The sequence below is a fragment of the Streptomyces sp. NPDC005302 genome, from assembly GCF_040607345.1.
Taxonomy (GTDB): Bacteria; Actinomycetota; Actinomycetes; order Streptomycetales; family Streptomycetaceae; genus Streptomyces.
This window is the reverse complement of sequence record NZ_JBEXGN010000004.1, coordinates 1-115,343: the sequence shown is the minus strand read 5'-3', so window position 1 is coordinate 115,343 and position 115,343 is coordinate 1. Positions and strand designations below refer to the sequence as shown.

Below are 115,343 nucleotides of genomic sequence, written 5' to 3'. Positions count from 1 at the left end.
AGCGTCACGACGACAGCCGTGAACACCGCCGCGCGCACGGCTCTGAGCTGGATCCCGGATATGTCCATAGCGGAGGCGAGTCTCCCACGCGCTGCCGTAAGAGCCCCCTAAAGGGTGCCTGTGCGTTACGGGAGCGTTGTGGTGCGAAGACCCGGGCGGCGGGCTACAGGCCCGGGATCCGTCCGTTGCGGAAGAGGTCCACGAAGATCTGGTGGTCGGCGCGCGCCCGGGAGCCGTAGCTGTGGGCGAAGTCGACCAGGAGACCGGCGAAGCCGTCCTCGTCGCCGGCGATCGCCGCGTCGATGGCCCGCTCCGTGGAGAACGGCACCAGCTCCGAGTGGCCGCTGTCGTCGTCCGCCGCCGCGTGCATCGCCGCGGTGGCCCTGCCGAGGTCCGCGACGACCGAGGCGATCTCCTCGGGGTCGTCCAGGTCGCTCCAGTCGAGGTCCACCGCGTACGGCGAGACCTCGGCGACGAGCTGGCCCGCGCCGTCCAGCTCGGTCCAGCCGAGCCACGGGTCCGCGTGCGCCTGGAGGGCGCGCTGCGAGATCACCGTGCGGTGGCCCTCGTGCTGGAAGTAGCCGCGGACCGCGGCGTCCGTGATGTGCCGGGAGACGGCGGGGGTCTGGGCCTGCTTGATGTAGATCACCACGTCGTTCTCCAGGGCGTCGCTGTTGCCCTCCAGGAGGATGTTGTACGACGGGAGACCGGCCGAGCCGATGCCGATGCCGCGGCGGCCCACGACGTCCTTCACGCGGTACGAGTCGGGGCGGGTCAGCGAGGACTCCGGGAGGGTCTCCAGATAGCCGTCGAAGGCGGCGAGGACCTTGTAGCGGGTGGCCGCGTCCAGCTCGATGGAGCCGCCGCCCGGCGCGAAGCGGCGCTCGAAGTCACGGATCTCGGTCATCGAGTCGAGCAGCCCGAAGCGGGTGAGCGAGCGGGCCACGCGCAGCGCGCCCAGCAGCGGGCCGTCGGCGGTGTCCAGAGTGAAGGGGGGCACCTCGTCGTTCTTGGCGCCCGTCGAGAGGGCGTGGATGCGCTCGCGGTAGGCCCGCGCGTAGATCCGGACCAGCTCGGTGATCTGGTCGTCGCTGAGCGCCTTCGCGTAGCCGATCAGGGCCACGGAGGCGGCGAAGCGCTTGAGGTCCCACGTGAAGGGGCCGACGTAGGCCTCGTCGAAGTCGTTCACGTTGAAGATCAGGCGGCCCTGGGCGTCCATGTAGGTGCCGAAGTTCTCCGCGTGCAGGTCGCCGTGGATCCACACGCGCGAGGTCCGCTCGTCCAGGTACGGGCCGCCCCGCTTGTCCTGTTCGAGGTCGTGGTAGAAGAGGCCGGCCGTGCCGCGGTAGAACGCGAAGGCGGAGGCCGCCATCTTGCGGAACTTCACGCGGAACGCGGCCGGGTCGGCGGCCAGGAGCTCGCCGAAGGCGGTGTCGAATACGGCGAGGATCTGCTCGCCGCGTTGCTCGTCGCTGAGCTGCGGGACCGACATCGCTGGGTGCCTCCTGGTGCAGGTGGTGCGGGACATGAGGGAGCGGACGCGCCGCACCCGGGACAAGGGTGTCCGTCCACTTCCAACGGACGAAGATACGCCGGAGTGCCCGGCCCCCGGCGGCGAACGCACACCCCGGATCACGGGACCCCGCATGAAGGTACGGGTGATGCTCCGCGGAGTGTCAGTCGGGCGTCATAGACTTCGACGCTGACCCCCCAGACTGTCCTCAGCCTGTCGCCGATCGTTCTTCCTGGAGGCCGCAACCGTGTCGAAGCCGCCGTTCACGCACCTGCACGTCCACACCCAGTACTCGCTGCTGGACGGTGCCGCGCGGCTCAAGGACATGTTCGACGCGTGCAACGACATGGGCATGACCCATATCGCGATGAGCGACCACGGCAACCTGCACGGGGCGTACGACTTCTTCCACACCGCCAAGAAGGCCGGCGTCACGCCGATCATCGGCATCGAGGCGTACGTCGCGCCCGAGTCCCGGCGCAACAAGCGCAAGATCCAGTGGGGCCAGCCGCACCAGAAGCGCGACGACGTGTCCGGTTCGGGTGGTTATACGCACAAGACGATCTGGGCGGCGAACCGGACGGGTCTGCACAACCTCTTCAAGCTCTCCTCGGACGCGTACGCCGAGGGCTGGCTCACGAAGTGGCCCCGGATGGACAAGGAGACGATCTCCCAGTGGTCCGAGGGACTCATCGCCTCCACCGGGTGCCCCTCCGGCGAGCTGCAGACCCGGCTGCGCCTCGGCCAGTTCGACGAGGCACTGAAGGCGGCGGCCGAGTACCAGGACATCTTCGGCAAGGACCGCTATTTCCTGGAGCTGATGGACCACGGCATCGAGATCGAGCGCCGGGTCCGTGACGGGCTCCTGGAGATCGGCAGGAAGCTCGGCATCCCGCCCCTGGTGACGAACGACTCGCACTACACGTACGCGCACGAGGCCACCGCCCACGACGCCCTGCTGTGCATCCAGACCGGCAAGAACCTCTCCGACCCGGACCGCTTCCGCTTCGACGGCACCGGCTACTACCTGAAGTCGACGGACGAGATGTACGCGGTCGACTCCTCGGACGCCTGGCAGCAGGGCTGCGCCAACACCCTCCTGGTCGCCGAGCAGATCGACACGACCGGCATGTTCGAGGCGAAGAACCTCATGCCGAAGTTCGACATCCCCGAGGGCTTCACCGAGATCACCTGGTTCAAGGAGGAAGTCCGGCTCGGCATGGACCGCCGCTTCCCCGGCGGCGTTCCCGACGACCGCCAGAAGCAGGTCGAGTACGAGATGGACGTCATCATCCAGATGGGGTTCCCGGGGTACTTCCTCGTCGTCGCCGACTTCATCATGTGGGCCAAGAACCAGGGCATCGCGGTGGGCCCGGGCCGTGGCTCGGCGGCCGGTTCGATCGTCGCGTACGCCATGGGCATCACCGACCTCGACCCGATCCCGCACGGCCTGATCTTCGAGCGGTTCCTGAACCCCGAGCGCGTCTCCATGCCCGACGTCGACATCGACTTCGACGAGCGCAGGCGCGTCGAGGTGATCAGGTACGTGACCGAGAAGTACGGCGCCGACAAGGTCGCCATGATCGGCACGTACGGCAAGATCAAGGCGAAGAACGCCATCAAGGACTCCGCGCGCGTGCTGGGCTACCCGTACGCGATGGGCGACCGGCTCACCAAGGCGATGCCCGCCGACGTCCTCGGCAAGGGCATCGACCTCAACGGCATCACCGACCCCTCGCACCCCCGCTACGGCGAGGCGGGCGAGATCCGCGCGATGTACGAGAACGAGCCGGACGTCAAGAAGGTCATCGACACCGCCAAGGGCGTCGAGGGCCTGGTCCGGCAGATGGGCGTCCACGCGGCCGGCGTGATCATGTCCAGCGAACCCATCGTCGATCACGCCCCGATCTGGGTGCGGCACACCGACGGTGTGACCATCACGCAGTGGGACTACCCCCAGTGCGAGTCGCTGGGCCTGCTGAAGATGGACTTCCTCGGCCTGCGCAACCTCACGATCATGGACGACGCCATCAAGATGGTGAAGGCCAACAAGGGCATCGACCTGGAGATGCTCGCCCTGCCGCTGGACGACCCGAAGACCTTCGAACTGCTCTGCCGCGGTGACACCCTCGGTGTCTTCCAGTTCGACGGCGGCCCGATGCGCTCGCTGCTCCGCCAGATGCAGCCCGACAACTTCGAGGACATCTCCGCCGTCTCGGCCCTCTACCGGCCGGGCCCGATGGGCATGAACTCGCACATCAACTACGCGGAGCGCAAGAACAACCGCCAGGAGATCACGCCGATCCACAAGGAGCTGGAGGAGCCGCTCCAGGAGGTCCTCGCGGTCACCTACGGCCTGATCGTCTACCAGGAGCAGGTGCAGAAGGCCGCCCAGATCATCGCCGGGTACTCGCTCGGCGAGGCCGACATCCTGCGCCGCGTGATGGGCAAGAAGAAGGCCGACGAGCTGGCGAAGAACTTCGTCCTCTTCCAGGCGGGCGCCCGCAAGAACAACTACAGCGACGAGGCGATCCAGGCGCTGTGGGACGTGCTGGTCCCCTTCGCCGGCTACGCCTTCAACAAGGCGCACTCCGCCGCGTACGGACTCGTCTCGTACTGGACCGGCTACCTGAAGGCGAACTACCCCGCCGAGTACATGGCGGCGCTGCTCACCTCGGTCAAGGACGACAAGGACAAGTCGGCCGTCTACCTCAACGAGTGCCGGCGCATGGGCATCAAGGTGCTGCCGCCCAACGTGAACGAGTCCGAGCAGAACTTCGCCGCCCAGGGCGACGACGTGATCCTCTTCGGCCTCTCCGCCGTCCGCAACGTCGGTACGAACGTGGTGGAGTCGATCATCCGCAGCCGCAAGGCCAAGGGGAAGTACGGCTCGTTCCCCGACTACCTCGACAAGGTCGAGGCCGTCGCCTGCAACAAGCGCACCACGGAATCGCTGATCAAGGCGGGCGCCTTCGACACGATGGGGCACACCCGCAAGGGCCTCACCGCGCAGTTCGAGCCGATGATCGACAACGTGGTGGCGGTCAAGCGCAAGGAGGCCGAGGGCCAGTTCGACCTCTTCGGCGGCATGGGCGACGAGGCGACCAGCGAGCCGGGCTTCGGACTCGACGTGGAGTTCACCACCGACGAGTGGGACAAGGTCTATCTGCTCGCCCAGGAGCGGGAGATGCTCGGCCTGTACGTCTCCGACCACCCGCTCTTCGGTCTGGAGCACGTGCTGTCCGACAAGGCGGACGCGGGCATCTCGCAGCTGACCGGCGGCGAGCACGGGGACGGCGCCGTCGTGACCATCGGCGGCATCATCTCGGGCCTCCAGCGCAAGATGACCAAGCAGGGCAACGCCTGGGCGATCGCCACCGTCGAGGACCTCGCGGGCTCCATCGAGTGCATGTTCTTCCCGGCGACCTACCAGCTGGTGTCGACCCAACTCGTCGAGGACGCCGTGGTCTTCGTCAAGGGACGCCTCGACAAGCGCGAGGACGTGCCGCGTCTGGTCGCGATGGAACTCCAGGTCCCCGACCTGTCCAACGCCGGCACCAACGCGCCCGTGATCCTCACCATCCCGGCGCTGAAGGTGACTCCGCCCATGGTCAGCCGGCTCGGCGAGATCCTCAGCCACCACAAGGGCGAGAGCGAGGTCCGCATCAAGCTCCAGGGACCGCGCAAGACCACGGTGCTGCGGCTCGACCGGCACCGGGTGAAGCCCGACCCGGCGCTCTTCGGCGACCTGAAGGTGCTGCTCGGCCCGTCCTGCCTGGCGGGCTGAGCGCCCACCGGCCCCGCGGGGGCCGGCCCGAGTGACCTGCGCGAGGGGCGCATCCGGATGCGGATGCGCCCCTCGAATCATGCCCGGGCCTCAGTGACCCGGTGGGCCTTGCTACGGACCCTGGACCTCAACGGCCCACGCAGCAGCCTCAGTTGTGGCCGAAGCGCTTCTGATGCTTACGGGCAACGTCAGCGGGGCTGCCCTGCGCCTGCGACATCGGCGACTGCTGTGCTTCCGCGGACGACCGCTGCGCCTGCTCCTGCGCGCGCTCGGCCTGGGAGGAGCGGTCCTGCTGGCCGCCCTGCTTGCGATTCTTGTTCTTGGCCATGGTGATGCCTCCTGAGGGGGATCTAGGGGCCAGGGCCGCGACCAGATTCACATAGGCTGGCAAGTGGCGCATTTCCTAGAATTACCGTGCGTAATAAGCCCTGTCGGTACGTGCCCTCCCGATTCGCCACGCCGAAGATCGAGTTCCGGCCGTTAACCTCCGCAGGGTCGGGCAGACTCCAGGAAAGCCCGAAGCAAACCTCCCGGAAAGAGGGTGGACCGCGTGGACCGCTGCATCGTCCTGGTGGACGCCGGCTATCTGCTCGGGGCTGCTGCCAGCCTCCTCGCCGGGGAACCTTCGCGCTCCCGGATCACCGTCGACCACGCCGCCCTCATCCAGGGTCTGCGCGAGCGCGCCGAGTCCGACACCGAGCGGCCGTTGCTGCGCATCTACTGGTTCGACGGCGCACCCGACCGCGTACCGCAGCCGGAACACCGCAGGCTGCGCGTGATGCCCAGGGTGACCGTGCGCCTCGGCGCGCTGACCCGTAGCGACGGGCGTTGGGCGCAGAAGGGCGTGGACGCCGCGATGCACGCGGAACTCACCGAGCTGGCCCGCAACCGTGCCTGTTCCGACGTGGTCCTGGTGACCGGCGACGGGGATCTGCTGCCGGGCATGATGGCCGCCAAGGAACACGGCGTCGCCGTGCACCTGTGGGCCGTGCAGGCCGCGGACGGTGACTACAACCAGTCCGAGGACCTGGTGGCCGAGGCGGACGAGCGGACGGTCCTCGACCGTGTCTGGATCACCAAGGCGGTCCGCGCGAAGGACTTCGGCGGGACCTGCGCCCCGCCCCCCGTGCCGCGTCCGGAAATTGCCGCGATCCTCTCCGCGCCGCTGCCCGAGTCGGCCCTCGCGGCGGCGGCCGAGCACTCCGCCCCGGAGCCCGAGCACCACCAGGCCGCCGAATCGCAAAACGGCGTCCAGGAGCGCGTGCCCGCCCCCAAGGGGGTACCGACCCCCAAGGACCTGGCCGCGCTGCGCGGACCGGGCACCCAGGCCGCCCAGCACCCCACGAACGCCACCCTGCGCTGGTCCTCGGACAAGGGCTGGGTCGACCGGCCCGGGGGAGTGGCCGAGCCGGCCGACGCCGCCGCGCTGCCCACCCTCGCGCAGCTCACCTCCGCCGAGCAGCGCTGGGCGGACCGCGAGGAGGACATCACGACCGTCGGCGGCGATCCGTACGAGGTCGGGCAGGTCTTCGCCCGCCGCTGGATGGCACGCCTCGCCGACGCCGGTCATCTGCAGAAGCTGTCGGCGATGTACCCCCGCGTCCCGCACCGGGTCGACGGTGAACTGCTGCGCTACGCGGCCCGGTTCGGCCTGCTCGCGCACAAGGACGACCAGATCGACGAGCACGACCGGTACGCGATCCGGGCCGGCTTCTGGCGCGAGATCGACGTGCGCACGGCCACCGAACACGCACCCGCCGGGGAGTGATCCGAAGCCTCCGGAGAGGTCGCGTGAGGGCCCTCGCGGGGGCCCTGCCACGGCCCCGGACGCATAACGGGGCATCGGACCCCGTACTCTCGTCCTTCGTGAGTACGCGCACGGCACAGCCGGTCCGGATGGGGCACAGGGGCGATGTCGTGTGCGCCGTGCGCGGTCTGACCAAGACCTATCCGGCCGTGCGCGGCCGTCGTGGCACGCCGGCGACGCCCGAGGTCAGGGCCACCGATGACGTCCGTCTGGACATCCGCCGCGGTGAGATCTTCGGGCTCCTCGGCCCGAACGGCGCCGGCAAGTCCACCCTGGTCCGCCAGCTGACCGGGCTGATGCGCCCCGACAGCGGCAGCGTCGAGATCCTCGGGCACGACATCGTGCGCCACCCCGAGCGGGCCGCACGGATCCTCGCCTACCTCGGGCAGGAGTCCACCGCCCTCGACGAGCTGACCGTCTCCCTCGCCGCCGAGACGACCGGACGGCTGCGCGGACTCGACCTGCGCGCCGCGCGGACCGAGCGCGACGCCGTCCTGGACGAACTGGGCCTGACCTCGCTCGCCTCGCGGCCCCTGAAGAAGCTGTCCGGCGGCCAGCGCAGGCTCGCCTGCCTCGCCGCCGCGCTCGTCGGGCGGCGACCGCTGCTGGTCCTCGACGAGCCCACCACCGGCATGGATCCGGTCGCCCGGCGCGCGGTCTGGGCCGCCGTCGACCGGCGCCGGGTGGAACAGGGCGCCACGGTCCTGCTGGTCACCCACAACGTCATCGAGGCGGAGACCGTCCTCGACCGGGTCGCGGTCATCGACGAGGGGCGGGTCATCGCCTGCGACACCCCGGCCGGCCTGAAGGAACGCGTCGCGGGCGAGGTGCGGGTGGAACTCGTCTGGCGTACGAGCGCCCCGCTGCATGTCCCCGAGGTCGCCGCGCTGCGTGACCGCGCCGTCGAGTCGGGCCGCCGCTGGACGCTGCGGCTCGCGCCGGAGGAGGCCCGCGCGGCCGTGGCCACCGTCACCGGAGGCGCCGCCTTCGCCGCCCTCGACGACTTCACCCTGGCCACGCCGAGCCTGGAGGACGTCTACCTCGCCCTCGGCGGCCACGCGACGCAGGGGCTGGTGAAGGCGTGAGTGTCCGGAGCGTGGAATCCGTACGGGAGGAGGGCGTCGTACGTGTGCCGAACAGGACGGCTGCCGGAGTGAAGGGAAGCAGCTCGACGTGAGTGTCGTACCCGCCGGAGTTCTGCCGGGCAGTGCGCTGCCCCTGGCCGCGGACGCCGGCGCCGCTGAGCTGGGGCCGCCCGCGCGGCTCTGGCCGTCGCTGGCCGCCGTGTACCGGGCGCAGCTCTCCCGGGCCCGGGTCGCCCGGATCCCGCTGCTGTTCGTGGCCACCTTCCAGTCCGTGGGCATCATGATCATGATGCGCGGAGTGGTGGACGGCGGCGCCGAGGCGCGGGCCGTGGTGGCCGGGTCGACCGTCCTGGTCGTCGCGTTCGTCGCCCTCAACCTGCTCGCGCAGTACTTCGGACAGCTCAGGGCGAGCGGCGGGCTCGACCACTACGCCACGCTGCCGGTGCCTCCGGCGGCCGTGGTGCTCGGGGCAGCGGGCGCGTACGCGTCCTTCACCGTGCCCGGCACCCTGGTCACCGCCGTCTTCGGGTGCGTGCTCTTCGGACTGCCGCTCGCCCACCTGTGGGTGCTCGCCGCGGTCGTGCCCCTCGCGGGGGCCGCGCTCGCCGGTCTCGGAGCCGCGTTCGGGCTGCTCGCCCCCCGGCCCGAGCTGGCCACGCTGCTCGGGCAGCTGGGCATGTCGGCCGCGCTGCTGCTCGGCGTGCTGCCCGCGGACCGGATGCCGACCGCGGTCCAGTACGCCCGCGATCTGCTGCCCTCGACCTACGGCGTCGAGGCCTTCGCCCGCTCCTTCGGCGCGGCCCCGGACTGGGCCGCCGTGCTCGGTGATCTGGCCGTCTGCGCCGGGGTCGGGGTCGTCTCCCTGGCCCTGGCGACCTGGGCCTACCGCCGGGCAGCCGTCCGGTGACGCGGGTGACAGCCGGGCCTGGCACGATGTCAGGGTGACCGCTCCGCTGACTCCACCTCCGCCGCCGCACGAACAGTCCCCCGAGGACCGGCAGCAACCGCACCATGCCTGGCAGGCCCCGCAGACGTACGGCCCCGCGGCGCACCCCGCGTACCCGGCCGCGTACGAGGCCTCCTACGGACAGGACGGACCCGGGATGAAGACCGAACTGCGGGAGGCCGCCGTGATCACGGTGGCGGTGGCGCTCGCGGGGGCGCTCCTCGGAGTCCTCTGGTGGTGGCTGGCGCCCCACGTGCCGCTGATCGCGGACGACACCGCGGTGTACATCAAGGACACCGAGGGCGAGCAGGCCATCGGCGTCGATGGAACGTTCACTCTTCTCGCCCTGGGCTTCGGCGCGCTGAGCGCGCTGGTCGTGTTCCTGCTGCGCCGGCGCGGCGGTGTGCCGCTGGTGGCCGCGCTCGCCCTCGGAGGGCTGCTGGGCTCGTTGCTCGCCTGGCGCGTCGGGGTCTGGCTCGGTCCCACGCAGAACGTGGTCGCGCACGCCAAGGCCGTCGGCAAGGGCGTCACGTTCTCGGCGCCGCTGAAGCTCGGCGCGAAGGGGGCGCTGCTCGCCTGGTCGCTGACCGCCCTGGTGGTCCATCTGGCCCTCACGGCCCTGTTCGGCCCCCGGGACCCCGACCCCTACCAGCAGAGCCCCTACCAGTCGACGCCTTCCGGTCCCCCCGTCTAGCTCCAGGACGCCGTGCCGGACCGGCCGGTCCCGGGGCTCGCGAAGGAGACCGGTCCCGGCCGGTGGTGCCCAGGTGCGGAGCGTGGGTCATGCCGGACGGCGGCCGTGGTTCGAGGGGCCTTTCCTGGTGCGCCACTTGCGTTTGCGCGTTCTCTTCGACATGTCCCTCGTGCTTAACCGAGGACGGGACATCCGTCGAGAGCTTGCGCACGGCGCGTCCGGGCGGGCGTCGCCGGGCGGAACCCGCGGGCCACGGGCCGCCGTGCGCCCGTGTCAGCCGGTCACGCGCGTCCGACGGGCGCGGACACCGCCTCCGTGAGCCGCGCCAGGTCGGCGGGCGAGAGTTCGACCTCCAGGCCGCGACGGCCCGCCGAGACGCAGATCGTGACGTGGGCCGACGCCGACGCGTCCAGCACCGTACGGAGCCTCTTGCGCTGGCCGAGCGGCGAGATGCCGCCCCTGACGTAACCCGTCGTACGCTCCGCCGCCGCGGGGTCGGCCATCGCGGCCCGCTTGCCGCCCACCGCCGTGGCGAGGGCCTTCAGATCGAGCGAGCCGGCCACCGGGACCACCGCGACCACCAGCGCCCCGTCCACGTCCGCCACCAGGGTCTTGAAGACCCGCTCCGGGGAGACGCCCATGGCCTCGGCGGCCTCCTCGCCGTACGACGGGTGGGAGGGGTCGTGCTCGTACGCGTGGACCGTGTACGGCACCCCCGCCTCCGTCAGCGCCACCGTCGCCGGGGTTCCTCCGGGCTGCTGCTTCTTCGGCTTCTTCGCCATCGGCCTTCCCGCACGCGTCAGTTCAGGCTCGTCGGGCCGCGCGTCAGTTCCGACGCGGGCAACGACGGCAGATTACGGATGATGGCCGTCTCGGTGCGCAGCAGCTTCAGCTCCTCGCGCAGCCGGGACGCCGTGTCCGGGGCCTGCAGCAGGCTCTGCCGGGCGGGCACGTCCAGCATCACGGCGGCCGCGACCAGGTAGGAGACGACGGCGGGCTCGTCCGGCAGGTCCGCGCCGCTCGACAGCGAACGCTCCCGCGCTCCGGCCAGCCGCTTCTGGTACTGGCGGAAGGCGCGCAGCACGCCCTCGGCGAGCGCGCCCGCCTCCTCGCCAGGTTCCTCCGGCAGTTCCTCCAGCTCGGCCGTCAGATACGGGCCCGAGGCGTCCACCGAAAGGAGCCGGACGCGGGTCGTGCCGGTCGCCAGCACCTCGAAGCTGCCGTCGGCGCGCTCCCGGACGGTCGCCGCGTCCGCGATGCAGCCGACCGCGTGGAAGGCCTTCACCGGGTCGTCGCCGAAGCCCGCAGCGGGCCCGCGCTCGGGCACGGCGGTCTGGTCCGGCATGCCGGGAGCGCTGGGCGAGACCTCGTGGCCGTCGCGGATGGCGACGACCGCGAAGCGGCGCGGTTCGTCCTCGGCGATCTTGAGCAGATCGCGCATCATCGCGCGATAGCGCTCCTCGAACACGTTCAGAGGAAGCACGAGCCCGGGGAACAACACCGAGTTCAGGGGGAAGAGCGGGAGCCGGACGGTGGTCACGACGCGAAAGCCTAATGGTCGCCGGAGCGATCACGTCCGCGGTGCCCACCGACTGGATGCCGATCGGGGCGCGGAGCCCGCAGCGGAAGCCCCGCCGCGACCTCCAGACGGACGCCGTCGCGCATCTGCAGGAACTGGCCGAGCGGGTCGTCGGAGACCCTGTCCCACGGGAACGAGGTCGCGTACGGGCCGATGAGGCGCAGCTGTTCCAGCGCGTCCTGCCAGCGGTCCAGGCGGATGAGGACGTAGGTGAGCAGGTTGCGCACCTCGGCGGGCCAGGGGTCGGCGGCGGCGTAGGACGCGGAGACCTCGATCGCGAGGTCGGCCGCCGCGTCCAGCCTCGTCCGGGGCACGCCGGGACCGCCGCCCTCGGTGAGGTACGCGAAGGCCGCGCGGACCGGCAGCGCCTGCACGAGGGAGCCCGGCAGGGCGTCCTGCGCGGCCGGCTCGGCGAAGTCGAAGCATTCCCTGTGCGAGCCGTACCAGGCGGCCGACAGGTACTGGAGGGCTGCCACGTGGCAGCCGTAGTGGTGCGGTGAGCGCCGGACGGCCTCGCTCCACAGCCGCTCGAACCCGGTGTGCCCGAGGTTCGTGCCGCGCGCGTGGTCGAGCGCGATCCGCCACGGCACGGGGTCGCGCGGATCGCCCGCGGCGGCGGACGTGATCAGCGGGCCCACCTCGCGCAGCAGTTCGGCCCGCGCGGGCGACTCCCAGCCGCGCCGCACCGCCAGTTCCGCCCTGACGAGCAGCGCGTCCGGGTCGTGCGGGTCGGCGGCCCGCCACTCCCGCAGCCACTGGTCGCGGGAGCGCGCGAAGGTCGCGAGGCGCAGGGCGTACCGGTCGCGGTTCTCCCATTCGGCCGAGTCGCGGGTGGCGGCGAGCAGCTTGGCGGCGGGGGCGTACTCGCCACGGCCCGCCGCGACGAGTACGGGGCCGAGGCGTTCGTCGGGCGCGTCGAGCAGCACGTCGTCGTCGGCGGGCAGCCCGACGGCGAGGCGGGAGGTGTTCCGTGCCATCCGGGCCGTACGGATGAGTGCGCGCAGCAGTGCCATGGTGTCGACCATTGAAAACCGCAGGTCGGGGCTGCGCCAGAGGGACGCGGTGACGCTTTCGTAACCGTCGTGCGGTTGCTTCGCGCCTGGTCAAGGACGGGCAAAGAGTGGCTCGTTCCGGTGTCCGGTCACCGTGCGGGAGCCGGACCGGCGCCGGAGCGCCCGCGGAGTGGGCGGGCCGCTACGGGCAGGGGCCGCGATGAGCGCGGGCCGGGCGCCCCGCGGCTACGGCCCGGGCGCCTCGTCGAGGGACGCGCGGGACGCGCCCGGGGTCACGCGCCGCCGGCTCAGCCGCGGCGCAGCAGCCGGGTCGCCCCGGCCGCCACCGTCGTCGCCAGGATCCAGCCGAGGAGGATCACCACCGCGGACAGCCACTGCCAGCCGCCGCGCAGCTGCCAGGCCCCGACCTGGCCCAGGTCGATCACCGGCAGCAGCAGGTCCAGGGCGAAGAGCGAGGCGTTCCACTGGGGATGGGAGCCGGCGTCGACCGGCGGATGGTCGGCGTGCGCGAAGGCGACCGACGCCGCCGCCCACAGCACCGCCATCCACAGGGCGGCCCGGCCCGGCCGGTACCCGTAGGCGACCGTCCAGTCCTGCGCGTAACCCCAGAGCTTGGCGGCGAGGGGGAGGGTCTCGCGGCGGCGGCGCTGCTTGGCGAGCAGCACCTCGCGGGCGTCCTCGTCCTCACCGGAGTTGCGCAGCACGGCGGCCAGTCGCTCGTACGGCTCCGGGTTGTACTCCGCGCTCGCCGCCGCGACCCACTCCAGGCGGCGGGTCAGCGGGAAGGCGCCCTGCGGCACCAGGCTCTCGTAGGCGAAGCCGCCCATGTGCAGCGCGCCGGGGCCGGGCCAGCTGGACGCCCGGTCGACCAGATTTCCGATCCGCGCCCCGGACAGCACCACCTTGCCGCGCTGCGGCGCCTCGCCGAGGAAACGCAGCTCCGGTGCCTGCACCCGGCGCAACGACAGCTCCTGGTCCTCGCCGAGGACGAAGCGGGCCCCTTCCAGGTCCAGCGCGTCACCGAACCGCCCGTCGTCCAGGCGGACGCCGCCCTGGCACTCGAACCGCTGCACCAGCGTGCCGCGCGCCGGGGTGGTGCCGCTGGTCAGCACCGGATTGCCGAGGCCGGCGGGGGTCAGGTACACCGTGCGGTTGACGGTCAGCTGGGGGGCGTTGAGGGCGAGCCGGGAGTACGGGTTGCTGAGCCGGCTCCCGCGCAGGCTCAACGAGACGCCGACCGTGGCACCGCGCAGGCTCAGCTCGCCGTGCGACTCCAGCATCTCCGCCTGGAGGTCCTGGCCGACGGTCATGCCGTCGCCCGTGATCGAACGCCCGCGCCGGTCCCGGTAGACCACGGCCTGGTTCAGCAGCAGGTCCGTGCCGATGTGCGCGTCGGTCAGCCGGACGCCGTTGTGGAAGCGGCAGCGCGGCAGGTGTAGATCGCCCTCGGTGTGCAGCCGGGCCGCCTCCAGGCGCGGCACCGCGCAGTCCACCAGCCGCACGGTCGTGAAGCGGGACTCCGGCAGCAGGACCTCCTTCTCGAAGCGGCACCCCTTCAGCTCCACGTACGGCACCACCGTGCCGCCCGCGAGGTCGAGCACTCCGGTGATCAGCACGCCGGTCAGCTTCAGGGAGGCGACCCTGCCCTGCAGGGGCGGCGGCCCGTCGAGCAGCAGCCAGGCGACGATCCGGGCCCGGACGCTGCGCTCGGGCCCCCAGGGATGCCCGCCGTGCGGATCGTCGGCGGTGCTGTCCCCACCGCGCAGGTCGTACACGCTGCCGTTGCGGAAGGCCTGCCACATCCCGGCCTCGGCGGCGGTCAGTTCGTCCGGCAGATCCCCGGTGCGGAGGCCGGCACCCTCGGTCACGGCACGTCCCTTCCTCCCCGGCTACTCGCGGGTTTCGTACATGCGTGCAATGCCCGCTCAGTGACCGCCCGAACGCTATAGGTGAAGGGGATCTTCCGGTGAACCGAAGGTGGCTTGTATCAGCCATTGATACAGGCGTCCGGCGGCTCCGTGCCGTCTGAGAGAATTGTCCCCGTGATCTCTCGAATCGATCTGCGCGGCGACGCCCTCCCCGAGGGCACCGCCCTGCGCGACCTGCTGCCCCGAGCCGACTTCGACGTCTCGGCCGCCCTGGAGAAGGTGCGTCCGATCTGCGAGGCCGTGCATCATCGGGGCGACGCGGCGCTGATCGACTTCGCCGAGAAGTTCGACGGTGTCCGGCTGGAGTCCGTACGGGTTCCGGCCGAGGCCCTCACCGACGCGCTGGAGCGGCTCGACCCCGCCGTGCGCGCGGCCCTGGAGGAGTCCATCCGCCGCGCCCGCCTGGTCCACCGCGAGCAGCGCCGGACGACGCACACCACCCAGGTCGTGCCCGGCGGCTCGGTCACCGAGAAATGGGTGCCGGTCGACCGCGTCGGGCTGTACGCGCCCGGTGGCCGCTCCGTCTACCCGTCCTCCGTGATCATGAACGTGGTCCCGGCGCAGGAAGCCGGCGTCGGGTCCATCGCGCTCGCCTCCCCGGCCCAGTCCGCGTTCGGCGGCCTGCCGCACCCCACGATCCTCGCGGCCTGCGCCCTCCTGGGCGTCGACGAGGTGTACGCCGCGGGCGGCGCCACGGCCGTCGCGATGTTCGCGTACGGCACCGAGTCCTGCCCGTCCGTCGACATGGTGACCGGCCCCGGCAACATCTGGGTCGCCGCCGCCAAGCGCTACTTCACCGGCCGGATCGGCATCGACGCCGAGGCGGGACCGACCGAGATCGCCGTCCTCGCGGACGACACCGCCGACCCGGTGCACGTCGCCTCCGACCTGATCAGCCAGGCCGAGCACGACCCGCTCGCCGCCGCCGTCCTGGTCACCGACTCCGTGTCCCTCGCGGACGCCGTGGAGAAGGAGCTGGAGCCGCAGGTCGCCGCCACCAAGCACATCGACGACCGCATCGTCCCGGCCCTCAACGGCCGGCAGTCCGCGATCGTCCTCGTCGACGGCGTCGACGAGGGCCTGCGCGTCGTCAACGCCTACGGCGCCGAACACCTGGAGATCCAGACGGCGGACGCGGCCGCCGTGGCCGACCGCGTCAGGAACGCCGGAGCGATCTTCGTCGGCCCCTGGGCCCCCGTCTCGCTGGGCGACTACGCGGCGGGCTCCAACCACGTCCTGCCCACCGGCGGCTGCGCCTGCCACTCCTCGGGCCTGTCCGTCCAGTCCTTCCTGCGCGGCATCCACATCGTCGACTACACGAAGGACGCCCTCGCCGACGTCGCCCACCACGTGGTGACGCTCGCGGAGGCGGAGGACCTGCCCGCTCACGGAGCGGCGGTCAAGGCGCGGTTCGGATGGAAGGTACCCGAGGGCAAGTGAGCGGCATCGACGATCTCCCCGTCCGGGACGAGCTGCGTGGCAAGTCCCCCTACGGGGCGCCCCAACTGGACGTCCCCGTACGGCTGAACACCAACGAGAACCCCTACCCGCTGCCCGAACCGCTCGTCGAGCGGATCGCCGAGCGCGTCCGTGACGCGGCCCGCGGGCTCAACCGCTACCCCGACCGGGACGCGGTGGAGCTGCGCACCGAGCTGGCCGCCTATCTGACGAAGACCGGCAGGCACCCGGTCACCACCGAGAACGTGTGGGCGGCCAACGGCTCGAACGAGGTCATCCAGCAGCTCCTCCAGACCTTCGGCGGGCCCGGCCGCACCGCGATCGGCTTCGAGCCCTCGTACTCGATGCACGCGCTCATCGCCCGCGGCACGGGAACGGCCTGGATCTCGGGGCCGCGCAACGCGGACTTCACCATCGACGCCGCCGCCGCCGAGCAGGCCGTCGCCGAGAACCGGCCCGACGTCGTCTTCATCACCACCCCCAACAACCCCACGGGCAACGCGGTCCCGCCCGAGACGGTCCTCGCGCTCTACGAGGCCGCCCAGCGGGCCAAGCCGTCGATGGTCGTCATCGACGAGGCGTACGTCGAGTTCAGCCACGGCGACTCGCTGCTGCCGCTGCTCGAAGGACGGCCGAATCTCGTCGTCTCCCGCACGATGTCGAAGGCCTTCGGCGCGGCGGGACTGCGCCTCGGCTACCTCGCGGCCCACCCGGCCGTGGTGGACGCCGTCCAGCTCGTCCGGCTCCCGTACCACCTGTCGGCGGTCACCCAGGCGACCGCGCTGGCCGCCCTGGAGCACACCGACGTCCTGCTCGGATACGTGGAGCAGCTGAAGGCCGAGCGGGACCGGCTGGTCGCCGAACTGCGCGCCCTCGGCTTCGAGGTGACCGAGTCCGACGCCAACTTCGTGCAGTTCGGCCGGTTCGCCGACTCCCACGAGGCCTGGCGGCACATCCTCGACCGGGGCGTCCTGGTCCGGGACAACGGCGTACCGGGGTGGCTGCGGGTCTCCGCCGGAACCCCGGAGGAAAACGACGCGTTCCTCGACGCGGTACGTGACTTGAAGAAGGAGCAGAGCGCATGAACCGCGTAGGACGCGTGGAGCGGGTGACGAAGGAGACGTCCGTCCTCGTCGAGATCGACCTCGACGGATCGGGCAAGGTCGACGTGTCGACCGGAGTCGGCTTCTACGACCACATGCTCGACCAGCTCGGCCGGCACGGCCTGTTCGACCTCACGGTGAAGACCGAGGGCGACCTGCACATCGACTCCCACCACACCATCGAGGACACCGCCCTCGCGCTCGGCGCCGCCTTCAAGCAGGCGCTCGGCGACAAGGTGGGCATCTACCGCTTCGGCAACTGCACCGTCCCGCTGGACGAGTCGCTCGCCCAGGTGACCGTCGACCTGTCCGGCCGCCCCTACCTCGTGCACACCGAGCCCGAGAAGATGGCGCCGATGATCGGCGAGTACGACACGACGATGACCCGGCACATCCTGGAGTCCTTCGTGGCCCAGGCCCAGATCGCCCTGCACGTCCACGTGCCGTACGGGCGCAACGCGCACCACATCGTGGAGTGCCAGTTCAAGGCGCTGGCCCGGGCCCTGCGCTACGCCTCCGAGCGCGACCCGCGCGCCGAAGGCATCCTCCCCTCCACTAAGGGCGCACTGTGACCGGTCTTTCCAGCATCCTGATCGTCGTCGGCCTCTTCCTCGCCGGCGGCATCTACTCCTTCGTCAAGCAGGACATGCCCAAGAGCCTCATCGTGCTGCTCTCCATCGGTGCCGCGATGTGCCTCGTCGCGGGCATCATCCGACTGGAGGTGTGGGCGTGAGCGCACCCGCCAAGAAGGTCGTCGTCTTCGACTACGGCTTCGGCAACGTGCGTTCCGCCGAGCGCGCCCTCGCCCGCGCCGGCGCCGAGGTGGAGATAACGCGTGACTTCGACACCGCGATGAACGCGGACGGACTCCTGGTGCCCGGCGTCGGTGCCTTCGCCGCCTGCATGCAGGGCCTCAAGGAGGCACGCGGCGACTGGATCATCGGCCGCCGGCTGTCCGGCGGACGCCCGGTGATGGGCATCTGCGTCGGCATGCAGATCCTCTTCACGCGGGGCATCGAGCACGGCGTGGAGACCGAGGGCCTCGACGAGTGGCCGGGCACGGTCGGACCGCTGCAGGCCGACGTCGTGCCCCACATGGGCTGGAACACCGTGGACACCCCGGCGGACTCCCGGCTCTTCGCGGGGCTCGACGCCGACGCCCGCTTCTACTTCGTCCACTCCTACGCCGTCCACGACTGGTCCCTGGAGGTCGGCAACCCGCTGATGCGCCCGCCCCTGGTGAGCTGGTCCACGCACGGCAAGCCGTTCGTGGCGGCCGTCGAGAACGGCGCCCTGTGGGCCACCCAGTTCCACCCCGAGAAGTCCGGCGACGCCGGAGCCCAGCTCCTCACCAACTGGATCGGAACACTGTGAGCAAGCTCGAACTCCTCCCCGCCGTCGACGTCCGCGACGGCCAGGCCGTCCGCCTCGTGCACGGCGAGTCCGGGACCGAGACCTCGTACGGCTCCCCGCTGGAGGCGGCGCTCGCCTGGCAGAGCGCGGGCGCCGAGTGGCTGCACCTCGTCGACCTGGACGCCGCGTTCGGCACCGGCGACAACCGCGACCTCATCTCCGAGGTCACCCGCGCGATGGACATCAAGGTCGAGCTGTCCGGCGGCATCCGCGACGACGCCTCCCTGGCGGCCGCCCTCGCCACCGGATGCACCCGCGTGAACCTCGGCACCGCCGCCCTGGAGACCCCCGAGTGGGTCGCCAAGGTCATCGCGGAGCACGGCGACAAGATCGCGGTCGGCCTCGACGTCCGCGGCACGACCCTGCGAGGCCGCGGCTGGACCCGCGACGGCGGCGACCTCTACGAGACGCTGGAGCGCCTCAACTCCGAGGGCTGCGCCCGCTACGTGGTGACGGACATCGCCAAGGACGGCACGCTCCAGGGCCCCAACCTGGAGCTGCTGCGGACCGTGTGCGCCGCCACCGACCGCCCGGTGGTCGCCTCCGGCGGGGTGTCCTCGCTGGACGACCTGCGCGCCATCGCCGAACTGGTGCCGCTGGGCGTCGAGGGCTCCATCGTCGGCAAGGCGCTGTACGCCAAGGCGTTCACCCTCGAAGAGGCCCTGGAAGCGGTGTCCGCGTGAGCGCCGTACGCCGGGTGAACACCGGCGCGCCCTGGGAGGACGCCTTCGGGTACTCCCGCGCGGTGGAGCTGCCGAACGGCCTGGTGCTGGTCTCCGGCTGCACCTCGGTGCTCGACGGTGAGATCACCGAAGGCGGCCCGTACGACCAGGCGATCACCTCCTTCAACGTCGCCTTCGCGGCGCTGGAGCAGCTCGGCCTCGGCCGGGAGGACGTCGTCCGTACGCGCATGTACATCACGCACGCCCGGGACGTGGAGGACGTCGGCCGCGCCCACAAGGAGCTGTTCGACGCGATCCGTCCCGCCGCGTCGATGATCATCGTGTCCGGGTTCGTGGACTCGCGGCTGGTCGTCGAGGTCGAGGTGGAGGCGTTCCGGCAGGGCGGTCCGGTGGACGAGGAGGCGTCGTGAGCCTCGCGGTCCGGGTCATCCCCTGCCTGGACGTGGACAACGGCCGGGTCGTCAAGGGCGTCAACTTCCAGAACCTGCGCGACGCGGGCGACCCGGTCGAGATGGCCAAGGTGTACGACGCCGAGGGCGCCGACGAGCTGACGTTCCTGGACATCACCGCGTCCTCGGGCAACCGGGAGACCACGTACGACGTGGTGCGCCGCACCGCCGAGCAGGTCTTCATCCCGCTGACGGTCGGCGGCGGTGTCCGCACCGCCGAGGACGTCGACAGGCTGCTGCGGGCCGGCGCCGACAAGGTGGGCGTCAACACGGCCGCGATCGCGCGGCCCGACCTGATCCGCGAGATCGCGGAGCGGTTCGGCCGACAGGTGCTGGTGCTCTCCGTGGACGCGCGCAGGACCGAGAGCGGTTCCTTCGAGGTCACCACGCACGGCGGCCGCCAGGGCACCGGCATCGACGCCGTCGAGTGGGCCCACCGGGCCGCCGAGCTGGGCGCGGGCGAGATCCTGCTCAACTCGATGGACGCGGACGGCACGAAGGACGGCTACGACATCGAGATGATCGAGGCCGTACGCAAGCACGTCACCGTTCCGCTGATCGCCAGTGGCGGCGCCGGACGGCTCGACCACTTCCCGCCCGCCGTCGGAGCGGGCGCCGACGCGGTACTGGCCGCGTCCGTCTTCCACTTCGGGGATCTGCGGATCGGCGAGGTCAAGGAGACTCTGCGGGAGGCCGGACACCCCGTCCGCTAGGCCCCCGGCCGGACTCCGGCACGACGTCGACGGCCCGCACCCGAGCAGCACTTGCTGCCGGGTGCGGGCCGTTCTCGTGCTTCTTCCGCGAGCCGCGGCGCACGGACGGTGGCGGCACCGGCGCACGGCCCGGTCCGGCCGCTGCCCGGCGTGGCCTGCGCCGGTCCGGCCGGGGGCGGCGGGCCGGGAGCCGCCTCTCCCCGGTCGGACGCGCGCGGCCCGGTGCAAGCCGAGGCCGGTGATTCTGCCGATGTGCGCGGGCGGTTGAGGGCCGGACAGTTGCCACCGCAACCACCGAGACGGACCCCGCCGCTCCGCAGCGTGCGCCATCCGACACCCATGCCCCGGCAGCGTCGTGGGCGCGGTGCGGGTCCGTCGTCCCTCACCGAGAGGATGCACCCACCGTGCAGCAGAACCGCGCACTCCCCGCCGCACCCGGCGGCCCCGCCCCGTCCGGACGCCGACCGCACCGGCTCACGAGCCGTCTGGCGCGGGCCGGCCTCGCGGCACTCCTGGCCGCGGGCGGACTCGTCGCCGCCCAGGCCACCGGGGCGCAGGCCGCCGGAGAACCGGTCGTCTCGGCGCAGGCCGCCGCGAACCCCTACGAGCGCGGCCCCGCCCCCACGACGGCCAGTATCGAGGCGACCCGCGGGTCGTACGCCGTCTCGCAGACCAGCGTCTCCTCGCTGTCGGTGTCCGGCTTCGGCGGCGGCACCATCTACTACCCGACCTCGACGAGCGACGGGACCTTCGGCGCCGTCGCCATCTCACCCGGGTACACCGCGTACCAGTCGTCCATCTCCTGGCTCGGGCCGCGGCTCGCCTCCCAGGGCTTCGTGGTGTTCACCATCGACACCACGACCACCCTCGACCAACCCGACAGCCGTGGACGGCAGTTGCTCGCCGCCCTCGACTACCTGACCCAGCGCAGTTCCGTGCGGACCCGGATCGACAGCACCCGGCTCGGCGTGATGGGCCACTCCATGGGCGGTGGCGGCACGCTGGAGGCCGCGAAGAGCCGGCCCTCGCTCCAGGCGGCCATCCCGCTCACCGGCTGGAACCTCGACACCACCTGGCCGGAGATCAAGACGCCGACCCTGGTCGTGGGCGCCGACGGTGACACGATCGCGCCGGTGGCCACGCACTCCGAGCCCTTCTACCAGAGCCTGCCGAGCACCCTCGACAAGGCCTACCTGGAGCTGCGGGGCGCCACCCACTTCACGCCCAACAGCTCGAACACCACGATCGCGAAGTACAGCATTTCGTGGCTGAAGCGGTTCATCGACGACGACACCCGCTACGAGCAGTTCCTGTGCCCGCTGCCGCAGGCGTCCCTGACGATCGCGGAGTACCGGGGCAACTGCCCGCACACCTCCTGACCCCGGTCCGCACGACTCCGTGCGCGGGTGACGGCCACCGGAACCGGTGGCCGTCACCCGCGTCCGCGCCCCCGGGACAGGGCGAGGCCGCCACGGACCTTCTGTGCGGCGGCACTTGTGCCGCTGCACAAGCCTTGCGCCCCGGGCCTGGGAGCCGGCCCATCCGGCACCCTGCCGAGGACCTGTCCGTCCTGGTCAACGGGGGTTTCCGCGCCGGGCCGGCCAAGTGAACGCGGGTCTTCCGCCTTCGTTTACGCGGAAGTAACGTGACGGTCGTGACGGGAAACGCGACTGCGCGAAGTCCACTCCGGGCAGCGGGCCGGAGCGCCTTACCGCCGCCTCCGCGAGGGGCGGCGCAGGAACCGGGCCGGAGCCGCGACCCCGGCCGCCCGGCCCTTCCCGGTCGCCCGGCGGAGCCCCCCGCGCTGCCGGGCGCCACGGCACCCCCGGCCGCCGCGACCACTCCGGAGCCGCCCCGCCGCGTTGCCGACGCCGGGACCGGACCGCTCGCGCGTCCTCCCGAGGGCCCCGAGAGCCCGGAGCGCCGGGACCGTCCGGACGGCGCGCAACGCCGGGTGCCGCCGCTCACCCCGCTCGCGGCGACGGCCGTATACGACTCCGGCCCGCAGGACACTCCACGGTCCCGCGCACGCCAGGGCGCCGACGGCGGGCCCGGAGCCGCGCCGACGGCCGCCGAACTCCCGCTTCCCGCCCAGCAGTCCGCCGCCGAACCCGCTCGCCCCGCCGGGCGATTCGAAGCCGGACCGGCCGACGGCCGAGGCTCCGCGGGCGCGGAATCCGCCGGCTCCGTACCCCGGTCCGCCGACCGGAGCGACGGCGAGAGCGGGTGTGCCCTCGGACTCATCGAGGCGGCGGAGCGGGCCCGGCTCGCAGGACTGCCGGGCCGGGCGCGGGAGTTGCTCGCGCGGGCCGATTACGAGGGGGCGCCCGACGCGATCCGCGGAGCGGCCCAGCTGGTGAACGGGCGGCTCGACCTCCAGGACGGTCCCGTCGCCGACGCCCGCGAAGTCCTGCTGCTGGCGGCCGAGTTGCTGGCGGAGTCCGATCCCGCCCGTGCTCTGGCCGCCCGGCTCGCCGCGATGGAGGCCGCCTGGGTGACGGGCGACGCGGCGGCCTGCTTGGAGGCCCTGGACCGGGGGCCCGGACGGCACGGATCCGACGCCGTGAACCCTGTTCCGGGGGAGGCGGATCGCGAGGACCCGCACCGTCTCGCCGGGCGGCCGGAGACCGACGGCCGGGCAGCCGCGTACCGGGCGGGGATGTCCGCGGTCATGCACGGCGAACTGGACACCGGACGGCGCCGGTTGCGGGAGGTCGTCGCCGGGGCGGAAGCCGCCGGGATCCCCGACGGCCCCGAGCCGCTGCTGCTCGCCGGGGGAGCGGCGCTCGTCGCCGGTGACCTCGCCGCCGCCTGCCGGGCCAACTCCCGCGCGCTCGCCGTCGCCAGAGCCCGCGGACCGTACATCCTGGTCGGCCAGGCCCTGGAGCGCCTCGCGTACGGGGAACTGCGCGCCGGCCGGCACGCGCGGGCCCGCGCCCACGCCGAGGACGGGCTGCGCACCGCCCTGGCCGCCGGGCAGAGCAACCTCGCGGCGCACCATCACGCGATCCTCGCGCTGGTGGCGTCCGTCGAGGGGTCCCAGGAGGCCGTCGCGGAGCACGCGTCCGCCGCCGAGCGCATGGCCGCGCCGCACGGTCTCGCGCAGGCCGCCACCCTGTCCCAATGGGCGCGGGCGCGTGCCGATCTGGCCCGCGGCCGGCTGCCGGAGGCCGCCGCGCGGCTCGGCCCGCTGGTGGGCGCCGGACCGCGCCACGGCCACTTCGCCCTACGGATGCTCGCGGTCCCCTGCTTCGTGGAGGCGGCGGCCCGCATCGGCCAGGAGGAGGCGGCCCGGTCGGCGGTGGCCGAGTTCACGCGCTGGACCGCGCAAGGTGCCGATCCGCAGGCCCCGGCGCAACTGGCGCGCTGCCGGGCGCTGTTGAGCGACGGTGACGGATGCGAGCCGCTGTTCACCGCCGCGCTCGCCCATCACGAGGAGGTCGCGGGCGACTTCGAACGCGGCCGGACCCAACTCCTCTACGGTGCCTGGCTGCGACGGCGGCGCAGACCGGGGGAGGCCCGCGGGCGCCTTCGGGACGCGCTGGTGTCCTTCGAGCGGGGCGGCGCGCACGGCTGGGCCGCGCAGACGAGAGCGGAACTGCGGGCCACCGGTGACGCAGCCCCCGCGGAACCGGCGGGCCCGCTCGCCCTCCTGACACCCCAGCAGCTGCGGATCGCCCGCTGTGTGGCGGAGGGAGCCACCAACCGTGAAGTGGCGCTGCGCCTGTCGGTGAGCCCCCGCACGGTGGACCATCACCTGCGGAATGTCTTCGCCGCCCTGGGGGTCCGCTCCCGCGTCGAGCTCTCCCGCTGGGTGGACCGCGCGGAGAAGACCACCGCACACCCCTAGGTACCGACTGGGCGGTATGTCATCCTGCGGGATCAGGAGGTCCGGAGCACCCGTGTGCCGCGCGTCGGCCGCCGGGACCGGCCGGACCGAGCCGACTCCGGTGGAGGACAGCGATGCAGCACCTCGTACCCGCCCACGGCCGGCCCCTGCCCGGACGGCGGCCCCTGGTACCGGCCGCACGCTCCGCCGTCGACGCGGAGGCCCTCTCGGTCCTGCACCGCGCCGCCCGGGCGCTCATGGCGGGGCTGCCCGAGCTGACGGAACGCCTGATGACGCTGCTGCGGGAGCGGGAACCCGCCTACCGCACGGCCATGGAGGCCGACGTGGACGGCGTGCGCGACGAGGTGCAGCGTTCGCTGCGGCTCAACGTCGGCTCCCTGATCCGGCCCGGTGAGCTGCGCGAGGACGCCCAGCGCTGCTCGTGGGCCATCGGCAGGGCGCGGGCCGAACGCGGACTTCCGCTGGACGCGCTGCTGCGCGCCTTCCGCCTCGGCGGCGGCATGATCTGGCAGGAACTCGTCGACGAGACGACCCGCCGCCATCCCGCCGACGCCCGCCTGCTCGTGCATGTCGCCGCCGACGTCTGGAACTTCGTCGACGACCACTGCGCCGTGGCGGCCGACGCCTACCGGCAGACCGAGCGCGAGCTGATGTGGCGCCGGGAGAACCGGCTGCGGCTGATGGCGGCCGCGCTGCTCGACGGCACCGCGCGGATCGCCGACCTGCCCGCCACGGCGGCCGCCCTCGGCCTCCCCGAGCAGGGGAGATACGCGGTCGTCCTGGCCCGGCTGCCCTCGGGCCGGGCGCTCGCCGAGGCGCGGAGCCAGGTGCGCCTCTCCGGCCTGCGGGTGCTCTGGTACCGCGACCGTGACCGCGACGGCTCGGGCAGCTACGGCATCGTCCTGCTCGGCGGCCACCCCCACGACGGGGACGGACCCGGTCACGGTCACGAGACCGGGCTCCTCGACATCGGCACGGACGCGGCCTACGGGGCGGAGGAGCGCACCCCGGGCGCCGCCGCCTCCGACGGTGACGGCTACGGCGACGGCGGCGACGGACGGGGTGACGGGCGCCCGTGGGCGTACGGACTCGACGTGGACGCCGGGGAGATCGCCCGCCGGCTGACCGCCCCGCCCGTAGCCCGGATCGGGATCAGCCCGGTGGTGGAGGGCCTCGCGGCGATCGGTGACGCCCGCCGTCTCGCGGACACCGCTCTGCGGGCCTGCCCCCGGTCCGGTGGCACCGTCGTGCTGGAGGAACACCTGCCCGCCGCGCTCGTGGTCTCCGCTCCGGCCCTCGGCGCCGCGCTCTCCGAGCGGGTCCTCGGGCCGCTGCTGCGGCTGGACCTGTCCGACCGGGACATCATGCTGGACACCCTCACGGCCTGGCTCGCCTGCGACGGTTCCGCCCAGCGGGCCGCCGGGCGGCTCTACTGCCACCGCAACACCGTCCTGAACCGGCTGCGCCGCTGCGAGCAGCTCACCGGCCGCTCACTGACCCGCCCCGCGGACGTGGTGGAACTGTCCCTGGCGCTGGCCGCGCACACGCTGCTCGACCCCTGAGTGCCGCGTGTCCCCTCGTGGTGGGGCAAGCCCCGGCCGCTTCGGCGGCCGGGGCTTCGCCGTGGGAGGGAGCGGTTCGCCGGTCGAGGCGTGAGAGACGCGGTGGACCGGAAGAAACGCGAAAGAGAAGTTGCGCAATTTTAATTGCGCAACTTCTCTTTCGTATCTACGGTGGAGAACATGACAAGCAAGGAAGACCGGCGGATCAGCGACCTGGGAACGCTCAAGGCGATCGCCCACCCGCTCCGCATGCGGCTCTACCGCGCCCTGCACATCGCGGGCGCGGCCACCGCGTCCCAGCTCGGCGAGCAGGTCGACGAGGCGCCGTCGCTGGTCAGCTATCACCTGCGCAAGCTCGCCGAGCACGGGCTGATCGAGGAGGCCGAGCCGCGCAGCGGAGACGGCCGCGAGCGCTGGTGGCAGCCGGCCTCGGAAGGCGTGAGCGTCCACGACGAGGACTTCCGGAGCGCCCCGGAGAAGGCCGCCGCCCACACCGCCTTCGCCCGGCTCCTCGTCGACCAGCGGGCCGACCTCTACCGGCGCTTTCTGGACGAGCGGCATGCCTGGGGCGCCGAGTGGGGCGGCGCGGCGTCCGACTCCGAGTCGAACCTGCGCCTGACCCCGGCCGAACTGACGGAACTCAACAAGGAGTTGCTCACCGTCATCAGGAAGTACGACGAGAAGGGCCGCGCGGACGAGGCGGCCGGCGACACCGAAGGGCGCGAGAACGTCGCGCTGCACACGTACGGCTTCCCGTTCCGCGCCTGACTCCGAGAGGACCCGGTCCGTGACCACCACCGTCATACCGCCCGCCGCCCAGGCCCCCGGCAGACCCGCCCACCGCGACGGCAACGTGCTGCGCTGGCTCGGCGCCTACACGGCCTCGATGATCGGCGACAACGTCTTCTACATCGCCCTGTCCTGGGCGGCCGTCCAGTCCGGCACGCCCTCGCAGGCGGGGCTCGTGATGGCCGTCAGCGCCGTGCCGCGGGCCCTGCTGATGCTGGGCGGGGGAGTGGTCGCCGACCGGTTCGGGCCGCGCAGGGTGGTCATCGGCAGCGACGCGGTGCGGTGCGCGGCCGTCCTGACCGTCGCCGCGCTGCTCTTCGTGGCCGGTCCCGGGCTCTGGCTGCTGGCGCTGCTCGCCGTGGTCTTCGGCATCGTCGACGCCGTCTTCATGCCCGCCGTGGGTGCCCTGCCCGCCCGGGTGACCGGCCGGGACCAGCTCGCCCGGGTCCAGGGCATGCGCGGCCTCGCCGTCCGCTTCGCCAACGTGGCGGGCGCGCCCCTCGGCGGACTCGGCGTGGCACTCGGCGGCTCGGCGACGGCGTTCGCGCTCGCCGGCCTGCTCATCGCGGTGTCGGTGCCGCTGCTGATCTCCGTACGGATGCGGGAGCCCGTGTCGGCCGTCGGCGACGGGGCGAGCACCGCGGACGTGGTCGCCGATGCCGACGACACGCCCGGAGACCCGGAAGACGTCCCCGCGCGCGTGGACGAATCCGGCACGCCCGCGCGCGTGCCCGACGGCCGGGACGGTCCGGCCGTCGCGCCGGAGCGGCCCGCCCCCGCACCCGCCACCGCCTGGCGCGATCTGCGCGACGGACTGCGCTACATCCGTGGCCACCGCGTCCTCGCCCCGCTCATCGTCGCCATCGCCCTCGGCGACCTCGGCTTCGTGGGCCCCCTGAACGTGGGGCTGGCCCTGCTCGCCGACCAGCGGGGGTGGGGCGCGTCCGGCATGGGCCTCGTCGTCGCCGCGTTCGGCGCAGGTGCGGGAGCCGCCGCGCTGCTGCTGGCCTGGCGCGGCACGCTGCCGCGCGCCGGGAGCGCGGGCGCCGCGGCCCTCCTGTGCGGCTCGGTCGCCATCGGCGCGCTCGCCTACGTGCCGGGCGTCGGCGCGGCCGTCGGTGTCGCCCTCGCCATCGGACTGCTCGCCGGACTCAGCGGAGCCCTGTGCGGAGCACTCCTGCAGACCCAGTCCGAACCCGCCTACCTGGGCCGGGTCACCGCCGTCGCCGGCATCGTCAGCCTGGGCCTCGCCCCGCTCAGCATGCCGTTGACCGCCGCCGCCATCGGCTGGTGGGGCACCGGGCCCGTCTTCGTCGCCAGCGCGGTCGTGTGCGGACTCGGCGGGGTCGTCGCCCTCGGCGTACGGGACCTGCGGCGGGCCGAGCTGCCCCGCTGACCGGTCGCGACCGGTCACGACGGGCGCGACCGAACGGGCCCGGAGCCCGACAGCCGGCGGTCCTCGGACGAAGCCGGCCGAAAGCCCCGGGAGCCCCGGTGTCCTCAGATCCCCAGCGGCTTCCCTTCCTGCAGCCTGGTGATCGCCTCCTTGTCGCCGTCCAGCTCGACGTCCGCGACGGCCTGGCGGCCGAAGGCGAACATCAGCAGCTCGGAGGGCTCGCCGGTCACCGTCACGACCGGCGTGTTCTTGTTCAGCACCGTCGTCTGGCCGTTCGGACGGCGCAGGACCACGCCCGTCGGGGTGCCGCGGCCCATCAGCCGGGCCGTGCGCTCCAGGCGCGACCAGAGGGCCTCCTGGAACACCGCGTCCAGCGGGCGCTGGGTCCAGCCGGGCTGCGCGCGCCGCACGTCCTCGGTGTGGACGTAGAACTCCACCACGTTCGACGCCTCGTCGATCTGCTTCAGGGAGAACGGCGAGAACCGGGGCGGTCCCGTGCGGACCAGCTGGACCAGTTCCTCGTACGGCTTCGTGGCGAACTCCGCCATCACCCGCTCGAGGCGGGGGGCGAGCTGCTTGACGATCAGGCCGCCGGCCGCGTCGGGGCGGCGCTCGCGGACCACCACGTGGGCCGCGAGGTCCCGGGAGTTCCAGCCCTCGCAGAGGGTCGGGGCCTCCGGGCCCACGGCTTCCAACAGGTCGGCGAGGAGGAGTCGTTCACGCTTCGCATGGGTCGACATGCCAGCCAGCCTACGACCGGGCGGCCGGTCCGCCCAGTGGGGAACGGGGCGGATCCGGCCGGGCCCGCCCCGGGGACGGCCACCGGGTCCGGCCTGTGGACGGCCACCGGGTCCGGCCTGTGGACAACGGGCGGGTACGTCCGCGGGGCGCGGCACAATGGCACCCATGACCAGCACGCCTCCGCCCAGCAGCCTCGACCCCGAGATCGCCGCCCGCCTCAAGCGCGGCACCGACGGACTCTTCCCCGCCATCGCCCAGCAGTACGACACCGGTGAGGTGCTGATGCTCGGCTGGATGGACGACGAGGCCCTGCATCGCACCCTCACCACGGGCCGCTGCACCTACTGGTCGCGCAGCCGCCAGGAGTACTGGGTCAAGGGCGACACCTCCGGCCACGTCCAGCACGTGAAGTCCGTGTCCCTGGACTGCGACGCAGACACCGTGCTCGTGCGCGTCGACCAGGCGGGCGCCGCCTGCCACACCGGCGACCGCACCTGCTTCGACGCCGACGTGCTGCTGAAGGACGCCGGGACCGGACCCGGGACCACCGATTCCGGTGTACCCGCCGGGGATCAGTAAGGTCAGCCGCCATGGACCTCGAGACGTTCCGCAAGCTGGCCACCGACCGCCGTGTCATCCCCGTCAGCCGCAAGCTGCTCGCGGACGGCGACACGCCGGTCGCGCTCTACCGCAAGCTGGCCGCCGAGCGCCCCGGCACGTTCCTGCTCGAATCCGCGGAGAACGGCCGAACCTCCCTGTCCTGGTCCCGCTACTCCTTCGTGGGCGTCCGCTCCGCCGCCACCCTCACGGAGCGGGACGGACAGGCGCACTGGCTCGGCACCCCGCCGGTCGGCGTCCCCGTCGACGGTGACCCGCTCGCCGCGCTGCGCGCCACCATCGAGGCCCTGCACACCCCGCACGGCGAGGGCCTGCCCCCGTTCACCGGCGGCATGGTCGGCTATCTGGGCTACGACATCGTGCGCCGCCTGGAGAAGATCGGGCCCGGCGAGCGCGACGACCTGAAGCTGCCCGAGCTGACCATGCTGCTCACCAGCGACCTGGCCGTCCTCGACCACTGGGACGGCTCGGTCCAGCTCATCGCCAACGCCATCAACCACAACGACCTCGACACGGGCGTCGACGAGGCCTACGCGGACGCCGTCGCCCGCCTCGACGCCATGGAGGCCGACCTCTCGCGCGCGGTCTCCCAGCCGCCCGCCGCGCTCCCGCCCTCCGAACTGCCGGAGTACACCGCGCTCTGGGGCGGCCCCGACTTCCGGGCGGCCGTCGAGGACGTCAAGGAGCGCATCCGGGCCGGCGAGGCCTTCCAGGTCGTCCCCTCCCAGCGCTTCGAAACGCCGTGCACGGCCAGCGCGTTGGACGTCTACCGCGTCCTGCGGGCGACCAACCCCTCCCCGTACATGTACCTGTTCCGCTTCGACGGTTTCGACGTCGTCGGCTCCTCCCCGGAGGCTCTCGTCAAGGTCGAGGACGGGCAGGCGATGGTGCACCCCATCGCGGGCACCCGGCCGCGCGGCGCCACCGTCCAGGAGGACCAGGCCCTCGCCGACGAGCTGATCGCCGACCCCAAGGAGCGCGCCGAGCACCTCATGCTCGTCGACCTCGGACGCAACGACCTGGGACGGGTCTGCGAGCCGGGCTCCGTCGAGGTCGTCGACTTCATGTCCATCGAGCGGTACTCGCACGTGATGCACATCGTCTCCACGGTGACCGGCCGTGTCGCCGCTGGCCGCACCGCGTTCGACGTGCTCACCGCCTGTTTCCCCGCGGGCACCCTGTCCGGCGCGCCCAAGCCGCGCGCGATGCAGATCATCGACGAACTGGAGCCCTCCCGGCGCGGGTTGTACGGCGGCTGCGTCGGCTACCTGGACTTCGCGGGCGACTCCGACACGGCCATCGCCATCCGCACGGCCCTGCTGCGCGACGGCACGGCGTACGTCCAGGCCGGCGCCGGCATCGTCGCCGACTCGGTCCCGGAGGCCGAGGACGAGGAGTGCCGCAACAAGGCGGCGGCGGTGCTCCGGGCGGTCCACACGGCGAACCGCCTCGGTGGCTGACCCCGGCCGCTCCGGGCCGCGTCGCGCCCGGGGCCCGGAATGCGGACCCGAAGAGGTGGACCGCGGGCAGTTGAGGGACGTCCGGGCGGCTGCCGGGACGCGCCGGTACGGGCAATAGGACGAGGGTCACGTGAGCCCCGGGTGACGGTTCGACCGGGGTTCAGGCGATAGTGGAGCACGTGACTGCTGTACCTCACCCCCGATCCGAAGCCGCGGGACCCTCCCGGTCCGGCCGCCGCAGCCTTGGCGTGGCCCTGCTGAGCGGTGCGCTCGGCGCGGCCGTGGCCCTGCTGTCCACCCGGCAGAGCTGGGCGGAGGGGACCGCGACCGTGGCCGGCGGCGCCTTTCCGCTGACCGCCAGGGGCAGCGACGTCACGGGCGTGCCCGCGGCGCTCGCGATAGTCGGCCTCGCCGCACTCGTCGCCGTCTTCGCCGTCCGCCGCTCCGGGCGCCTCCTGGTCTCCGTGCTGCTCGCGCTCTCCGGCGCTGGCACGGTCGTGGCGGCCGTCCTCGGCGCCGGCGACACCTCCGCCCTCGACGAGCAGGCCGCCGCCGCCTCCGGCAACACCGCCGCCACCGCGGCCGGTCTCAGCCACACCGCCTGGCCCTACGCGGCCGCGGCGGGCGGCGCGCTGATCCTGCTGGCCGGCCTTCTCGCCGTCCGCTACGGACGGCTGTGGCCCGCCATGTCCGGCCGCTACGAGCGCGACGGCACCCCCCGGCCCCGCAAGGCGAAGCCGGTGGACCCGGACCGCCCCGAGGACCTCTGGAAGGCCCTCGACCGCGGCGAGGACCCGACCGGCCCGGACCCCGCCGGGACCTGAGCCCCGGCCCGCGAGGACCCGCGTCCCCACCTCGCCGGGTCCAACGCCCCGGGCCGGACGTCCCGACCCGGCCGGACCGACGCGCGAGGGGCGACCCCCCGATCACGGCAGACCCGTCCGTACGGGACAATGGACGGTGAGCGTCCGACTCACACACGCACACAGCAACGAGGAGCAAGTCATGGCGGGCAGCAGCCACGGTCACACCCCGGCCGCCTGGACCGGTGTCATCATCGCCTTCATCGGTTTCTGCATCGCGGGCGCCTTCATGGTGATGGCCGAACCGCTGGGCTTCTGGGCCGGCCTGGTCGTCGTCGCCCTCGGTGGCGTCGTCGGCATGGTCATGCGGAGCATGGGCCTGGGCCAGCCGAAGGCCTCCTCCCCGCAGGTCGCGCGCGCCCGGGAGACCGCGAGCGCCGACGCCTGATCCCCGAAGGTCTTCGCCGAAAGGCGGTCCCGGCACCTCCGCCGGGGCCGCCTTTCGCGTACCGGGCGAGCGTCCGCCTCGCGCGCGGGGCAGAATGCGTCGCGTGAACGCCGAATCCCAGAGGGTGACGCAGACCGGGGGCCCCGGTCCCTGGAGCACGTCCGGCACGGAGCCGCACGCCGGTCCCGCGCCGCAGACGCACCCCGGCCGCGTTCCCGCCCCCGCCGCCACCATGGGGGCGGGCGCCGGCGCGGTCCTGCGGCGGCTCGCCGTGCCGGCCGGGATGCTCGCGGCCGTCGTCGGTGCCTTCGCCTACGTCGGTGCCGTCGACCCCAACCGGCCCGGGCACTACCCGGTCTGCCCGCTGCTGCGCCTCACCGGCGTGTACTGCCCCGGCTGCGGCGGTCTGCGCAGCGCGCACGCCTTCGTCCACGGAGACATCGCCGCCGCGCTCACGGACAACGCGCTCGCCGTCGCCGGCTACCTCGTCTTCGCCGTCGTGTGGGCCTTCTGGGTGATCCGTGTCGTGCGCGGACGGCCGGCCCGGCTCGACCTCGGACCGGTCCACCTGTGGAGCGTGGGCGCGTTGGTGCTGGTCTTCACGGTTGTCCGGAACCTGCCCTTCGGCGGCTGGTTGCATCCTTGATCAAATGACAAATGTCCAGGTAGTGGGACCGGTGTCAACCGGATGCGAGGGCTACGCCTTCCTCCGGATACCATCGCAGTGACCCACTTTTCCGTCAGCGACGGTGAACCCGGGTCGACCGCCCCACCGCTTCAACCGTCCACCGCAGGGAAGGGGGCCGCTCGCGTGAGTGTGCTCGACGAGATCATCGACGGAGTCCGTGCCGACCTCGCGGAGCGGCAGGCGCGCGTCAGCCTCGACGAGCTCAAGGAGCGCGCGGCGAAGGCTCCTGCGGCGAAGGACGGCGTGGCCGCCCTGCGAGGTGACAGCGTCAAGGTCATCTGCGAGGTCAAGCGGTCCAGCCCCTCCAAGGGCGCGCTCGCCGCGATCGCCGACCCGGCGGCCCTGGCGGCCGACTACGAGGCGGGCGGCGCGGCCGTCATCTCCGTCCTCACCGAACAGCGCCGCTTCGGCGGTTCGCTCGCCGACCTGGAGGCCGTCCGCGCCAGCGTGGACATCCCGGTCCTGCGCAAGGACTTCATCGTCACGTCGTACCAGCTCTGGGAGGCCCGCGCGTACGGCGCCGACCTGGCGCTGCTCATCGTCGCGGCCCTCGACCAGCCCGCCCTGGAGTCCCTCATCGAGCGGGCCGAGTCCATCGGGCTCACCCCGCTGGTCGAGGTGCACGACGAGGACGAGGTCGAGCGCGCGGTGGACGCCGGAGCGAAGATCATCGGTGTCAACGCGCGCAACCTCAAGACGCTAAAGGTCGACCGCACCACCTTCGAGCGCGTCGCCCCCGAGATCCCGGACGAGCTCGTCAAGATCGCCGAGTCCGGTGTCCGCGGCCCGCACGACCTCATCGCGTACGCCAACGCGGGCGCCGACGCGGTCCTGGTCGGCGAGTCCCTCGTCACCGGCCGTGACCCGAAGACCGCCGTCTCCGACCTCGTCGCCGCCGGCGCCCACCCGGCGCTGCGGCACGGACGGGACTGACCCGCCGGTGACCACCCCGACCCTCGCCCCCGCCGTACCCCGTCCGGGCTCCCGCCCCGACGGCGTACCGGCGTGCGCGGGGTCGGCACCGCATGACCCGTCCGGCGGTCCCGTCCGGCCCACCGCCGGATCGCCCGCACCGCGCACGGACGACGGAGACTCCCGCCCGTCCGCCGCGCCCCTCGACCATTCCGGCCGCTCCGGGACCAGGCCCTTCGTGCCGTCCGGCGCGGTGCTCCCCGTCGCCTCCGCCGCTCGCGACCCCTACGCGCGGCTGGCCCGCGGCTGCCGTCCGCGCGGCTGCCGTGCCCCCGCCCGCCGGGTCCACGGGCGCCGCGTCCGCTACGTCATCGGCGACGAGCCGGGCCAGGTCAACGGCATGCGATGGCCCGAGCGCGTACGCGCGCTCGCACCCCGTCCGGCCACGCCCACTCCTCAGGTGGGCTGAGCAGGTCCTCCCTCGGGCGGGCCCGCCGGTAGCGCCACCCCCAGCCCCCGTGACAGCACGTCCGTCGCGGCGCCCGGTGGGCAGGCGGCGGGGTGGCGCTGTCGACGACGAGCACGTCGGTGACAGCGGAGCACGGGTGCGTCCGGCTGACGTGATCCCTGTCCGACCCGTAACCGGGGCTGTCGCCCCTGCGAGGTAACCGCATGCCCAGCGAGTTCTTCATTCCCGACCCCGAGGGTCAAGTCCCCACCGCCGAGGGCTACTTCGGCGCGTTCGGCGGCAAGTTCATCCCGGAGGCGCTGGTCGCCGCCGTGGACGAGGTCGCCGTCGAGTACGACAAGGCGAAGGCCGACCCCGCGTTCGCCCGCGAGCTCGACGACCTGCTCGTCCACTACACCGGACGCCCCAGCTCCCTCACGGAGGTGCCGCGCTTCGCCGAACACGCGGGCGGCGCACGCGTCTTCCTCAAGCGCGAGGACCTCAACCACACCGGCTCGCACAAGATCAACAACGTGCTCGGTCAGGCCCTGCTCACGAAGCGCATGGGCAAGACCCGCGTCATCGCGGAGACCGGCGCCGGCCAGCACGGCGTCGCCACGGCCACCGCCTGCGCGCTGTTCGGCCTCGAATGCACCATCTACATGGGCGAGATCGACACCGAGCGCCAGGCACTCAACGTGGCCCGGATGCGGATGCTCGGCGCCGAGGTCATCGCCGTGAAGTCCGGCTCGCGCACCCTCAAGGACGCCATCAACGAGGCGTTCCGCGACTGGGTCGCCAACGTCGACCGCACCCACTACCTGTTCGGCACGGTGGCCGGCCCGCACCCGTTCCCCGCCATGGTCCGCGACTTCCACCGCGTCATCGGCGTCGAGGCCCGCCGGCAGATCCTGGAGCGCGCCGGGCGGCTGCCCGACGCCGCCATCGCCTGTGTCGGCGGCGGCTCCAACGCCATCGGCCTCTTCCACGCCTTCATCCCCGACGGCGACGTGCGCCTGATCGGCTGCGAGCCCGCCGGGCACGGCGTCGAGACCGGCGAGCACGCGGCGACGCTGACCGCGGGCGAGCCGGGCATCCTGCACGGATCGCGGTCGTACGTCCTTCAGGACGAGGAGGGCCAGATCACCGAGCCCTACTCGATCTCGGCCGGACTCGACTACCCCGGCATCGGCCCCGAGCACGCCTACCTCAAGGACAGCGGCCGCGGCGAGTACCGCGCGGTCACCGACGACGCGGCGATGCAGGCCCTGCTGCTGCTCTCCCGCACCGAGGGCATCATCCCGGCCATCGAGAGCGCCCACGCCCTCGCCGGCGCCCTGGAGGTCGGCAAGGAGCTGGGCAAGGACGGCCTGATCGTCGTCAACCTGTCCGGGCGCGGCGACAAGGACATGGACACCGCCGCCCGTTACTTCGGCCTCTACGAGACCGGGGCCGACGCCGTCGTCCCCGCGGACGCCGAGGGCGAGCACGCCGAGATCGAGGGGGACGCCAAGTGAGCGGCAACATCCAGCTGTTGAGCGACACCCTCGCCGCGGCGAAGGCCGAGGGCAGGTCCGCCCTCATCGCCTACCTGCCGGCCGGGTTCCCGACCGTCGACGGCGGTATCGCCGCCGTCAAGGCCGTCTTCGAGGGCGGCGCCGACATCGTCGAGGTCGGGCTGCCGCACAGCGACCCCGTCCTCGACGGGCCCGTCATCCAGACCGCCGACGACATCGCCCTGCGGGGCGGCCTCAAGATCGCGGACGTGATGCGGACGGTCCGGGAGTCCTTCGCGGCCACCGGTAAGCCGGTCCTCGTGATGACGTACTGGAACCCCATCGACCGCTACGGCGTCGAGCGTTTCACTGCCGAGCTGGCGGAGGCGGGCGGCGCGGGCTGCATCCTGCCCGACCTGCCCGTGCAGGAGTCGGCCCTGTGGAGGGAGCACGCCGAGAAGCACGGTCTCGCGACCGTCTTCGTCGTCGCGCCCAGCAGCAGGGACGCGCGGCTCGCCGAGATCACCGCCGCGGGCAGCGGCTTCGTCTACGCGGCCTCCCTGATGGGCGTCACCGGCACCCGCGCGTCGGTCGGAGCCCAGGCCCAGGAACTGGTCGCGCGCACCAAGGCGACCACCGACCTGCCCGTCTGCGTCGGCCTCGGCGTCTCGAACGCCACCCAGGCCGCCGAGGTGGCCGGCTTCGCCGACGGAGTGATCGTCGGCTCCGCGTTCGTGAAGCTGATGCTGGACGCGCCGGACGAGGCGGCCGGCCTCGACGCCGTCCGCGCGCTCGCGGGCGACCTGGCGAAGGGCGTACGCGGAACGGCGTGACGCCGGAGGGCGTGTCCGTACGTAACGGACAATACGCTCACTCGAACGGGTGGACCTTGGACCGGGGAGGCGCGCTGCGCCTCCCCGGTTCGTTCTGCCGGATGTGAGCGAGAAGAACCATGACGGAAAGCGCAGCGCCCGCGAGCGGATGGCGGCGGAGCGAGAGAAGCAGAAGAGCGCGGAGAAGCGCCGGCGCGCGCTGATCGTGGGGGCCTCGGTGGTCTGCGTGCTGGGTCTGGCGGCCGTGATCGGCGTGGTCGCAGCCAACTCCGGCAAGGACAAGAAGAGCGACACCGCGGGCCCGGTCGTGACGCCCTCGGGGGCCACCGGCAAGGACAGTCTCGCCATCCCCGTCGGCAAGGACGGCGCCAAGTCGACCCTCACGGTCTGGGAGGACTTCCGCTGCCCGGCCTGCAAGGCCTTCGAGACGACGTACCGCCCGACCATCCACGAGCTGGTCGACTCCGGTCAGCTGAAGGTCGAGTACCACCTCGTGACGCTGATCGACGGGAACATGGGAGGAAGCGGCTCCCGCAACGCGGCGAACGCCGCGGCCTGCGCCCAGGACGCCGGAAAGTTCAGCGCGTACCACGACGTGCTGTACGAGAACCAGCCCGAGGAGACCGAGGACACCTTCGCCGACAACGCCAAGCTCATCGAGCTCGCGGGCAAGGTCGACGGGCTGGACACCCCCGCGTTCCAGAAGTGCGTCAACGACGGCACGCACGACAGCTGGGTCACGAAGTCGAACGCCGCGTTCCAGAGCGGCGGCTTCACCGGCACGCCGACCGTGCTCCTCGGCGGAAAGAACATCTACGCGGACCAGTCGATGACGCCCGCCAAGCTCAAGCAGATGGTCGAGGCCGCGAACAAGGGCTGAGCCGCCCATGGCCCCGGTGCCCCCGGTCTGTCCGACAGGCCGGGGCACCGGCCGCTGTGGCCCGTGGGTCACAGCACGTTATGGACCCGTTGCAGGGCTGCCCGCCGTGGGCGGCGTCCGGCACGGTAGCGTCGACCTTGCCATGGAACTTGCCTTCATCCCCAGCCCGTCGCGCGGTGTGCTGCACCTCGGCCCCATTCCGCTGCGCGGCTACGCGTTCTGCATCATCATCGGCGTCTTCCTCGCCGTCTGGCTCGGCAACCGGCGCTGGATCGCCCGGGGCGGGCGGACCGGCACGGTGGCGGACATCGCGGTCTGGGCCGTGCCCTTCGGCCTCGTCGGCGGCCGGCTCTACCACGTGATCACGGACTACGAGCTGTACTTCAGCGCCGGCCGTGACTGGGTGGACGCCTTCAAGATCTGGGAGGGCGGCCTCGGCATCTGGGGCGCGATCGCGCTCGGTGCCGTGGGCGCCTGGATCGGCTGCCGCCGCCGGGGCATCCCGCTGCCCGCGTGGGCCGACGCCGTCGCACCCGGTATCGCCTTCGCGCAGGCGGCCGGCCGCTGGGGCAACTGGTTCAACCAGGAGCTGTACGGCCGGGCGACGGACCTCCCCTGGGCGCTGCACATCACGTCCTCCACGGACGGCCGCGTCCCCGGCTACTACCACCCGACGTTCCTGTACGAGTCGCTGTGGTGCATCGGCGTCGGTCTGCTCGTCATCTGGGCCGACCGCCGCTTCACACTGGGCCACGGACGCGCCTTCGCGCTGTACGTCGCCGCGTACTGCGTGGGCCGGTTCTGGATCGAGTACATGCGCGTCGACGACGCCCACCACATCCTGGGCCTGCGTCTCAACGACTGGACCGCGATCGGCGTCTTCCTCCTGGCGGTGCTGTACATCGTGCTCTCGTCCCGGATGCGTCCGGGCCGCGAGGCGGTCGTGGAGCCGGGTGCCGGTGCGGACGCCCCCTCCGACGGTGACAAGGCGACGGCCTCCGCCGAGGCGGAGGGCGAGTCCGGGACCATCACCGAGGACTCCGGGACCACCACCGAAAGCAAGGACGAGGCCAAGGACGAGGCCGACGCCGCGTCGGTCGACCTCGACAAGCCCGCTGCCGAGGACACCGCCTCCTCCGGGGAGTCCGACGAGGCGTCCGACGCCCCGTCCGCGTCGACGGCCGCCTCCCGGGACGAGGCCGGGTCGGCCAAGAAGAGCTGAGTTCCGCCCGTACGCCGAAGGGGGCGCCGCGTTCCAGGACGCGGCGCCCCCTTTCGCGTCGCTCAGACCGTGCGGCGGGCCAGCGCGAGGGTGCGGCGGGCACCCGTGACCACCGCCGCGTCGATGAAGCGGCCGTCCGGCAGGGCCTGGGCGCCCGGTTCGGCGGCGGCCGCCGCGATCACCGCCTCGGCGGCGTCGACCTCGGCGGGAGTGGGGAGGTAGGCCCGCTCGATGATGGGGAGCTGGAGGGGGTGGATGGCCGCGCGGCCGAGGAAGCCGAGCGCGCGCCCGTGGGCGCAGGAGGCGGCCAGGCCCTCCACGTCGCGGATGTCGGGATAGACCGTCTGGACCGGCGGCGGCAGGCCCGCCGCCCGGGCGGCGACGATCACCCGAGCCCGGGACCAGTCCAGGCCCGTCCCGTCCCGGATGCCGAGATCGGCGCGCAGGTCCGCCTCGCCGATCGCGATGCCGCGCAGTGCCTTGTGCGAGGAGGCGATGTCGAAGGCCTGCTCCACACCGAGGGCCGTCTCCAGCAGGGCGTACAGCGGGATCGTGTCGCCCTCCGCGGGGGTCGCGCTCTCCGCCACCCGGACGACGTCGGACCGCGAGGTCACCTTCGGCAGACGCAGGCCGGACAGGCCGGGCAGCGGCGAGAGGGTCTTCAGGTCGGTGTCGGCGAACGGGCCGTCGAGGGCGTTGACCCGCACGTGCACCGGGACGGGCGGCCGCGCCGTGAGGAGCTCGGCGGTGGCGGCGCGGGCGTACCCCTTGCGGTCCGGGGCGACCGCGTCCTCCAGGTCGACGAGCACGACGTCCGCACCGGAGGCGAGGGCCTTGGCCACCACCTCGGGGCGGTCACCGGGCGCGTACAGGTAGGTGAGGGGCAGCAGCTCCGCCGTCACAGCGCCCCCTCCGCTCTCAGTGCCTCGATCTCGGTTCCGGTCAGGCCGAGTTCGGTGAGTACGGCTTCGGTGTCCGCGCCGTGCGGGCGGCCCGCCCAGTGGATCGCGCCGGGCGTGGCCGAGAGCCGGAAGAGGACGTTCTGCATGCGCAGCGGGCCCAGTTCGGGGTCGTCGACGGTGGTGACGGAGTCCAGGGCCTGGTACTGCGGGTCGGTCATGACGTCCCGGACGTCCTGGACGGGGGCCACCGCCGCCTCCGCCTTCTCGAACTCCGCGAGGACCTCGTCCCGGCTGTGGCGGGCGATCCAGGCGCCGACCGCCCCGTCGAGGACGTCCGCGTGCAGGGCCCGCTCCGCGCCGGTCGCGAACCACGGCTCGTCGATCACGTCGGGGCGGCCGACGAGGCGCATCACCCGCTCGGCGACCGACTGCGCCGACGTGGAGACGGCGACCCAGGAACCGTCCGCCGTGCGATAGGTGTTGCGGGGCGCGTTGTTCGCCGAGCGGTTGCCGGTGCGCGCCTGCACATGACCGAGCTGGTCGTACCAGATGGGCTGCGGGCCGAGGACGGTCAGGATCGGCTCGATGATCGCCATGTCGATGACCTGGCCCTCGCCGGTGCGGTCACGCGCGTTCAGCGCGGTCAGCACGGCGTACGCGGTCGCCAGCCCGGCGATCGAGTCGGCGAGGCCGAACGGGGGCAGGGTGGGCGGCGCGTCCGGTTCGCCGGTGATGGCCGCGAAGCCGCTCATCGCCTCCGCGAGGGTGCCGAAGCCGGGACGGCGCGCGTAGGGGCCGAACTGGCCGAAGGCGGTGACCCGGGCGAGGATCAGCCGGGGGTTCGCCGCGGACAGTTCCTCCCAGCCCAGGTCCCACTTCTCCAGCGTGCCCGGGCGGAAGTTCTCGACGATCACGTCGGCTTCCGCTGCGAGCCGGAGCAGGGTGGCCCGGCCGCCGGGCTTCGACAGGTCGAGCGTGATCGTGCGCTTGTTGCGGCCGAGGAGCTTCCACCACAGACCGATGCCGTCCTTCGAGGGGCCGTGGCCCCGGGACGGATCCGGCTGCCTGGGGTGCTCGACCTTGACGACCTCCGCGCCGAAGTCGCCGAGCAGGGTGGCGGCGAGCGGCCCCGCGAACAGCGTCGCGAGGTCGAGGACGCGCAGGCCGCTGAGGGAGCCCCCCTCCGGGAGGCCGCTCATGAGCCGGACCGGACGGCGTCGATCTGCGAGCGGTACGGCATCGAGGTCGTCGCGCCGTGCCGCTGCACCGACAGGGCGGCGGCCGTCGACGCCCAGGAGAGCGCCTCCGGCATCTCCCGGCCCTCGGCCAGTGCCACCGCGAGGGTGCCGACGAAGGTGTCGCCGGCGCCGGTGGAGTCGACGGCGGTCACCTCCGGGGCGGGCACGGTGAGGGGTTCGGCGCCCCGGGCCGCGTAGAGGCATCCGGCGGCGCCGAGGGTGACGACGACCTCCTGGACCTGTTCGAGCAGGGCGGCGGCGGCTCCGGCCGGGTCGGTGAATCCGGTGAGCGCGGCGGCCTCGTGCTGGTTGGGCACCAACAGGTCGATGGAGGACAGCAGTCGGGGCGGGAGGAACTGGGCGGGGGCGGGGGTGAGGATGGTCCGGACGCCGTGCCGGCGGGCGGCCTCCGCGCCCGCGACGACGGCTTCCAGCGGGATCTCCAGCTGGAGCAGGAGCGCGTCGGCGCCGGCGATGAGCCCCTCGTCGCCGGGGGCGAGGGCGGTGACGGTGCCGTTGGCGGCGGGGATGACGACGATCGCGTTGGCGCCCTCGTCGTCCACCACGATGTGGGCGGTCCCGGACGGGCCCTCGATGGTGCGCAGATGGTCGGTGTTCACCCCGAAGTGCTCAAGGGTGGAGCGGAGTTGGGTGCCGAAGGAGTCGGCGCCCACCGCGCCGACCAGCGAGACGTCGGCGCCGGCGTGGGCGGCGGCCACCGCCTGGTTCGCGCCCTTGCCGCCGGGGATCGTGCGGAACTCCCGTCCCGTCACCGTCTCTCCGCGCTGCGGGGCTTTGGCGACATACGCGACGAGGTCCATGTTCGTGCTGCCGAGCACGGCGATATGGGTCATGGGCGAACGCTCTCCCGTTGTGTGAGGTGGGCGAGGACGTCGAAGCCGACGCCGTCGAAGTCGGCGACGGAGGTGGCGAGCCGGTTCTTGAGGGGGCTCGTCCAGCGGTCGGGGAGGGCGGCGGGGTCACCGGCGAGCAGGCCCGCGACACTTCCGGCCGTCGCGCCGTTCGAGTCGGTGTCCAGGCCGCCGGACACCGCGCGGCACACCGACGCGCCGAAGTCGCCGTCCGCGTGGGTGAGGGCGGCGGCCATCAGCGCGGTGTTGGGCACGGCGTGGACCCAGTGGTATCCGTGGTGCGTGGCGTGCAGTTCGTCGACGACGGCGTCGAAGTCCGCCGTCGTACGGGCGAGCCGGACGGCGTGCCGGACCGCGTGCGCCAGCCGGGAGCCGGGCGGCACCACGGTCAGCCCGGTGCGCAGGCAGGCGTGGATGTCGCTCGCCCCGGTCGCGGCCTCGGCGATGACGGCGGCCGTGAACATCGCCGCGTAGACGCCGTTGGCCGTGTGGGTGAGGACGGCGTCGCGGTGGGCCTGTTCGGCGGCTCCGGCCGGGTCGCCGGGATTGGTCCAGCCGTGCACGTCGGCGCGGATCAGAGCGCCGATCCACTCACGGAACGGGTTGCGTGCGCGAGCGGTGTCCGGGGGTTCGACGCCGGCCAGCAGATGGCCGTAGGCGACGCGTTCGGCGGTGAAGGTGCGGCCGGCGGGGAGTTCGTCCAGCCAGAGCCGTGCCACGTCCGCCGTGCTGAACCCTCTGCCGCGGCGCTGGAGCAACAGGAGGTTCAGCAGCGGGTAGTTGAGGTCGTCGTCCTCCGGCATGCCGTCGATGTTCTCGGCGAGGGAGGTGGGGGCGGAGCGCCGGTTCCAGGGGTGCGCGTCCAGGAGCTCCCGCGGGACGCCCCGCGCGGTGAACCAGGTGCCGAGGGGCCAGTTGCCCGCGGCCCGGGCGAGCGCCCGGATGCCGTGGAGGGGGAGCTTCTCCACCGGTTTGCCGAGCAGGCAGCCCACGGCCCGGCCCAGCCAGGCGGCCTCCAGCGCGGCCGGGCCGGGAGGGCGCGCGGGTGTGGTCGGCGGGGCCGGCCACTGCGGGCAGCGGGCCCTGATCAGGGCCAGTTCCGTCGGCTCCTCGCCCGCCGACGGGTCCGGCAGCGCGTCGAGTTCGTCGAGCAGGTCCAGGGCCAGCCGGCGCAGCGGCGGCGGCGCCGGGACCGTCGAGGCGCCCGCGCGCAGCGGTGCCTCCGCGCCACCCGCGGCACGCCAGCGGGCGGCGACGGAGGCGGCGTCGCGGCCGTCCTGGGCCGCCTGGTGGAGTTCGTGGCCGAGGAGGTCCTCGGGCTGCACCCAGGTCAGCCGGAGCACGGCGTTCCCGTCAGCGCCGCGTACGCCCTCTCGTGGGCCCGGCGGCGTTCGACGTCATGGTCGAAGATCTCCCGTGTCACCTCGGTGAGCGTGCGCGCCGGGGCGTCCAGGTCGAGACGGCTGGACTCCGCGACCGTCTTCGCCCAGTCGTGCGGAACCGGGGAGCCCAGCGCTCCGGCGACGGCTCCGGCCATGGTGGCGATGGAGTCGCAGTCACGGCCGTAGTTGACCGAGCCGAGCACCGCGTGCCGGAAGTCGCCGCCGGAGACGATCAACATGCCGAGCGCGACGGGGAGTTCCTCGATGGAGTGGAGCCGGGAGGGCCGCCGCGCGCCGAGCGAGGGGGAGCGGTAGTCGGGGCCGACCGTGTCGTAGGGGGCCACCGCCCGGCGCAGCGGGACGAGCGCCGACTCGAAGTCCGTGTACCGGGAGGCGACTTCGCAGACGGCCTCGACGGCGTCGCGGGTGCCGTCCTTGGCCAGCGACAGACACGCGGCGACGACCGAGTCGGGGGTCGCGCCGGGTGCGCAGGCCGCCGCGACCGCCGCCGCGAACACTCCCGCCGCCTCGCGTCCGTACGAGGACTGGTGGGCGCCGGCGACGTCCAGCGCCTCCGTGTACGCGCCCGCCGGGTTCGCTGCGTTGACCAGGCCGACCGGGGCCATGTACATCGCGGCACCGCAGTTGACGATGTTCCCCGAGCCCGCCTCGCGGGGGTCCACGTGGCCGTAGTGCAGCCGTGCCACCAGCCACTTCTCGGCGAGGAAGATCCGCTGGAGGGGGAGTGCCTCGGCCTCCAGTTCCGGGATCCAGCGCGGGGTCGTCATCAGGTCCGGGACCAGGTGCGTGGCGACGGAGTAGGCGTCGAGGTGGTCGCGGACGGTGGCGTAGACCCGTACCAGCGCGTGGGTCATCAAGGTGTCGTCGGTGACGTGTCCGTCGCCCTTGTGGTAGGGGGCGATCGGTCGGGCGGTGGGCCAGTCGTCGCCGTTCCAGGGGCCCACGACACCGTGCACGCGGCCGCCGTGACGTTCGGTGATCTGGTCGGGGGAGTAGCCCTCGACGGGGCCGCCGAGCGCGTCGCCGACGGCGGCTCCGACGAGGGCTCCGGCGATCCGTTCGTCGAGGGTTCCGGTTCCTTCTCCTTTGGGCGTCATGCCCGAATCATCCCTCTGGGGTGGCCAGTTCCGGGGAATCGAGCGGGTCGGCGCGTCCCGCCGCTTCGAGGAGTTCGGCGAGCCCGATGAGATCCGTGCCGGTCAGCCGGGGGAGCGCGCAGCCGGAGAGGGTGCGGCAGGCTTCGCGCCAGGAGGCGGGCAGTGCGGCGCCCCCGCCGAGCGCCCCGCAGAGTGCCCCGGCGAGGGCCGGGGCCGAGTCGGCGACCCGGGACAGACAGGCGGCGGCGGGTACCGCCTCGGCGATCCGGCCGCGCGAGGCGATCGCCAGGGCCAGCGCGACGGGGACGGTCTCGGCCGCCGCGATGCCGTAGCTGTAGACGTGGTCGACGATCTGGTGCTCCAGCAGCGGGACCAGGGCGAAGGCGCTGTCGCCGCCCTGGGCGAGGGCGAGGGCGTGCCGGGCGTTGCGGCCGATCTCCGTGCCGGCCGGCAGTTCGGTGAGGGCGGCGTCCACGCAGGCCCCGACGGGATGCCCGGCGAGCGCGAGGGACACGGCGGCCGCCATCGCGCGGGCACCGTGCACCCCGTCGCCGTCCTGGGTGTAGCGGGCGTCGAACTCGGCGAGTTCCGCGGCGAGTCGGGGGTCTCCCGGGTGCGCGACGGCGAGCACGCAGGCCCGTACGCAGGCGGCGTCGTCGAAGTAGTGCGGGTTGTCGTGACCGGTGGCGGGCGGGCGCAGCCCGGTGGCGAGGTTGCCGAGTCCGGCCCGTACCGAGATACGGGCGCGCAGCGGGAGCACCGCGGACTCGACCTCGGGGGCGCGGTCCGCGGCGGCGGCGACCTCGCTGGCCACGGCGTTCCAGGACAGGTCGATGGACGCGCGCATCCGGCGTTCGAGGCTGATGTCGCCGAGGGCCGCGGTCTCGCCGGCCCGCAGCACGGCCTCCGCCGCGAACGCCGCCCACTCGGCGTCGTCCGAGGGGCCGAGGCGCAGCGGCTCCGGGGGCTGGTTCAGGGCGATGGGCACGGGCAGCGTCGTCGTGGCGTTCTGCTCCGCGAACGTGTCCAGTTCGCGCGTCAGCCGCCGCGTCCACTCGGGCATCCGCGCGGCCCGGTGCCGGGCGGCGGGCCAGCCGGCGGCGTCACCGGCGGCCAGCCCGAGCAGCAGCCCCTCGATCCGCCGGGACGGCTCACCGGCCGTCCCCGTCCCGGCCGGGGACACCGCGCCGCCGGTCACCAGGGTCCGGGTCCCGCCCGCGCTCCCCGGCGTCACGGGAGCCGGCCCGGGAGACGTCGTCTCCGCGCCGAACCCCACCGTCACCGGCTCGGAGCCGCCCGGCAGGGCCGGCACCCGCGGGTTCGCCGTGATGAACATCGCCGCCTCCGTGCCCGCCGCGACCGGCGGCGGCATCAGCTCGGCGGCCCCCGCGGACGCCGCCCCCTCGCCGGACGCGTCCCCGGCCGGCCCCGGCCTCACGACCGGACCTCGCCGTCGACGGACACCTCGGCGGAGTGCGTGCCGGTCCCGGTCGCGAGGGGAGGGGGTCCCGGGAGAGTGGGGGTCCCGGGGACGCCGGGTGGTCGGGCCCCGTGAGCGTCGACGGCCGGAGCGGCCGCGGCCGCGTCGATCCCGGCTGCCCGGAGGGGTTCCGCCCCCGGGAGAGCCGCTGCGGGGACGGGACCGTCCGAACGCCGTTCCGTTTGCGCGTCCGGCGCCGGACGCGCCGTGGGCTTCTCGGCCGATGCGTGCAGGACGTACGGCTCCGGGGGCCGGACCGTGTCCGGTTCCTGGGCAGGGGGCTCGTGTCCGGAGGCACCGGGCCGGACGAGGTGCGGGTCCGCAGCCGGAGTGGTGTGCGTGGCCGGGTTCCCCGAGGGGTGCGGGGGCGGAACGGGGTACGGGGTCGGGAGGGGCGGGGTGTGGGCCGGAGCGGCCCGCCACTTCTCCCCGGACTCCGGGGTCAGCAGTTCGGCCACGTCCAGGATGTGGTGGCCCTCCATCGAGGGGAGGCAACTGCCGCGGGCCGGTCCGATGGCGGACGCCCAGGCCGCCGGGATCGCCGACGCCCCCTGGGTCGCGCCCGCCAGCGCCCCGGCGACCGCGGCGGTCGTGTCGGCGTCGCGGCCCATGTTCACCGCCGTGAGCACGGACTCCGTGAACTCCCCGTCCGCCGCCGCGTACGCCCCGAAGGCGAGGGCCACCGCCTCGGGGGCGAGGTCGGTCCAGGGGTATCCGCCGATCACCACCGCGGAACGCACCGCCCGTTCGCCGCGGTGGGCCACCGCGACCGCGCGGCGCAGCGAACGGGCTGTCCAGGAGTCGTCCGGGATGACGGCCAGGGCGGAGGCGACGACCGCGATCGTGGGGGCGCCCGCCATCGCGGCGGCGACACCCGCGGCGACGGCCTGGCCGCCGTAGATGCCCTCGCCGTCGTGGCTCACCGAGCCGTCGATCGCCACGAGCCGGGCGGCCTCGGCGGGCCGTCCGGCCGCGAAGACCCCGAAGGGTGCCGCGCGCATGGCCAGACCGTCGCTCCAGGCGTGCCGGTGCTGGGCGGAGATGGGCGCCGCGAGCCCCCGCCGGAGGTTCTCCAGCGTGCCCCGCTCGCTGAATCCGGCCCCGCGGAACGGCCCCTCGTCGAGGTCCGCGATCCACTGGTGCCAGGCCGACTCGACGTGCGCCAAGGTGAGCGCCGACCCGTGCCGGGCCAGCAGCAGCCCCGAGAAGATCGCGTACTCCGTGTCGTCCGTACCTGCCGGATGCTCGGCGACGTACCCGGTGATCCGGCCCCACCTCGCGCGGATCTCCGACGGCTTCATGTTCTCGGCGGGCGCGCCCAGCGCGTCCCCGACGGCGAGTCCGAGCAGTGCGCCGCGCGCGCGGTCACGCAGACCGGCGGCGTTCCCGGGAGCCGGGGCCGAGGGAATGCAGGCGATGGAAGCCATACGTGCCTCTCCTCTCAGGGCCCCTGCAGGCGCGCGGAGTGCGGGCGCGGAACCCTTTGCGGATCTGTCCCACCTTGGCGGTTGACAGGAGCCTCGCGAGCATCACTGTCACCCGGTCGACATCTGTGCATGTCATGCCACGGATGAGCGCAAAGAGGTAAAGCCGCAGGTTAGCGCAGCCTTTCCTTGCTGGCGGGACGGAATTTCTCGGCGTACTTTTGGGGTTGTCAAAAAGTGGAAGACGTCCAATCAAGCAGCCACGACCACGCATCCAGGGGGACCGCCATGGCGATCATCGAGACCGAGGCGACGCTGCACGCGGCGCACCGTGACAACCACACCCACCGCGACGTCAACGGCGGATGGCTGCGCCCCGCCGTGTTCGGCGCGATGGACGGCCTCGTCTCGAACCTCGCCCTGATGACCGGCGTGGCCGGCGGGAACGTCTCGCACCAGACGATCGTCATCACCGGACTCGCGGGCCTCGCCGCCGGCGCCTTCTCCATGGCCGCCGGCGAGTACACCTCGGTCGCCTCGCAGCGCGAGCTCGTCGAGGCGGAGCTCGCGGTGGAGCGCCGTGAGCTCCGCAAGCACCCCAAGGACGAGGAGCGCGAGCTGGCCCAGCTGTACGAGGGCCGTGGAGTCGAGCCCGAGCTGGCCCGCGAGGTCGCCCGGCAGCTCTCCCGCGACCCGGAGCAGGCGCTGGAGATCCACGCGCGCGAGGAGCTCGGCATAGACCCGGGCGACCTGCCCTCCCCGACCGTCGCCGCCGTGTCCAGCTTCGGATCGTTCGCCCTCGGCGCCCTGCTGCCCGTCCTGCCGTTCCTGCTCGGCGCGACCGCCCTGTGGCCCGCGCTGCTGCTCGCGATGTTCGGCCTCTTCGGCTGCGGTGCCGTCGTGGCCAAGGTGACCGCGCGAAGCTGGTGGTTCAGCGGACTGCGGCAGCTCGCTCTCGGTGGCGCCGCGGCCGGTGTGACGTACGCCCTGGGCAGCCTGTTCGGTACGGCCGTAGGATGACGCGACGATCGCTTATGCACGGGACTGCATAAGTAGTTGTTACCCGGCGGTTTCGATTCCTTAACCGCTGGGAATGAGCCGTAAGCACCGCAGGCAATGACGCCTGCGCAGCACCCCCGTGGCGGGTCATGAAGCCTGCCGCGATCCGGCCCGACGGCCACCGATCTGTCCGTTGAGGCCCCATTACCTTCCACCGCCGAGCGCGGTGCCGCCGCCACCCTGCGGTGTCCGCATGCTGGAATGAAGTATCCGGTTCTCGAGAACCGCTCCATCATGTAACCTGCGTGAAATTTTGCACCCCAGCAGAGGGCCAACGTCGTCCCTCGGCATCAGTCATATGCCACGACGACGACGGGAGAGCCGATGCGTACGCCGCGCCAGCCGTCCCAGCACTCCGTGAACGGCCAGAAGTGGTCCTTCATGGATGCTCGCCCTGCTGCACAGGGTATGTACGACCCCCGCAACGAGCACGACGCCTGTGGCGTCGGCTTCGTGGCCACCCTCACCGGTGAGGCGAGCCACGCGCTGGTCGAGCAGGCGCTCACCGTTCTGCGCAACCTGGAACACCGCGGTGCCACCGGCTCCGAGCCCGACTCGGGCGACGGAGCGGGCATCCTGTCCCAGGTCCCGGACGCCTTCTTCCGCGAGGTGGCCGATTTCGAACTTCCCGCAGCCGGCGCGTACGCGGTAGGAATCGCCTTCCTGCCCGAGGACGGCACGGACGAGGCCGTCTCACGGATCGAGACGATCGCCGCCGAAGAGGGCCTCACCGTCCTCGGCTGGCGCGAGGTCCCGGTCGCCCCCGGACTCCTCGGCGCCACCGCCCGCTCGACGATGCCCGCCTTCCGCCAGATCTTCGTGAGCGACAACGCGAGCGAGGGCATCGCCCTCGACCGCACCGCGTTCGTGCTGCGCAAGCGCGCCGAGCGCGAGGCCGGTGTCTACTTCCCGTCGCTGTCCGCGCGGACCATCGTCTACAAGGGCATGCTGACCACCGGCCAGCTCGAACCCTTCTTCCCGGACCTGTCCGACCGCCGCTTCGCCTCCGCGATCGCGCTCGTGCACTCCCGCTTCTCCACCAACACCTTCCCGAGCTGGCCGCTCGCCCACCCGTACCGCTTCGTCGCGCACAACGGCGAGATCAACACGGTCAAGGGCAACCGCAACTGGATGGTGGCCCGCGAGTCCCAGCTCGCCTCGGACCTGTTCGGCGACAAGGGCCTGGAGCGGATCTTCCCCGTCTGCACGCCGGACGCCTCCGACTCGGCCTCCTTCGACGAGGTGCTCGAACTCCTGCACCTCGGCGGCCGCTCGCTCCCGCACTCCGTGCTCATGATGATCCCGGAGGCGTGGGAGAACCACGACTCCATGGACTCGGCCCGCCGCGCCTTCTACCAGTTCCACGCCACGATGATGGAGCCCTGGGACGGCCCGGCCTGCGTCACCTTCACCGACGGCACCCAGGTCGGCGCGGTCCTCGACCGCAACGGCCTGCGCCCCGGCCGCTACTGGGTGACCGACGACGGCCTCGTCGTCCTCGGCTCCGAGGTCGGCGTCCTCGACATCGACCCCGCCAAGGTCGTCCGCAAGGGCCGCCTCCAGCCGGGCCGCATGTTCCTCGTGGACACCGCCGAGCACCGCATCATCGAGGACGACGAGATCAAGGCCGGCCTCGCCGACGACCTGCCCTACGCGGAGTGGCTGGAGGCCGGCGAGATCGAGCTCTCCGACCTGCCCGAGCGCGAGCACATCGTGCACACCCACGCCTCGGTCACCCGCCGCCAGCAGACCTTCGGCTACACGGAGGAGGAGCTGCGGATCATCCTCGCGCCGATGGCCAAGGCCGCCGCCGAGCCGATCGGCTCGATGGGCACCGACTCGCCGATCGCCGCGCTCTCGCAGCGCCCGCGTCTCCTCTTCGACTACTTCACCCAGCTGTTCGCGCAGGTCACCAACCCGCCGCTGGACGCGATCCGCGAAGAGCTCGTCACCTCGCTGCGCTCCTCCCTCGGCCCGCAGGGCAACATCCTCGAACCGACGGCCTCCTCCTGTCGTAGCGTCACCCTGCCCTTCCCGGTGATCGACAACGACGAGCTGGCCAAGCTCATCCACATCAACGCCGACGGCGACATGCCCGGCATGAAGGCCGCGACCCTCTCCGGCCTCTACCGGGTCTCCGGCGGCGGCGACTCGCTCGCCGCCCGGATCGAGGACATCTGCGTCGAGGTCGACGCCGCCATAGAGAACGGCGCCCGGCTCATCGTCCTGTCGGACCGCCACTCCGACGCCGAGCACGCGCCGATCCCCTCGCTGCTGCTCACCGCGGCCGTCCACCACCACCTCATCCGCACCAAGCAGCGCACCCAGGTGGGCCTGCTGGTCGAGGCCGGCGACGTCCGCGAGGTCCACCACGTCGCCCTGCTCATCGGCTTCGGCGCCGCGGCCGTCAACCCGTACCTCGCGATGGAGTCCGTCGAGGACCTCGTCCGCGCCGGCACCTTCCTGCAGGGCATCGAGGCCGAACAGGCCATCCGCAACCTGATCTACGCGCTCGGCAAGGGCGTCCTGAAGGTCATGTCCAAGATGGGCATCTCGACCGTCGCCTCCTACCGCGGCGCCCAGGTCTTCGAGGCCGTCGGCCTGGAGCGGGCCTTCGTCGAGAAGTACTTCAACGGCACGACCACCAAGATCGGCGGCGCCGGTCTCGACGTCATCGCCAAGGAGGTCGCCGCCCGGCACGCCAAGGCCTACCCGGCCTCCGGCATCGCGCCCGCGCACCGCGCCCTGGACATAGGGGGCGAGTACCAGTGGCGCCGCGAGGGCGAGCCCCACCTGTTCGACCCCGAGACGGTCTTCCGCCTCCAGCACTCGACGCGCTCCGGCAGCTACGAGATCTTCAAGAAGTACACGGGCCGCGTGAACGAGCAGTCCGAGCGCCTGATGACGCTGCGCGGCCTGTTCGGCTTCACCTCGGACCGGCCCTCGATCTCCCTCGACGAGGTCGAGCCGGTCTCCGAGATCGTCAAGCGCTTCTCCACCGGCGCCATGTCGTACGGCTCCATCTCCAAGGAGGCGCACGAGACCCTCGCCATCGCCATGAACCAGCTGGGCGGCAAGTCCAACACCGGCGAGGGCGGCGAGGACGCGGACCGGCTGTACGACCCGGCCCGCCGCTCCAGCATCAAGCAGGTGGCGTCCGGCCGCTTCGGCGTGACCAGCGAGTACCTCGTCAACGCCGACGACATCCAGATCAAGATGGCCCAGGGCGCCAAGCCCGGCGAGGGCGGCCAGCTGCCCGGCCACAAGGTCTACCCGTGGGTCGCCAAGACCCGTCACTCCACCCCGGGTGTCGGTCTGATCTCCCCGCCGCCGCACCACGACATCTACTCCATCGAGGACCTGGCTCAGCTGATCCACGACCTCAAGAACGCCAACCCGCAGGCCCGCATCCACGTGAAGCTGGTCTCCGAGGTCGGCGTCGGCACGGTCGCCGCCGGTGTCTCCAAGGCCCACGCGGACGTCGTCCTCATCTCCGGCCACGACGGCGGAACGGGCGCCTCGCCGCTCACCTCGCTCAAGCACGCGGGCGGCCCCTGGGAGCTCGGCCTCGCCGAGACCCAGCAGACCCTGCTGCTCAACGGCCTGCGCGACCGCATCGTCGTGCAGACCGACGGCCAGCTCAAGACCGGCCGCGACGTCGTCATCGCCGCGCTGCTCGGCGCCGAGGAGTTCGGTTTCGCGACCGCGCCGCTCGTCGTCTCCGGCTGCGTCATGATGCGCGTCTGCCACCTGGACACCTGCCCCGTCGGCATCGCCACCCAGAACCCGGTGCTGCGCGAGCGGTTCGCCGGCAAGGCCGAGTACATCGTCAACTTCTTCAAGTTCATCGCCGAAGAGGTCCGCGAGATCCTCGCCGAGCTGGGCTTCCGCACCATCGAGGAGGCCGTCGGCCACGCCGAGAACCTCGACGTGGAGCGCGCCATCACCCACTGGAAGGCGCAGGGCCTGGACCTGTCCCCGCTCTTCTACGTGCCCGAACTGCCCGAGGGCGCCGCGCTGCACCAGGTCATCGAGCAGGACCACGGTCTGGAGAAGGCGCTCGACAACGAGCTGATCAAGCTGGCCGCCGACGCGCTGGCCGCGGACTCCGCGACCGACGCCCAGCCGGTCCGCGCCCAGGTCGCGATCCGCAACATCAACCGCACGGTCGGCACCATGCTCGGCCACGAGGTGACGAAGAAGTTCGGCGGTGCGGGCCTGCCCGAGGACACCATCGACATCACCTTCACCGGCAGCGCGGGCCAGTCGTTCGGCGCGTTCCTGCCGCGCGGTGTCACGCTCCGCCTGGAGGGCGACGCCAACGACTACGTCGGCAAGGGCCTCTCCGGCGGCCGCGTGATCGTCCGCCCCGACCGGGGCGCCGACCACCTCGCCGAGTACTCGACGATCGCGGGCAACACCATCGCGTACGGCGCGACGGGCGGCGAGCTCTTCCTGCGCGGCCGGACCGGTGAGCGCTTCTGCGTCCGCAACTCCGGCGCGACGGTGGTCTCCGAGGGCGTGGGCGACCACGGCTGCGAGTACATGACCGGTGGCCACGCGGTCGTCCTCGGTGAGACGGGCCGCAACTTCGCGGCCGGCATGTCCGGCGGCGTCGCGTACGTCATCGACCTCGACCGCGACAACGTCAACATCGCCAGCGTCGACGCCGTCGAGGAACTCGACGACACCGACAAGCAGTGGCTGCACGACGTCGTGCGCCGCCACGCGGAGGAGACCGGCTCGACGGTCGCCGAGAAGCTGCTCGCCGAGTGGCCCGTGGCCGTGGAGCGCTTCAGCAAGATCATCCCCAGCACGTACAAGGCAGTGCTCGCCGCCAAGGACGCCGCCGAGCGAGCCGGACTCGACGAGTCCGCGATCACCGAGAAGATGATGGAGGCGGCGACCAATGGCTGATCCCAAGGGCTTTCTGAACCACGGCCGTGAGGTCGCCACGTCCCGGCCGGTCGACGAGCGCGTCAAGGACTGGAACGAGGTCTACGTTCCGGGCTCGCTGCTCCCGATCATCTCCCAGCAGGCCTCGCGCTGCATGGACTGCGGCATCCCCTTCTGCCACAACGGCTGTCCGCTCGGGAACCTCATCCCCGAGTGGAACGACTACGCGTACCGCGAGGACTGGCAGGCCGCCTCCGAGCGGCTGCACGCCACGAACAACTTCCCGGAGTTCACGGGCCGTTTGTGCCCGGCCCCGTGCGAGTCGGCGTGCGTGCTCGGCATCAACCAGCCCGCCGTGACCATCAAGAACGTCGAGGTCTCGATCATCGACAAGGCGTGGGACAGCGGCAGTGTCGCGGCCCAGGCCCCGGAGCGCCTCTCCGGCAAGACGGTCGCGGTCATCGGGTCGGGACCGGCCGGTCTCGCCGCCGCCCAGCAGCTCACCCGCGCCGGCCACACCGTCGCCGTGTACGAGCGCGCCGACCGCATCGGCGGCCTGCTGCGCTACGGCATCCCCGAGTTCAAGATGGAGAAGCGGCACATCAACCGCCGCATCGAGCAGATGCGCGCGGAGGGCACCCGCTTCCGCACGGGCATCGAGATCGGCCGCGACCTCAAGGCGACGGACCTGCGCAAGCGGTACGACGCCGTGGTCATCGCCGCCGGTGCGACCACCGCCCGTGATCTCCCCGCTCCCGGGCGGGAGTTGAACGGCATCCACCAGGCCATGGAGTACCTCCCGCTCTCCAACAAGGTGCAGGAGGGCGACTTCGTGGCGCCCCCGATCACCGCCGAGGGCAAGCACGTCGTGGTCATCGGCGGCGGCGACACCGGCGCGGACTGCGTGGGCACCGCCCATCGCCAGGGCGCGGCCTCGGTCACGCAGCTGGAGATCATGCCGCAGCCGGGCGAGGAGCGGAACCCGGGCCAGCCCTGGCCCACGTTCCCGATGCTCTACAAGGTCACCTCCGCGCACGAGGAGGGCGGCGAGCGGGTCTACTCCGTCAACACCACCCACTTCGAGGGCGACGAGGACGGCAACGTCCAGTGGCTGCACCTCGTCGAGGTCGAGTTCACCGGCGGCAAGCTGGCCCAGAAGCCGGGCACGGAGCGCAGGATCCCCGCGCAGCTCGTGACGCTGGCGATGGGCTTCACCGGCACCGACGTGGAGAACGGCGTGGTCGCCCAGTTCGGTCTGGAGCTCGACGAGCGCGGCAACATCGCCCGCGACGCCGACTTCGCGACCAACGTGCCCGGCGTGTTCGTCGCCGGTGACGCCGGCCGCGGCCAGTCCCTCATCGTCTGGGCCATCGCGGAGGGCCGTTCGGCCGCCCGCGGTGTCGACCGCTTCCTCACCGGAGCGAGCGACCTGCCCGCCCCGATCCGCCCGACGGACCGCTCGCTGATGGTCTGACCCGCGGATCGGTGACCCCGATCGCGTGACCTGACGGTCACTCAAGAACGTCCCGCACAAAGGCGTGCGGAACACGAGACGGCGCCTGCCTCCCTGTCCCCGACCGGACGACCTGGCAGGCGCCGCCGCATGCCCGCACAACGGCGGCCCCGCACCGGCGTGTCGGCGCCGGCCGGGGGCTACGGCAGCCGGTACGTCTCGCCGTACACCTTCCACACCAGCGGTGTGTCCAGGCCGAGGTTGCCCTCACGCAGGAAGACGCGCTGGGCGGTGTCGATGCGGGTGGTGTCACGGTGGGCGTCCCGGGACCGCATCGCCGCGCGGCGCACGTCCAGGAACGTGTCGAGGTACGCCTTCTCGTCGCCGCCCTTCGACGGGGGCTCCGCCTCGCGCAGCGCACGGGTGCGCAGACCGTAGAAGCCGTAGTCGCCGGTGCCGGGGCCGTGCATGACCATCGCGTCGTAGTAGATGAACTGGCCGAGGGTGCCGAGGCCGTCGCGCCGCGCCTGCCGGACGGCGGGGTCGAAGTAGACCCGGTCGCGCTCGGCGTCCTGCGCCGCGCGGAACGCGGGCACCGTCGCCTCGTGGCGCCAGGCCGCCGGGAAGCCCGGGTCCAGACCTTCGTGCGAGTCCGTGCCGTCCACCTCGCGCAGTGCCGGCAGGTAGCGGGCGAGTCCGTTGTCCGGATGCCTGCTCGTGTACGACTCGACGAGCGTGAGCAGGTCGTGGGTGCCGGTGCAGTAGCCGATGATGCCCGCCGTGTAGCCCTGGCCGTCACCGATGTCCTCGACATAGGCGTACGCCTGACGCCAGTCGAGCGTCGAGTTCTCGGCACTGGCGACGAGTTGCTGGGCCAGCTCCTTCTTGTCCGGGGCCACGAGCCCTGCCGGCGCGGCGGCGATCTTCCGGTCGTCCCCGTCGCGCTCGGCCGTCGCTCCGGTTCGCTCGCGGGGCTGCCGCGAGGCCGGCGCGGGCGTCCCGGCGTCGGCTCTGGCCGGGTGCTCGGGCAGCGCGAAGTAGACCGCTGTCGTGACCAGGACCGGAACAACCGCCAATAACAGGAAACCCGCACGTTTCATGACGGACAGGGTACGCAGGGACGCTGTGCGCGGGGACGGCGTACGGGTGTGCCGGACCCGAAGTTCACGCGCGCGCCCGCCCCGGTGGCCGCCGCACCGGGCCGGAACCGTGACGTAACCTCGGCGTACCGCAACCCTCGTACGACGGGAGCCCCCGCATGGCCGGAGTCAGCCTGACCAAGGTCGAGGAGACCGCGCCCGCGCTGGTCGACCTGTACAAGAGCGCCGGGGTCTGCCTCACCAAGCACGGGCTGAGCGGGCAACGGGCCGCCGTCTACCTGGTCGTCGACCACTCCGGGTCGATGAAGCCGTACTTCAAGGACGGCAGTGTGCAGGCCCTCGCCGACCGGGTGCTCGGGCTGTCCGCCCACCTCGACGACGACGGCACCGTCCCCGTCGTCTTCTTCTCCACCGACGTCGACGCCGTCACCGACATCGCGCTCGACAACCACGAGGGGCGGATCGAGCGGATCGTGGCCGGGCTCGGCCACATGGGCAGGACCAGCTACCACCTCGCCATGGACGCGGTCATCGACCACTACCTCGACAGCGGCTCCAAGGCGCCCGCCCTCGTCGTCTTCCAGACCGACGGCGGACCGATCAACAAGCTCGCCGCCGAACGCTATGTGTGCAAGGCGGCCCGGCTTCCCCTCTTCTGGCAGTTCATCGGGTTCGGCGACCCGGCCGCCAAGCAGTTCGACTTCCTGCGCAGGCTCGACGAGTTGGCCGTTCCGCGGCAGCGGGTCGTCGACAACGCCGGCTTCTTCCCGGCCGGTTCGGACCCGCGGAGGATGACCGACGCGGAGCTGTACGACCGGCTCGTCGCGGAGTTCCCGCAGTGGCTGGCCGCCGCCCGGGCGCAGGGGATCGTCACGTGAGCGCACACCTCCTGCCCGCCGCCGGGCGCGGAGCCGTGCCCTGGAAGAACGGCGGCGGAGTCACCCGGGAGATCCTCGTCCGCCCCGAGGGCGCGGACATGGCCGGCTTCGCGTGGCGGGTCAGCCTCGCCGACGTCGGCGCCGACGGGCCCTTCTCCTCCTTCGCCGGGGTGGACCGGATCCTCACCATGGTCGAGGGCGCAGGGATGGACCTGACCGTCGGGGACGAACGCCGGCTCGTCGACACCCGGTACGTGCCCCGGCGCTTTCCCGGTGACCTGCCCACCGGGTGCCGGCTGCTCGGGGGGCCCGTCGTGAACCTCAACGTCATGTGGAACCGGGGTGGTTCGGCGGTGCCGTCCGTCGAGGTCCTGCTTCTCGCCGACGAGGTGGCCGTCCCGGCGGGGCCGGCCGTCCTGGTCGTGGCACTCTGCCCCTCCACGGAGCTGGCCGGGCTGACCCTGGGCCGCTACGACGCCGCGCTGCTGACGGCGGAGCCGGCCGTACTCCGGGGGGCGGGGCCGGTCGCGGTGATCCGGGTGGACGCGTAGGCGTTTCCTCGCCCCCTCCGCCCCTACCCGTCCCGTCCCCGGGGACGCTGCCCCCGGACCCCCGGACCCCCGCTCCTCAAGCGCCGGAGGGGCTGAGTCCTTCCCGTCCGGCGCTGGAAAGTCCTGGCCCGTCCGGCACATCAACTCCCTTGTGGCGACGCACCGTTGGCTTGGCGCGAAGGGCGTGGCACCCTGGGGCCGAGGGGGCTTCGTATGAGTGTGCGTGAGGAGCGGCGGGCCGAGACGGCCAAGGGGGAGCGGCTGGCGGACTGGGCAGACGGCCGCCTGGGCATCTACTCGCTGGCCAAGGCCAACATGCGCAAGGTCTTCCCGGACCACTGGTCGTTCATGCTGGGCGAGGTCTGCCTCTACAGCTTCCTCGTCCTGATCATCACCGGCGTCTACCTCACCCTGTTCTTCGAGCCCAGCGGCGTCGAGGTCGTCTACCACGGCTCGTACGAGCCGCTGAACGGCATCATCATGACCAGGGCGTACGAGTCCACCCTGGACATCAGTTTCGACGTGCGCGGCGGACTCCTGATCCGGCAGATCCACCACTGGGCGGCGCTGGTCTTCCTCGCCGGGATGCTCGTGCACATGATGCGGGTGTTCTTCACCGGCGCGTTCCGCAAGCCGCGCGAGGTCAACTGGCTCTTCGGCTGGACCCTGTTGATGCTCGGGCTGCTCACCGGCCTGACCGGCTACTCACTCCCGGACGACCTGCTCTCCGGCACCGGCGTCCGCTTCGCGCAGGGCGCGATCCTGTCCATCCCGGTCGTCGGGACGTACATCTCCTTCTTCCTGTTCGGCGGCGAGTTCCCGGGGCACGACATCATCCCGCGGTTCTTCCCCATCCACGTCCTGCTGCTGCCGGGCATCATGCTGGGGCTGGTCGTCGCCCATCTGATCCTGGTCTTCTACCACAAGCACACGCAGTACCCGGGGGCCGGAAAGGACGAGAAGTCGGTCGTCGGCATGCCGTTCATGCCGGTCTACATGGCGAAGGCCGGCGGCTTCTTCTTCCTGGTCTTCGGCGTGCTGTCGATCATGGGCGCGATCGCCACCGTCAACCCCGTGTGGGCGTTCGGGCCCTACCGTCCCGACCTGGTGACCACCGGCGCGCAGCCCGACTGGTACCTCGGGTTCTCCGAGGGGCTGATCCGGGTGATGCCGGGATGGGAGATCAACGCCTTCGGCCACACCCTCCAGTTGGGTGTGTTCATCCCGTTCTCGCTGTTCCCGCTCATCATGGCCGCCATCGCCGTCTATCCGTTCATCGAGGCGTGGATCACCGGAGACCGGCGCGAGCACCACATCCTGGACCGGCCGCGCAACGTCCCCACCCGCACCGGCCTCGGCGTGGCCTGGCTGACGCTGTACGCCATCCTGCTGGTCGGCGGCGGCAACGACCTGTGGGCGACCCACTTCCATCTCTCGATCAACGCGATCACCTGGTTCGTCCGCGTCGGCGTGTTCGTCGGGCCCGCCCTCGCCTTCGTCGTCACGCGGCGCATCTGCCTGGGGCTGCAGCGCGCCGACCGCGAGAAGGTGCTGCACGGCCGGGAGTCCGGGACCATCAGGAGGCTCCCGCACGGCGAGTACGTCGAGGTCCACGAACCCCTCACCCCGGCCCAGCGGTTCACCCTCACCCAGCACGAACAGGCGCCGCCCTTCGAGGTGGGCCGACTGGTCGACGCGAACGGCGTGGTCCGCCGGGCCGGTCCCGCCCGGCGGCTGCGGGCCCGGCTGGCGCGCGGCCTCGAGGGGCCCGCCGCCCGCGTCCCGAAGCCGACCGCGGAGGAGTACCGCGAGATCACGAGCGGGGACGAGCACCACTGAGACCCGCCAGCACCTGCGCCCGGCACTCGGCGGGAGTGCCCCACGCGGCGCGCAGGGGGCGCGCCTTGGTGAGCCAGAGCGACAGGTCGTACTCGGCGGTGTAGCCGATCGCGCCGTGCAGTTGCAACGCGGTCCGGGCCGTGGCGTACGCCGCCTCGACCGCCGTCACCTTGGCGGCGGCCACGTCGGCGGGCGTCATCGACAGGGCGGCTCCGAACAGCAGGGGGCGGGCGAACTCCAGGGCGATCCTCGCGTCCGCGAGCCGGTGCTTGACCGCCTGGAACGAGCCGACGGGCACACCGAACTGGGTGCGCTGTCCGACGTACGCGACGGTCCGGTCGAGAAGCGCGAGGCCGACGCCGAGCGCCTGCGCGGCGGTCGCGAGCCGGGCCCACGTCACCGCCCGGCGCACGGCGCGGGTGACCTCCGGTCCGCGCGCCAGGAGTTCACCGCCGGTCCGCGGCCGGGACAGGCGCCGGGCGAGGTCCGCCGACGCGCGAACCGGGCCGTGGCCCGGCGCCAGATACAGGCTCTCGCCCTCCGCGGCGAGCAGCACGGTCGCGGCGTCGGCGTCGAGTGCGTACCCGCCGTCCGACGCGAGCGTGGCGACGCTCCCGCCCGAGGCCAGCCCCGGCAGCAGACGTTTGGCCGGCCCCGACCCGCCCCGCTCGCCCAGAGCGCTCAGCAGGGCGGCCGCCGCGACCGTCTCCACCACCGGCCCCGGTACCGCGTGCCGGCCCAACTCCACGAACCCGACGACCAGTTCGACGGGGAGCGGTCCGACCCCCTCGTACGCCTCCGGCACGGCCAGCGCGAAGACCCCGGCTTCGGCGAGGCGCGACCACAGGGCACGGCCGGGCGCGGGATCGCCGTCCGCCCAGGCCCGTACGGCCGACGGGGTGTCCGCGGCGGACAGCATCGCGTCCAGCGAGGCGGCGAAGGCGCGCTGTTCGTCGTCGAGCAGGAAACGCATCAGCGGCGGCCCTTCGGGAGGCCGAGCAGCCGCTCGGCGATGATGTCGCGCTGGATCTCGTTGGTGCCCGCGTAGATCGGCCCGGCCAGCGCGAAGACATGGCCCTCGGACCACGCGCCGTCCGCCGACTCCGCCTCCGCGCCCAGCAGATCGAGCGCCGTCTCGTGCAACGCGATGTCGAACTCGGACCAGAACACCTTGTTCAGACTGGACTCCGCTCCGATGCTCTCCCCGTCGAGGAACCGGGAGGCGTTGGCGTACGTGAACAACCGGTAGGCGCGGGCCCCGATCACCGCGTCCGCCACCCGGTCGCGCAGCGCCGAGTCCGCCGGGTCGCCGACCTCGCGCCACAGCGCCACCAGCCGGTCGGCCGCGGCAAGGAAGCGGCCCGGTGAACGCAGGGTCAGGCCACGTTCGTTGCCCGCCGTCGACATCGCCACCCGCCAGCCCTGCCCCGGCTCGCCGATCACGTCCTCGTCCGGGACGAACACGTCGTCCAGGAAGAGTTCGGCGAACGCCGGCCTGCCGTCGAGCCGGCCGATGGGACGTACCGTGACGCCGGGCGCGCGCAGGTCGAACATCAGGTACGTCAGGCCCTGGTGGGGCTTCGGCAGGCCCGGCTCGCTGCGGAACAGGCCGAACGCACGGTCGGCGAACGCGGCCCGCGACGACCAGGTCTTCTGACCGTTCAGCCGCCAGCCGCCGTCCACCCGCACCGCGCGCGATGCCAGGGACGCCAGGTCGGAACCGGCCTCGGGCTCGGACCACGCCTGCGCCCAGACCACCTCGCCCGTCGCCATCGGCGGCAGCACACGCGCCCGTTGCCCGGGGGTGCCGTGGTCGAGGAGGGTCGGCGCGAGCAGGCTGATTCCGTTCTGCCCGACCCGGCCGGGCGCGCCCGCCGCGTGGTACTCCTCCTCGAAGGCCAGCCAGCGCATCAGGTCCGCGTCGCGGCCGCCGTAGGCCGCGGGCCACGACACCACCGACCAGCGGTCCGCGGCGAGTTCGGCCTCCCAGACACGGTGAGCGGCGAAGCCCTCCTCGGTCTCCAGCGAGGGCAGCGGGACCGCCGGGACATGCGCGACCAGCCAGGCGCGGGCCTCGGCGCGGAACGCCTCATCGGCGGGGGAGGGGGTGAGATCCATCGGCGGCACCTCTCGGCTGCGGGCGGTGGGACCACGGGGGTCCCGCTCCGCCGGGTGACGGCGCTTCCCTAACAAGTGTTTGGTAGGTTAGCTTGGGGTCATGAGCGACGTCGAGAGTCCGGCGTACGTCCCCGGGCACGGGCTGCTGAAGGACCGCACCGCCGTCATCACCGCCGCGGCCGGGGCCGGCATCGGCGGCGCCACCGCACGCCGGTTCCTGGAGGAGGGCGCGCGCGTCCTGATCAGCGACGCGCACGCGCGCCGGCTGAAGGAGACCGCCGCGGCCCTCGCCGGGGAGTTCGGCGCAGGCCAGGTCGCCGCGCTGCCCTGCGACGTCACCGACGAGGAGCAGGTCCAGGCCCTCTTCGACACCGCCGTCCGGCTCCACGACCGCCTGGACGTCGTCGTCAACAACGCGGGCCTGGGCGGGACATCGGCTCTCGTCGACATGACCGACGAGCAGTGGTCCCGCGTGCTGGACGTGACACTGAACGGCACCTTCCGGTGCACCCGGGCCGCGCTGCGACGGCTCAAGGAGCAGGGCGGCGGCGGAGTCGTCGTCAACAACGCCTCCGTCGTCGGCTGGCGGGCCCAGTCCGGACAGGCCCACTACGCCGCCGCGAAAGCCGGCGTCATGGCACTCACCCGGTGCGCGGCGATCGAGGCCGCCGCGTACGGGGTCCGGGTCAACGCCGTCTCGCCGAGCCTCGCCATGCACCCGCACCTGGTGAAGGTGACCACGCCCGAACTGCTGGAGGAACTCACCGCCCGCGAGGCCTTCGGCCGGTACGCCGAGCCCTGGGAGATCGCCAACGTGATCGTGTTCCTCGCCTCCGGCTACTCCTCGTATCTCACCGGCGAGGTCGTGTCCGTGAGCAGCCAGCACGCATAGGACGACAATGACCGTGTGCCTACCAAGAAGAAGCCCCAGGTGACCGCCACCCCGGAGCGCCGCCGCGAACTGCTCGGCACCGCCGCCGAGGTCTTCGCCGAGCAGGGCTACAACGCCACCACCGTCCGCAGGATCGCGGACGAGGCCGGGATGCTCGCGGGCAGTCTCTACTACCACTTCGACTCCAAGGAATCGATGCTGGAGGAGATCCTGCGGACCTTCCTCGACGAGCTCTGGGACGGCTACGACACCGTCCTGGAAGCCGGACTCGGCCCCCGGGAGACCCTGGAGGCCCTGGTCACCGAGTCCTTCCGGGAGATCGACCGGCACCGCGCGGCCGTCGCGATCTACCAGAAGGAGGCCCGTCACCTCGCCGCGCAGGAGCGCTTCGCGTTCCTCGCCGAGTCGCAGCGCAACTTCGAGAAGGCGTGGCTGAACACGCTGGAGCGCGGTGTCGACGCCCAGGTCTTCCGGGCCGACCTCGACATCCGGCTGACCTACCGCTTCGTCCGGGACACCGTGTGGGTCGCCGCGTCCTGGTACCGGCCCGGTGGTCAGCACAGCCCCGAGGAGATCGCCCGGCAGTACCTGTCGATGGTGCTCGACGGGATCTCCGTCCCTACGTAGCCGAACGTGAACCACTCATCCTCGCGAGGGAGTCGTCATGGCCGAGGCCTACATCGTCGAAGCGGTCCGCACACCCGTCGGGCGGCGCCGGGGAGGGCTCGGCGCGGTCCACCCCGCCGACCTCGGCGCGCATGTGCTCACCGCGCTGGTCGAGCGGTCCGGCGTGGACCCGGCAGCCGTGGAGGACGTCGTCTTCGGCTGCCTGGACACGGTCGGGCCGCAGGCCGGTGACATCGCCCGCACCTGCTGGCTGGCCGCCGGACTGCCCGAGGAGGTGCCGGGCGTCACCGTGGACCGGCAGTGCGGGTCCTCGCAGCAGGCCGTGCACTTCGCCGCCCAGGGCGTCCTGTCCGGCACCCAGGACCTGGTGGTCGCCGGCGGCGTGCAGAACATGAGCCAGATCCCCATCGCCTTCGCCTCCCGGCAGGCCGCCGAACCGCTCGGCCTCACCGAGGGCCCCTTCGCGGGCAGCGAGGGCTGGCGGGCGCGCTACGGCGACCGCCCCGTCAACCAGTTCCACGGCGCCGAACTCATCGCCGCCAAGTGGGGCATCACCCGCCGCGACCAGGAGGAGTTCGCCCTCCGCTCCCATCAGCGCGCGATCCGCGCCATCGACGAGGGCCGCTTCGAGCGCGAGAGCGTCCCGTTCGGCGAGGTCGCCGTCGACGAGGGGCCGCGCCGGGACACCTCGCTGGAGAAGATGGCGGGCCTGAAGCCGGTCGTCGAGGGCGGCACCATCACCGCCGCCTGCTCCTCCCAGGTCTCCGACGGCGCCGCCGCGATGCTGCTCGCCTCCGAGCGGGCGGTCCGCGAGCACGGCCTCACCCCGCGGGCCCGGGTGCACCACCTCTCCGTACGGGGCGAGGACCCGATCCGGATGCTCTCGGCCCCGATCCCGGCCACCGCCCATGCCCTGAAGAAGACCGGCATGTCCATCGGTGACATCGACCTCGTCGAGATCAACGAGGCGTTCGCCCCGGTCGTCCTCGCCTGGCTCAAGGAGACCGGCGCGGACCCGGACCGGGTCAACGTCAACGGAGGCGCGATCGCCCTCGGCCACCCGCTCGGCGCGACCGGCGTACGGCTGATGACCACCCTGCTGCACGAACTGGAGCGCACCGGTGGCCGCTTCGGCCTCCAGACGATGTGCGAGGGCGGCGGCCAGGCCAACGTGACGATCATCGAACGCCTCTGAGGACGGCCGGGAAGGGCCCGGACACGAGTGCCGTCCGGGCCCCCGACGTCAGGGTCCTGTACGGCGGTCCGGTATCGACACTCCGAGGCCCGCAAGCCGGTCGAGGGTCTCCCGGGCCTCTCCCATCACCCGCGCGATCAGCTCCTCGCACGACGGCAGGTCCTCGATCACACCGGCCACCTGGCCCGATGCCATCACGCCGAGGTCCGTCCGGCCGTCGACCATGGACGACCTGAGGAGCATCGGGGTGTTCGCGGCGAGCAGGACCTGGCTCCAGGTCAGGTCCCTGCCGTGTCTCATGGCGAGGCCGTCGCGGATCATCCCGGTCCACGTCAGGCCGGAGAGACGCCGGAAGCCGGCGGCCCGGCGCACGGCCCGGGCGAGTGTCCTCGTGCGGCCCGCCCGCTCCAGCGCGTCGACGAGGTCGGTGCGCAGCATGCGGTGCGGCATCCCGTCGACGGCCGTCGTCACCGTGACGTCCCCGACCGTCGCCGCGAGGTATCGCGCCTTCACCGCGTCGGGCACCGTCGAGTCGGAGGTCAGCAGGAACCGTGTGCCCATCGCGATGCCCGCCGCCCCGTAGGCCAGCGCCGCCACCAGTCCCCGGCCGTCGTGGAAGCCGCCCGCCGCCACCACTGGGATGTCCACGGCGTCGACGACCTGCGGCAGCAGCACGCTCGTCGCCACCTCACCGGTGTGTCCGCCGCCCTCGCCGCCCTGCACGATCACGGCGTCGGCGCCCCAGCCGGCGACCTTCTCGGCGTGCCGCCGGGCGCCGACGGACGGCACGACGACCACACCCGCCTCCTTCAGCTCGGCGATCAGCTCGCGGGAGGGGGCGAGCGCGAACGACGCGACACGCACCCCCTCGTCCACGATGATCCGCACCCGGTCGCCGGCGTCCGACGCGTCGGCGCGCAGGTTCACGCCGAACGGCTGGTCGGTGCGGGACCTGACCTCGCGTACGGCGTCCCGGAGGTGGTCGAGGGTCATCGTGGCGGAGGCGAGGATGCCCAGCGCGCCCGCGTTCGCCGTCGCCGAGACCAGGCGGGGGCCCGCCACCCAGCCCATGCCGGTCTGCACGACGGGATGCCGGACGCCGACGAGTCCGGTCAGCGCGGTCTCCATCAGCGCCCGCTCCCGTGCGTGGCGGCTCCGCCGTCCCCGCCCCGGCCGAAGCGCGCCGGGCCCTCTCCGGCGGGGGTGGGGGCGGCGGGGTCGGGCACCTCCCGGTCCCGCAGCCCCTTCGGGTCGAGCACCGTCCGGATCAACTCCAGCTCCCGGCTGGTCGGTTCGCGGGTGAACGGGACCTCGGCCGGGATCGTCAGCGCGAACCCGGTGGCCGCGCGGACCTGCTCGGGGGTGACGCCCGGGTGGACGGACGCGAGCCGCATCGTGTGGTCGGGCGTCGCGAAGTCGAGGACCGCGAGGTCGGTCACCACGCGGGGGAGACAGTGGAAGCGGGTGGCGCTCGGGCCGGCGGCGGCCGCCCGGTCGTACCCCACCCCGCACACCACGTCCACGCGCTCCACGAAGACCCGCGTCGAGTGCTTGGGGATCCAGTAACTGGTCGGGTTGTTGAGGGTGTTGACCGGGGCGCCGCGCATCCCGAGGAGCTGGCGCCGGGGCCGCGACCAGTCACCGATGCAGGAGATGTTCTGGTTGCCGAAGCGGTCGATCTGGCTCGCGCCCATCATCACGTGCCGCCGCCCGCCGGTCACCGCCGTCAGATGCCGCCGGTAGGGCAACCAGCCCTCCGTGGCGCCGTCCGGGCCGACCAGCAGTGCCTCGCCGTCGGTCAGCAGCAGCTCGGGCGCGAAGGTGCGCCGGGCGAGGCGCGCCCCGACGGACGGGACGAGGCCCATGGGGCTGGCGAGCACCTCGCCGTTGTCCCGCCAGGCCTCGGCGCAGGCGATCACGCAGTACTCGGCTCGGGTGACGCTCACTGGTCCCGCTCCTTCCGCCAGGCCTGGACGGCGCTCTGGTAGGCGTGCTCGTCACCGGCGAGGAAGCGCCCGGCGAACTCCTCGTACGGCGTGGTCGCGTACAGCTTCTGGAAGGCCTCGTCGCGTCCGTAGTCCGGGGCGCAGGAGGTGAAGTGCGCGCCGTTCGGCGTCTCCACCACGCCCGTGACGGACGGCCGCTGGAGGAGCAGGGTCTGCGGCGCGGCCTCCTTGGTCAGCTCCGCCGTGTCGACGATCCGCTCGCACGAGACGTACGCGGTGTCGGCTGCCTCGCAGAACAGGTCGTCGAAGTACGGGTCCGGTCCGAGGTACTGGCCGTTGCCCGCGCGGTCCGCGCGGTTCATGTGGACCAGGGCCGCGTCCAGGCGCAGGGCGGGCATGGCGACGAGCTCCTCCCGCACCCCGGACGATGGGTCGGGATACGGCGAAGTGACGGTCCGAAGACCGGGGTTGACCCGCATCACGTCCGAACCGATGCCGGCCCGCACCGGGAGGAACGGCAGCCGGTTCGCGGCGGCGTGCAGGCCCCACATGAACATCGCCTCGTCGACCTCCGTCAGCTCGAACGCGCCTCGCTCGCGGGCCGCGCGGTAGTGCGGTTCGAGCGGGATCGAGTCGAGCGTCGCGAAGGCCGTCACCAGCTTGCGGATCCGCCCGGCCGCCGCGAGCAGGCCGACATCCGGCCCGCCGTACGCGACGACGGTCAGATCGGTGATCCCGCTGCGGAGCAGCGCTCTCACCAGGGCCATCGGCTTGCGCCGCGAACCCCAGCCGCCGATACCGAGCGTCATCCCGCTCTCCAGCCGGCCGACGACGTCCTGCGCCGACATGGTCTTGTCGCTCACCGGGTGGCCTCCTTGCCGAAGCTGTCGCGGACGCGGCCGGCCACTCCGCCGAAGCCGGCCTCGTAGGTGAAGCCCTGCTCGAAGCGGTAGCTGCGGCGCACGTCGACGGGGTCGATGCCGTTGATCGCGGCCTTGGCGAGACGGATGAGCCGCCCGTCCTTCGCGGCGATCTCCCGCGCCAGCTCCAGCGCCGCCGACCGCAGTTCCCCGCGCGGGACGACCCTCCAGACCGAGCCGTGCGCGTGCAGCTCGGCCGCGGTGGCCGTGCGCGAGGTGTAGTACAGGGCGCGCATCAGATGCTGGGGGACGAGCCGGGCCAGGTGCGTGGCCGCGCCGAGGGCGCCCCGGTCCAGCTCGGGCAGGCCGAAGGCGGCGTCCTCGCTCGCCACGATCGCGTCCGCGTTTCCCGCGAGGCCGACGCCGCCGCCCAGGCAGAAGCCCTGCACCGCCGCGACGACAGGCACCTCGCACTCGTACACCGCGGCGAAGGCCTCCGCGCAGCCCTGGTTGGCGCCGATCAGCGCTTCGTGGCCGGTGGGGTCGCGCTGTATCTCCTTGATGTCGACGCCCGCGTTGAAACCGCGTCCCTCCGCCGCCAGGACGACGCAGCGGACCCCGGGGTCGCGGCCCGCCGCGCGGACGGCGTCGGCGAGCTCGAACCAGCCGCGCACCGGCAGCGCGTTCACCGGTGGGTAGTCGGCCGTGACGACGGAAATCCCCTTTTCCGGGGACGAGGTGGAGACACCCATGGACACATCAGCTACCTTTCCACCAAACGTTTGTTAGGTGTGATGCGAAGCTAGCAGCGATCGCGGCCGCGCGGGAGGCCCTGTGGACAACGTGGACACCACCGGCGAGGACGGCGCCGCGGACCTGGACGGCCGGACGGTCGTCGTCACCGGCGGCACCCGGGGCGTCGGGGCCGGGATCGCCCGGGCCTTCGTCCGTGCGGGCGCGCACGTCGTGCTCTGCGCACGCAGACCCCCCGAAGTCCCTCTGGAAGGGACCGACTTCGCGCCGGTCGACCTGCGGGACCCGGCCGCCGTACGGGACTTCTTCGCGTCCCTGCCGCGGCTCGACGTCCTGGTCAACAACGCGGGCGGCGCCCCCTACCGGCCGCTCGCCGCGGCGGACGCCGAACGGCATGCCCGGGTGATCGAGCTCAACCTCACCGCTCCGCTCACCGCGTCGCTCGCCGCGTACGAACATCTCAGGCGGGCGCGCGGGTCGATCGTGATGATCGGGAGCGTGAGCGGGTCCCGCCCGTCGCCCGGCTCGGCGGCCTACGGGGCGGCGAAGGCGGGGCTGGAGAACCTGGCCCGTTCCATGGCCGTCGAGTGGGCACCGGAGATCAGGGTGAACACCCTGGTCGTCGGCATGGTCCGCACCGAACTGGCTCATCTGCACTACGGCGGCGAGGACGGGGTCGAGGCCGTCGCCCGTACCGTCCCGCTGGGCCGTCTCGCCCGGCCGTCCGACGTCGGGGGAGCCGCCGTGTTCCTCGCCTCGGACGCCGCCGCCTACATCAGCGGAGCCTCGGTCCTCGTCCACGGAGGCGGCGAGCGGCCCGCCTTCCTCGACGCCGCGACCGTCAACAAGGACGACAAGGGCGACAAGGACGACGAGAACAACAAGCGCGACAAGGACGAGCGGGGAGAACCGGCATGAGCGCACCGCTGCTGTGCGAGGGACGCGTCGTGATCGTCACGGGCGCGGGCCGCGGGCTCGGCAGGGCACACGCCCTGGCGTACGCCGCCGAGGGCGCCCGGCTCGTCGTGAACGACCTCGGCGTCGGCCTCGACGGCGCCCCCGGGCCGGACAGCCCGGCCCGCCGGGTCGTCGAGGAGATCCGCGCGGCCGGCGGCGAGGCGGTGGCCCACGGCGGCGACATCGCGACCACCGACGGCGCCGCCTCCCTGGTCCGCGCCGCCCTGGACACGTACGGCCGGCTCGACACCCTGGTCAACAACGCGGGCTTCCTACGTGACCGGATGCTCGTCAACCTCGACGAGGAGGACTGGGACGCCGTCCTGCGGGTCCATCTGAAGGGGCACTTCCTGCCGCTGCGGCACGCGGCCGCGCACTGGCGCTCGGAGGCGAAGGCAGGCCGCACGCCAGAGGCCAGGGTGGTCAACACCAGCAGCGGAGCGGGCCTGTTGGGGTCGGTCGGGCAGGGCAACTACAGCGCTGCCAAGGCGGGCGTCGTCGGCCTGACACTGGTCGCGGCGGCCGAGATGGGCCGCTACGGCGTGCAGGCCAACGTCATCGCCCCGGCCGCCCGCACCCGGATGACCGAGCGGACCTTCGCCGGGACGATGACGGCGCCGGACAGCGGCTTCGACGCCATGGCTCCCGAGAACGTCTCGCCGCTGGTGGTCTGGCTGGGATCGGCCGCGAGCGCCGGGGTCACCGGCCGCGTCTTCGAGACCGAGGGCGGCCGGATCACCGTGATGGAGGGCTGGCGGCCCGGCCCGAGCGCGGACAGGGGAGGCCGCTGGACCCCGGCCGAGGCGGGCGACGCGGCCCGCAGACTCCTGACGGAGGCGGAGACACCGGGAGCGGTGTACGGCGCGGAGTAGAGCGCGGGACGGGACCGAACAGGGCGGAGGGGCGGACAACGGAGGGTCGGAGTGACCGGGCGGGTGCGGGCGACGCGGAGACGGGCACGGCGGAGACGGGTAGGACGCGAGAGGGGTAGGACGGGAGAGGGCGGGACGGCGGCCGGGGAGGGGAGTGCGAGCGCCGGGTGGGTCGGGAAGGGGCGTTCAGCTCCCGGGTCGTTCCACGCCCGCCGTCAGCAGGGCGATGATCTCCGCGTGTCCCGTCTGGAGTTCGTCCCCCGCGAACGGACTGCCCTGGGCGTCCAGGAGTTCCACCTCGATGGTGATGCCGTCGGCGGATCCGTGGCGTCGGGTGACCGAGCGGTGTCCGGGTCCGTGTGTGCGGGCCAGACCGGCACGCAGCTCGGCCTCGACACCGACGGTGAGCAGACGGCGCGCCTCGGCGAGCGCCTCGGCCCGCGCGCCCGCCCCGCGCGCGAGCAGGGCCCGCACGCAGCCGACGGAGCCCCGGCGGGCCGCCGTCACCAGCGGCGCCTCGCCCGAGGGGCCCGGCCTGTCCGGGTCCGCGCCCGACCCGAGGAGCAGCTCCGCGACCGTGGTGTGACCGCACCGCAGGGCCCAGGTCAGCGCGGTGAATCCGAACGCCTCCACCGTGTCCGGTCCCGCCCCGGCGCCGAGCAGGGCCCGCACCACCTCGACGTGGCCGCCGCAGGCCGCGCCGCACAGGGGAGCGTCCGTGCCCAGACTGAGCCGGTCGGGGTCGGCGCCGCCGGCCAGCAGCAGCCGTACGATCCCGGCCCGGTCGCTCACGGCCGCCGCGTACAACGCGCTCTGGCCGTCCTCGTCCACGCTCTCGGCGCTCACCCCGGCGCGCAGCAGCCGTACGACCGTGTCCTCGTCCCCCTCGTACAGGGCGGGGAAGAGGGCGGCGGCGAGGTCGTCGGTGCTCATCCCTCGACCCTCGCTCGCCAAGGACACGCGAGGCAAAGACTTTTGGGGTGTCCTGCCTCACCCCTTGGCTGTCGGCGGCCCGTTCCCGCCCCGTCGCCCGCCGGTGGTGGCTCCCGGCCGGCGTGTGCGTCAGGTGCCCGGCGCGTGCGTCACGTGCCCGCGTGCGTCAGGTGTCGCACTCCAGCACCGTCCGGCACAGCGCGCACCGTGCGCGGACCCGGCCGCGCACCGGCACTCTGATCCGCTGGTGGCAGGTCGGGCAGGGAAAGGACACGCGCAGCGGTCCGTCGGCGTCGGGGGCGAACGTGTAGGCGACGCCCGCGGGGTCGGGGGAGTGGTGATCCTGGGCCTGCCGGCGGTCCTTGGCGTAGCGGCGGCGGCCCGCCCAGCCGGCCGCGGTCAGCGGGGGCTGCTGCTCGTCGCGGCGGGCCCGCGCCATGCCCTTGGTGTAGGCGGTGTACGCCTGCGGGCTGGTGAACCACACGGAGGGATCCTCGCCGAACACCAGGGCCCGCTTGGCGAGGACGTACCCGAACTCCTCCGGGGTCAGATAGCCGAGCTTCTGCGAGGACGCGGCGTCCTCGCGGTAGGCGTCCAGGAGCAGCCAGCCGGCGCCGAGGTAGGCCGCGGCGGTGTCGGTGAGGATCTCGTTGTCGCGGGTGCCGGGGAAGGCGAGGTCGAGGCGGTGCAGGTAGACGTGCATCACCTCGTGGGCGAGGGCGGCGCCGATGTCCCTGCGGTGGGTGCGGAAGCGGTCGTTCAGCTCGATGAAGTACTCGGGTCCGGCGGCGAGTTCGACGTTCGCCGCGTGGGTCATCTCGCGGAAGCCGACGATCATCCGGGCGTCCGGAAGACGGTAGTGCCGCACCAGCTCGCGGGCCACGCGCTGGGCGCCCAGATGCAGGTCGTCGAGGTCGGCGAAGGCCACGTCGGCGGGGGCCACGCTGGCCGAGAAGGTGTGGACGGTGTCGTACGAGAGCCGTTTCCAGAGCGCGGTGACCGACGCCCGCACCGTGTCCAGGTGAGGGAAGCCGTGCTCGACGGGTCCGCCGTTCGCCACGTCAGCACCCCCTGAAGACGCCGGAACTCCCCTCCACTCTAAGCGGGCTTCCTCCCGGCGGCCGGGGACGCGGCACGCCCGCGGGCGTGTCTGGCCGGATTGCGGCTCTTGCCCGCGCCCTGCGGCGGTCCTCATAATCCCCACCAGCTTGGCAGGAGCATGCCAGCAAGCCTTTCTGTGTCCCTGCCCGGCGGACAACCCCCCACGAAAGGAAACGCGTTGAAGTCTCCGAAGAAGTCCCGTCTCGTCCGAAGACTGCTCGCCGTCGCCGCGGTCGTCCTCTCCGCCGCGTCCCTCCAGCCGCTGACCGCGCAGGCCGCCCCCGCACCCGTCGTCGGCGGCACCCGCGCCGCGCAGGGCGAGTTCCCGTTCATGGTCCGCCTCTCGATGGGCTGCGGCGGCGCCCTCTACACCAAGAGCATCGTCCTCACCGCCGCGCACTGCGTGAACGGCTCGGGCAACAACACCTCCATCACCGCCACCGCCGGAGTCGTCGACCTGCAGAGCGGCAGCGCCGTCAAGGTCAAGTCGACGAAGGTCCTCCAGGCCCCCGGCTACAACGGCAAGGGCAAGGACTGGGCGCTCATCAAGCTCGCCAAGCCGATCGAGCTGCCCACCCTGAAGATCGCCACCACCACCGCGTACAACAACGGCAACTTCACCGTCGCCGGCTGGGGCGCGGCCCGCGAGGGCGGCGCGCAGCAGCGCTACCTCCTCAAGGCCACCGTCCCCTTCGTCGACGACGCCACCTGCAAGCAGGCGTACGGCAGCGACCTCGTCCCCGGTGACGAGATCTGCGCCGGATTCGTCGCGCAGGGCGGTGTCGACACCTGTCAGGGCGACTCCGGCGGCCCCATGTTCCGCAAGGACGACACGGGCGCCTACCTCCAGGTCGGCATCGTCAGCTGGGGCCAGGGCTGCGCCGAACCCGGCTACCCGGGCGTGTACAGCGAGGTCTCGACCTTCGCGGCCGGCATAGCCAGTGCGGCGGCAGGGCTCTAACACCTCGCCCGCCGGTCCCGGTCGTTCCGTCCGTCCGTCTGTCTCCGCGGCGCCCGCGACTCCGGTCGTGGGCGCCGTCGCGTGTTCCGCGAACGAGCGGCACGGGGGGCCGGTCGCATCCGCACGCTGTCAGCCGGCGAGCACCTTGTGGAAGTGCACGTCCTGGTGGCCGCCCGGGATGCCCTCGGTGCGGCCGGTCTCCCGGTATCCGTGACCGCGGTAGAAGTCGGGGGCCTGGAAGGTGAAGGAGGAGACGATCACCTCGGTGCAACCGCGCCGGGCACCCTCCTCCTCGACGGCCCGGAGCAGCCTGCCGCCCCAGCCCGCGTGCCGCTGGTCGGCCCGCACCCACAGCATGTCCACGACGCAGCAACTGCCCCACACCCAGGCGGTGAGCCCGCCGACGAGTGCCCCGTCGGCGTCGGTCACCCGGACCGAGACCGGCTCGGGCGTGCCGGCTCCGGTCGCCGCCGCGTTGAACGCGGTGAGTTCGTCGTCGAGCCGCTGTTCCAGGTCGGCGTCCTTGCCGCCGATCCGCAACGACGTACTCGCGGGCTGCTGGTGTGGACTGGTCATGGCGGGGAGTATGCCAACGCCCGGGCCGGTGATCGAACCGATTTCCCCGGCGGGCCGGGCCGTCGACCGCTCCGTTCCCGGGACCCGCGTCCGTTCCCGGACCGGGCCGGAACGCCCCACGTGACATGACGAGACGTGTGCCCACCGGTCGGGCCTCCGTGGCGTACGCGTGGCGGACGGCGGCCGTTAGTCCAACTGCTCCCCCCGCTTTGTCCATGGGCACACCGGCCCCGCGCGACGCAGTCTGGCGCCCCGGAACGTCGCCCCCCAGGAGGAGAGCCTTGCAGCCCTCAGACACGTTCACCCCCACCCGCCGCACCGTCGTCGCGGCCGGAGCCGCCGCCGGGATCGGCGCCGTGCTCGGCCTGCCCGCGGTGGCCTCGGCCGCCCCCGGCGACGACACCGTCACCCTCCGCTCCGCGCACCTCGACGTCCGCGTCGCCAGGGCCTTCCCGCGGATCGTCACCTACACCGACCGCGCCACCGGCGCCGTGCTGCACGGCCAGTCCGACCCGGTTGCCACCGTCCTGATCGACGGCACCGAGCACACCCCGACGGTCACCGCCACACCCGGCGCCGCCTCGGCCGCCTACCGTCTCGCCTTCACCGGCGGCACCACGATCGACGTCGAGATCGCCGTCGACGGCCACCAAGTGACCTGGCGGGTCACCGCCGTCGACGACACGGACGCCCTCCCCGTCGGCACCCTGGAGATCCCCGGCCTCGCCCTGCTCGCCGTCCGCAGCGACCAGCCCGGCGCCCAGCTCCTCGCCGCACGCGTCCAGCTCGACCAGGCCAAGAGCGGGGACACCCTGGTCACGCCCACCGCCGACGGCCCGGAGGAGGCGGCCACCGGATGCGCCTACGCCGTCGTCGCCCACCACGGGCTCGCGGGCGCCCTGGAGACCAACACCGTCTACGACAGGCCCGACGCCACCACCTCCTGGGAGAACGGCCGACTCTGGCGCCGGACCGTCCGCAGGGACGGCCGCACCGAGGCCCGCCTCGCCCCCGGCCAGTGGACCCACCGCGCCGCCGGCGCGACCGACACCGAGCCGCTCCCGTACGCCACCGTCGTCGTCACCGGCGACCGCAACGGCGACGGCGTGATCGACTGGCAGGACGCGGCGATCGCCTTCCGCGACATCATGGTCACCCCGCTCGGCGCCGAGGACACCTACCGGCGCGTCGTCCCGCACATCCCCTTCAACTTCGCCTCACAGGCCACCAACCCGTTCCTCGCCACCCTCGACAACGTCAAGCGGATCTCCCTCGCGACCGACGGGCTGCGGCAGTTCACGATCCTCAAGGGCTACCAGTCGGAGGGCCACGACTCCGCCCACCCCGACTACGCGGGCAACTACAACGAACGCGCCGGAGGCCTCGACGACCTCAACACCCTGGTCCGGGCGGGAAGGAAGTGGAACAGCGACTTCGCCGTCCACGTCAACGCCACCGAGTCCTATCCCGTCGCCCACGCCTTCTCCGAGACGCTCGTCGACAAGGACGACCCGCAGTGGGACTGGCTCGACCAGAGCTACCGCATCGACGCCCGCCGCGACCTCGTCTCCGGCGACATCGTCCGCCGCTTCGCCGACCTGCGCCGCGACGCCGACCCGGCGCTCAACTCCCTCTACATCGACGTCTTCCGCGAGTCAGGATGGAACTCCGACCGCCTCCAGCGCGCCCTGCGCGACCAGGGCTGGCACGTCACCTCCGAGTGGGGCCACGGGCTGGAGCGCTCCACCCTGTGGTCGCACTGGGCCACCGAGACGGACTACGGACCCGACACGTCCCGCGGTATCAACTCCCGGCTCATCCGCTTCGTCCGCAACCACCAGAAGGACGTCTTCGCCGACAAGTGGCCCACCCTGCTGGGCGTTCCCCGCATGGGTAACTTCGAGGGCTGGACCGGCAAGACCGACTGGACCGCCTTCCACGACCTGATCTGGACCCACTCCCTGCCCGCCAAGTACCTCCAGGCGTACCCGATCCGCACCTGGGGCGAGCACGAGATCACCTTCGGCACCACCACCGCCGTGACCGCCGTGTCCGACACCGACGGCACCCGCCGCATCACCACCGAAGGACGCCTCGTCTACGACGGCGGCACCTACCTGCTGCCCTGGGACCCCCGCGGGGCCACGAAGCTCTACCACTACAACCCGGCCGGAGGCAGCAGCGGCTGGCGCCTCCCGGCGACCTGGGAGGGCCTGTCCCGGGTCGCCCTGTACCGGTTGACCGACCAGGGACGGAGGTTCCAGACGTACGTCCCCGTCCGCTCCGGCCGCGTCACCCTCGACGCGAGCGCCGGACAGCCGTACGTCCTCTACCGCACCCGGGTCGCCGACGCGGCCGACCCCGACTGGGGCGAGGCCACCCCGCTGCACGACCCCGGCTTCAACTCCGGCTCCCTGAAGGGCTGGACGGTCACCGGACCGGCCTCCGTGCAGCCCAACGCCCTCGGCGACCACGAACTCGTCATCGCCGCCGGCGCCGCCGCCACCGTCTCCCAGCGGCTGACCCGCCTCGAGCCGGGAACGTACGCCGCCTCCGTACAGGTCGAGGTCGGCGCGAGCGCGGACGACCGCCGCGAGGCCTCGCTCCAGGTCCGTACGGCCGACGGTGTCACCGCCGCCAACACCACCCGCACGTCCACCGCGGGCAACTACGTCGCCGCCGACCGCAAACACGGCACCCGCTTCCAGCGGATGTTCACGTACTTCACCGTCCCCGAGGGCGGCGGCCCCGTGCGGCTCACCCTCGGCGCGGCGGCCGGGCAGGCACGCGTGCGGTTCGCCGACGTCCGCGTCGTGCCCGCCGTCCGCACGGCCACCGCGCCCGGCACCCTCGTCCACGAGGACTTCGAGCACGTCCCGCAGGGCTGGGGCCCCTTCGTGAAGGGCGACGCGGGCGGCGTCACCGACCCGCGCACCCACATCGCCCAGCGGCACGCGCCGTTCACCGGACGCGGCTGGAACGGCAAGGCGATCGACGACGTCGTCGACGGCACCCAGTCCCTCAAATCACGCGGCGAGAACGACGGCCTGGTCCACCGGACCGTGCCCCACACGGTCCGGTTCCAGCCGGGCAGGCGCTACCGGGTCACCTTCCGTCACGAGAACGAGAAGGCCGGACAGTACGCCTGGATCACCGCCGTCGACGAGGGCGCGAAGACCCGCGAACTCAGCCGCACCGACCTCCCCGTCGCGACCCAACCCGCCACTCACTCCTACGAGTTCACCGCCCCCGACACCGGCGAGGCCTGGGTCGGCCTGCGCAAGACCGGCGACGACGGCACCGCCGAGTTCACCCTCGACTCGTTCGAGGTGACCGAGACCGGCTGACCCGCCGCCTCCAACTCCAGCACCCACACGTCGTTCACGCCCTCCCGCAGGACCGCACCGGGCACGTACAGCGCCCGCTGCGGTCCCGCGGACCAGTACCGGCCCAGCCCGAACCCGTTGACCCACACGAACCCCCGCGTCCAGCCGGGAAGTTCGAGGAAGGCGTCCCCGGCCCCGCGCACCTCCACCGTGCCGCGGTACAGGCCGGGGGAGCCGTCCGCGGGCACGTCACCGAACGGCACCCGCCCCACGTCCCCGTCCAGCGCGTCCAGCCGCAGCGCCCGCGCCCGCACCCCGTGCAGATACTGCCGCTCGTGCAGCACACCCCCCGTGATGCCCTTCGCCTCACCGCCGCGCGGACCGTAGTTGACCCGCCCCAGCGACTCCACCCACAGCTCCACCCGCGCGGGACCCGCGACCGGCTCGCCGAGCCGCGGCTCGTCCTCGGTGAGCACCCCGGCCCGCACCCCGTCCACCGACACCACCGCCAGATCCCGCAGCCCGCGCACGGACAGCGGATACGGCTGCCGCGGCCCCGGCACGGTCACCTCGTACCTCACCAGCCCCCGGTCCACGCCCAGTTCCTCGAACGTGGGCGGCACCGCGTACTCGGCCTCCTCACCCCCCACCGCGCCCAGCACCGCGTCCAGCGACGCCCAGCCGCCGAGCCCCGCCTCCGCGTCCGCGCCCAGCGCCTCGGGAGCGGGCGGCAGATCGGGCAGCGGCCCCTCCGCGAACCCGGCGAGGATCTCCCGGAAGAGCCAGAACTTCTCGGTGGGGCGCCCCAGTTCATCGATCGGAGCGTCGTAGTCGTACGACGTCACATCGGGCTCCAGCGCCCCCTCGTGCAGCTCACCGCCCCGATTGGCGCCCGCCCAGCCCGCGAAGCTCGTCCCACCGTGCGCCATGTACAGATTGACCGACGCCCCGCACTCCAGGATCTCCCGCAGCGCGTCCGCCGCGTCCCGCGGATCACGGACCACATGCTCCGCACCCCAGTGGTCGAACCATCCGCACCAGAACTCCATGCACATCAGCGGACCCGACGGCCGGTGCCGGCGCAGCGTCGCGAACGCCTCCCGCGCCCCCGAACCGAAGTTCGCCGTCGCCAGCACCCCCGGCACCGACCCGCCCGTCAGCATGTGGTCCTCGGGCCCGTCCGACGTGAACAACGGCACCCGTACCCCCTCCGCGCGCAGCAGTTCCGCCAGCCACCCCAGATACACCTGGTCCGATCCGTAACTCCCGTACTCGTTCTCCACCTGCACCATCAGCACCGGCCCGCCCCGGTCGACCTGCCGCGACACGATCTCCGGCAGCAGCACCTGGAACCAGCGCTCCACCTGCCGCAGATACTCCGGATCCCGCGTCCGCGCCCGCCCCGTCAGCCAGTGCGGCAGCCCGCCGTTCTCCCACTCGGCGCAGATGTACGGACCCGGCCGCACGATCGCCCACAGCCCCGCCGCCCGGGCCGCGTCCAGGAACCGGCCCAGCTGCCCCACGTCACGGACCTCACCGGGACGCGGCTCGTGCAGGTTCCACGGGACGTACGTCTCCACACAGTTCAGCCCGAGCGCCCGCAGCATCCCCAGCCGGTGCCCCCACTGCCCCTCGTGCACCCGGAAGTAGTGCAGCGCGCCGGACAGCAGCCGTACCGGGCGCCCGTCCAGCAGAAAATCGGTGTCCCCCACCGTGAACTCGCTCATGGCCACACGATCACCCCTGGCGGCGGCCGCGTCCATGGACAAAGATCAGCGCTGATTGGACGCAACGCAAAGGAACGACCGGGCGGGACGAAAACGGATGTACCACACCTGGATGCGCTATTTCACCCCCGGGCCCGCCCACCTCCGGCTCGGCCTCGCCTGCCTCGGCGTCGGCCTCCAGCACGGCGAACTGCCCCCCGTCGGCCCCCGCACCCTCGACCACCACGTCGCCGTCGTCGTCAGCGCGGGCAGCGGCTGGTACCGCACCCCCGACGGCCGCCGGCACCCCGTCACCGCGCCCGCCCTCATCTGGCTCACCCCCGGCACCCCCCACCACTACGGCCCCGACCCCGGCTGGGACGAGTGCTTCGTCGACTTCACCGGCCCCGCCACCACCACGTACACCGAACTCGGCTACATCGAACCCGGCCGCCCCGTCGTCCCCCTCTCCGACGCCGCGGCCGCCCGCGCCGTCGTCGCCCGCATCGCCCGCGCCGCCCGCCGCGGCAACCCCCTCCTGGAGGTCGAGACCGGCGCCGCCGTCCACGAGCTCCTCGTCACCCTGCGCCGCGCCCGCGCCGACCTCGCCCCCGACGGCGACGAAGTCCTCCAGGCCCTCGCCCGCGACGCCTTCAGGACGATGTCCGTCGCCGACCACGCCGCCCGCCACGGCATGACCCCCGCCGCGCTGCGCATCGCCGTCCGCCGCGGCGCCGGCTGCAGCCCCAAGGACTACCTCCTCGGCATCCGCCTCGGCCGCGCCAAGGAACTCCTCGCCGCCACCGACCTCCCCGTCGCCGCCGTCGCCCGCCGCGTCGGCTACGACGACCCCGCCTACTTCTCCCGCCTCTTCACCCGCCGCGTCGGCATCCCACCCGTCCGCTTCCGCGAACAACAGGGCCGCACCGTCCCCGGCGGCTGGAGCAACCGCGTCCCCGACCCCGACGATCCACCCATGATCGAACCCCCGCACGCCCCGTAGGGTTGGCTCACATGACCACCAGCAAGCCCCAGGAAACCGACCCCGCCGTCCGCGCGGAACTCGCCCGGCTGCGCGACAGCATCGACAACATCGACGCCGCCGTCGTCCACATGCTCGCCGAACGCTTCAAGTGCACCCAGCAGGTCGGCCACCTCAAGGCGGCCCACCAACTGCCGCCCGCCGACCCCTCCCGCGAAGCCCACCAGATCGCCCGGCTGCGCCGCCTCGCCGAGAACGCCAAACTGGACCCGGCGTTCGCCGAGAAGCTCCTCACGTTCATCATCGCCGAGGTCATCCGCCACCACGAACGCATCGCGGACGACGCCGGCACCACCCCCGAACCGGGGGAGTGAGACCGGAACGACCCCAGGCGGAGTCCCGAGGCCCACACCGCCCGGCGGACACCGCCGCTCCCCGGGCCGTCAGCCCCCCGCCGCGAACCCCGCGCCGGAGCGAGAACAACACCCCCTGGCGCGTACCCCGCGCCGGAGCGCAACCCGCCGCGAAGGCGCGCGTTCCCCGCCGGAGTGAGAACCACTCTCCCGGAACGCGCCGCGCGCGCCGCGCACTCCCGCACGAAACAGCCCGGCGCATCACGCCCTCACGGGCATATGCTGGTAGGCCCGAACGAGAGACGCCGGGCCATGCCGTCGGATGCCAAAATCCTCATCGTCGACGACCACGAGGACACCCTGTACGCCCTGGAAAGCGCACTGTCCCCGCTCGGCTACCGAGTAGGACGCGCCACCGGCGGCGACGAAGCACTCAAGGAAGTCCTGCGCGGCCAGGTCGCCCTGCTCCTCCTCGATGTCCGCATGCCCGGCGTCAGCGGCCTCGACGTCGTCCGCTACATGCGAGGCGTCGAACAGACCCAGCACATCCCCGTCATCCTCCTCACCGGATTCGGCCCCGACACAGAACTCACCGCCACCGCCTTCGCCCTCGGCGTCGCCGACCTCCTCATGAAACCCGTCGACCCCTGGACCCTGCGCACCAAGGTCCGCTACCTCTACGAGGCCCAGCAGCGCCACCAGAACCTCGAACGGGAACTGCGCGACCTGCGCGCCCTCGTCAAGGAACACCTCCCCGACACGGCCCCCGCCGACCCCGGCACCCGCATCCCCGGACAACCCCGACGCCCCTCCGCCCGCGACGGCGACCGCCTGGAACAGGGCCGTACGCCGTAACAGCGGCTCGTGACCGGGCGACGACAAAGCGCACGAACGGGACCACCTCTGTGACCCGGTGACGCCATCGGGCAGCATGTCCCCATGTCCGTACTGACGCGCGACGAAGCGCAGACCCGTGCCCAACTCCTCGACATCCACCACTACGGGATCGAACTCGACGTCACCCGAGGGGACGAGACCTTCGACTCCCTGACCGTCATCCGGTTCACCGCCCGCGACGACGCGGACACCTTCGTCGAGCTGAAGCCCGCCGAACTGCGCTCCGTCACCCTCGACGGCAGGCCCCTCGACCCCGAGACCCTCGACGAGAACCGGCTGCCCCTCAAGGGCCTCACCGCAGGCGAACACGAACTGCGCGTCGACGCCGCCATGCGCTACTCCCGCACCGGCGAGGGCATGCACCGCTTCACCGACCCCACCGACGGCGAGACCTACCTCTACACCCAGCTCTTCATGGAGGACGTCCAGCGCGTCTTCGCCGCCTTCGACCAGCCCGACCTCAAGTCCGTCTTCGACCTGACCGTCACCGCCCCCGAAGGCTGGACCGTCCTCGCCAACGGCGTCACCGAACACCTCGGAGACGGCCACTGGAAGGCCGCTCCCACCCCGCTGATCTCCACCTACCTCGTCGCCGTCGCCGCGGGTCCCTGGCACTCCGTACGCACCGAGCACGCCGGCCTCCCCTTGGGCCTGCACTGCCGCCGCTCCCTCGCCCCCTACCTCGACGCCGACGCCGACGAGATCCTCGACGTCACCCGCGCCTGCTACGACCGGTACCACGAGAAGTTCGACGAGCCCTACCCCTTCGACTCCTACGACCAGGCGTTCGTCCCCGAGTTCAACGCCGGCGCCATGGAGAACCCCGGACTCGTCACCTTCCGCGACGAGTTCATCTACCGCTCCGCCGTCACCGACACCGAACGCCAGACCCGCGCCATGGTCATCGCCCACGAGATGGCCCACATGTGGTTCGGCGACCTCGTCACCCTGCGCTGGTGGGACGACATCTGGCTCAACGAGTCCTTCGCCGAGTACATGGGCTACCAGACCCTCACCGAAGCCACCCGCTTCACGGACACCTGGGTCGACTTCGGCGTCGCCCGCAAGTCCTGGGGCTACGACGCCGACCAGCGCCCCTCCACCCACCCCGTCGCCCCCGACCCGGACGCCGTCCCCGACACCGCGTCCGCCATGCTCAACTTCGACGGCATCTCCTACGCCAAGGGCGCCTCGGCCCTGCGCCAACTCGTCGCCTGGCTCGGCGAGAAGGACTTCCTCGCGGGCATCAACACCCACTTCGCCCGCCACAAGTTCGGCAACGCCACCCTCGCCGACTTCATCGACAACCTCGCCTCCGCCACCGAACGCGACGTCCACGCCTGGGCCGAGACCTGGCTGCGCACCACCGGCGTCGACACCCTCACTCCCACCCTCCACGAAGCGGACGGCTCGTGGCACCTCACCGTCGACCGTGACGGCAGCCGCCCCCACCGCATCGCCGTCGGCGCCTACGACACCGTCCCCGGCGACGACCGCCGCCTCACCCTGCGCGAACGCTTCGAACTCGACGTCCCCCAGGGCGACTCCCCCCACGCCGCCCCCGGCCTCCGCCCCGCCCTCCTCCTCCTCAACGACTCCGACCTCACCTACGCCAAGGTCCGCTTCGACACCGACTCCTTCACCACCGTCGAAGCCGCCCTCTCCGGCATCCCCGACGCCCTCACCCGCGCCGTCGTCTGGAACGCCCTGCGCGACGCCGTCCGCGACGGCGAACTGCCCCCCATGGCCTACATCGACGCCGCCCGCGCCCACCTCCCGCACGAGAGCGACCTCGCCCTCGTCCAGGGCGTCCTCACCTTCGCCGCCACCCACGTCGCCAACCGCTTCCTCGGCCCCGAGCAGCGCCCCACCGCCCTCGCCACCCTCACCGACCTGTGCCGCGACCTCATCCGCCGCACCGAGGACGGCTCCCACCCCGGCCTGCGCCTCATCGCCGTACGCCACCACATCGACGTCGCCGCCCACCCCGACACCATCAGCGCCTGGTTCTCCGAAGGCACCGTCCCCGGCGGCCCCGAACTCGACCCCGAACTGCGCTGGCGCATCCTCAGCAGGCTCTCCGTCCTCGGCGCCGTCGACGACGCCGTCATCGCGGCCGAACTCGTCCAGGACCCCAGCGCCACCGGCCAGGAAGGCGCCGCCCGCTGCCGCGCCGCACTGCCCGACCCCGAGGCCAAACGCGCCGCCTGGGACGCCATGTTCGCCACCGACGACCTCTCCAACTACCTGTTCACCGCCACCGCCCAGGGCTTCTGGCAGCCCGAACAGACCGACCTCGTCAGCACCTACGTCGAGCGCTACTGGGCCGACGCCGTCGCCGTCGCCGAACGCCGCGGCCCCGCCATCGCCGACGCCGCCGGCCGCTGGGCCTTCCCCGCCCACGCCGTCACCGCCGACACCCTCACCCTCGGCGAGACCTGCCTGCGCGACGCCGACCCCATCCCGGCCCTGCGCCGCAAACTCACCGACCAGCTCGACGACCTCGCCCGCGCCCTGCGCGTCCGCCGGGCCTGACCCCCGACAGCCCCGCACCGGACACCGGTTCCCCTCCCCCCACCGGCGGGGACCCGGTGTCCGGCACGTCCGGAAAGGACAGACGCCGGCAGGGTGCGGGGCGCACCACCCCACCCCGCACCACCCCCTAGCACCCCCGTCCTTCCCCCACATTTCCTCCGCACGGCAGTACCCCCGTTCGGGTCGAATCGTTGTCCTTGGCGGGCGCACCTGCCCGAAACGCGTACACGCTGGGGCGTACCCCGCCGCGCGTCCACCGGAGGACATCCATGAGCACGCCGCCCCTCGCCTCAGGCCCCGAAGGCCCCGACGCACTGCGGCCGTTGCTCCACACCGTCCTCGACGCCCTCGCCCAAGGCTCCGCCGCACGCGGCGGCCCCCTCCCCGCCGGCGGACCCGAACACGTCGCCCGCACCCTCCGCGACCGCGCCGGCGACCTCCTGCCCCGCCACGGCGACGACAACGCCCTCCACGACCTCGTCCGCGCCCTCGCCGAAGGCGCCGCCGACCCCGCCGACCCCCTCTGCGCCGCCCACCTGCACTGCCCGCCCCTCGCCGTCGCCGCCGCGGCCGACCTCGCCGCCTCCGCCCTCAACCCCTCCCTCGACTCCTGGGACCAGGCACCGGCCGCCTCCGAACTCGAAAGACTCCTCACCCGCGCCCTCGCCCACGAGGTGTACGGCACCCCCCACAGCGACGCCCTCGTCACCACCGGCGGCACCGAGTCCAACCAACTCGCCCTCCTCCTCGCCCGCGAAGCCCACGGCGGCATCCAACTCGTCTGCGGAGCCAACGCCCACCACTCCCTCCACCGCGCCGCCTGGCTCCTCGGCCTCCCCGAACCCGTCGTCGTCCCCGCCCCCGCCGGCACCCTCGACCCCGCCGCCCTCGACAACGCCCTCACCGCACTCCACGGCCCCCTCCTCGTCGCCGCCACCGCCGGCACCACCGACGCCGGACTCATCGACCCCCTGCCCGACATCGCCGACCTCTGCGCCACCCACGGCGCCCGCCTCCACATCGACGCCGCCTACGGCGGAGGCCTCCTCCTCAGCGACCGGCACCGCCACCGACTCGACGGACTCACCCACGCCCACACCGTCACCCTCGACCTGCACAAACTCGGCTGGCAACCCGTCGCCGCCGGACTTCTCGCCGTCCGCGACCCCGCCGACCTCACCCCCCTCGCCCACCGCGCCGACTACCTCAACGCCGACGACGACACCGAAGCAGGCCACCCCGACCTCCTCGGCCGCTCCCTGCGCACCACCCGACGCCCCGACATCCTCAAGATCGCCGTCACCCTCAAAACCCTCGGCCGCGACGGCATCGGCACCCTCGTCGACCAGGTCTGCGCCCACGCCCACGAACTCGCCGACCTCATAGCCGCCCACCCCGGCTTCGAGCTCTACGACCGCCCCGCCATCAGCACCGTCCTGTTCCGGCCCACCGGCGCCACCGACGACACCGTCGCCGCCGTCCGCCGCACCCTCCTCGACGAAGGCCGCGCCGTCCTCGGCCGCGCCACCCTCGACGGCCGCCGCTGGCTCAAAGCCACCCTCCTCAACCCCCACACCCGGCCCGGCGACCTGGCCACGCTCCTGAAACTGGTGGAAGGACACACCCCCCGATGAGCCCGACGCCCCACCCCCCGCGCCCCGCCGCCGAAGCACCCCGCGACCTGGTCGGCATCGGCATCGGCCCCTTCAACCTCTCCCTCGCCGCCCTCGCCCACCCCCTCACACAACTCGACACCGTCTTCTACGAACAACGCCCCTGCTTCGACTGGCACCCCGGCATGCTCATCGACGGCGCCACCCTCCAAGTCCCCTTCCTCGCCGACCTGGTCACCCTCGCCGACCCCGCGAACCCCTGGTCCTTCCTCAACTACCTCAAAGCCCGCGAACGCCTCTTCCCCTTCTACTTCGCCGAGCGCTTCCACATCCAGCGCGCCGAATACGACGCCTACTGCCGCTGGGTCGCCGACAACCTCCCCGGACTCCGCTTCGCCCACCAGGTCGACGCCGTCCGCTGGAACCCCGAACGCGACGTCTTCGAAGTCGACTTCACCCAACTCGACACCGACGGCGAAGCCGAAGCCCTCGGCCGCTCCTACACCCGCAACATCGTCCTCGGCGTCGGCACCGCCCCCCACATCCCCGAACCCCTCAAACCCCTCGTCGGCGCCCCCGGCGTGCCCGTCATCCACGCCGCCGACTACCTCAAACACCGCGAACAGTTCCTCACCGCCGACCACATCACTGTCATCGGCGCCGGCCAGTCGGGAGCCGAGGTCTTCCTCGACCTCCTCCGCAACCGCCCCGCCGGACACGAGAAGATCCACTGGCTCGCCCGCACCGAAGCGTTCGCCCCCATGGAGTACTCCAAACTCGGCCTCGAACACTTCACCCCCGACTACACCCGCTACTTCCACGCCCTCACCGAACCCGTCCGCGACCGGCTCGTCGCCGCCCAATGGCAACTCCACAAAGGCATCGACGCCGACACCATCGCCGCCATCCACGACGAGCTCTACCGCCGCACTCTCCACGGCGGCTGGCCCGACGCCGTCCTCACCCCCGCCGTCACCGTCCGCACCGCAGGACGCGTCGCCACCACCAAAGTCGAACTCCACCTCGAACACGTCCAACAAGGCGCCCGCTCCCGCCTCACCACCGACGCCGTCGTCCTCGCCACCGGCTACCGCGAACGCCCCATCGGCCCCCTCCTCGCCGGCCTCGACCCCTACCTCCGCCGCGACAGCGCCGAACGCCCCACCATCGACGACCAGTTCCGCCTCGTCCTCGACCCCGCCGTCACCGGACACGTCTACGTCCAGAACGCCGAACTCCACACCCACGGCGTCGGCACCCCCGACCTCGGCCTCGCCGCCTGGCGCAGCGCCACCATCCTCAACACCCTCACCGGCAAGGACCCCTACCCCCTCCCCACACGCACCTCCTTCACCACCTTCGGCCTCGAACCCACCCCCCGCGTCCCCGCCGCCCGCAAGGAAACCCGCACCCTCACCCCCCTCGTCGACGGCAGATGACCCTCATCGACACCCCACGGCCCCCCGTCATCACCAGACGAAAGAGAAACGGCGCCGACGCGAGACACCGCGCCGACGCCGCCCACTCCCACCATCCGAACTAGAACACCGGCGTGCCCTCACGCGTCAGCTTCCAGTCCACCGAGGCGAACTCCGCCGGATCCAGCGACCCCTTCGCCGTCACCCACTCCGCGATCCGCGTCCGGATCTCCGTCGACTCCGACCACACCTCCGTCGCCGACGCCACATGCGGGAACGCACCACCGCCATTGGCACGGTAGTTGTTCACCGCCAACACGAACTGCCGGGCATCGTCCAGCGCCGCACCCTCGTACGTCAGATTCTTGACCCGCGAACCCTCCGCCTGCGCGATGTCGATGTCGTACCGCAACCCCGACACATAGTCGTAGTTGTAGTCCGGCCGACCGTTCGCGTTCGTCAGCTTCTCCGTGTCGATCACCGCACCCGCCGCCGTCCGCACGAAGTAGTTCGCCGAATACTCCAGGTACGCCCGCAGCTGAGCACCCGTCAACACCTTCGCCACCAGCGTGTTGTCGTACACATACAGACTCGACAGATCCCGGATCGTCACATCCCCCGCAGGAATCTCCGACGTCCGCGAGAACGGCGACGCCTGCGCGATCACCGGCAACGACGCATACGGCGTCCCCACCAACGCCGCCCGCACCACGTCCTCCTGCACCCGGGTGATCAGATCGATGATCGGCGCGTCCTTGAACCGCGCCTCCACCGTCGTCAACGTCTCCGTCGCCGTCCCCACCACCTGGTTCACATACGCCACGACCACATCGTGCTCGTCCTTCAACAGCCGCGTGATCCTCGGATCGTCCGCCACCGCGTTCGTGTTGCGCACCGACGCCGCCACCGACTCGACCCGCCAGCACCCCCGCTCCAGGACCAGCTCGACGTCGAACACCGACATCCGCTCCGCGAACGCCAACGGCTCCGACAACACCACCGTCTTCCCCGACGCCGTGTTCGTCACCTTCAGCTCAGGGATCTCCAGATGCGCGTGACCCACCAGAATCGCGTCGATCCCCGGCACCTGCTGCGCCACCAGCGCCGCCGAGTTCTCCACGTACGGCACCTGGTCACCGTACGACGACGTCCCCGACGCACCCGAATGCGCCGACACCACGACCACGTCCGCACCCATCGACCGCAGCTTCGGCACCCACTTCGCCGCCTGCTCCTCAAGACCCGGGAACGTCAACTTCCCCTGCACGAACGCCTTGTCCCAGATCGCGATCCCCGGGTTCGTCAACCCCAGCACCGCCACCTTCACCGGCGGCGCCCCATGGACGTGGAACGTCTTCATGAAGTACGGAGGAAACGCCGGCTTCAGCGTCTTCGCGTCCAGCGCGTTCGCCCCCAACAGCGGGAAGTCGCACTGCGACTCGAACTTCCGCAGCGTCTCGATCCCGTAGTTGAACTCGTGGTTCCCGAGCGCCACCGCGTCATAGCCGATCGCGTTCATCGCCTGTGCCATCGGGTGCACCGGACCACCCTTGGCGGTGATCGGATCCACCTTCGCGTAGTAGTACGTCAACGGCGTGCCCTGGATCGTGTCACCCGCGTCCAGCAGCAGCGTGTTGGCGCGGCCCTTCTCCTTGCGGATCGCGTTCACCAGCGTCGAGATCCGCGCCAGACCCTGCGCGTTCCCCGCCGCGTCCGCGTACTCCGCGTCCTTGAAGTAGTCCCAGTTGAACACGTGCCCGTGCAGATCCGTCGTGCCCATCACCGTCAGCGCGTACCGCTTCACCGGCCGATGCCCCTTCCTCGCCTCCACAGCCTGCGCCGCGGGCGCGCCGACCGCACCCGCCAACGCCACCCCCGCACCCGTCACAGCGGACTTCTTCAGGAACTTACGACGGTTCAACGGCATGTCCGGAACTCCTCGAGAAAGGGTCAACGACGCGCGTAGATTCTGGCCCAACCACCGCCCCCCGCAACAGACCCAGAAGGTTTCCATCCGATGACCCGCACACATCACACACCCCTCACCCCGGTGACAGAGTGGGACACATGACCCCCACCACCGAAACCACCGCCCCCTACGGCACCCCCGACGCCCCCCGCCTCGCCGTCCGAGGCGAAGCCCACCTCGAAGTCGACCCCGAGATCGCCCGCATCGGCATCACCGTCACCGCCCGCGGCAAAGACCGCCGAGAAGCCCTCGCCGACCTCACCCGCCGCAACACCCTCGCCCTCGACCTCGTCAAAACCCACGGCGACGCCGTCGAACACCTCGAGACCGGCCACTTCTCCATCACCCCCGAACTCGGCCGGCACGGCCGCGGCGAACGCGTCCGCACCCACCACGGCCACGTCCACATCACCGCCGAACTCAACGACTTCACCGCCCTCGGCGACCTCACCACCGCCCTCGCCGACCTCGACCTCACCCGCGTCGACGGACCCTGGTGGGACCTCCGCCCCGACTCACCCACCCACCGCGCCGCCCGCCAGGAAGCCGTCCGCGAAGCCGTCCGACGCGCCCGCGAATACGCCGAGGCCCTCGGCACCACCCTCACCGCCCTCCTCGAACTCGCCGACATCGGAGCCGAACCCACACCCCTCCCCGCACCCGGCGGCGCCCGCTTCCGACGCGCGGCCTTCGCCGCCGCCCCCGCCGACGACGAACCCGCCCCCCTCGACCTCGAACCCCAACGCCAGCACGTCCACGCCCAGGTCAACGCCCGCTTCACCATGGCCCCGCCCCAGCTCTGACCCGAGGCGCCCACCACCCCCACGCCGGCCACCGGCACGCCACGCACCGTCACCGACCGCATCCACCCCGCCGCCACCGAACGACCGTACGGACCCCCCACCCCACCCCACCCGCACCCCGGACCTGCTCATCAGAGCACCCCCGCGCACAATTCAACAGTTGTCAATAACCCTTCACGCAAAGGTTGTTGAGCAGTCACGCGCGACCAATTCCCTACCCACCGGTAAGGCCTAGGCTCAAACCATGCGCCGAGCAAAAATCGTCTGTACATTGGGCCCCGCCACCGACTCGTACGACCGGATCAAAGCCCTGGTCGAAGCCGGAATGGACGTAGCCCGCCTCAACCTCAGCCACGGCACCCACGCCGAACACGAGGAGCGCTACCAGCGCGTCCGAAAGGCATCCGACGAGACCGGCCGCAGCGTCGGCATCCTCGCCGACCTTCAAGGCCCGAAGATCCGACTCGGCCGCTTCACCGAAGGCCCCGTACTCCTTGAACGCGGAGACACCTTCACCATCACCGTCGAAGAAGGCGCCGAAGGCGACCGCCAGACCTGCGGAACCACCTACGACGGACTCGCCGCCGACGTCACACCCGGTGAACGCATCCTCGTCGACGACGGCAAAGTCTCCCTCGAAGTCACCTCCGTCGACGGCCCCCGCGTCCACACCACCGTCATCGAAGGCGGCATGGTCTCCGACCACAAAGGCCTCAACCTCCCCGGCGTCGCCGTCTCCGTCCCCGCCCTCTCCGACAAGGACGAAGCAGACCTCCGCTGGGCCCTCCGCTCCGGCTGCGACGTCATCGCCCTCTCCTTCGTCCGCAGCGGACGCGACATCGAAGACGTCCACCGCATCATGGACGAAGAAGGCCGCCGCCTCCCCGTCATCGCGAAGATCGAAAAACCCCAGGCCGTCGACAACATCGACAACATCGTCGCCGCCTTCGACGGCATCATGGTCGCCCGCGGCGACCTCGGCGTCGAAATGCCCCTCGAACAAGTCCCCATCGTCCAAAAGCGCGCCATCAAACTCGCCAAGCGCAACGCCAAACCCGTCATCGTCGCCACCCAGATGCTCGACTCGATGATCGACAACTCCCGGCCCACCCGCGCCGAAGCATCCGACGTCGCCAACGCCGTCATCGACGGCACCGACGCCGTCATGCTCTCCGGCGAAACCAGCGTCGGCAAATACCCCATCGAAACCGTCAAGACCATGGGCCGCATCGTCGAAGCAGCCGAAGAAGACATCCTCGCCAAGGGCCTCCCGCCCCTCACCGACCGCAACAAACCCCGCACCCAAGGCGGAGCCGTCGCCCGCGCCGCAGCGGAAATGGGCGACTTCCTCGGCGCCAAATTCCTCGTCGCCTTCACCCAGTCCGGCGACACCGTCCGCCGACTCTCCCGCTACCGCTCACCCATCCCCCTCCTCGCCTTCACCCCCACCCCCGCCACCCGCTCCCAGCTCAACCTCACCTGGGGCGTCGAAACCTTCCTCGGCCCCCACGTCGACTCCACCGACGCCATGGTCGACCAGGTCGACGAACTCCTCCTCAAATACGGCCGCTGCGCCAAGGGCGACATCGTCGTGATCACCGCCGGCTCCCCGCCCGGAGTCTCCGGCTCCACGAACCTCGTCCGCGTCCACCACGTCGGCGAGGACGACAGCCCCAAGTAGCCCCCACCACCACACCGGGCCCCTCCGAGCCGCCAGAGGGGCCCTTTCCGGTGTGGAGATCAGTATTTGGGGCCCACGTGGAGGTCCATGGGACGAGCCGCGTCGTCCAGTTGGTGACGCGACAGCCGTCGGAATGGATGAGCCCGCGGACGAACTCCCAGGGGTGGGCATCTACGATGCGCTGCTGCCAGGGTTCGAGGATGATCGGGCGCTCATGCTTCTTGCCCGGGCCGTGCTGGGGGAACAGGCAGGGCCAGTGCTTGCTGGAGCAGGTGACGTACTGGCACCCCTGGCTCCGGACGCGGCAGACCTTGTTGTCCGGGCGTACGAGCCGCATCGCCGACGCACAGGCCTCGATGAGCCCTGGCCACGCGTCGGCGCACGCGATGCGCAGGAAATGGCCACCTCGTCGGTGGGCGCTGATGCAGCCGTCTCCGAGATAGAGGCCCAGCAGGTACGCGTACGCGGCAGGGTCGTCCGGGTCTTCCGGGGTGTCCCGGCATCTCGGGCAGGGTTTCGACCGCCGGGTGAGCGGCTCGACGCGTGTCCGCCATGACCGCATCGCGGCGCGGGAGATGCCGGTCTCTCTGCTCACCGAGTTCAGACTTCGTCCCTGACCCACCAGGGCAAGAGCTCGCTGGCGTGTGCCCATGTCGTACATGTGGCCACTCTGCGTATGCGCAATGAACGACACACAGTAAAAAGTGGATGTTCACGAGAACGAGAACATCCACTTCTATATCGCGACCTTGGGATCCAAGGAAAAGTGCCCCGAGTCGGATTCGAACCGACGCTGTATGGGTTTTGAATCCATCGCCTCTGCCGCTGGGCTACCGGGGCTCCTTCGAAACGAAGATCAGCAGTCACCCGCTGTGCCACCACTTTACCGCAGCTGGGTAGGCTCTTGTCAGCAGTCCCGCCCTGAACGAGGAGCCCCCGTGACCGCCCCCGAGTCGCCCCAGCCCGTAGACGCGCCCGACGACGACAAGTCGCACGTGCCTCCGCTGACGACCCGTGTCGTCATCGCCGAGGACGAGGCGCTGATCCGTCTCGACCTCAAGGAGATGCTGGAGGAAGAGGGATACAGCGTCGTCGGTGAGGCGGGTGACGGCGAGCAGGCCGTCGAGCTCGCCCGTGAGCACAAGCCGGACCTCGTGATCCTCGACGTGAAGATGCCCAAGCTCGACGGCATCTCCGCGGCGGAGAAGATCGCGGAGGAGTCGATCGCTCCCGTACTGATGCTGACCGCGTTCTCGCAGCGCGACCTCGTCGAGCGGGCCAGGGACGCGGGCGCGATGGCGTACCTGGTGAAGCCGTTCAGCAAGAGCGACGTGGTGCCGGCGATCGAGATGGCCGTGTCCCGGTTCGCGGAGCTGAAGGCGCTGGAGGGGGAGATCGCGGATCTCACCCAGCGTCTGGAGACGCGCAAGCTGGTCGACCGGGCGAAGTCGGTGCTGCAGACGCAGTACGGGCTGACGGAGCCGGCGGCGTTCCGCTGGATCCAGAAGACGTCGATGGACCGTCGGATGTCGATGCAGCAGGTGGCGGAGGCGGTCATCCAGGACGCCGAGGAGAAGAAGGCGTCGAAGGAGTAGTCCCGCGAGGTCGTCGAGCGTACGGAGAGGCCCGCACCCCCCGAGGGTGCGGGCCTCTCCGTGTGTGCGGCGGGGCCGCGTGGGTCAGTCCTCGCCGAGGTAGGCCTTGCGGACGGACTCGTCGTGCAGGAGGTCCTGTCCGGTGCCGGAGAGGACGATGTTGCCGACCTCCATGACGTGTCCCTGGTCGGCGAGGGAGAGCGCTGCCTGGGCGTTCTGCTCGACGAGGAGGATGGTCGTGCCGGACGCCTTGAGTTCGGCGATGGTGGCGAGGATCTTCTGCATCATGATCGGCGAGAGGCCCATGGAGGGTTCGTCGAGCATGAGCAGTTTGGGCTGGGACATGAGGGCGCGGCCCATGGCGAGCATCTGCTGCTCGCCGCCGGAGAGGGTTCCGGAGGCCTGCTTGCGGCGTTCCCCGAGGATGGGGAAGAGGTCGTAGGCGCGCTGGATGTCCTTCTCGATGCCCGCCTTGTCGGTGCGCAGGAAGGCTCCGAGCTGGAGGTTCTCCGCGATGGTGAGGCGGGGGAAGATGTGGCGTCCCTCGGGGGAGTGGGCGAGTCCGAGGGCGACGATCTTGTGGGCGGGGACGTTGGCGAGGGGCTGGCCGTCGAAGAGGATGCGGCCTCCGCTGGGCTTGAGGAGCCCGGAGAGGGTGCGCAGGGTGGTCGTCTTGCCGGCGCCGTTGGTGCCGATGAGGGTGACGATCTGGCCTGCTTCGACGGTGAAGGAGATGCCCTTGACGGCTTCGATCTTGCCGTAGGCGACCTTGAGGTCTTCGACCTCGAGCAGTGCGGTCACTGGGCGTTTCCTTCCTTGCTGGTGCTGCTGCCGTGCGCGTCGGGCTCGTCGGCGTCGGCCGGGGTGACGGCGGGGGTTTCGGTGGCCTCGGTGGTTGCCGGGGTCTCGGTCTCCGCTGCTGTTTCCGTCGGCTCCGTCGGTTCGGCGGCCGGGGTGGTGTCCGCTGCCTCGGTGACCGGGGTGGTCGTCGTGGCGGGGGCGGTTCCGGCGGCTTCGGCCGCTTCGACCTCGGCGAGTTCTTCGTCGCCGGGGGCGCCTTCGAAGGGGGTGCCGAGGTAGGCGGCGATGACGCGTTCGTCGCCCTGGACGACTTCGGAGGTGCCTTCGACGAGCTTTTCGCCCTGGACGAGGCAGGCGACGCGGTCGCTGAGGTTGAAGATGAAGCGCATGTCGTGCTCGATGACGAGGACGGCGATGCCGCGGTCGCGAATGGCGAAGACGAGGTCTTCGGTGGCGCGGGTCTCCTGCGGGTTCATGCCGGCGGTGGGCTCGTCGAGGAGGAGCAGGCCGGGCTCGCTGGCCATGGCGCGGGCGATCTCGAGCTTGCGCTGTTCGCCGTAGGGGAGGTTGCGGGAGAGGTGGTCGGCCTTGTGTTCGAGGCCGATGAACTCCAGCAGTTCCATGGCGCGTTCGCGGGAGGTCGCTTCGGCCTTGCGGAAGCCGGGGCCGCGCAGGAGGGCGGACCAGAGGCCTTCCTTGGTGCGGGTGTGGCGGCCGACGAGCACGTTTTCCAGGACGGTCATGTTGGCGAAGAGCCGGATGTTCTGGAAGGTGCGGGCGATGCCGGCGCTGGTGACGAGGTGGGGCTTGGGGGGCAGGACGGTGCCCTTGTAGGCGACTTTGCCCTCGGTGGGGACGTAGAGGCCGGTGAGGCAGTTGAAGAAGGTGGTCTTGCCCGCGCCGTTGGGGCCGATGAGGCCGACGATCTCTCCGGCGTTGACGGTGAGGTCGACGTTGCGGACGGCGGTGAGGCCGCCGAAGCGCATGGTGACGCCGGTGGCTTCGAGGACGGGGCTGGGGGCTGTGGTGGTGGTCATGATGGTTACGCCCCTGCCTTGGTGACGCCGACGGTGGAGTCGGGCAGGCCTTGTTCGGGGATGTGGAGGGCCTTGTCGGTGTCGTCGCTCTCGTGGAACTCGAGTTGGCGGCGGCGGTTGGCGATGATGCCTTCGGGGCGGAAGCGCATGAGGAGGACGAGCGCGATGCCGAAGGCGAGGAGCTGGTACTCCTTCAGGAAGCTGAGCTTCTCGGGGAGCATGTAGAGCAGGGTGGCGCCGAGGATCGGTCCGTTCACGGTGCCCATGCCGCCGAGGACGACGGCGGCGAGGAGGAACGCGGAGTTCGGGGGCACGGAGCCGGCGAACTGGTACGGGGCCGGGTTGACGCTGTAGCCGACGTGGGCGCTGACCGTTCCGGCGAGGCCGGCGAGGGAGGCGCCGAGGGCGAAGGCGATGAGCTTGACGCGGAAGCCGTTGATGCCCATGGCGGTGGCGGCGGTCTCGTCCTCGCGGATGGCGATCCAGGAGCGGCCGATCCGGGAGTCGGCGGCGCGGTTGAAGACGAGGACGACGATCGCGGTGATGAGCAGCATCAGGAGGAAGTAGTTCGCGAAGCGGCCGAGGGCGAATCCGCCGATGTCGTGCTTGCTTCCGAAGTTGAACCCGAAGATGTTGAGGTCCGGGATCATGGAGATGCCGTTGGGGCCGTTGGTGAGGTTGGGGCCGGAGGTGCCGTCGAGGTTGTTGACGGTGATGCGGAAGATCTCTCCGAAGCCCAGGGTCACGATGGCGAGGTAGTCGCCGCGCAGGCGCAGGGTGGGGGCGCCGATGAGGACGCCGAAGACGAGCGACGCGAGCATGCCGGTGAGCATGGCGGCCCAGAAGGGGAACTGGACGCCGGCGAAGCGGGAGAACTCGGAGCCGGAGACGAGGGCGGCCGCGTAGGCGCCGACGCCGAGGAAGGCGACGTATCCGAGGTCGAGGAGTCCGGTGAGGCCGACGACGATGTTGAGGCCGAGGGCGACGGTGGCGACGACGAGGATGTTCACGCCGAGGTTCGAGTTGTGCTCGTTGTTCTCGACGAAGGGGAAGAGGGCTGCCGCGAGGAAGGCCATGGAGGTGGCGAATCCCTTGTGGCCGGCGTTGAGCTGGGCGAAGCGGTCGAAGAGTCCGGCGGTGAAGAGGGACCAGGTGCCGAAGACGACCAGGAGGATGTAGCCCAGGAACGTTTCGCTCGCGTCGGGGTCGACGCCGACGCCGTACGCGAAGACGATCAGCGCGAGGGCGGTGGCGGCGGTGATGACGAGGCGTTCGCCCCAGGCGGGGAGCTTCGCGGCCGGGGGGATGCGGTCGGGCTTGGTGACGTAGTCCTTGAAGGTGTCACCGGGCTTGGGGAGCGCGAGGGCGCCGACCAGGGCGATGGCGGAGCCGACGGCGGCGACGTAGGCGCCGGGGTCGAGTGCGACGAGGCCCTTGAGGTCGACGGCGATGGCGATGGCGCTGAACCAGCTGACGGCGAACGCGGACGCGCTGGCGAGGAGCACCGGCTGGGTGGCGTTCGCCGGGTTGAGCCAGCCGAGGCCGCGGGCACCGAAGAGGGTGAGCGCGAACAGGAGCGTCAGGACGCCGGCGACGAGGTCGAGGATCTGGAGTCCGGCCGGGGAGCCGTAGTAGGTGAGGTCCCCGGGGAAGTCGGACGTGTAGGTCCAGGACATGAAGGTGCTGGCGATGGTGGCGACGGCGCCGAGGGCGACGAGGGCGCGTGCGGCGGTCGCGGGGAGCGCGACGAGGCCGCGCCCGGGGGTGGTGGTGTCGGTGGTTGCCATGGTGCTCACGCCCTGTCCGCGACGCGTTCGCCGATAAGGCCTTGTGGCCTGAACAGCAGTACGAGGATGAGGAGTACGAACGCCCAGACGGAGGACCAGCCGCCGCCGCCGAGCTGCTGCATGCCGGGGATGCCGTCGATGTAGCTGGTGGCCATGGTCTCGGCGAGGCCGAGGACGAGGCCGCCGATCATGGCGCCGTAGATGTTGCCGATGCCGCCGAGGACGGCCGCGGTGAAGGCCTTGAGGCCCATCTGGAAGCCCATGTCGTACTTGACGGTGCCGTAGCGCAGTCCGTAGGAGACGGCCGCGACGGCGGCGAAGAAGCCGCCGATGGCGAAGGCGATGACGATGATGCGGTTGGTGTCGATGCCCATGAGCTGTGCGGTGTCAGGGTCCTGCGCGGTGGCCTGCATGGCGCGGCCGGTGCGGGAGAGGCTGACGAACAGGGCGAGGGCCGCCATGCACAGGGGGGCCGCGATGATGACGAAGACGGAGCCGCTCTGGATGCTGATGGAGCCGATGTGCACGGGCCCGAAGGGGAGTTGCGGGAACGTGATGTCGTTCTTCGCTTCCGGGTACCAGTTGAAGACGAGCTGCTGGAGCGCGAGCGACAGACCGATGGCGGTGATGAGCGGGGCGAGGCGTGGCGCTCCGCGCAGTGGTCGGTAGGCGAAGCGTTCGGCCCCGACGGCGATCAGGACGGAGACGATTCCGCCGCCTATGAGCATCGCCGGCAGGGCTATCCACATGGATGTGCCGTTGGGCAGAACGTAGAGGTAGACCGTGAGTGCGCCGAAGCCGCCGGTCATGAAGATCTCGCCGTGGGCGAAGTTGATGAGCTGGACGATGCCGTACACCATCGTGTAGCCGATGGCGATCAGCCCGTACATCGAGCCGAGGAACAGCCCGTTGGCCAGCTGCTGCGGCAGGGTGTTCACCGCATGGCCTCCATGTGGTGGGGAGTGTGAGCAGGGCGTATGGATCGGGCCGCGCGGTGACGTGTGGTCATGGCCGCGCGGCCCAGGGGTGGTGCTGAGGGCCTGTCCCGGTGGTGTGGACCGGGTCGGCGGTTCGGTCGGGCCGTGGCCCTGGGTGACCGAACCGCCTGGTGGCCCGGGTGGTGAGGATCAGCCTTCGAACGTGCCGCTCTTCACGGCCTTCCACTTGCCGTCGACGACCTGGTAGACGGTGAGCTGCTTGTTGGTGGTGTCGCCGTACTCGTCGAACGAGACGGGGCCGGCGATGCCGTCGAACTTGGTCTTCTGGACCTCGGCGACGATCTTGGAGCGGGCCTCGTCCGGGATCTTTCCGTCCTTCACGACGGCGCCGATCGCCTTGATGATGGCGGTCGCGGCGTCGTAGGAGTAGCCGCCGTACGTGCCGTAGTCGCCCTTGAGGCCGGAGGCCTTGTACTTCTTGATGAAGTCCGCGGCGGAGGGCAGGGAGTCGACGGGCTGGCCGACCGAGGTGACGAGGTCACCGGCGGAGGTCTTGCCGGCGGTCTGGATGTAGGTGTCGCTGAACATGCCGTCACCGCCGAACAGCGGGACCTTGGCGCCGCCGTCCTTGAGCTGCTTGGTGAGCTTCTCGGACTCGTCGTACTGGCCGCCGTAGTAGACGAGGTCGGCCTTGGAGTTCTTGATCTTGGTGACGAGGGCCGAGAAGTCCGTGTCGCCGGTGTTGACGTGGTCCTCGCCCGCGACCTTGCCGCCGGACTTGGTGAAGCCGGCCTTGAAGAGCTTGGCCAGGCCGGCACCGTAGGTCTGCTTGTCGTCGACCACGAACACCTTGCGCTTCTTCAGGGTGTTGTACGCGTAGTCGGCCGCGAAGCCGCCCTGGAGGGCGTCGGTGGTGGCGGTGCGGAAGTAGGTCTTGAACGGGCGGGACTTGGCGGTCTGCCAGTTCTTGCCCTGGGTCAGCTCGGGGGCCGTGTTGGACGGCGAGATCTCGACCAGGTTGGCGGTGGCGAAGACCTGCTGCATCTGGGTGGCGACACCGGAGTTGAGCGGGCCGACGACGCCGAGAACCTTCTCGTTCTGGACGAGCTGGGTGGCGTTCGACTGACCCTGGGCCGGGATGGCCTTGTCGTCGAGAGCCTGGACCTTGAAGGTCACGCCGGGCACGGTGTTGTTCTTGTTGGCGTCGTTGACGGCGATCTGGACGCCACCCTGGATGCCGAGGCCGGTGGCCGAGTTCTGGCCGGTCAGCGGCGCGTCGACGCCGATGATGATCTCGGTCTTCTTGCCGCTGTCCTTGCTGTCGCCGTTGTCGTCGCGCGAGCCGCAGGCGGTCAGCGTGAGTGCTCCCGTAGTGAGCACGGCGGTGAGTATGACCATGGAACGCTGTCGCACGTTGAATCCTCTCCCTGGCGCGGCACCCCAGGGTGGGGGCCGTGTGTCTCGCCGGGCCGTACTGGATGTAGCAGGGCCGTGCAGTAGACGCGCCCGGCGGCGCGGTGACTGGCCGTGACTATAAGCGCAGGTAGGGGGAGTGGGCAGGAGCGTGGGGAAGGCTGTGACGCTCTTGTTATGCGGGGGCTGCTCTCGCGGGTGCGGGGCGGACGATCGGAGCATTTCGGTGTGCGGGTCGGTGGTGACTGCGTGTTCGCATGCTGAGAACGCCCTGATCCGGGTTCGTGGCGGGGGCGGCGGGTGTGGGGGAGGTGTCGGGGAGGAGTCCTGTCGGGGGCGTGAGGCGGGGCGGCTCGCGGTGCGCGCATTGCTTCGTTACGGCAGAGGTAACCGAGTGTTACCGCCGTGTGCGATCGTCCGGGGCTCCCCGGCCGGGTGAAGTGGGTTCGGGCGAGGGCGGGTTGGCGCGGTGGAGGGCCCGCAGGCCGCTCCGCGGATCGCGGGGGCGGGCGCCGCCGAAGGGAAGCTTTGCTGTTGCTGTGCGGTCCTGTTGCCGAGGAGCGGGTCGAGGCGGGTGAGGCCGAGGGGCGGCGCGAGGGCGGCGCGCCCGTATACGGAGATACGGACGGTGATCGGGCGGGGCGCGCCCGCCCTCACTGTCCGTGGCAGCCGAGTGTGATGACGGCGGCCAACTCGGGGTGCGCGACTCCGACTTGGCGGACGCTGGCGAGGCTTCCGCGCGGGCGGCGCCGGCGTCGGAACGGTGCGAAGCGGTCTGTGGGTCGCGGCCCTCGTGGTGCGGGGCGGTGACGCCGGCGGGGCGCGGGCGGGGGTTCGGTGGTGCGGGGCCGGGGAGGGCCGCGGGGCGGGGCAGCCGGTGGTTGCGGTCGCGACGGAGGCGGGGACGCGGGCGGGCCGCTGGTGCGTGCGCGGCAGCTCGCCCCAACGCGCGCCGAGGCGTGCGGGGTTCGACGTCGGCAGGTCGCCCGGCCGGTCCTGGTGGGGCTGCCGACGGCGTCCGGGGGTACGGCCCGCCGGGCTCGATGCCGGTCACGTCCCACGCCGAGCGGGAGCGGACGGCGCCGTCAATGGGCCTGTTGGATCCGGCAGTTGGCGGGTGCCGTGCCCGGGATTCATGTCCGGTCCGGGGGCGTGCCGGTCCGTGGGAGGCCGCGGCGCCGTGCCGCGGCCGTCTCGTGTCCGCGCCCGCCCGCCGGACTCCGGCCCGCCCGACTCTGGCCCGGGGGGCCGGTGGCCCCGGCGGGCCGGGGTCGTCAGCTCTGGGGTGCGTCCTTGAGGATGCAGGTCAGGCGGGCGCTGCACACGCGCTTGCCGTCCTCGTCGGTGATGACGATCTCGTACGTCGCCGAGGTGCGTCCGCGGTGGACGGGAGTGGCGACGCCGGTGACGAGGCCGGAGCGGACGCCGCGGTGGTGGGTGCAGTTCAGGTCGACGCCGACGGCGATCTTGGTGATGCCGCCGTGGAGCATGGCGCCGACGGAGCCGATGGTCTCGGCGAGGACCGCGGAGGCGCCGCCGTGGAGCAGGCCGTAGGGCTGGGTGTTGCCTTCGACGGGCATGGTGCCGACGACGCGGTCGGCGGAGGCCTCGACGATCTGGACGCCCATGCGGTTGCCGAGGTGGCCCGCGGAGAAGAGGGCGGGCAGGTCGACGCCGAGTGCCGCGTACTCGTCGATGACCTCTTGCGGGAACGTCGGGGTGTGCTGTTCGCCCATCGGGTCCTGCTCCGTTCGTCGTGGACCACTACGTCGTGGATCGCCTCACTGAGCGAACGCTCAGTCGGTTGCCGATTGTTCCAGACGGACGACCACGGACTTGCTGGCAGGGGTGTTGCTGGTGTCGGCGGTGGCGTCGAGGGGGACCAGCACGTTGGTCTCCGGGTAGTAGGCGGCCGCGCAGCCCCGGGCGGTCGGGTAGTGCACGACGCGGAAGCCGGGCGCGCGCCGTTCCACGCCGTCCTTCCACTCGCCGACGAGGTCGACGTAACTGCCGTCGGCGATCTTCAGTTCGCGGGCGTCGTCGGGGTTGACGAGGACGACGCGGCGGCCGTTCTTGATGCCCCGGTATCGGTCGTCGAGTCCGTAGATGGTGGTGTTGTACTGGTCGTGCGAGCGCAGGGTCTGCAGCAGCAGACGGCCCGCGGGAAGCTCGGGGTACTCGACGGGCGCGGCCGTGAAGTTCGCCTTGCCGGTGGCCGTCGTGAAGCGGCGCTCGTCGCGCGGGGCGTGGGGGAGCGCGAAGCCCGCCGGGTCGGCCACGCGCGTGTTGAAGTCCTCGAAGCCGGGGATCACGCGCGCGATGCGGTCGCGGATGGTCGCGTAGTCCTTCTCGAACTCCTCCCAGGGGGTGGCGCTGCCCTCGCCGAGGACCTGGCGGGCGAGGCGGGCCACGATGGCCGGCTCGGACAGCAGGTGCTCACTGGCGGGCTCCAGGCGGCCCCGGGAGGCGTGCACCATGCCCATGGAGTCCTCGACGGTCACGAACTGCTCTCCGCCGCCCTGGAGGTCGCGTTCGGTGCGCCCGAGGGTCGGCAGGATGAGGGCGCGCGCGCCGGTGACGACGTGCGAGCGGTTCAGCTTGGTGGAGACGTGGACGGTCAGCCGGGCGCGCCGCATGGCGGCCTCGGTGACGTCGGTGTCGGGGGAGGCGGAGACGAAGTTGCCGCCCATGGCGAAGAAGACCTTGGCCTCGCCGTCGCGCAGGGCGCGGATGGCCCGTACGACGTCGTAGCCGTGCTCGCGGGGCGGGGCGAAGCCGAACTCCTTCTCCAGGGCGTCGAGGAAGGCGGGCGCGGGGCGTTCGAAGATGCCCATCGTGCGGTCGCCCTGCACGTTCGAGTGGCCGCGTACGGGGCAGACGCCGGCGCCGGGGCGGCCGATGTTGCCGCGCAGCAGGAGGAAGTTGACGACCTCGCGGATGGTCGGCACGGAGTGCTTGTGCTGGGTGAGCCCCATCGCCCAGCAGACGATGGTGCGCTTCGAGGCGAGGACCATCTTCAGGGCCTCGTCGATGCTGTCGCGGGTGAGGCCGGTCGCGGTGAGCGTCTCGTCCCAGTCGGCGGCCCGGGCGGCCTCGGCGAACTCCTCGAATCCGTGGGTGTGTTCGGCGACGAACGTCTCGTCGACGGCGCCCTCGGTGGCGAGGATCAGCTTGTTGAGCAGCCGGAAGAGTGCCTGGTCGCCGCCGAGGCGGATCTGCAGGAAGAGGTCGGTGAGCGCGGCGCCCTTGAGCATGCCCTGGGGGGTCTGCGGGTTCTTGAAGCGCTCCATGCCCGCTTCGGGCAGCGGGTTGACCGTGATGATCCTCGCGCCGTTGCTCTTGGCCTTCTCCAGGGCGGAGAGCATGCGCGGGTGGTTCGTGCCGGGGTTCTGGCCGGCGACGATGATCAGGTCGGCCTGGTAGAGGTCGTCGAGGAGGACGCTGCCCTTGCCGATGCCGATGGTCTCGGAGAGGGCGGAGCCCGACGACTCGTGGCACATGTTCGAACAGTCGGGCAGGTTGTTCGTGCCGAGCTCGCGGGCGAAGAGCTGGTAGAGGAACGCGGCCTCGTTGCTGGTGCGGCCCGAGGTGTAGAAGACGGCCTCGTCGGGGGAGGAGAGGTCCTTCAGCTCCCCGGCGATGATGTCGAAGGCGCGCTGCCAGTCGACCGGCTCGTAGTGGTCGCCGCCCTCGGGCAGGTACATGGGGTGGGTGAGGCGGCCCTGCTGGCCGAGCCAGTAGCCGCTGCGGCCGGCGAGGTCGGAGACGGGGTGCGCGGCGAAGAAGTCCGGGGTGACCCGGCGCAGGGTGGCCTCCTCGGCGACCGCCTTCGCGCCGTTCTCGCAGAACTCCGCCTTGTGCCGGTGAGCGGGCTCGGGCCAGGCGCAGCCCGGGCAGTCGAAGCCGTCCTTCTGGTTGACGCGGAGCAGGGTGAGCGCGGTGCGGCGGACACCCATCTGCTGCTGGGCGATACGCAGGGTATGTCCGATGGCGGGCAGCCCGGCCGCGGCGTGCTTCGGCTCGGCGACCTGCGGCGCGTCCTGGACCGGATCGCCGGCCGGCGGCTTGCTGGCCATCGCTGGCCCCCCTTCGCGTGCGCACCTCGGTGTGCGCCTGTTCGTAGCCGTTCGATCCTCGCACGCGGCGTCCCCGGCGACGGTGGCGGGCCGGGGGATTTCCGGCCGGGGACGGGTGCGGCGGCCCGCGGCGGCTCTCGATGTCAGTGGACCGTGGCAGGATCGGGGGTGTGGCAGAGACAGCATCGAAGAAGACCGAGAAAACCGCAGGTACGGGCCGCCCGCGCCTGATGCTCATGGATGGGCACTCGCTGGCCTACCGCGCGTTCTTCGCGTTGCCCGCGGAGAACTTCACGACCGCGACCGGCCAGCCGACGAACGCCATCTATGGTTTCGCGTCGATGCTGGCGAACACGCTGCGCGACGAGGCGCCCACGCACTTCGCGGTGGCGTTCGACGTGTCGCGCAAGACGTGGCGCTCCGAGGAGTTCACCGAGTACAAGGCGAACAGGTCGAAGACGCCGGACGAGTTCAAGGGGCAGGTCGAGCTGATCGGTGAGCTGCTGGACGCGATGCACGCGCAGCGGTTCGCGGTCGACGGCTTCGAGGCCGACGACATCATCGCGACGCTGGCGACGCAGGCCGAGGCCGAAGGCTTCGAGGTGCTGATCGTCACCGGCGACCGTGACTCCTTCCAGCTGGTCTCCGAGCACACGACGGTGCTGTACCCGACGAAGGGTGTCTCCGAGCTGACCCGGTTCACTCCGGAGAAGGTCGTCGAGAAGTACGGGCTGACGCCCGCGCAGTACCCGGACTTCGCCGCGCTGCGCGGCGACCCGTCGGACAACCTTCCGGGCATCCCCGGTGTCGGTGAGAAGACGGCCGCGAAGTGGATCAACCAGTTCGGTTCGTTCGCGGACCTCGTCGCGCGGGTGGACGAGGTCAAGGGCAAGGCCGGGCAGAACCTGCGCGACCACCTGGAGGCGGTGAAGCTCAACCGCCGGCTCACCGAGATGGTCAAGGACGTCGAGCTGCCCCGGACGGTCACCGACCTGGAGCGCGCCGCGTACGACCGCAAGGCCCTCGCGATGGTCCTGGACACCCTGGAGATCCGTAACCCGTCGCTGCGTGAGCGGCTGCTGGCGGTCGATCCGGGGGCGGAGGAGGCCGAGGAGAAGCAGCCGGTCGCCGAGGGTGTCGCCGTCGACGGCGCGGTGCTGGGCGCGGGCGAGCTGAAGCCGTGGCTCGCCGAGCACGGTCCGGCCGTTCTCGGTATGTCCACGGTCGACACCTGGGGGCTGGGCGCGGGCTCCGTCGCCGAGGTGGCGCTGGCCGCGGGAGCGGGGCCGGCCGTCTGGTTCGACCCCGCGCAGCTCGACGCCGCCGACGAGAACGCGTTCGCGCAGTGGCTCGCCGACCCGGCACGGCGCAAGGTCCTGCACAACGCCAAGGGCGCGATGCGGGTCTTCGCCGAGCACGGCTGGACCATCGAGGGCGTGACGATGGACACCGCGCTCGCCGCGTACCTGGTCAAGCCGGGCCGTCGTTCCTTCGCGCTGGACGCGCTGTCGCTGGAGTACCTGGGGCGCGAGCTGGGACCGGCCGCGGCGGCCGACGGGCAGCTCGCGTTCGGCACGGACGAGCAGGCCGAGGCCGACGCGCTGATGGCGCAGGCCCGCACGATCCTCGACCTGGGTGAGGCGTTCGAGGGGAAGCTCCAGGAGGTCGGCTCGGCCGATCTGCTGCGGGACGTGGAGCTGCCCACCTCCAGCCTGCTGGCGCGCCTGGAGCGGCACGGCATCGCTGCCGACAAGGCCCATCTGGAGGCCATGGAGCAGATGTTCGCGGGCGCCGTGCAGCAGGCGGTGAAGGAGGCGCACGCGGCGGCCGGGCACGAGTTCAACCTCGGCTCGCCCAAGCAGCTGCAGGAGGTCCTCTTCGGCGAGCTGGCCCTGCCGAAGACGAAGAAGACGAAGACGGGCTACACGACGGACGCGGACGCGCTGGCCTGGCTGGCCGCGCAGACCGACAACGAACTGCCCGTGATCATGCTCCGGCACCGCGAGCAGGCGAAGCTGCGTTCCACGGTCGAGGGTCTGATCAAGACGATCGCCGCGGACGGCCGGATCCACACGACGTTCAACCAGACGGTCGCGGCGACCGGCCGGCTGTCGTCGACCGATCCGAACCTCCAGAACATCCCGGTGCGCACGGACGAGGGCCGCGCGATCCGCCGGGGCTTCGTGGTCGGCGAGGGCTTCGAGTCCCTGATGACCGCGGACTACAGCCAGATCGAGCTGCGGGTGATGGCCCATCTGTCCGAGGACGAGGGCCTGTTGGAGGCGTTCACCTCCGGCGAGGACCTGCACACCACGGTGGCCTCGCAGGTGTTCTCCGTGGAGCGGTCCGGTGTCGACGCGGAGATGCGCCGCAAGATCAAGGCGATGTCGTACGGCCTGGCGTACGGGCTGTCGGCGTTCGGTCTCTCCCAGCAGCTGAACATCGAGGCGGGCGAGGCCCGGGCGCTGATGGACACGTACTTCGAGCGGTTCGGCGGAGTGCGGGACTATCTGCGCCGCGCGGTCGACGAGGCCCGCGCCACGGGCTACACGGCGACGCTCTTCGGGCGCCGCCGCTATCTGCCCGACCTCAACAGCGACAACCGGCAGCGCCGGGAGGCCGCCGAGCGCATGGCGCTCAACGCCCCCATCCAGGGCACGGCCGCCGACATCGTCAAGATCGCGATGCTGAACGTGGACCGGGCGCTGCGCGAGGCGGACCTCAAGTCCCGCATGCTCCTTCAGGTGCACGACGAAATCGTCCTGGAGATCGCCCCCGGGGAGCGCGAGCGGACGGAGGAGCTGCTGCGCCGCGAGATGGCGTCCGCGGTCCAGCTCCGCGCCCCGCTCGACGTCTCGGTCGGCTCGGGCCCGGACTGGGAGTCGGCGGCACACTGACCGCCGGCGCGACCGACGGCTGCGGGCCCGACACCACGGAGGTGCCGGGCCCGCCCCCGTCGGTCGCACCACCTGCCGGCCGCCCCGGCAGCGGCGCGGGGCTCGCGTGAGGCGAGCAGCGGATGGGTCCCGCGTCCGACAGTCGTGCGGGTGCGGTCCATCCATGTCCCCGCCGCCATGCCAGCTGCCGACGCCGGGCCGTCCCGCGTCTGTAGCGCCCGGATCGATGCCGTCGCCGTGTTGCCCCGCGGATGCCGACGCCGGGCTGCCTACGTCCGTCGCGCCCGGGCCGGTACCGGCGCCGGGCTGTCCCGCGATGCCCGCGTCTGTCTCGCCTCGGTAGATGCCCGGTGCGGGGCCGCCTCTCGTCTCTCGCGTCCCGACCGGTGCCGGGGGCGGGGCGGCCCGTGTTCCTCGCGCCCCGGCAGCTGCCGGGGCCGGGCCGTCCCACGTCCGTCGTACCCCGAGCGACACCCGGCGCGGGCCGCCCCGTGTTCCCCGGCAAGCGGCCTGTCACCCGCGTCGCCCACAGCTGTCGGCCGTGGTGTCACTCGCGTGGCCCTCGCAGCGGGCCCACCGCGCGGGGGGCCCGTAAGGATGCGGGCATGGGTATACGCACGTTCCACCGCCGTACGGCCATGTCCGCGACCGTCGTGGTCGCGACCGTGACGGTGACCGCGGCCGTCGTTCCGGTGCTGTTCGCGCCGGTGCCCGCGGTCGCGGCGAACGCCGGTACCGCCCAGGTGCCCGCCGTCTGCCGTGCCCCGCGGGACCCCGACCTGGCGGCCCGGATGTCCCGTGATCTCCAGGCGGCGTTGTCGGCCCGCCGGGGCGCCGTGTCCGTCGCGGTGCACGACGACAGGACCGGGCTCAGCTGCGCGGTCGCCAGTGACCGGCAGTACGACGCCGCGAGCATCGCCAAAGTGATGATCATGGAGGGTGTCCTGCGCCGGGCGGAGGGCCTGCGGCGCGGGCTCACCCGCTGGGAGCTGGCCAACGTCCGCCCGATGATCACGCGGTCCGACAACGCGTCGGCCGTGCGTCTGTGGACCGACCTCGGCCGCGGCTACCTGTCACGCTTCCTGAGCCGTGCCGGGACGAGCCGCACGGTCCTCGGCCCGAAGGGCTACTTCGGCCTGACCCGCACCACGGCCGACGACCAGATGCGCCTGCTGGACGTGCTCACCGACGCCCGCTCGTTCCTGAAGACGCGCGGCTACGGCCTGCGGCTGCTCACCGAGGTGCGTGGCGACCAGCGCTGGGGGGTGCCCTCCGGGATGCCGCGGGGGCTGACCGCCCATCTCAAGAACGGCTGGCTGCCCCGCGCCACCCACGGCTGGCGCGTCCACAGCGTCGGCGCCTTCACCGGCCCCGCCCGCACCTACCGCATCGTCGTCCTGACGCACGACAACCCGACGATGGCGTACGGGGTCCGCACCATCGAACGCATCGCGCAGGCCGTGCACCGCGGCCTCGCCCGGGGACGGGGCCTGCCCCCGACTCCCGACCCCGCGACGACGGTCAGCGAGCGGTCGGACGGCTCGGCTCCGTACGGGCCGCTGCCGGGCTGGGACGAACCGGAGCAGGGCGCCACACCCTGACCCCGACGGTGTACAGGGCGAGGCCGAGTACCAGGCCCGCGCCGCCGCCGAAGCAGACGGCCGGAATCAGCTCCCACGGCTTTGCGACGGACCCCCAGTACGCCCACCAGTGCAGCGCCCGCTGCGTCGCGCCCGCCAGCGCGCAGCCCCCCACGACCCCGCAGGCCAGCCACCGGTCGGCGGCGGACAGCACCGGCACCCCGAGGGCCGGGCCGGGCGGGGTGCGGCGCAGAGCGGTCACCGTGAAGCCCACGATCACGACGGCCGCCGCCGCCGAACTGCCGTACTGGAGGTACCAGTAGAGCGGCGCGCCCGCCAGGTCCCGCCCGAGGACGGGGACGAGCCGCACGCCCCACCGGTCGTGATGCGTGAAGGCGTCCCACACCACATGCGTCAGCGCGCCGAGCGTGGCCGAGACGTACCACCACAGGGCCACCTCCGGACGCGGCCGTCCGCGCGGCGCCCCGCAGCGCACCAGCCGGGCCGGCCGCCCCTGCAGGGCTGCCGGAAGCAGCGCCACGAGCGGTTCGCGCACACCCAGCCACGCGCCGACCAGGGCCCACGCGATGAGCACGTCGACGGTGAACACCCCGGTGAACGCGTGGGTGAAGGAGCCGAACTCCATCGCGCCGGGCAGCGCACTCGCCGCGTAGTAGGTCAGGTCGGGGGAGAAGGAGCCGGCCACGAGGACGGCGGGAACCAGCCTCCCGCGTCCGCTTCCGTCCCCGCGCAGGCCAGGAAGGACCGCCGCCGCGTGACTGAGCGTGAAAGGCAAGTCGTCCCCCTGTGGCGACTGTTGGCCCGGTATGTCCGGCCGGTTGATCACTGACGGCCATTATGGAGGACGGCGGGACATGGCCAAGTGGTGAATATCGGGCGCGAACGGCTCCCCGCGCGACGGAAGTTGTCGTAGGGTCGCCTGGGTCACCGTGCCGGGGAGCACGGTCGGACAGCGGAGGAAAACGAGAGCGGCGGGGCGCGCACCGGGACCTGGAGCGCACCGACATCCGAGAGACGGCAGGCTCGCCCGGCCGTCGGTGGGAGGGCTTCACTCAATGGCGGCGCAATTCGGCAGGAGGCTGCGCAAGGGCGCGGCAACCACAGCGGTGGCCGCGGTCGCGGTCGCTGCTCTGTCCGCGTCGCAGGCGCCCGGAGTGAGCGCCGACAGCCACGGAAGACAGACCACCGGAGCCGATGTCGGCCAGGACGCGAGTGCCACGGGCGACGACGGTACCGCGACCGGCAACTCGCGCTACTACACGGACCTGCCGCCGCTCGACAGCCCGAACCCCTCACCGACCGCGGGAAGCGGGACACCGGCGGCCACGGGCGACGCGGAGGCGGGCATCCCCGCGAGCGTCCTCGACGCCTACAAGAAGGCCGAGGAGTCGCTGCGCGCGTCCAAGCCCGGCTGCAACCTGCCCTGGCAGCTCCTCGCCGCCATCGGCAAGGTCGAGTCCGGCCAGGCCCGCGGCGGCCGCGTCGACGCGAACGGCACGACCCTGTCGCCGATCCTCGGACCCGTCCTGAACGGCAACGGCTTCGCCAGCATCAGCGACACGGACCACGGTGCGTACGACGGCGACAGCACGTACGACCGCGCGGTGGGCCCGATGCAGTTCATCCCCTCCACCTGGGACTGGGCGGGCCGCGACGGCAACGACGACGGCAAGAAGGACCCCAACAACATCTACGACGCGGCCCTCGCCGCCGGGCACTACCTGTGCCGCTTCGACCACGACATGTCGGTCCAGGCGCAGATGAACCAGTCGATTCTCAGCTACAACAACTCGACGGCGTACCTCAACACCGTCCTGTCGTGGGTGGAGTTCTACCGCAAGGGCACGCACGAGGTGCCGGACGGCACCGGCACGCTTCCCTCGCACCACAGCGACGACGCGACCACGCCGAGCCCCGGCACCACACCGCCCGCCTCCTCGCACCCCGACAACTCGCCGAAGCCGCCCAAGTCCACGCCTCCCACGACGCCTCCCACAAAACCTCCGACGACCCCGCCCAGCACGCCACCCGCCACCCCGCCCACCACGCCACCGACCACTCCGCCGACGGCCACCGAGACGGTGGACCACCTGGCGGACGCGGGCAGCGGGAAGCTCACCGCGACGGCGGGGGGCACCTTCGCGCAGAAGATCGTGGTGCGGACCGAGGACAAGGCCGACAAGGCCGTGGCGCGGGTACGGGTGCGCTTCACCGTCGTCGGCGACACCGACGCCACCTTCACCGGCGGCGAGAACGTCGCCACGGTGATGACGAACGGGCTGGGCGCGGCCACCGCCCCCGCGCTCGTCGCGGGCGAGAAGACCGGCGACTTCACCGTCCGCGCCACCGTCGTGGGCCGTGTCCTGGCCGGCCTCGACCACAAGGCGACCGTCACCGCCCGTGAGGCCGACACCCTGGCCCGCACCGGTGACACCGCGCTGACCTGCGTGCCCGGCGGCGAGTTCGCCGACCAGGTCGAGGTGAAGGCCACCTACAAGGGCGCCGTCGCCGGCAAGGTCGCCGCCACCGCGACCCTCGTGAAGTCCGCCGACGACGCCACCGAGAACGACAAGGGCCCCTCCTTCAAGGACGCCGACGGCAAGACCGTCCGCACCCTGAAGGACCTCACCATGGACGCCGACGGCCTCCTCAAGCTCCCGAAGCTGTACGCCGACGACACCACCGGCACCTTCCTGCTCCGCATCACCACCACGGGCGGCGCGACACTGACCGTCGAGCTGACGGTCGCCGCCGCACCCGAGCCGTCCGGGACGCCCGCCGCCTGACGGCCCGTTCACGCGTTCAGGGCGCCCCCTCGCCACCGGCGAGGGGGCGCCCTGTTCCGTTGTGCGCGTGAGTGCTGTTCGACGTGTTCTCATCTCGCGCGGCCGTTGCTACGGTGCCGGACCTGACGATGTATCAGCTCCTGGCCCTCGGGAGGCCCGCATGCGTGCCCTCATCGCCGCCGCGACCGGCTTCGCCGTGGCGCTCGCGCTGATCCTGACCATCACGGCCATGGGCTCGCCGGCCGGCCAGACCTCGCCGAAGCCGATGCTCACCACCGTCCCCAAGCACCCCTGACCCACGCACCGGGAGGGCCGTCGAGATGCGCCGCAAGGCAAGCCTGATCCTGCTCGCGCTCGCCGTGTTCTTCACGGCGCTGTCCCCGTTGCTGCGCTGGTACGCGTTCCCGCGGCTGGCCAAGGTCCCCGCCGGCCAGTACCAGGACATGGTCCTGGAGGCGAAGGACGCGACCCTCCTCGACTACGGCACCATGCAGGCGAAGAAGGTCCCCAAGGTCACCATCGTGCAGACCCTCAAGGGCAACGTCGGCGCCTCCGAACGGATCGAACGCACCGCGGGCCGCGACGTCGTCGTCTGGGACTCCCTCTCCTACGTCCAGGGCCCCGACGGGAAGATGGTCTCCAAGCTTCCCGAGCGCTACATCTTCGACGCCCACAGCCAGGACCCCGTCCACGCCACCGGCGAGTCCGTCGACGGCGACCCCGTCACCCGCGAGGGCATCGAGTTCAAATGGCCCTTCCGGACGGAGAAGCGGGACTACGAGTACTTCGACGCGCAGACCCGTACCTCGGCGCCCATCCACTACAAGGACACCCGGACCTTCCGGGGCGTGAAGGTCTACTACTTCGAGCAGACCATCCCCTGGACGAAGGTGACGTTCCCCAAGATCATGCCCGTCCGGGGCATCACCCCGGAGTCCGTCGCCAAGACAGGCACCACCCGCTGGTACACCACCGTCCGCAGGTTCTGGGTCGAACCCCTCACCGGAGCACCCGTCTACGGCGAGGAGATCCACAAGGAGGAGCTGCGCGGCGGCACCCTCCTCGGCGACCGGGACAAGGTGACCGCCTTCTCCGGACACGTGAAGATGCGCGAGGACTACATCGAGCACACCGTCGACCTGGTCAAGTCCAACCGCACCCTCATCCTGCTGATGACCTCGTACCTCCCCTGGGGCTTCCTCGTCCTCGGCGTCGCCCTGCTGGCGCTGTCCCTCTACCTGGAGGCACGCGGACGCAGGCCCGGAGACGCCGCGCCGGCCCCGGCGGCCGACCCCGAACCCGTCAGCGCCTGAGCCGGGCGTTCGTGAACCGCGTCGGCTCCGCGGTCGCCGGGTCCTCGGGCCACGGATGCTTGGGATACCGGCCCCGCAGTTCCGCCCGTACGCCCTTGTAGCCGTCCTTCCAGAAGGAGGCCAGGTCGGCCGTCACCGCCGCCGGCCGGCCGGCGGGGGAGAGCAGGTGCACCAGCACGGGAACACCGGCGACGGCGGGCGACGCCTGCAGCCCGAACATCTCCTGCAACTTCACGGCGAGCACCGGCTGTTCGGGATCGCCGTAGTCGACGCGGATCCGTGAACCGCTCGGCACCCCGATCCGTTCGGGCGCCAGCTCGTCGAGCCGGGCCGCCTCTCCGGTGGACCACGGCAGCAGCCGGTTCAGCGCCTGCCCGGCGTCGATCCGCGCCAGGTCCGCCCGCCGCCGGGCCCGGCCCAGCTCCGGCTCCAGCCACTCCTCCACGCGCGCGTGCAGCGCCTCGTCGGAGACGTCCGGCCACGGGGAACCGAGGCGCCGGTGCACGAACGCCAGCCGCTGCCGCAGCACTTCGGCGTCCGCCGACCACCGCAGCAGACCGAACCCCTCCTCCCGCAACCCTTCCAGCAACGCCTCCCGTACGAGCCCGGAGCCCGGGTTCCGCAGCGGTCGCACCGCCAGTTCCACCGCGCCCAGCCGCTCCACCCGCCGCGCGACGACATCACCCTGCGCCCAGTGGACCTCCTCGCCCTCGGAGTGCAGTCCGGCGGCGGCCCGCCGTGCCGTGCCCTCGTCGGTGACGGCGGCTAGCCGCACGCGCGCGTGGCCGCTCCCGACGGGACGGTCGGCGACGGCCACCGCCAGCCAGGGCGCGCCCCGCAGCGAGGAACCCTCCCCGACGTCGGCTCGGGTGCCGCTGACCATGAGATGCGAGGCACCCTGCACGCGCGCGAGGCGCTCGGGGAACGCCAGCGCCGCGACGAGCCCGACCACCCGGTCGTCCCCGGGCGTGCCGTGTCCCGAACCGTCGTGCCCCGAACCGTCGTGCCGCTCCCCGTCGCCCCGCTCCGCTCCCTTCCGGGAGGGCGCGCCGGAGGACGACGGCCCGCGACCCGCCGTGGAGCCCGCCTCCGCCGCGGCCGAGCGCAGCCGGCGGGACTCGGTGCGCCAGCGGGACGCGTAGGCGTCACCGCCGCGCCGGGCCGCGCGCCAGGCCGCGGCCAGGTCGTCGCCGTACTCGCGCGGCGGCTCCTCGCTGAGCAGCGCGACCACGTCGGCGGCCCGCGCCGCGCCCACCTCCGGCGCCGCGTCCAGCAGCGCCCGGGCGAGCCGGGGATGCAGGCCCAGCCGGGACATGCGGACACCGCGCTCGGTGGCCCGCCCCGCGGCGTCGACCGCCCCCACGGCCGACAGGACGGACCGGGCCGCCGCCATCGCCCCGCCCGGCGGCGGATCCAGCAGGGCCAGCCCCGTCGCCTCCGGATCGCCCCAGCAGGCCGCCTGGAGCGCGAACGCCGTCAGATCGGCCACCTTGATCTCCGGCGCGGGGAAACGCGCCAGCCGGCCGTCCTCCGCCTCCGCCCAGCACCGGTACACCGCGCCCGGCGCCTCCCGCCCGGCCCGCCCCGCCCGCTGCCGTCCGGCCGCCTGCGAGGCCCGTACGGTCGTCAGCGCGCTCAGCCCGCGCGCGTGATCCACCCGCGGCTCCCGCGCCAGTCCCGAGTCCACCACCACGCGCACCCCGGGAACCGTCAGGGACGACTCGGCCACCGACGTCGCGAGGACCACCCGGCGCCGCTCGGCCGCCGTGAGCACCGCGTCCTGCACGGCGGCCGGCGCCCGGCCGTGGACCTGAAGGACGTCGACGTCGCCGAGGCCGCCCAGCTGTCCCGCGACCCGCGCGATCTCCCCCACGCCGGGAAGGAAGCACAGGACGTCACCGGTCCGTTCGGCCAGCGCCCGCCGCACCATCGACGCCACATGAGTCAGGAGCGCCGGGTCCACCCGCATCCCGTGCGGGGGCCGCACCGGACGCGCGGGCGGGGCCCAGACCACCTCGACCGGATAGGAGACACCCTGCGCCTCGACGACCGGGGCGTCCCCGAGCAGCCGGGCCCAGCCTCCCGCGTCCGTCGTCGCGGACGCCGCGACCAGCCGCAGCTCGGGCCGGAGCGCGGCGCGCACGTCGAGGAGGAACGCGGCCACGGTGTCGGCGTCCAGATGCCGCTCGTGGCACTCGTCGAGCACGACGACGTCGACGCCCGACAGTTCCTGGTCGCGTTGCAGCCGCTGGAGCAGGACGCCCGTCGTGACGACCTCCACGCGTGCGTGGCGTCCGACGACCCGCTCCCCGCGCACGGTGAATCCGACGCTCCCGCCGACCTGCTCACCCAGCAGCCACGCCATCCGCCGCGCCGCGGCCCGGGCCGCGATCCGCCGCGGCTCCGCCACCACCACCCGGCGCGGCGGGCGCCCGTCGTCCAGCAGCCCGGCCAGCGCCAGCGGCACCAGCGTCGTCTTGCCGGTGCCGGGCGGCGCCACCAGCACCGCCCCGCCGTGCCCCGCCAGGGCGTCGTCGAGACCGGGCAGGGCACCGCGTACGGGCAGCACGTCCAGGGCGTCGTAACGGATCACGCCCCCAGTCTCGTACGGGCGTCAAACCGGGTGCTCCCGCGCGCGTGCGGCGCGTGGGCACCCACGCGCGCGTGCCCGTTCCCTCTTATGTCCCCGCTGTCCCGGCCCGCGCTCCTCGTCCCGCCCGGTTCAGTCCCGTTCGCACACGAAGATCGCCGTGCCCGGGATCAGGTTGCCGCGCAGCGGGGACCAGCCGCCCCACTCCTGGGTGTTCCAGGCGGGCCACTGCGGCTCGACGAGGTCGACCAGACGGAAACCGCCGGCCACCACGTCCCGCACCCGGTCGCCGACCGTCCTGTGGTGCTCGACGTAGACCGCGCGGCCCTCGTCGTCCTGCTCCACGTAAGGGGTGCGATCGAAGTAGGACGCGGACACCGACAGGCCCTCCGGGCCGGGCTCGTCGGGGAACGCCCAGCGGATCGGGTGGGTGACGGAGAAGACGAAACGGCCGCCCGGGCGCAGCACCCGGCGCACCTCGCGCAGCACCAGGACCTGGTCGGCGATGAACGGCAGCGCTCCGTACGCCGAGCACGCGAGGTCGAAGGAGGCGTCCGCGAAGGGCAGGGCGGAGGCGTCCGCCTGCACCAGCGGCACCCCGCCGCCGATCCGCAGCGCGTGCTGGAGCTGGCGGTGGGAGAGGTCCAGGGCGACCGGACGCGCGCCCTGCCCCGCAAGCCAGCGGGAGCACTGCGCCGCACCGGCGCCGATCTCCAGGATGTCCTTGTCCTTGAGATCCTCCGGCGGGCCGAGCAGCTCGGCCTCCACCTCGTCGAGACCCTCGGGGCTCCACACGAACCGGTCGTCACCGAGGAACGTGCCGTGTTCGATCTGGTACTCGTCCGCGTTCCGGTCCCACCAGCCCCTGTTCGCCCGCGAACTCTCGGTGAGATCGGCGGCGCGTCGGGTGGCTTCCGGTTCGAACGGTTCGGGCTCTTGGATGATCGGCTCCCTCGTCGTACTCTTCCGTCCAACCCGTCTCGGGCGTGTCACGGCAGAGGTGTTCGGCTGCCCGCGTGGCCTCGTGAGACAGGTCTTGTGCCGGGATTGGGGCGATCCGCCCCGGGTGTGCGCCTTCGCGCATTGACCCTGCCCGGCTGCCCCCGTATGCTACAAGTTGCGCTGCGGGCCTGCGCTCCTCAGACGTAGCAGGTAACGCTCGCATCTGTATGTATGTCCCCTCGGTTCTCGAGGCGTCACCGGGTTTCCCGGGCGGCGTTTCTTTGGCTGTCCGGCTTCTACAGGGCGAAACGGGCTCCCGGCGTGAGCAGTCCTTCGACTCACTGTCCGTACCGGAGCCCTTTCCCACATGACGAGCAGCACCGAGACCACCTCTACCACGCCGCAGGTAGCGGTCAACGACATCGGCAACGAGGAAGCTTTCCTCGCCGCGATCGACGAGACGATCAAGTACTTCAACGACGGCGACATCGTCGACGGCGTAATCGTGAAGGTCGACCGGGACGAGGTCCTGCTCGACATCGGTTACAAGACCGAAGGTGTCATCCCGAGCCGCGAGCTCTCGATCAAGCACGACGTCGACCCCAATGAGGTCGTCAAGGTCGGCGACGAGATCGAAGCCCTTGTTCTCCAGAAGGAGGACAAGGAAGGCCGCCTGATCCTCTCGAAGAAGCGTGCCCAGTACGAGCGCGCCTGGGGCACCATCGAGAAGATCAAGGAAGAGGACGGCATCGTCACCGGCACCGTCATCGAGGTCGTCAAGGGTGGACTCATCCTCGACATCGGCCTCCGTGGCTTCCTGCCGGCCTCCCTCGTCGAGATGCGCCGTGTCCGCGACCTCCAGCCCTACGTGGGCAAGGAGCTCGAGGCCAAGATCATCGAGCTGGACAAGAACCGCAACAACGTGGTCCTGTCCCGCCGTGCCTGGCTGGAGCAGACCCAGTCCGAGGTTCGCCAGACGTTCCTCACGACCCTGCAGAAGGGTCAGGTCCGCTCCGGCGTCGTCTCCTCGATCGTCAACTTCGGTGCCTTCGTGGACCTGGGTGGCGTCGACGGTCTGGTGCACGTCTCCGAGCTCTCCTGGAAGCACATCGACCACCCCTCCGAGGTTGTCGAGGTCGGCCAGGAAGTCACCGTCGAGGTCCTCGACGTCGACATGGACCGCGAGCGTGTCTCCCTGTCGCTCAAGGCGACGCAGGAAGACCCGTGGCAGCAGTTCGCCCGGACGCACCAGATCGGTCAGGTCGTCCCGGGTAAGGTCACGAAGCTCGTCCCGTTCGGTGCGTTCGTCCGCGTGGACGAGGGCATCGAGGGTCTGGTCCACATCTCCGAGCTGGCCGAGCGCCACGTGGAGATCCCGGAGCAGGTCGTCCAGGTCAACGACGAGATCTTCGTCAAGGTCATCGACATCGACCTCGAGCGCCGCCGCATCAGCCTCTCGCTGAAGCAGGCCAACGAGGCCTTCGGTGCCGACCCGGCGTCGGTCGACTTCGACCCGACCCTGTACGGCATGGCCGCGTCGTACGACGACCAGGGCAACTACATCTACCCCGAGGGCTTCGACCCCGAGACCAACGACTGGCTCGAGGGCTTCGAATCCCAGCGTGAGGTGTGGGAGACCCAGTACGCCGAGGCGCAGCAGCGCTTCGAGCAGCACCAGGCTCAGGTCATCAAGTCCCGCGAGGCGGACGCCCAGGCCGAGGCCGAGGGCGCCAGCACCTCCACCGCGGCTCCGGCCGCGTCCGGTGGCGGCGGCGGCGGTTCGTACTCCTCGGAGTCGGACGACAACTCCGGCGCCCTGGCGTCGGACGAGGCCCTGGCGGCTCTGCGTGAGAAGCTCGCCGGCGGCCAGAGCTGAAAGGCTCCCCGCTAGGCAGCCGGGACGGTCGACCCCGGGTGGCCCGAGCCGGGGACACCTGCCCCAACTGTTCTCCACCGTTCCCGGCCGTATTGGCGCGGACCCGTC

Annotated in this window: 93 protein-coding genes, 1 tRNA gene and 2 pseudogenes (1 of these 96 running past the window's edge); 57 read left to right on the top strand and 39 right to left on the bottom strand. The window is 72.1% G+C overall.

Annotation, left to right across the window (positions count from 1 at the left end; translation table 11 throughout):
* Window positions 1-68, bottom strand: partial view of a hypothetical protein gene (locus tag ABZT74_RS07240; RefSeq protein WP_356433691.1) — the start only. The gene continues 619 nt to the left of window position 1, outside the view; 68 of the gene's 687 nt are visible here — the first part of the coding sequence; the start codon lies at window positions 66-68; its stop codon lies off the left edge, out of view.
* 95 nt (window positions 69-163) lie between these two features.
* The gene (locus ABZT74_RS07235) at window positions 164-1,492 is read right to left on the bottom strand and encodes a DUF2252 domain-containing protein (RefSeq protein WP_355870108.1); all 1,329 of its coding nucleotides are present in this window, start codon (window positions 1,490-1,492) and stop codon (window positions 164-166) included.
* 268 nt (window positions 1,493-1,760) lie between these two features.
* On the opposite strand from ABZT74_RS07235, the gene dnaE reads away from it, so the two are divergent.
* A complete protein-coding gene (gene dnaE, locus ABZT74_RS07230) occupies window positions 1,761-5,300 on the top strand; it encodes a DNA polymerase III subunit alpha (protein WP_355870105.1) in 3,540 nt (1,179 codons plus the stop codon).
* 148 nt (window positions 5,301-5,448) lie between these two features.
* Here dnaE and ABZT74_RS07225 read toward each other — a convergent pair whose 3' ends face one another.
* A complete protein-coding gene (locus ABZT74_RS07225; RefSeq protein WP_355870102.1) occupies window positions 5,449-5,628 on the bottom strand; it encodes a hypothetical protein in 180 nt (59 codons plus the stop codon).
* Between the two features lie 222 nt (window positions 5,629-5,850).
* Here ABZT74_RS07225 and ABZT74_RS07220 point away from each other — a divergent pair, with 222 nt between their 5' ends.
* The 4 genes from ABZT74_RS07220 (at window position 5,851) to ABZT74_RS07205 (ending at window position 9,832) form a co-directional block, all read left to right on the top strand.
* Entirely contained in the window at window positions 5,851-7,068 is a 1,218-nt protein-coding gene (locus tag ABZT74_RS07220) for an NYN domain-containing protein (RefSeq protein ID WP_355870099.1), read from the top strand.
* Window positions 7,069-7,217: 149 nt separating this feature from the next.
* Window positions 7,218-8,192, top strand: coding sequence for an ABC transporter ATP-binding protein (locus ABZT74_RS07215; RefSeq protein ID WP_356166142.1), 975 nt, complete (start codon window positions 7,218-7,220; stop codon window positions 8,190-8,192).
* 88 nt (window positions 8,193-8,280) lie between these two features.
* Window positions 8,281-9,099: an ABC transporter permease gene (locus ABZT74_RS07210; protein ID WP_356433690.1), complete on the top strand. Its 819-nt coding sequence runs from the start codon at window positions 8,281-8,283 to the stop codon at window positions 9,097-9,099.
* Between the two features lie 34 nt (window positions 9,100-9,133).
* Window positions 9,134-9,832: an AAA family ATPase gene (locus ABZT74_RS07205; RefSeq protein ID WP_356165561.1), complete on the top strand. Its 699-nt coding sequence runs from the start codon at window positions 9,134-9,136 to the stop codon at window positions 9,830-9,832.
* A 281-nt stretch (window positions 9,833-10,113) separates the two neighbouring features.
* Here the strand turns inward: ABZT74_RS07205 and ybaK are convergent, their stop codons facing one another.
* From ybaK to ABZT74_RS07185, 4 genes are all read right to left on the bottom strand, one after another.
* Window positions 10,114-10,614 (bottom strand): Cys-tRNA(Pro) deacylase, encoded by a 501-nt coding sequence (gene ybaK / locus ABZT74_RS07200; RefSeq protein ID WP_356165558.1) that lies wholly within the window; start codon window positions 10,612-10,614, stop codon window positions 10,114-10,116.
* A 17-nt stretch (window positions 10,615-10,631) separates the two neighbouring features.
* Entirely contained in the window at window positions 10,632-11,372 is a 741-nt protein-coding gene (locus ABZT74_RS07195) for an LON peptidase substrate-binding domain-containing protein (RefSeq protein ID WP_355870087.1), read from the bottom strand.
* Window positions 11,373-11,383: 11 nt separating this feature from the next.
* The gene (locus ABZT74_RS07190; protein WP_356165555.1) at window positions 11,384-12,436 is read right to left on the bottom strand and encodes a hypothetical protein; all 1,053 of its coding nucleotides are present in this window, start codon (window positions 12,434-12,436) and stop codon (window positions 11,384-11,386) included.
* A 275-nt stretch (window positions 12,437-12,711) separates the two neighbouring features.
* Window positions 12,712-14,292: an oxidoreductase gene (locus ABZT74_RS07185; protein WP_355870081.1), complete on the bottom strand. Its 1,581-nt coding sequence runs from the start codon at window positions 14,290-14,292 to the stop codon at window positions 12,712-12,714.
* 174 nt (window positions 14,293-14,466) lie between these two features.
* On the opposite strand from ABZT74_RS07185, the gene hisD reads away from it, so the two are divergent.
* The 13 genes from hisD to ABZT74_RS07120 all read left to right on the top strand — a co-directional run bounded on the left by hisD (window position 14,467) and on the right by ABZT74_RS07120 (window position 27,768).
* Complete coding sequence (hisD, locus tag ABZT74_RS07180; RefSeq protein WP_356165552.1) at window positions 14,467-15,792, top strand: histidinol dehydrogenase; 1,326 nt, start codon at window positions 14,467-14,469, stop codon at window positions 15,790-15,792.
* Complete coding sequence (locus tag ABZT74_RS07175) at window positions 15,789-16,895, top strand: histidinol-phosphate transaminase (protein ID WP_356433689.1); 1,107 nt, start codon at window positions 15,789-15,791, stop codon at window positions 16,893-16,895. Before hisD ends, ABZT74_RS07175 begins: the two co-directional genes overlap by 4 nt.
* Window positions 16,892-17,485: an imidazoleglycerol-phosphate dehydratase HisB gene (hisB, locus tag ABZT74_RS07170; protein ID WP_081216706.1), complete on the top strand. Its 594-nt coding sequence runs from the start codon at window positions 16,892-16,894 to the stop codon at window positions 17,483-17,485. The genes ABZT74_RS07175 and hisB overlap by 4 nt, the downstream gene beginning before the upstream one ends.
* Window positions 17,482-17,646, top strand: coding sequence for a hypothetical protein (locus tag ABZT74_RS07165; RefSeq protein WP_355870071.1), 165 nt, complete (start codon window positions 17,482-17,484; stop codon window positions 17,644-17,646). Before hisB ends, ABZT74_RS07165 begins: the two co-directional genes overlap by 4 nt.
* The gene (gene hisH, locus ABZT74_RS07160; RefSeq protein ID WP_355870069.1) at window positions 17,643-18,287 is read left to right on the top strand and encodes an imidazole glycerol phosphate synthase subunit HisH; all 645 of its coding nucleotides are present in this window, start codon (window positions 17,643-17,645) and stop codon (window positions 18,285-18,287) included. The genes ABZT74_RS07165 and hisH overlap by 4 nt, the downstream gene beginning before the upstream one ends.
* Entirely contained in the window at window positions 18,284-19,009 is a 726-nt protein-coding gene (gene priA / locus ABZT74_RS07155; RefSeq protein ID WP_356165546.1) for a bifunctional 1-(5-phosphoribosyl)-5-((5-phosphoribosylamino)methylideneamino)imidazole-4-carboxamide isomerase/phosphoribosylanthranilate isomerase PriA, read from the top strand. Before hisH ends, priA begins: the two co-directional genes overlap by 4 nt.
* The gene (locus tag ABZT74_RS07150) at window positions 19,006-19,419 is read left to right on the top strand and encodes a RidA family protein (protein ID WP_355870064.1); all 414 of its coding nucleotides are present in this window, start codon (window positions 19,006-19,008) and stop codon (window positions 19,417-19,419) included. The genes priA and ABZT74_RS07150 overlap by 4 nt, the downstream gene beginning before the upstream one ends.
* On the top strand, window positions 19,416-20,171 hold the full coding sequence (gene hisF / locus ABZT74_RS07145) for an imidazole glycerol phosphate synthase subunit HisF (protein ID WP_355870061.1): 756 nt from the start codon (window positions 19,416-19,418) through the stop codon (window positions 20,169-20,171). The genes ABZT74_RS07150 and hisF overlap by 4 nt, the downstream gene beginning before the upstream one ends.
* Window positions 20,172-20,656: 485 nt before the next feature.
* Window positions 20,657-21,550 carry a dienelactone hydrolase family protein gene (locus tag ABZT74_RS07140; protein ID WP_356433822.1) on the top strand — a complete coding sequence of 298 codons (894 nt, stop codon included), beginning with the start codon at window positions 20,657-20,659 and terminating at the stop codon, window positions 21,548-21,550.
* Window positions 21,551-22,125: 575 nt separating this feature from the next.
* On the top strand, window positions 22,126-24,021 hold the full coding sequence (locus ABZT74_RS07135; protein ID WP_356433688.1) for a LuxR C-terminal-related transcriptional regulator: 1,896 nt from the start codon (window positions 22,126-22,128) through the stop codon (window positions 24,019-24,021).
* A 236-nt stretch (window positions 24,022-24,257) separates the two neighbouring features.
* A complete protein-coding gene (locus tag ABZT74_RS07130) occupies window positions 24,258-25,583 on the top strand; it encodes a helix-turn-helix domain-containing protein (protein ID WP_356433821.1) in 1,326 nt (441 codons plus the stop codon).
* A gap of 180 nt (window positions 25,584-25,763) precedes the next feature.
* A complete protein-coding gene (locus ABZT74_RS07125; RefSeq protein ID WP_355870055.1) occupies window positions 25,764-26,351 on the top strand; it encodes a helix-turn-helix domain-containing protein in 588 nt (195 codons plus the stop codon).
* Window positions 26,352-26,469: 118 nt separating this feature from the next.
* Window positions 26,470-27,768 carry an MFS transporter gene (locus ABZT74_RS07120; protein WP_356433820.1) on the top strand — a complete coding sequence of 433 codons (1,299 nt, stop codon included), beginning with the start codon at window positions 26,470-26,472 and terminating at the stop codon, window positions 27,766-27,768.
* 104 nt (window positions 27,769-27,872) lie between these two features.
* Here the strand turns inward: ABZT74_RS07120 and ABZT74_RS07115 are convergent, their stop codons facing one another.
* Window positions 27,873-28,508 (bottom strand): TIGR03085 family metal-binding protein, encoded by a 636-nt coding sequence (locus ABZT74_RS07115; RefSeq protein WP_355870049.1) that lies wholly within the window; start codon window positions 28,506-28,508, stop codon window positions 27,873-27,875.
* A gap of 166 nt (window positions 28,509-28,674) precedes the next feature.
* Between ABZT74_RS07115 and hisI the strand changes: the two genes are divergently transcribed.
* From hisI to lgt, 11 genes are all read left to right on the top strand, one after another.
* Complete coding sequence (hisI, locus tag ABZT74_RS07110) at window positions 28,675-29,088, top strand: phosphoribosyl-AMP cyclohydrolase (RefSeq protein ID WP_356433687.1); 414 nt, start codon at window positions 28,675-28,677, stop codon at window positions 29,086-29,088.
* An 11-nt stretch (window positions 29,089-29,099) separates the two neighbouring features.
* On the top strand, window positions 29,100-30,587 hold the full coding sequence (locus ABZT74_RS07105) for an anthranilate synthase component I (RefSeq protein WP_355870044.1): 1,488 nt from the start codon (window positions 29,100-29,102) through the stop codon (window positions 30,585-30,587).
* Window positions 30,588-30,757: 170 nt separating this feature from the next.
* Window positions 30,758-31,411: a TIGR02234 family membrane protein gene (locus ABZT74_RS07100; protein WP_355870042.1), complete on the top strand. Its 654-nt coding sequence runs from the start codon at window positions 30,758-30,760 to the stop codon at window positions 31,409-31,411.
* A gap of 181 nt (window positions 31,412-31,592) precedes the next feature.
* Complete coding sequence (locus tag ABZT74_RS07095) at window positions 31,593-31,838, top strand: HGxxPAAW family protein (RefSeq protein WP_355870040.1); 246 nt, start codon at window positions 31,593-31,595, stop codon at window positions 31,836-31,838.
* Between the two features lie 232 nt (window positions 31,839-32,070).
* Window positions 32,071-32,484, top strand: a complete 414-nt coding sequence (locus ABZT74_RS07090) for a DUF2752 domain-containing protein (RefSeq protein WP_356433819.1) — start codon at window positions 32,071-32,073, stop codon at window positions 32,482-32,484.
* A gap of 165 nt (window positions 32,485-32,649) precedes the next feature.
* Complete coding sequence (trpC, locus tag ABZT74_RS07085; protein WP_355870036.1) at window positions 32,650-33,459, top strand: indole-3-glycerol phosphate synthase TrpC; 810 nt, start codon at window positions 32,650-32,652, stop codon at window positions 33,457-33,459.
* 7 nt (window positions 33,460-33,466) lie between these two features.
* Window positions 33,467-33,907, top strand: coding sequence for a hypothetical protein (locus ABZT74_RS07080; RefSeq protein WP_356433686.1), 441 nt, complete (start codon window positions 33,467-33,469; stop codon window positions 33,905-33,907).
* 203 nt (window positions 33,908-34,110) lie between these two features.
* A complete protein-coding gene (trpB, locus tag ABZT74_RS07075) occupies window positions 34,111-35,403 on the top strand; it encodes a tryptophan synthase subunit beta (RefSeq protein ID WP_356165523.1) in 1,293 nt (430 codons plus the stop codon).
* Entirely contained in the window at window positions 35,400-36,215 is an 816-nt protein-coding gene (gene trpA / locus ABZT74_RS07070; RefSeq protein WP_355870029.1) for a tryptophan synthase subunit alpha, read from the top strand. Before trpB ends, trpA begins: the two co-directional genes overlap by 4 nt.
* Before the next feature lie 103 nt (window positions 36,216-36,318).
* A complete protein-coding gene (locus ABZT74_RS07065) occupies window positions 36,319-37,095 on the top strand; it encodes a thioredoxin domain-containing protein (RefSeq protein WP_356433685.1) in 777 nt (258 codons plus the stop codon).
* 142 nt (window positions 37,096-37,237) lie between these two features.
* Complete coding sequence (gene lgt / locus ABZT74_RS07060; protein ID WP_356433684.1) at window positions 37,238-38,317, top strand: prolipoprotein diacylglyceryl transferase; 1,080 nt, start codon at window positions 37,238-37,240, stop codon at window positions 38,315-38,317.
* Window positions 38,318-38,379: 62 nt separating this feature from the next.
* Here the strand turns inward: lgt and ABZT74_RS07055 are convergent, their stop codons facing one another.
* The 7 genes and pseudogenes from ABZT74_RS07055 to ABZT74_RS07025 all read right to left on the bottom strand — a co-directional run.
* Window positions 38,380-39,219 (bottom strand): CoA ester lyase, encoded by an 840-nt coding sequence (locus ABZT74_RS07055; protein ID WP_356433683.1) that lies wholly within the window; start codon window positions 39,217-39,219, stop codon window positions 38,380-38,382.
* Complete coding sequence (locus ABZT74_RS07050; protein WP_356165517.1) at window positions 39,216-40,418, bottom strand: CoA transferase; 1,203 nt, start codon at window positions 40,416-40,418, stop codon at window positions 39,216-39,218. Before ABZT74_RS07050 ends, ABZT74_RS07055 begins: the two co-directional genes overlap by 4 nt.
* Window positions 40,415-41,311 (bottom strand): ribokinase, encoded by an 897-nt coding sequence (gene rbsK, locus ABZT74_RS07045; RefSeq protein ID WP_356433682.1) that lies wholly within the window; start codon window positions 41,309-41,311, stop codon window positions 40,415-40,417. Before rbsK ends, ABZT74_RS07050 begins: the two co-directional genes overlap by 4 nt.
* Complete coding sequence (locus ABZT74_RS07040; protein WP_356433681.1) at window positions 41,308-42,672, bottom strand: ADP-ribosylglycohydrolase family protein; 1,365 nt, start codon at window positions 42,670-42,672, stop codon at window positions 41,308-41,310. Before ABZT74_RS07040 ends, rbsK begins: the two co-directional genes overlap by 4 nt.
* The gene (locus ABZT74_RS07035) at window positions 42,660-43,829 is read right to left on the bottom strand and encodes an ADP-ribosylglycohydrolase family protein (RefSeq protein WP_356433680.1); all 1,170 of its coding nucleotides are present in this window, start codon (window positions 43,827-43,829) and stop codon (window positions 42,660-42,662) included. Before ABZT74_RS07035 ends, ABZT74_RS07040 begins: the two co-directional genes overlap by 13 nt.
* Window positions 43,830-43,836: 7 nt before the next feature.
* On the bottom strand, window positions 43,837-45,267 hold the full coding sequence (locus ABZT74_RS07030) for an ADP-ribosylglycohydrolase family protein (RefSeq protein ID WP_356165511.1): 1,431 nt from the start codon (window positions 45,265-45,267) through the stop codon (window positions 43,837-43,839).
* 479 nt (window positions 45,268-45,746) lie between these two features.
* Window positions 45,747-46,736 (bottom strand): annotated as a pseudogene (locus ABZT74_RS07025) (ADP-ribosylglycohydrolase family protein); the annotation flags it as partial.
* A 285-nt stretch (window positions 46,737-47,021) separates the two neighbouring features.
* Here ABZT74_RS07025 and ABZT74_RS07020 point away from each other — a divergent pair.
* The 3 genes from ABZT74_RS07020 (at window position 47,022) to ABZT74_RS07010 (ending at window position 54,162) form a co-directional block, all read left to right on the top strand.
* Window positions 47,022-47,753 carry a VIT1/CCC1 transporter family protein gene (locus ABZT74_RS07020; protein WP_355870004.1) on the top strand — a complete coding sequence of 244 codons (732 nt, stop codon included), beginning with the start codon at window positions 47,022-47,024 and terminating at the stop codon, window positions 47,751-47,753.
* 363 nt (window positions 47,754-48,116) lie between these two features.
* Window positions 48,117-52,709 (top strand): glutamate synthase large subunit, encoded by a 4,593-nt coding sequence (gene gltB, locus ABZT74_RS07015; RefSeq protein ID WP_356433679.1) that lies wholly within the window; start codon window positions 48,117-48,119, stop codon window positions 52,707-52,709.
* A complete protein-coding gene (locus tag ABZT74_RS07010) occupies window positions 52,702-54,162 on the top strand; it encodes a glutamate synthase subunit beta (RefSeq protein ID WP_356165509.1) in 1,461 nt (486 codons plus the stop codon). The genes gltB and ABZT74_RS07010 overlap by 8 nt, the downstream gene beginning before the upstream one ends.
* A gap of 179 nt (window positions 54,163-54,341) precedes the next feature.
* Here ABZT74_RS07010 and ABZT74_RS07005 read toward each other — a convergent pair whose 3' ends face one another.
* Window positions 54,342-55,241: a chitosanase gene (locus ABZT74_RS07005; protein WP_356433678.1), complete on the bottom strand. Its 900-nt coding sequence runs from the start codon at window positions 55,239-55,241 to the stop codon at window positions 54,342-54,344.
* A gap of 158 nt (window positions 55,242-55,399) precedes the next feature.
* Between ABZT74_RS07005 and ABZT74_RS07000 the strand changes: the two genes are divergently transcribed.
* The 3 genes from ABZT74_RS07000 to ABZT74_RS06990 all read left to right on the top strand — a co-directional run bounded on the left by ABZT74_RS07000 (window position 55,400) and on the right by ABZT74_RS06990 (window position 58,509).
* Complete coding sequence (locus ABZT74_RS07000) at window positions 55,400-56,119, top strand: VWA domain-containing protein (RefSeq protein ID WP_356165504.1); 720 nt, start codon at window positions 55,400-55,402, stop codon at window positions 56,117-56,119.
* Window positions 56,116-56,670, top strand: a complete 555-nt coding sequence (locus ABZT74_RS06995; protein ID WP_356165501.1) for a HutD family protein — start codon at window positions 56,116-56,118, stop codon at window positions 56,668-56,670. The genes ABZT74_RS07000 and ABZT74_RS06995 overlap by 4 nt, the downstream gene beginning before the upstream one ends.
* 213 nt (window positions 56,671-56,883) lie before the next feature.
* Complete coding sequence (locus ABZT74_RS06990) at window positions 56,884-58,509, top strand: cytochrome bc complex cytochrome b subunit (protein WP_356165499.1); 1,626 nt, start codon at window positions 56,884-56,886, stop codon at window positions 58,507-58,509.
* On the opposite strand, the gene ABZT74_RS06985 is transcribed toward ABZT74_RS06990, so the two are convergent.
* Window positions 58,484-59,482 carry an acyl-CoA dehydrogenase family protein gene (locus ABZT74_RS06985; protein WP_356433677.1) on the bottom strand — a complete coding sequence of 333 codons (999 nt, stop codon included), beginning with the start codon at window positions 59,480-59,482 and terminating at the stop codon, window positions 58,484-58,486. The two genes, ABZT74_RS06990 and ABZT74_RS06985, sit on opposite strands and share 26 nt — an antisense overlap.
* Window positions 59,482-60,627, bottom strand: a complete 1,146-nt coding sequence (locus tag ABZT74_RS06980; RefSeq protein WP_356433676.1) for an acyl-CoA dehydrogenase family protein — start codon at window positions 60,625-60,627, stop codon at window positions 59,482-59,484. The genes ABZT74_RS06985 and ABZT74_RS06980 overlap by 1 nt, the downstream gene beginning before the upstream one ends.
* Window positions 60,628-60,727: 100 nt before the next feature.
* Between ABZT74_RS06980 and ABZT74_RS06975 the strand changes: the two genes are divergently transcribed.
* The 3 genes from ABZT74_RS06975 to ABZT74_RS06965 are packed head-to-tail and all read left to right on the top strand — an operon-like array spanning window position 60,728 to window position 63,341.
* Window positions 60,728-61,519: an SDR family oxidoreductase gene (locus tag ABZT74_RS06975; RefSeq protein WP_356433675.1), complete on the top strand. Its 792-nt coding sequence runs from the start codon at window positions 60,728-60,730 to the stop codon at window positions 61,517-61,519.
* A 15-nt stretch (window positions 61,520-61,534) separates the two neighbouring features.
* Window positions 61,535-62,146: a TetR/AcrR family transcriptional regulator gene (locus ABZT74_RS06970; protein WP_356433674.1), complete on the top strand. Its 612-nt coding sequence runs from the start codon at window positions 61,535-61,537 to the stop codon at window positions 62,144-62,146.
* A gap of 37 nt (window positions 62,147-62,183) precedes the next feature.
* The gene (locus tag ABZT74_RS06965; RefSeq protein ID WP_356165485.1) at window positions 62,184-63,341 is read left to right on the top strand and encodes an acetyl-CoA C-acetyltransferase; all 1,158 of its coding nucleotides are present in this window, start codon (window positions 62,184-62,186) and stop codon (window positions 63,339-63,341) included.
* 48 nt (window positions 63,342-63,389) lie between these two features.
* Here ABZT74_RS06965 and ABZT74_RS06960 read toward each other — a convergent pair whose 3' ends face one another.
* The 4 genes from ABZT74_RS06960 to ABZT74_RS06945 are packed head-to-tail and all read right to left on the bottom strand — an operon-like array spanning window position 63,390 to window position 66,899.
* Complete coding sequence (locus ABZT74_RS06960; RefSeq protein WP_356433673.1) at window positions 63,390-64,469, bottom strand: nitronate monooxygenase; 1,080 nt, start codon at window positions 64,467-64,469, stop codon at window positions 63,390-63,392.
* A complete protein-coding gene (locus ABZT74_RS06955; protein ID WP_356433672.1) occupies window positions 64,469-65,287 on the bottom strand; it encodes a CoA-transferase in 819 nt (272 codons plus the stop codon). Before ABZT74_RS06955 ends, ABZT74_RS06960 begins: the two co-directional genes overlap by 1 nt.
* Window positions 65,284-66,150, bottom strand: a complete 867-nt coding sequence (locus ABZT74_RS06950; RefSeq protein ID WP_356433671.1) for a CoA-transferase — start codon at window positions 66,148-66,150, stop codon at window positions 65,284-65,286. Before ABZT74_RS06950 ends, ABZT74_RS06955 begins: the two co-directional genes overlap by 4 nt.
* A complete protein-coding gene (locus tag ABZT74_RS06945) occupies window positions 66,147-66,899 on the bottom strand; it encodes an enoyl-CoA hydratase family protein (protein WP_355869960.1) in 753 nt (250 codons plus the stop codon). Before ABZT74_RS06945 ends, ABZT74_RS06950 begins: the two co-directional genes overlap by 4 nt.
* A gap of 82 nt (window positions 66,900-66,981) precedes the next feature.
* Between ABZT74_RS06945 and ABZT74_RS06940 the strand changes: the two genes are divergently transcribed.
* Together ABZT74_RS06940 and ABZT74_RS06935 are read left to right on the top strand one after the other, a co-directional pair.
* Window positions 66,982-67,818 (top strand): SDR family oxidoreductase, encoded by an 837-nt coding sequence (locus ABZT74_RS06940; protein ID WP_356433670.1) that lies wholly within the window; start codon window positions 66,982-66,984, stop codon window positions 67,816-67,818.
* Window positions 67,815-68,729, top strand: coding sequence for an SDR family oxidoreductase (locus ABZT74_RS06935; RefSeq protein ID WP_356433669.1), 915 nt, complete (start codon window positions 67,815-67,817; stop codon window positions 68,727-68,729). The genes ABZT74_RS06940 and ABZT74_RS06935 overlap by 4 nt, the downstream gene beginning before the upstream one ends.
* Window positions 68,730-68,915: 186 nt before the next feature.
* On the opposite strand, the gene ABZT74_RS06930 is transcribed toward ABZT74_RS06935, so the two are convergent.
* Window positions 68,916-69,662, bottom strand: a complete 747-nt coding sequence (locus tag ABZT74_RS06930) for an ankyrin repeat domain-containing protein (RefSeq protein WP_356433668.1) — start codon at window positions 69,660-69,662, stop codon at window positions 68,916-68,918.
* A gap of 166 nt (window positions 69,663-69,828) precedes the next feature.
* On the bottom strand, window positions 69,829-70,722 hold the full coding sequence (locus tag ABZT74_RS06925; protein ID WP_355869950.1) for a hypothetical protein: 894 nt from the start codon (window positions 70,720-70,722) through the stop codon (window positions 69,829-69,831).
* A 219-nt stretch (window positions 70,723-70,941) separates the two neighbouring features.
* Between ABZT74_RS06925 and ABZT74_RS06920 the strand changes: the two genes are divergently transcribed.
* A complete protein-coding gene (locus ABZT74_RS06920) occupies window positions 70,942-71,724 on the top strand; it encodes a serine protease (protein WP_355869947.1) in 783 nt (260 codons plus the stop codon).
* A gap of 129 nt (window positions 71,725-71,853) precedes the next feature.
* On the opposite strand, the gene ABZT74_RS06915 is transcribed toward ABZT74_RS06920, so the two are convergent.
* Complete coding sequence (locus tag ABZT74_RS06915; RefSeq protein WP_356433667.1) at window positions 71,854-72,300, bottom strand: GNAT family N-acetyltransferase; 447 nt, start codon at window positions 72,298-72,300, stop codon at window positions 71,854-71,856.
* A gap of 215 nt (window positions 72,301-72,515) precedes the next feature.
* Between ABZT74_RS06915 and ABZT74_RS06910 the strand changes: the two genes are divergently transcribed.
* Window positions 72,516-75,647 (top strand): endo-alpha-N-acetylgalactosaminidase family protein, encoded by a 3,132-nt coding sequence (locus ABZT74_RS06910; protein WP_356433666.1) that lies wholly within the window; start codon window positions 72,516-72,518, stop codon window positions 75,645-75,647.
* Here ABZT74_RS06910 and ABZT74_RS06905 read toward each other — a convergent pair.
* Window positions 75,533-77,353: a beta-galactosidase family protein gene (locus ABZT74_RS06905; RefSeq protein WP_356433665.1), complete on the bottom strand. Its 1,821-nt coding sequence runs from the start codon at window positions 77,351-77,353 to the stop codon at window positions 75,533-75,535. The genes ABZT74_RS06910 and ABZT74_RS06905 overlap by 115 nt on opposite strands.
* 97 nt (window positions 77,354-77,450) lie before the next feature.
* Between ABZT74_RS06905 and ABZT74_RS06900 the strand changes: the two genes are divergently transcribed.
* The 6 genes from ABZT74_RS06900 (at window position 77,451) to ABZT74_RS06875 (ending at window position 85,151) form a co-directional block, all read left to right on the top strand.
* Complete coding sequence (locus ABZT74_RS06900; RefSeq protein ID WP_356433664.1) at window positions 77,451-78,335, top strand: AraC family transcriptional regulator; 885 nt, start codon at window positions 77,451-77,453, stop codon at window positions 78,333-78,335.
* 11 nt (window positions 78,336-78,346) lie between these two features.
* Window positions 78,347-78,688, top strand: coding sequence for a chorismate mutase (locus ABZT74_RS06895; RefSeq protein WP_355869937.1), 342 nt, complete (start codon window positions 78,347-78,349; stop codon window positions 78,686-78,688).
* A 291-nt stretch (window positions 78,689-78,979) separates the two neighbouring features.
* The gene (locus tag ABZT74_RS06890; protein ID WP_356165451.1) at window positions 78,980-79,522 is read left to right on the top strand and encodes a response regulator; all 543 of its coding nucleotides are present in this window, start codon (window positions 78,980-78,982) and stop codon (window positions 79,520-79,522) included.
* 84 nt (window positions 79,523-79,606) lie between these two features.
* Window positions 79,607-82,099 (top strand): aminopeptidase N, encoded by a 2,493-nt coding sequence (gene pepN / locus ABZT74_RS06885; protein ID WP_356433663.1) that lies wholly within the window; start codon window positions 79,607-79,609, stop codon window positions 82,097-82,099.
* Window positions 82,100-82,368: 269 nt separating this feature from the next.
* Window positions 82,369-83,733, top strand: coding sequence for an aminotransferase class V-fold PLP-dependent enzyme (locus ABZT74_RS06880; protein ID WP_356433662.1), 1,365 nt, complete (start codon window positions 82,369-82,371; stop codon window positions 83,731-83,733).
* On the top strand, window positions 83,730-85,151 hold the full coding sequence (locus ABZT74_RS06875) for a SidA/IucD/PvdA family monooxygenase (protein ID WP_356433661.1): 1,422 nt from the start codon (window positions 83,730-83,732) through the stop codon (window positions 85,149-85,151). Before ABZT74_RS06880 ends, ABZT74_RS06875 begins: the two co-directional genes overlap by 4 nt.
* A 100-nt stretch (window positions 85,152-85,251) precedes the next feature.
* On the opposite strand, the gene ABZT74_RS06870 is transcribed toward ABZT74_RS06875, so the two are convergent.
* Window positions 85,252-87,057 carry a 5'-nucleotidase C-terminal domain-containing protein gene (locus ABZT74_RS06870; protein WP_356433818.1) on the bottom strand — a complete coding sequence of 602 codons (1,806 nt, stop codon included), beginning with the start codon at window positions 87,055-87,057 and terminating at the stop codon, window positions 85,252-85,254.
* A 140-nt stretch (window positions 87,058-87,197) separates the two neighbouring features.
* Between ABZT74_RS06870 and ABZT74_RS06865 the strand changes: the two genes are divergently transcribed.
* Window positions 87,198-87,902: an SIMPL domain-containing protein gene (locus ABZT74_RS06865; RefSeq protein WP_356165440.1), complete on the top strand. Its 705-nt coding sequence runs from the start codon at window positions 87,198-87,200 to the stop codon at window positions 87,900-87,902.
* Between the two features lie 244 nt (window positions 87,903-88,146).
* Window positions 88,147-89,583 carry a pyruvate kinase gene (pyk, locus tag ABZT74_RS06860; RefSeq protein WP_356433660.1) on the top strand — a complete coding sequence of 479 codons (1,437 nt, stop codon included), beginning with the start codon at window positions 88,147-88,149 and terminating at the stop codon, window positions 89,581-89,583.
* 91 nt (window positions 89,584-89,674) lie between these two features.
* Here the strand turns inward: pyk and ABZT74_RS06855 are convergent.
* Window positions 89,675-90,244: pseudogene (locus tag ABZT74_RS06855) on the bottom strand (transcriptional regulator); the annotation flags it as partial.
* A 106-nt stretch (window positions 90,245-90,350) separates the two neighbouring features.
* Window positions 90,351-90,423: transfer RNA gene (locus ABZT74_RS06850), tRNA-Leu, on the bottom strand.
* A gap of 98 nt (window positions 90,424-90,521) precedes the next feature.
* Between ABZT74_RS06850 and ABZT74_RS06845 the strand changes: the two genes are divergently transcribed.
* A complete protein-coding gene (locus tag ABZT74_RS06845) occupies window positions 90,522-91,178 on the top strand; it encodes a response regulator (RefSeq protein WP_355869912.1) in 657 nt (218 codons plus the stop codon).
* 84 nt (window positions 91,179-91,262) lie between these two features.
* On the opposite strand, the gene ABZT74_RS06840 is transcribed toward ABZT74_RS06845, so the two are convergent.
* From ABZT74_RS06840 to ABZT74_RS06810, 7 genes are all read right to left on the bottom strand, one after another.
* Complete coding sequence (locus ABZT74_RS06840) at window positions 91,263-91,979, bottom strand: ABC transporter ATP-binding protein (RefSeq protein WP_355869910.1); 717 nt, start codon at window positions 91,977-91,979, stop codon at window positions 91,263-91,265.
* On the bottom strand, window positions 91,976-93,016 hold the full coding sequence (locus ABZT74_RS06835) for an ABC transporter ATP-binding protein (protein ID WP_355869908.1): 1,041 nt from the start codon (window positions 93,014-93,016) through the stop codon (window positions 91,976-91,978). Before ABZT74_RS06835 ends, ABZT74_RS06840 begins: the two co-directional genes overlap by 4 nt.
* A gap of 5 nt (window positions 93,017-93,021) precedes the next feature.
* Window positions 93,022-94,803: a branched-chain amino acid ABC transporter permease gene (locus tag ABZT74_RS06830; RefSeq protein ID WP_356166133.1), complete on the bottom strand. Its 1,782-nt coding sequence runs from the start codon at window positions 94,801-94,803 to the stop codon at window positions 93,022-93,024.
* 5 nt (window positions 94,804-94,808) lie between these two features.
* Window positions 94,809-95,741, bottom strand: a complete 933-nt coding sequence (locus ABZT74_RS06825) for a branched-chain amino acid ABC transporter permease (protein ID WP_355869904.1) — start codon at window positions 95,739-95,741, stop codon at window positions 94,809-94,811.
* A 189-nt stretch (window positions 95,742-95,930) separates the two neighbouring features.
* Entirely contained in the window at window positions 95,931-97,139 is a 1,209-nt protein-coding gene (locus ABZT74_RS06820) for a branched-chain amino acid ABC transporter substrate-binding protein (RefSeq protein ID WP_356166131.1), read from the bottom strand.
* A 1,289-nt stretch (window positions 97,140-98,428) separates the two neighbouring features.
* Window positions 98,429-98,890 carry a hotdog fold thioesterase gene (locus ABZT74_RS06815; RefSeq protein ID WP_266612847.1) on the bottom strand — a complete coding sequence of 154 codons (462 nt, stop codon included), beginning with the start codon at window positions 98,888-98,890 and terminating at the stop codon, window positions 98,429-98,431.
* 60 nt (window positions 98,891-98,950) lie between these two features.
* Window positions 98,951-101,230, bottom strand: a complete 2,280-nt coding sequence (locus ABZT74_RS06810; protein WP_356165427.1) for an FdhF/YdeP family oxidoreductase — start codon at window positions 101,228-101,230, stop codon at window positions 98,951-98,953.
* A 170-nt stretch (window positions 101,231-101,400) separates the two neighbouring features.
* Here ABZT74_RS06810 and polA point away from each other — a divergent pair, with 170 nt between their 5' ends.
* Window positions 101,401-104,127 carry a DNA polymerase I gene (polA, locus tag ABZT74_RS06805; protein ID WP_356433659.1) on the top strand — a complete coding sequence of 909 codons (2,727 nt, stop codon included), beginning with the start codon at window positions 101,401-101,403 and terminating at the stop codon, window positions 104,125-104,127.
* Window positions 104,128-104,732: 605 nt separating this feature from the next.
* The gene (locus ABZT74_RS06800) at window positions 104,733-105,728 is read left to right on the top strand and encodes a serine hydrolase (protein WP_356433658.1); all 996 of its coding nucleotides are present in this window, start codon (window positions 104,733-104,735) and stop codon (window positions 105,726-105,728) included.
* Here ABZT74_RS06800 and ABZT74_RS06795 read toward each other — a convergent pair.
* Window positions 105,649-106,503 (bottom strand): DUF4184 family protein, encoded by an 855-nt coding sequence (locus ABZT74_RS06795; protein ID WP_356433657.1) that lies wholly within the window; start codon window positions 106,501-106,503, stop codon window positions 105,649-105,651. The two genes, ABZT74_RS06800 and ABZT74_RS06795, sit on opposite strands and share 80 nt — an antisense overlap.
* 280 nt (window positions 106,504-106,783) lie before the next feature.
* Here ABZT74_RS06795 and ABZT74_RS06790 point away from each other — a divergent pair, with 280 nt between their 5' ends.
* The 3 genes from ABZT74_RS06790 (at window position 106,784) to ABZT74_RS06780 (ending at window position 109,827) form a co-directional block, all read left to right on the top strand.
* Window positions 106,784-108,514, top strand: coding sequence for a lytic transglycosylase (locus ABZT74_RS06790; protein ID WP_356433656.1), 1,731 nt, complete (start codon window positions 106,784-106,786; stop codon window positions 108,512-108,514).
* A 160-nt stretch (window positions 108,515-108,674) separates the two neighbouring features.
* On the top strand, window positions 108,675-108,809 hold the full coding sequence (locus ABZT74_RS06785; RefSeq protein ID WP_356165415.1) for an SPW_0924 family protein: 135 nt from the start codon (window positions 108,675-108,677) through the stop codon (window positions 108,807-108,809).
* Between the two features lie 25 nt (window positions 108,810-108,834).
* Complete coding sequence (locus ABZT74_RS06780; RefSeq protein WP_355869882.1) at window positions 108,835-109,827, top strand: DUF3068 domain-containing protein; 993 nt, start codon at window positions 108,835-108,837, stop codon at window positions 109,825-109,827.
* Here ABZT74_RS06780 and hrpB read toward each other — a convergent pair.
* Together hrpB and ABZT74_RS06770 are read right to left on the bottom strand one after the other, a co-directional pair.
* Entirely contained in the window at window positions 109,817-112,420 is a 2,604-nt protein-coding gene (hrpB, locus tag ABZT74_RS06775) for an ATP-dependent helicase HrpB (RefSeq protein ID WP_356433655.1), read from the bottom strand. The genes ABZT74_RS06780 and hrpB overlap by 11 nt on opposite strands.
* A gap of 129 nt (window positions 112,421-112,549) precedes the next feature.
* Window positions 112,550-113,410, bottom strand: a complete 861-nt coding sequence (locus ABZT74_RS06770) for a class I SAM-dependent methyltransferase (RefSeq protein WP_355869876.1) — start codon at window positions 113,408-113,410, stop codon at window positions 112,550-112,552.
* Window positions 113,411-113,726: 316 nt separating this feature from the next.
* Between ABZT74_RS06770 and rpsA the strand changes: the two genes are divergently transcribed.
* Window positions 113,727-115,235 (top strand): 30S ribosomal protein S1, encoded by a 1,509-nt coding sequence (gene rpsA / locus ABZT74_RS06765; RefSeq protein ID WP_355869874.1) that lies wholly within the window; start codon window positions 113,727-113,729, stop codon window positions 115,233-115,235.
* The last annotated feature ends 108 nt before the right edge of the window (window positions 115,236-115,343 follow it).

Excerpts from the sequence above, each read along its gene's own strand:
- ABZT74_RS07235 (WP_355870108.1), bottom strand. The coding sequence starts at position 1,492 with ATGTCGGTCCCGCAGCTCAGCGACGAGCAACGCGGCGAGCAGATCCTC.
- ABZT74_RS07225 (WP_355870102.1), bottom strand. The coding sequence starts at position 5,628 with ATGGCCAAGAACAAGAATCGCAAGCAGGGCGGCCAGCAGGACCGCTCC.
- ybaK (WP_356165558.1), bottom strand. The coding sequence starts at position 10,614 with ATGGCGAAGAAGCCGAAGAAGCAGCAGCCCGGAGGAACCCCGGCGACG.
- ABZT74_RS07190 (WP_356165555.1), bottom strand. The coding sequence starts at position 12,436 with ATGGTCGACACCATGGCACTGCTGCGCGCACTCATCCGTACGGCCCGG.
- hisB (WP_081216706.1), top strand. The coding sequence starts at position 16,892 with ATGAACCGCGTAGGACGCGTGGAGCGGGTGACGAAGGAGACGTCCGTC.
- ABZT74_RS07130 (WP_356433821.1), top strand. The coding sequence starts at position 24,258 with ATGGCGGGGCTGCCCGAGCTGACGGAACGCCTGATGACGCTGCTGCGG.
- ABZT74_RS07125 (WP_355870055.1), top strand. The coding sequence starts at position 25,764 with ATGACAAGCAAGGAAGACCGGCGGATCAGCGACCTGGGAACGCTCAAG.
- ABZT74_RS07120 (WP_356433820.1), top strand. The coding sequence starts at position 26,470 with ATGATCGGCGACAACGTCTTCTACATCGCCCTGTCCTGGGCGGCCGTC.
- ABZT74_RS07115 (WP_355870049.1), bottom strand. The coding sequence starts at position 28,508 with ATGTCGACCCATGCGAAGCGTGAACGACTCCTCCTCGCCGACCTGTTG.
- hisI (WP_356433687.1), top strand. The coding sequence starts at position 28,675 with ATGACCAGCACGCCTCCGCCCAGCAGCCTCGACCCCGAGATCGCCGCC.
- ABZT74_RS07105 (WP_355870044.1), top strand. The coding sequence starts at position 29,100 with ATGGACCTCGAGACGTTCCGCAAGCTGGCCACCGACCGCCGTGTCATC.
- ABZT74_RS07095 (WP_355870040.1), top strand. The coding sequence starts at position 31,593 with ATGGCGGGCAGCAGCCACGGTCACACCCCGGCCGCCTGGACCGGTGTC.
- ABZT74_RS07090 (WP_356433819.1), top strand. The coding sequence starts at position 32,071 with ATGGGGGCGGGCGCCGGCGCGGTCCTGCGGCGGCTCGCCGTGCCGGCC.
- trpB (WP_356165523.1), top strand. The coding sequence starts at position 34,111 with ATGCCCAGCGAGTTCTTCATTCCCGACCCCGAGGGTCAAGTCCCCACC.
- lgt (WP_356433684.1), top strand. The coding sequence starts at position 37,238 with ATGGAACTTGCCTTCATCCCCAGCCCGTCGCGCGGTGTGCTGCACCTC.
- ABZT74_RS07050 (WP_356165517.1), bottom strand. The coding sequence starts at position 40,418 with ATGAGCGGCCTCCCGGAGGGGGGCTCCCTCAGCGGCCTGCGCGTCCTC.
- rbsK (WP_356433682.1), bottom strand. The coding sequence starts at position 41,311 with ATGACCCATATCGCCGTGCTCGGCAGCACGAACATGGACCTCGTCGCG.
- ABZT74_RS07035 (WP_356433680.1), bottom strand. The coding sequence starts at position 43,829 with ATGACGCCCAAAGGAGAAGGAACCGGAACCCTCGACGAACGGATCGCC.
- ABZT74_RS07020 (WP_355870004.1), top strand. The coding sequence starts at position 47,022 with ATGGCGATCATCGAGACCGAGGCGACGCTGCACGCGGCGCACCGTGAC.
- gltB (WP_356433679.1), top strand. The coding sequence starts at position 48,117 with ATGCGTACGCCGCGCCAGCCGTCCCAGCACTCCGTGAACGGCCAGAAG.
- ABZT74_RS07010 (WP_356165509.1), top strand. The coding sequence starts at position 52,702 with ATGGCTGATCCCAAGGGCTTTCTGAACCACGGCCGTGAGGTCGCCACG.
- ABZT74_RS07005 (WP_356433678.1), bottom strand. The coding sequence starts at position 55,241 with ATGAAACGTGCGGGTTTCCTGTTATTGGCGGTTGTTCCGGTCCTGGTC.
- ABZT74_RS07000 (WP_356165504.1), top strand. The coding sequence starts at position 55,400 with ATGGCCGGAGTCAGCCTGACCAAGGTCGAGGAGACCGCGCCCGCGCTG.
- ABZT74_RS06990 (WP_356165499.1), top strand. The coding sequence starts at position 56,884 with ATGAGTGTGCGTGAGGAGCGGCGGGCCGAGACGGCCAAGGGGGAGCGG.
- ABZT74_RS06985 (WP_356433677.1), bottom strand. The coding sequence starts at position 59,482 with ATGCGTTTCCTGCTCGACGACGAACAGCGCGCCTTCGCCGCCTCGCTG.
- ABZT74_RS06980 (WP_356433676.1), bottom strand. The coding sequence starts at position 60,627 with ATGGATCTCACCCCCTCCCCCGCCGATGAGGCGTTCCGCGCCGAGGCC.
- ABZT74_RS06975 (WP_356433675.1), top strand. The coding sequence starts at position 60,728 with ATGAGCGACGTCGAGAGTCCGGCGTACGTCCCCGGGCACGGGCTGCTG.
- ABZT74_RS06965 (WP_356165485.1), top strand. The coding sequence starts at position 62,184 with ATGGCCGAGGCCTACATCGTCGAAGCGGTCCGCACACCCGTCGGGCGG.
- ABZT74_RS06960 (WP_356433673.1), bottom strand. The coding sequence starts at position 64,469 with ATGGAGACCGCGCTGACCGGACTCGTCGGCGTCCGGCATCCCGTCGTG.
- ABZT74_RS06945 (WP_355869960.1), bottom strand. The coding sequence starts at position 66,899 with ATGGGTGTCTCCACCTCGTCCCCGGAAAAGGGGATTTCCGTCGTCACG.
- ABZT74_RS06935 (WP_356433669.1), top strand. The coding sequence starts at position 67,815 with ATGAGCGCACCGCTGCTGTGCGAGGGACGCGTCGTGATCGTCACGGGC.
- ABZT74_RS06930 (WP_356433668.1), bottom strand. The coding sequence starts at position 69,662 with ATGAGCACCGACGACCTCGCCGCCGCCCTCTTCCCCGCCCTGTACGAG.
- ABZT74_RS06915 (WP_356433667.1), bottom strand. The coding sequence starts at position 72,300 with ATGACCAGTCCACACCAGCAGCCCGCGAGTACGTCGTTGCGGATCGGC.
- ABZT74_RS06910 (WP_356433666.1), top strand. The coding sequence starts at position 72,516 with ATGGGCACACCGGCCCCGCGCGACGCAGTCTGGCGCCCCGGAACGTCG.
- ABZT74_RS06905 (WP_356433665.1), bottom strand. The coding sequence starts at position 77,353 with ATGAGCGAGTTCACGGTGGGGGACACCGATTTTCTGCTGGACGGGCGC.
- ABZT74_RS06900 (WP_356433664.1), top strand. The coding sequence starts at position 77,451 with ATGTACCACACCTGGATGCGCTATTTCACCCCCGGGCCCGCCCACCTC.
- ABZT74_RS06895 (WP_355869937.1), top strand. The coding sequence starts at position 78,347 with ATGACCACCAGCAAGCCCCAGGAAACCGACCCCGCCGTCCGCGCGGAA.
- ABZT74_RS06890 (WP_356165451.1), top strand. The coding sequence starts at position 78,980 with ATGCCGTCGGATGCCAAAATCCTCATCGTCGACGACCACGAGGACACC.
- pepN (WP_356433663.1), top strand. The coding sequence starts at position 79,607 with ATGTCCGTACTGACGCGCGACGAAGCGCAGACCCGTGCCCAACTCCTC.
- ABZT74_RS06880 (WP_356433662.1), top strand. The coding sequence starts at position 82,369 with ATGAGCACGCCGCCCCTCGCCTCAGGCCCCGAAGGCCCCGACGCACTG.
- ABZT74_RS06875 (WP_356433661.1), top strand. The coding sequence starts at position 83,730 with ATGAGCCCGACGCCCCACCCCCCGCGCCCCGCCGCCGAAGCACCCCGC.
- ABZT74_RS06870 (WP_356433818.1), bottom strand. The coding sequence starts at position 87,057 with ATGCCGTTGAACCGTCGTAAGTTCCTGAAGAAGTCCGCTGTGACGGGT.
- ABZT74_RS06865 (WP_356165440.1), top strand. The coding sequence starts at position 87,198 with ATGACCCCCACCACCGAAACCACCGCCCCCTACGGCACCCCCGACGCC.
- pyk (WP_356433660.1), top strand. The coding sequence starts at position 88,147 with ATGCGCCGAGCAAAAATCGTCTGTACATTGGGCCCCGCCACCGACTCG.
- ABZT74_RS06835 (WP_355869908.1), bottom strand. The coding sequence starts at position 93,016 with ATGACCACCACCACAGCCCCCAGCCCCGTCCTCGAAGCCACCGGCGTC.
- ABZT74_RS06830 (WP_356166133.1), bottom strand. The coding sequence starts at position 94,803 with ATGGCAACCACCGACACCACCACCCCCGGGCGCGGCCTCGTCGCGCTC.
- ABZT74_RS06820 (WP_356166131.1), bottom strand. The coding sequence starts at position 97,139 with ATGGTCATACTCACCGCCGTGCTCACTACGGGAGCACTCACGCTGACC.
- ABZT74_RS06815 (WP_266612847.1), bottom strand. The coding sequence starts at position 98,890 with ATGGGCGAACAGCACACCCCGACGTTCCCGCAAGAGGTCATCGACGAG.
- ABZT74_RS06810 (WP_356165427.1), bottom strand. The coding sequence starts at position 101,230 with ATGGCCAGCAAGCCGCCGGCCGGCGATCCGGTCCAGGACGCGCCGCAG.
- ABZT74_RS06800 (WP_356433658.1), top strand. The coding sequence starts at position 104,733 with ATGGGTATACGCACGTTCCACCGCCGTACGGCCATGTCCGCGACCGTC.
- ABZT74_RS06790 (WP_356433656.1), top strand. The coding sequence starts at position 106,784 with ATGGCGGCGCAATTCGGCAGGAGGCTGCGCAAGGGCGCGGCAACCACA.
- ABZT74_RS06785 (WP_356165415.1), top strand. The coding sequence starts at position 108,675 with ATGCGTGCCCTCATCGCCGCCGCGACCGGCTTCGCCGTGGCGCTCGCG.
- ABZT74_RS06780 (WP_355869882.1), top strand. The coding sequence starts at position 108,835 with ATGCGCCGCAAGGCAAGCCTGATCCTGCTCGCGCTCGCCGTGTTCTTC.
- rpsA (WP_355869874.1), top strand. The coding sequence starts at position 113,727 with ATGACGAGCAGCACCGAGACCACCTCTACCACGCCGCAGGTAGCGGTC.